Origin of the sequence: Paractinoplanes maris, from assembly GCF_023544465.1 — a bacterium.
Taxonomy (GTDB): domain Bacteria; phylum Actinomycetota; class Actinomycetes; order Mycobacteriales; family Micromonosporaceae; genus Actinoplanes; species Actinoplanes maris.
Genome location: NZ_JALPVL010000001.1, coordinates 682,780 through 795,766 on the forward strand (window position 1 = coordinate 682,780; position 112,987 = coordinate 795,766).

Annotated in this window: 108 protein-coding genes, 2 tRNA genes and 1 pseudogene (2 of these 111 running past the window's edge); 35 read left to right on the forward strand and 76 right to left on the reverse strand. The window is 70.5% G+C overall.

Going from position 1 to position 112,987, the window contains the following annotated elements:
• On the reverse strand, positions 1-28 hold the start of the coding sequence (locus tag NAG42_RS03270) for a GNAT family N-acetyltransferase (RefSeq protein ID WP_250027763.1). It extends 515 nt beyond the left edge of the window; only the first 28 of its 543 coding nucleotides appear in the window; the start codon lies at positions 26-28; its stop codon lies off the left edge, out of view.
• Between the two features lie 344 nt (positions 29-372).
• Here NAG42_RS03270 and NAG42_RS03275 point away from each other — a divergent pair, with 344 nt between their 5' ends.
• On the forward strand, positions 373-1,122 hold the full coding sequence (locus NAG42_RS03275; RefSeq protein ID WP_250027765.1) for a DedA family protein: 750 nt from the start codon (positions 373-375) through the stop codon (positions 1,120-1,122).
• Here NAG42_RS03275 and NAG42_RS03280 read toward each other — a convergent pair.
• Positions 1,052-2,452, reverse strand: coding sequence for an NAD(P)H-quinone dehydrogenase (locus NAG42_RS03280; protein ID WP_250027767.1), 1,401 nt, complete (start codon positions 2,450-2,452; stop codon positions 1,052-1,054). The two genes, NAG42_RS03275 and NAG42_RS03280, sit on opposite strands and share 71 nt — an antisense overlap.
• 87 nt (positions 2,453-2,539) lie before the next feature.
• Between NAG42_RS03280 and NAG42_RS03285 the strand changes: the two genes are divergently transcribed.
• Entirely contained in the window at positions 2,540-3,001 is a 462-nt protein-coding gene (locus NAG42_RS03285; protein WP_250027769.1) for a gamma-glutamylcyclotransferase, read from the forward strand.
• Here NAG42_RS03285 and NAG42_RS44780 read toward each other — a convergent pair.
• From NAG42_RS44780 to NAG42_RS03305, 4 genes are all read right to left on the reverse strand, one after another.
• The gene (locus tag NAG42_RS44780) at positions 2,998-3,954 is read right to left on the reverse strand and encodes a GNAT family N-acetyltransferase (protein ID WP_250027770.1); all 957 of its coding nucleotides are present in this window, start codon (positions 3,952-3,954) and stop codon (positions 2,998-3,000) included. The two genes, NAG42_RS03285 and NAG42_RS44780, sit on opposite strands and share 4 nt — an antisense overlap.
• A gap of 40 nt (positions 3,955-3,994) precedes the next feature.
• Complete coding sequence (locus NAG42_RS03295) at positions 3,995-4,732, reverse strand: SCO6745 family protein (protein ID WP_250027771.1); 738 nt, start codon at positions 4,730-4,732, stop codon at positions 3,995-3,997.
• A gap of 80 nt (positions 4,733-4,812) precedes the next feature.
• Positions 4,813-5,772 (reverse strand): hypothetical protein, encoded by a 960-nt coding sequence (locus NAG42_RS03300; protein WP_250027772.1) that lies wholly within the window; start codon positions 5,770-5,772, stop codon positions 4,813-4,815.
• A 1-nt stretch (position 5,773) separates the two neighbouring features.
• Positions 5,774-6,409 carry an MBL fold metallo-hydrolase gene (locus NAG42_RS03305; protein WP_250027773.1) on the reverse strand — a complete coding sequence of 212 codons (636 nt, stop codon included), beginning with the start codon at positions 6,407-6,409 and terminating at the stop codon, positions 5,774-5,776.
• Between the two features lie 109 nt (positions 6,410-6,518).
• Between NAG42_RS03305 and NAG42_RS03310 the strand changes: the two genes are divergently transcribed.
• The gene (locus NAG42_RS03310) at positions 6,519-7,478 is read left to right on the forward strand and encodes a DUF4349 domain-containing protein (RefSeq protein WP_250027774.1); all 960 of its coding nucleotides are present in this window, start codon (positions 6,519-6,521) and stop codon (positions 7,476-7,478) included.
• Between the two features lie 4 nt (positions 7,479-7,482).
• On the opposite strand, the gene NAG42_RS03315 is transcribed toward NAG42_RS03310, so the two are convergent.
• Together NAG42_RS03315 and NAG42_RS03320 are read right to left on the reverse strand one after the other, a co-directional pair.
• Positions 7,483-8,739, reverse strand: a complete 1,257-nt coding sequence (locus NAG42_RS03315) for an amidohydrolase (protein ID WP_250027775.1) — start codon at positions 8,737-8,739, stop codon at positions 7,483-7,485.
• Positions 8,740-8,949: 210 nt separating this feature from the next.
• The gene (locus NAG42_RS03320; RefSeq protein ID WP_438872352.1) at positions 8,950-10,515 is read right to left on the reverse strand and encodes an acyl-CoA mutase large subunit family protein; all 1,566 of its coding nucleotides are present in this window, start codon (positions 10,513-10,515) and stop codon (positions 8,950-8,952) included.
• Between the two features lie 206 nt (positions 10,516-10,721).
• Between NAG42_RS03320 and NAG42_RS03325 the strand changes: the two genes are divergently transcribed.
• Together NAG42_RS03325 and NAG42_RS03330 are read left to right on the forward strand one after the other, a co-directional pair.
• Positions 10,722-12,635 carry a serine/threonine-protein kinase gene (locus NAG42_RS03325; protein ID WP_250027776.1) on the forward strand — a complete coding sequence of 638 codons (1,914 nt, stop codon included), beginning with the start codon at positions 10,722-10,724 and terminating at the stop codon, positions 12,633-12,635.
• A gap of 27 nt (positions 12,636-12,662) precedes the next feature.
• Positions 12,663-14,300, forward strand: coding sequence for a phospho-sugar mutase (locus NAG42_RS03330; protein ID WP_250027777.1), 1,638 nt, complete (start codon positions 12,663-12,665; stop codon positions 14,298-14,300).
• On the opposite strand, the gene NAG42_RS03335 is transcribed toward NAG42_RS03330, so the two are convergent.
• From NAG42_RS03335 to upp, 3 genes are all read right to left on the reverse strand, one after another.
• Positions 14,297-14,980, reverse strand: a complete 684-nt coding sequence (locus NAG42_RS03335; protein ID WP_250027779.1) for a GOLPH3/VPS74 family protein — start codon at positions 14,978-14,980, stop codon at positions 14,297-14,299. The two genes, NAG42_RS03330 and NAG42_RS03335, sit on opposite strands and share 4 nt — an antisense overlap.
• Positions 14,981-15,120: 140 nt before the next feature.
• Positions 15,121-15,606, reverse strand: coding sequence for an NUDIX hydrolase (locus tag NAG42_RS03340; protein ID WP_250027780.1), 486 nt, complete (start codon positions 15,604-15,606; stop codon positions 15,121-15,123).
• 10 nt (positions 15,607-15,616) lie between these two features.
• A complete protein-coding gene (gene upp / locus NAG42_RS03345; protein WP_250027782.1) occupies positions 15,617-16,249 on the reverse strand; it encodes a uracil phosphoribosyltransferase in 633 nt (210 codons plus the stop codon).
• Positions 16,250-16,310: 61 nt separating this feature from the next.
• On the opposite strand from upp, the gene deoC reads away from it, so the two are divergent.
• From deoC to NAG42_RS03375, 6 genes are all read left to right on the forward strand, one after another.
• Complete coding sequence (gene deoC / locus NAG42_RS03350) at positions 16,311-17,261, forward strand: deoxyribose-phosphate aldolase (RefSeq protein WP_250027783.1); 951 nt, start codon at positions 16,311-16,313, stop codon at positions 17,259-17,261.
• A gap of 52 nt (positions 17,262-17,313) precedes the next feature.
• Positions 17,314-18,732 (forward strand): aldehyde dehydrogenase family protein, encoded by a 1,419-nt coding sequence (locus NAG42_RS03355; protein WP_250027785.1) that lies wholly within the window; start codon positions 17,314-17,316, stop codon positions 18,730-18,732.
• Positions 18,725-19,576, forward strand: a complete 852-nt coding sequence (locus tag NAG42_RS03360; RefSeq protein WP_250027786.1) for an aldehyde dehydrogenase family protein — start codon at positions 18,725-18,727, stop codon at positions 19,574-19,576. Before NAG42_RS03355 ends, NAG42_RS03360 begins: the two co-directional genes overlap by 8 nt.
• A 120-nt stretch (positions 19,577-19,696) precedes the next feature.
• Positions 19,697-20,581 (forward strand): SatS C-terminal domain-containing protein, encoded by an 885-nt coding sequence (locus tag NAG42_RS03365; protein WP_250027788.1) that lies wholly within the window; start codon positions 19,697-19,699, stop codon positions 20,579-20,581.
• A gap of 32 nt (positions 20,582-20,613) precedes the next feature.
• Entirely contained in the window at positions 20,614-22,881 is a 2,268-nt protein-coding gene (locus NAG42_RS03370) for a transposase (protein WP_250027789.1), read from the forward strand.
• Between the two features lie 281 nt (positions 22,882-23,162).
• On the forward strand, positions 23,163-24,149 hold the full coding sequence (locus NAG42_RS03375) for a glycosyltransferase (protein ID WP_250027791.1): 987 nt from the start codon (positions 23,163-23,165) through the stop codon (positions 24,147-24,149).
• Here the strand turns inward: NAG42_RS03375 and NAG42_RS03380 are convergent.
• On the reverse strand, positions 24,114-24,794 hold the full coding sequence (locus NAG42_RS03380) for a 4a-hydroxytetrahydrobiopterin dehydratase (protein ID WP_250027793.1): 681 nt from the start codon (positions 24,792-24,794) through the stop codon (positions 24,114-24,116). The genes NAG42_RS03375 and NAG42_RS03380 overlap by 36 nt on opposite strands.
• 25 nt (positions 24,795-24,819) lie before the next feature.
• Entirely contained in the window at positions 24,820-25,281 is a 462-nt protein-coding gene (locus tag NAG42_RS03385) for an Lrp/AsnC family transcriptional regulator (RefSeq protein ID WP_250027794.1), read from the reverse strand.
• Between the two features lie 106 nt (positions 25,282-25,387).
• Between NAG42_RS03385 and NAG42_RS03390 the strand changes: the two genes are divergently transcribed.
• Positions 25,388-25,846, forward strand: a complete 459-nt coding sequence (locus NAG42_RS03390; RefSeq protein WP_250027795.1) for a DUF2000 domain-containing protein — start codon at positions 25,388-25,390, stop codon at positions 25,844-25,846.
• Here NAG42_RS03390 and NAG42_RS03395 read toward each other — a convergent pair.
• Entirely contained in the window at positions 25,843-26,775 is a 933-nt protein-coding gene (locus NAG42_RS03395) for a phosphotransferase family protein (RefSeq protein ID WP_250027798.1), read from the reverse strand. The genes NAG42_RS03390 and NAG42_RS03395 overlap by 4 nt on opposite strands.
• A gap of 66 nt (positions 26,776-26,841) precedes the next feature.
• Here NAG42_RS03395 and NAG42_RS03400 point away from each other — a divergent pair, with 66 nt between their 5' ends.
• On the forward strand, positions 26,842-27,531 hold the full coding sequence (locus NAG42_RS03400; protein WP_250027800.1) for an HAD family hydrolase: 690 nt from the start codon (positions 26,842-26,844) through the stop codon (positions 27,529-27,531).
• Positions 27,532-27,582: 51 nt separating this feature from the next.
• Here the strand turns inward: NAG42_RS03400 and NAG42_RS03405 are convergent, their stop codons facing one another.
• The 5 genes and pseudogenes from NAG42_RS03405 to NAG42_RS03425 all read right to left on the reverse strand — a co-directional run bounded on the left by NAG42_RS03405 (position 27,583) and on the right by NAG42_RS03425 (position 34,220).
• Entirely contained in the window at positions 27,583-28,170 is a 588-nt protein-coding gene (locus NAG42_RS03405; RefSeq protein ID WP_250028343.1) for a GTP-binding protein, read from the reverse strand.
• Position 28,171: 1 nt separating this feature from the next.
• The gene (locus tag NAG42_RS03410; protein WP_221375580.1) at positions 28,172-28,552 is read right to left on the reverse strand and encodes a DUF742 domain-containing protein; all 381 of its coding nucleotides are present in this window, start codon (positions 28,550-28,552) and stop codon (positions 28,172-28,174) included.
• Between the two features lie 91 nt (positions 28,553-28,643).
• Positions 28,644-29,049 (reverse strand): annotated as a pseudogene (locus tag NAG42_RS03415) (roadblock/LC7 domain-containing protein).
• A complete protein-coding gene (locus NAG42_RS03420; protein ID WP_250027802.1) occupies positions 29,046-32,699 on the reverse strand; it encodes a sensor histidine kinase in 3,654 nt (1,217 codons plus the stop codon). Before NAG42_RS03420 ends, NAG42_RS03415 begins: the two are co-directional and overlap by 4 nt.
• Before the next feature lie 435 nt (positions 32,700-33,134).
• Positions 33,135-34,220: an adenosine deaminase gene (locus tag NAG42_RS03425; protein WP_250027804.1), complete on the reverse strand. Its 1,086-nt coding sequence runs from the start codon at positions 34,218-34,220 to the stop codon at positions 33,135-33,137.
• Between the two features lie 26 nt (positions 34,221-34,246).
• Here NAG42_RS03425 and NAG42_RS03430 point away from each other — a divergent pair, with 26 nt between their 5' ends.
• Positions 34,247-35,047, forward strand: coding sequence for a putative RNA methyltransferase (locus tag NAG42_RS03430; protein ID WP_250027806.1), 801 nt, complete (start codon positions 34,247-34,249; stop codon positions 35,045-35,047).
• Positions 35,048-35,191: 144 nt separating this feature from the next.
• On the opposite strand, the gene NAG42_RS03435 is transcribed toward NAG42_RS03430, so the two are convergent.
• The 9 genes from NAG42_RS03435 to NAG42_RS03475 form a co-directional block, all read right to left on the reverse strand.
• Positions 35,192-35,872, reverse strand: coding sequence for a DUF4272 domain-containing protein (locus tag NAG42_RS03435; RefSeq protein WP_250027807.1), 681 nt, complete (start codon positions 35,870-35,872; stop codon positions 35,192-35,194).
• Positions 35,873-35,878: 6 nt separating this feature from the next.
• Positions 35,879-37,156 (reverse strand): thymidine phosphorylase, encoded by a 1,278-nt coding sequence (locus NAG42_RS03440; protein ID WP_250027809.1) that lies wholly within the window; start codon positions 37,154-37,156, stop codon positions 35,879-35,881.
• Complete coding sequence (locus NAG42_RS03445; RefSeq protein ID WP_250027811.1) at positions 37,149-37,868, reverse strand: cytidine deaminase; 720 nt, start codon at positions 37,866-37,868, stop codon at positions 37,149-37,151. Before NAG42_RS03445 ends, NAG42_RS03440 begins: the two co-directional genes overlap by 8 nt.
• Positions 37,869-37,898: 30 nt before the next feature.
• On the reverse strand, positions 37,899-39,167 hold the full coding sequence (locus NAG42_RS03450) for an ABC transporter permease (protein ID WP_250027813.1): 1,269 nt from the start codon (positions 39,165-39,167) through the stop codon (positions 37,899-37,901).
• Between the two features lie 5 nt (positions 39,168-39,172).
• Complete coding sequence (locus tag NAG42_RS03455) at positions 39,173-40,435, reverse strand: ABC transporter permease (protein ID WP_438872353.1); 1,263 nt, start codon at positions 40,433-40,435, stop codon at positions 39,173-39,175.
• Positions 40,432-41,946 carry an ABC transporter ATP-binding protein gene (locus NAG42_RS03460; protein WP_284044697.1) on the reverse strand — a complete coding sequence of 505 codons (1,515 nt, stop codon included), beginning with the start codon at positions 41,944-41,946 and terminating at the stop codon, positions 40,432-40,434. The genes NAG42_RS03455 and NAG42_RS03460 overlap by 4 nt, the downstream gene beginning before the upstream one ends.
• Positions 41,947-42,071: 125 nt before the next feature.
• Positions 42,072-43,169, reverse strand: coding sequence for a BMP family lipoprotein (locus NAG42_RS03465; protein WP_250027815.1), 1,098 nt, complete (start codon positions 43,167-43,169; stop codon positions 42,072-42,074).
• Between the two features lie 212 nt (positions 43,170-43,381).
• The gene (locus NAG42_RS03470; protein WP_250027816.1) at positions 43,382-43,603 is read right to left on the reverse strand and encodes an SCO4848 family membrane protein; all 222 of its coding nucleotides are present in this window, start codon (positions 43,601-43,603) and stop codon (positions 43,382-43,384) included.
• A 23-nt stretch (positions 43,604-43,626) separates the two neighbouring features.
• The gene (locus NAG42_RS03475) at positions 43,627-44,610 is read right to left on the reverse strand and encodes a hypothetical protein (RefSeq protein WP_250027818.1); all 984 of its coding nucleotides are present in this window, start codon (positions 44,608-44,610) and stop codon (positions 43,627-43,629) included.
• A 100-nt stretch (positions 44,611-44,710) separates the two neighbouring features.
• Here NAG42_RS03475 and NAG42_RS03480 point away from each other — a divergent pair, with 100 nt between their 5' ends.
• Entirely contained in the window at positions 44,711-45,301 is a 591-nt protein-coding gene (locus NAG42_RS03480; RefSeq protein WP_250027820.1) for a TetR/AcrR family transcriptional regulator, read from the forward strand.
• 11 nt (positions 45,302-45,312) lie between these two features.
• On the opposite strand, the gene NAG42_RS03485 is transcribed toward NAG42_RS03480, so the two are convergent.
• The 4 genes from NAG42_RS03485 to trpS are packed head-to-tail and all read right to left on the reverse strand — an operon-like array spanning position 45,313 to position 48,204.
• Positions 45,313-45,705: a hypothetical protein gene (locus NAG42_RS03485; RefSeq protein ID WP_250027822.1), complete on the reverse strand. Its 393-nt coding sequence runs from the start codon at positions 45,703-45,705 to the stop codon at positions 45,313-45,315.
• A gap of 7 nt (positions 45,706-45,712) precedes the next feature.
• Positions 45,713-46,624: a YihY/virulence factor BrkB family protein gene (locus tag NAG42_RS03490; protein ID WP_250027824.1), complete on the reverse strand. Its 912-nt coding sequence runs from the start codon at positions 46,622-46,624 to the stop codon at positions 45,713-45,715.
• A 19-nt stretch (positions 46,625-46,643) separates the two neighbouring features.
• Positions 46,644-47,189, reverse strand: a complete 546-nt coding sequence (locus NAG42_RS03495) for a 2'-5' RNA ligase family protein (protein WP_250027826.1) — start codon at positions 47,187-47,189, stop codon at positions 46,644-46,646.
• Entirely contained in the window at positions 47,182-48,204 is a 1,023-nt protein-coding gene (gene trpS / locus NAG42_RS03500; RefSeq protein WP_250027828.1) for a tryptophan--tRNA ligase, read from the reverse strand. The genes NAG42_RS03495 and trpS overlap by 8 nt, the downstream gene beginning before the upstream one ends.
• Before the next feature lie 131 nt (positions 48,205-48,335).
• Here trpS and galE point away from each other — a divergent pair, with 131 nt between their 5' ends.
• The 3 genes from galE to NAG42_RS03515 are packed head-to-tail and all read left to right on the forward strand — an operon-like array spanning position 48,336 to position 50,678.
• Positions 48,336-49,310: a UDP-glucose 4-epimerase GalE gene (gene galE / locus NAG42_RS03505; protein ID WP_250027830.1), complete on the forward strand. Its 975-nt coding sequence runs from the start codon at positions 48,336-48,338 to the stop codon at positions 49,308-49,310.
• Complete coding sequence (galK, locus tag NAG42_RS03510; protein ID WP_250027832.1) at positions 49,307-50,446, forward strand: galactokinase; 1,140 nt, start codon at positions 49,307-49,309, stop codon at positions 50,444-50,446. The genes galE and galK overlap by 4 nt, the downstream gene beginning before the upstream one ends.
• Before the next feature lie 28 nt (positions 50,447-50,474).
• The gene (locus tag NAG42_RS03515) at positions 50,475-50,678 is read left to right on the forward strand and encodes a hypothetical protein (RefSeq protein ID WP_250027834.1); all 204 of its coding nucleotides are present in this window, start codon (positions 50,475-50,477) and stop codon (positions 50,676-50,678) included.
• Here NAG42_RS03515 and NAG42_RS03520 read toward each other — a convergent pair.
• The 7 genes from NAG42_RS03520 to NAG42_RS03550 form a co-directional block, all read right to left on the reverse strand.
• Positions 50,675-51,586 (reverse strand): glycoside hydrolase family 43 protein, encoded by a 912-nt coding sequence (locus tag NAG42_RS03520; protein WP_250027836.1) that lies wholly within the window; start codon positions 51,584-51,586, stop codon positions 50,675-50,677. The two genes, NAG42_RS03515 and NAG42_RS03520, sit on opposite strands and share 4 nt — an antisense overlap.
• A 74-nt stretch (positions 51,587-51,660) precedes the next feature.
• Complete coding sequence (locus tag NAG42_RS03525) at positions 51,661-53,352, reverse strand: family 43 glycosylhydrolase (protein WP_250027838.1); 1,692 nt, start codon at positions 53,350-53,352, stop codon at positions 51,661-51,663.
• A gap of 2 nt (positions 53,353-53,354) precedes the next feature.
• A complete protein-coding gene (locus NAG42_RS03530; protein WP_250027840.1) occupies positions 53,355-54,179 on the reverse strand; it encodes a carbohydrate ABC transporter permease in 825 nt (274 codons plus the stop codon).
• The gene (locus NAG42_RS03535; protein ID WP_250027841.1) at positions 54,176-55,129 is read right to left on the reverse strand and encodes a carbohydrate ABC transporter permease; all 954 of its coding nucleotides are present in this window, start codon (positions 55,127-55,129) and stop codon (positions 54,176-54,178) included. Before NAG42_RS03535 ends, NAG42_RS03530 begins: the two co-directional genes overlap by 4 nt.
• Positions 55,119-56,453, reverse strand: a complete 1,335-nt coding sequence (locus tag NAG42_RS03540) for an ABC transporter substrate-binding protein (RefSeq protein WP_250027842.1) — start codon at positions 56,451-56,453, stop codon at positions 55,119-55,121. The genes NAG42_RS03535 and NAG42_RS03540 overlap by 11 nt, the downstream gene beginning before the upstream one ends.
• Positions 56,453-57,913, reverse strand: a complete 1,461-nt coding sequence (arfA, locus tag NAG42_RS03545; RefSeq protein WP_250027843.1) for an arabinosylfuranosidase ArfA — start codon at positions 57,911-57,913, stop codon at positions 56,453-56,455. Before arfA ends, NAG42_RS03540 begins: the two co-directional genes overlap by 1 nt.
• 77 nt (positions 57,914-57,990) lie before the next feature.
• Positions 57,991-59,001 carry a LacI family DNA-binding transcriptional regulator gene (locus NAG42_RS03550; RefSeq protein WP_250027844.1) on the reverse strand — a complete coding sequence of 337 codons (1,011 nt, stop codon included), beginning with the start codon at positions 58,999-59,001 and terminating at the stop codon, positions 57,991-57,993.
• Between the two features lie 96 nt (positions 59,002-59,097).
• Between NAG42_RS03550 and NAG42_RS03555 the strand changes: the two genes are divergently transcribed.
• Positions 59,098-59,898, forward strand: coding sequence for an ATP-binding protein (locus tag NAG42_RS03555; protein WP_250027845.1), 801 nt, complete (start codon positions 59,098-59,100; stop codon positions 59,896-59,898).
• On the opposite strand, the gene NAG42_RS03560 is transcribed toward NAG42_RS03555, so the two are convergent.
• From NAG42_RS03560 to NAG42_RS03605, 10 genes are all read right to left on the reverse strand, one after another.
• Positions 59,882-61,180, reverse strand: coding sequence for a sulfate adenylyltransferase subunit 1 (locus NAG42_RS03560; RefSeq protein ID WP_250027846.1), 1,299 nt, complete (start codon positions 61,178-61,180; stop codon positions 59,882-59,884). The two genes, NAG42_RS03555 and NAG42_RS03560, sit on opposite strands and share 17 nt — an antisense overlap.
• On the reverse strand, positions 61,180-62,091 hold the full coding sequence (gene cysD / locus NAG42_RS03565; protein ID WP_250027847.1) for a sulfate adenylyltransferase subunit CysD: 912 nt from the start codon (positions 62,089-62,091) through the stop codon (positions 61,180-61,182). The genes NAG42_RS03560 and cysD overlap by 1 nt, the downstream gene beginning before the upstream one ends.
• Before the next feature lie 56 nt (positions 62,092-62,147).
• The gene (locus tag NAG42_RS03570) at positions 62,148-63,035 is read right to left on the reverse strand and encodes a 3'(2'),5'-bisphosphate nucleotidase CysQ (RefSeq protein ID WP_250027849.1); all 888 of its coding nucleotides are present in this window, start codon (positions 63,033-63,035) and stop codon (positions 62,148-62,150) included.
• 20 nt (positions 63,036-63,055) lie between these two features.
• Positions 63,056-64,891: a sugar transferase gene (locus NAG42_RS03575; protein WP_308201102.1), complete on the reverse strand. Its 1,836-nt coding sequence runs from the start codon at positions 64,889-64,891 to the stop codon at positions 63,056-63,058.
• Positions 64,892-65,032: 141 nt separating this feature from the next.
• A complete protein-coding gene (gene pth, locus NAG42_RS03580; RefSeq protein ID WP_250027850.1) occupies positions 65,033-65,620 on the reverse strand; it encodes an aminoacyl-tRNA hydrolase in 588 nt (195 codons plus the stop codon).
• 88 nt (positions 65,621-65,708) lie between these two features.
• Complete coding sequence (locus NAG42_RS03585; RefSeq protein WP_250027852.1) at positions 65,709-66,335, reverse strand: 50S ribosomal protein L25/general stress protein Ctc; 627 nt, start codon at positions 66,333-66,335, stop codon at positions 65,709-65,711.
• Between the two features lie 394 nt (positions 66,336-66,729).
• Positions 66,730-67,710: a ribose-phosphate diphosphokinase gene (locus NAG42_RS03590; protein WP_250027853.1), complete on the reverse strand. Its 981-nt coding sequence runs from the start codon at positions 67,708-67,710 to the stop codon at positions 66,730-66,732.
• A gap of 222 nt (positions 67,711-67,932) precedes the next feature.
• Positions 67,933-69,393, reverse strand: coding sequence for a bifunctional UDP-N-acetylglucosamine diphosphorylase/glucosamine-1-phosphate N-acetyltransferase GlmU (gene glmU / locus NAG42_RS03595; protein ID WP_250027854.1), 1,461 nt, complete (start codon positions 69,391-69,393; stop codon positions 67,933-67,935).
• A 90-nt stretch (positions 69,394-69,483) separates the two neighbouring features.
• Positions 69,484-69,554: transfer RNA gene (locus NAG42_RS03600), tRNA-Gln, on the reverse strand.
• A gap of 48 nt (positions 69,555-69,602) precedes the next feature.
• Positions 69,603-70,448: a helix-turn-helix domain-containing protein gene (locus tag NAG42_RS03605; protein WP_250027856.1), complete on the reverse strand. Its 846-nt coding sequence runs from the start codon at positions 70,446-70,448 to the stop codon at positions 69,603-69,605.
• 236 nt (positions 70,449-70,684) lie between these two features.
• On the opposite strand from NAG42_RS03605, the gene NAG42_RS03610 reads away from it, so the two are divergent.
• Positions 70,685-71,287 (forward strand): TetR/AcrR family transcriptional regulator, encoded by a 603-nt coding sequence (locus NAG42_RS03610; RefSeq protein WP_250027857.1) that lies wholly within the window; start codon positions 70,685-70,687, stop codon positions 71,285-71,287.
• A gap of 178 nt (positions 71,288-71,465) precedes the next feature.
• On the opposite strand, the gene NAG42_RS03615 is transcribed toward NAG42_RS03610, so the two are convergent.
• The 4 genes from NAG42_RS03615 to rsmA form a co-directional block, all read right to left on the reverse strand.
• Complete coding sequence (locus NAG42_RS03615; protein WP_250028348.1) at positions 71,466-71,927, reverse strand: DUF4383 domain-containing protein; 462 nt, start codon at positions 71,925-71,927, stop codon at positions 71,466-71,468.
• Positions 71,928-72,007: 80 nt separating this feature from the next.
• Positions 72,008-73,816: an ABC-F family ATP-binding cassette domain-containing protein gene (locus NAG42_RS03620; protein WP_250027859.1), complete on the reverse strand. Its 1,809-nt coding sequence runs from the start codon at positions 73,814-73,816 to the stop codon at positions 72,008-72,010.
• A 7-nt stretch (positions 73,817-73,823) separates the two neighbouring features.
• Positions 73,824-74,771 (reverse strand): 4-(cytidine 5'-diphospho)-2-C-methyl-D-erythritol kinase, encoded by a 948-nt coding sequence (locus NAG42_RS03625; protein WP_250027860.1) that lies wholly within the window; start codon positions 74,769-74,771, stop codon positions 73,824-73,826.
• Positions 74,772-74,847: 76 nt separating this feature from the next.
• Positions 74,848-75,729 carry a 16S rRNA (adenine(1518)-N(6)/adenine(1519)-N(6))-dimethyltransferase RsmA gene (gene rsmA / locus NAG42_RS03630; RefSeq protein ID WP_250027862.1) on the reverse strand — a complete coding sequence of 294 codons (882 nt, stop codon included), beginning with the start codon at positions 75,727-75,729 and terminating at the stop codon, positions 74,848-74,850.
• Positions 75,730-75,763: 34 nt separating this feature from the next.
• On the opposite strand from rsmA, the gene NAG42_RS03635 reads away from it, so the two are divergent.
• Positions 75,764-76,186 (forward strand): hypothetical protein, encoded by a 423-nt coding sequence (locus NAG42_RS03635; RefSeq protein WP_250027863.1) that lies wholly within the window; start codon positions 75,764-75,766, stop codon positions 76,184-76,186.
• An 11-nt stretch (positions 76,187-76,197) separates the two neighbouring features.
• Here NAG42_RS03635 and NAG42_RS03640 read toward each other — a convergent pair whose 3' ends face one another.
• Positions 76,198-77,094, reverse strand: a complete 897-nt coding sequence (locus NAG42_RS03640; RefSeq protein WP_250027864.1) for a TatD family hydrolase — start codon at positions 77,092-77,094, stop codon at positions 76,198-76,200.
• A 68-nt stretch (positions 77,095-77,162) separates the two neighbouring features.
• Between NAG42_RS03640 and NAG42_RS03645 the strand changes: the two genes are divergently transcribed.
• Positions 77,163-78,197, forward strand: coding sequence for a hypothetical protein (locus tag NAG42_RS03645; protein ID WP_250027865.1), 1,035 nt, complete (start codon positions 77,163-77,165; stop codon positions 78,195-78,197).
• Between the two features lie 66 nt (positions 78,198-78,263).
• Here the strand turns inward: NAG42_RS03645 and NAG42_RS03650 are convergent, their stop codons facing one another.
• Together NAG42_RS03650 and metG are read right to left on the reverse strand one after the other, a co-directional pair.
• Positions 78,264-79,538 (reverse strand): hypothetical protein, encoded by a 1,275-nt coding sequence (locus NAG42_RS03650; protein WP_250027866.1) that lies wholly within the window; start codon positions 79,536-79,538, stop codon positions 78,264-78,266.
• 201 nt (positions 79,539-79,739) lie between these two features.
• Positions 79,740-81,536: a methionine--tRNA ligase gene (gene metG, locus NAG42_RS03655; RefSeq protein ID WP_250027867.1), complete on the reverse strand. Its 1,797-nt coding sequence runs from the start codon at positions 81,534-81,536 to the stop codon at positions 79,740-79,742.
• A 132-nt stretch (positions 81,537-81,668) separates the two neighbouring features.
• Between metG and NAG42_RS03660 the strand changes: the two genes are divergently transcribed.
• Positions 81,669-82,994 carry a hypothetical protein gene (locus NAG42_RS03660; protein WP_250027868.1) on the forward strand — a complete coding sequence of 442 codons (1,326 nt, stop codon included), beginning with the start codon at positions 81,669-81,671 and terminating at the stop codon, positions 82,992-82,994.
• Here the strand turns inward: NAG42_RS03660 and rsmI are convergent.
• Positions 82,988-83,836 carry a 16S rRNA (cytidine(1402)-2'-O)-methyltransferase gene (gene rsmI / locus NAG42_RS03665; RefSeq protein WP_250027869.1) on the reverse strand — a complete coding sequence of 283 codons (849 nt, stop codon included), beginning with the start codon at positions 83,834-83,836 and terminating at the stop codon, positions 82,988-82,990. The genes NAG42_RS03660 and rsmI overlap by 7 nt on opposite strands.
• Before the next feature lie 75 nt (positions 83,837-83,911).
• Between rsmI and NAG42_RS03670 the strand changes: the two genes are divergently transcribed.
• The 3 genes from NAG42_RS03670 to NAG42_RS03680 all read left to right on the forward strand — a co-directional run bounded on the left by NAG42_RS03670 (position 83,912) and on the right by NAG42_RS03680 (position 89,414).
• Complete coding sequence (locus NAG42_RS03670; protein ID WP_250027870.1) at positions 83,912-85,489, forward strand: dolichyl-phosphate-mannose--protein mannosyltransferase; 1,578 nt, start codon at positions 83,912-83,914, stop codon at positions 85,487-85,489.
• A gap of 548 nt (positions 85,490-86,037) precedes the next feature.
• Positions 86,038-86,958 carry a hypothetical protein gene (locus tag NAG42_RS03675; RefSeq protein ID WP_250027872.1) on the forward strand — a complete coding sequence of 307 codons (921 nt, stop codon included), beginning with the start codon at positions 86,038-86,040 and terminating at the stop codon, positions 86,956-86,958.
• Positions 86,955-89,414, forward strand: coding sequence for a bifunctional polysaccharide deacetylase/glycosyltransferase family 2 protein (locus NAG42_RS03680; protein ID WP_498370589.1), 2,460 nt, complete (start codon positions 86,955-86,957; stop codon positions 89,412-89,414). Before NAG42_RS03675 ends, NAG42_RS03680 begins: the two co-directional genes overlap by 4 nt.
• Positions 89,415-89,481: 67 nt before the next feature.
• Here NAG42_RS03680 and NAG42_RS03685 read toward each other — a convergent pair whose 3' ends face one another.
• Positions 89,482-90,726, reverse strand: a complete 1,245-nt coding sequence (locus NAG42_RS03685) for a GAF domain-containing sensor histidine kinase (protein ID WP_250027873.1) — start codon at positions 90,724-90,726, stop codon at positions 89,482-89,484.
• Positions 90,727-90,796: 70 nt separating this feature from the next.
• A complete protein-coding gene (locus NAG42_RS03690) occupies positions 90,797-91,666 on the reverse strand; it encodes a hypothetical protein (RefSeq protein WP_250027875.1) in 870 nt (289 codons plus the stop codon).
• 130 nt (positions 91,667-91,796) lie between these two features.
• Here NAG42_RS03690 and NAG42_RS03695 point away from each other — a divergent pair, with 130 nt between their 5' ends.
• The 3 genes from NAG42_RS03695 to NAG42_RS03705 all read left to right on the forward strand — a co-directional run bounded on the left by NAG42_RS03695 (position 91,797) and on the right by NAG42_RS03705 (position 93,755).
• Positions 91,797-92,699, forward strand: coding sequence for an aldo/keto reductase (locus tag NAG42_RS03695; protein ID WP_250027876.1), 903 nt, complete (start codon positions 91,797-91,799; stop codon positions 92,697-92,699).
• Positions 92,696-93,475 (forward strand): SDR family NAD(P)-dependent oxidoreductase, encoded by a 780-nt coding sequence (locus NAG42_RS03700; protein WP_250027877.1) that lies wholly within the window; start codon positions 92,696-92,698, stop codon positions 93,473-93,475. Before NAG42_RS03695 ends, NAG42_RS03700 begins: the two co-directional genes overlap by 4 nt.
• 61 nt (positions 93,476-93,536) lie before the next feature.
• Entirely contained in the window at positions 93,537-93,755 is a 219-nt protein-coding gene (locus tag NAG42_RS03705; protein ID WP_250027878.1) for a hypothetical protein, read from the forward strand.
• Positions 93,756-93,845: 90 nt separating this feature from the next.
• Here the strand turns inward: NAG42_RS03705 and NAG42_RS03710 are convergent, their stop codons facing one another.
• From NAG42_RS03710 to NAG42_RS03740, 7 genes are all read right to left on the reverse strand, one after another.
• A complete protein-coding gene (locus NAG42_RS03710; protein ID WP_250027879.1) occupies positions 93,846-94,352 on the reverse strand; it encodes a hypothetical protein in 507 nt (168 codons plus the stop codon).
• 554 nt (positions 94,353-94,906) lie between these two features.
• Positions 94,907-94,980, reverse strand: a tRNA-Ala gene (locus NAG42_RS03715).
• Between the two features lie 79 nt (positions 94,981-95,059).
• Positions 95,060-95,791: a divisome protein SepX/GlpR gene (gene sepX, locus NAG42_RS03720; protein ID WP_250027880.1), complete on the reverse strand. Its 732-nt coding sequence runs from the start codon at positions 95,789-95,791 to the stop codon at positions 95,060-95,062.
• Positions 95,792-95,940: 149 nt separating this feature from the next.
• Positions 95,941-96,561 carry a GNAT family N-acetyltransferase gene (locus NAG42_RS03725; RefSeq protein ID WP_250027881.1) on the reverse strand — a complete coding sequence of 207 codons (621 nt, stop codon included), beginning with the start codon at positions 96,559-96,561 and terminating at the stop codon, positions 95,941-95,943.
• Positions 96,558-97,868, reverse strand: a complete 1,311-nt coding sequence (locus NAG42_RS03730) for a molybdopterin molybdotransferase MoeA (protein ID WP_250027882.1) — start codon at positions 97,866-97,868, stop codon at positions 96,558-96,560. The genes NAG42_RS03725 and NAG42_RS03730 overlap by 4 nt, the downstream gene beginning before the upstream one ends.
• Complete coding sequence (locus NAG42_RS03735) at positions 97,865-98,779, reverse strand: UTP--glucose-1-phosphate uridylyltransferase (RefSeq protein ID WP_250027883.1); 915 nt, start codon at positions 98,777-98,779, stop codon at positions 97,865-97,867. The genes NAG42_RS03730 and NAG42_RS03735 overlap by 4 nt, the downstream gene beginning before the upstream one ends.
• Positions 98,780-98,826: 47 nt before the next feature.
• Positions 98,827-100,680, reverse strand: a complete 1,854-nt coding sequence (locus NAG42_RS03740) for a sensor domain-containing diguanylate cyclase (protein ID WP_438872361.1) — start codon at positions 100,678-100,680, stop codon at positions 98,827-98,829.
• A 177-nt stretch (positions 100,681-100,857) separates the two neighbouring features.
• On the opposite strand from NAG42_RS03740, the gene NAG42_RS03745 reads away from it, so the two are divergent.
• Entirely contained in the window at positions 100,858-101,520 is a 663-nt protein-coding gene (locus NAG42_RS03745; RefSeq protein ID WP_250027888.1) for a 5-formyltetrahydrofolate cyclo-ligase, read from the forward strand.
• Positions 101,521-101,775: 255 nt separating this feature from the next.
• On the opposite strand, the gene NAG42_RS44790 is transcribed toward NAG42_RS03745, so the two are convergent.
• Positions 101,776-101,988 (reverse strand): hypothetical protein, encoded by a 213-nt coding sequence (locus tag NAG42_RS44790; protein ID WP_250028376.1) that lies wholly within the window; start codon positions 101,986-101,988, stop codon positions 101,776-101,778.
• A 225-nt stretch (positions 101,989-102,213) separates the two neighbouring features.
• Here NAG42_RS44790 and NAG42_RS03760 point away from each other — a divergent pair, with 225 nt between their 5' ends.
• Positions 102,214-102,744, forward strand: coding sequence for a hypothetical protein (locus tag NAG42_RS03760; RefSeq protein ID WP_250027890.1), 531 nt, complete (start codon positions 102,214-102,216; stop codon positions 102,742-102,744).
• Between the two features lie 545 nt (positions 102,745-103,289).
• On the opposite strand, the gene NAG42_RS03765 is transcribed toward NAG42_RS03760, so the two are convergent.
• Positions 103,290-103,466, reverse strand: coding sequence for a hypothetical protein (locus NAG42_RS03765; protein ID WP_250027892.1), 177 nt, complete (start codon positions 103,464-103,466; stop codon positions 103,290-103,292).
• Between the two features lie 64 nt (positions 103,467-103,530).
• Between NAG42_RS03765 and NAG42_RS03770 the strand changes: the two genes are divergently transcribed.
• A complete protein-coding gene (locus NAG42_RS03770) occupies positions 103,531-103,857 on the forward strand; it encodes a translation initiation factor 2 (RefSeq protein WP_308201103.1) in 327 nt (108 codons plus the stop codon).
• A 235-nt stretch (positions 103,858-104,092) separates the two neighbouring features.
• Here NAG42_RS03770 and NAG42_RS03775 read toward each other — a convergent pair whose 3' ends face one another.
• Entirely contained in the window at positions 104,093-104,569 is a 477-nt protein-coding gene (locus NAG42_RS03775) for a DUF2231 domain-containing protein (RefSeq protein WP_250027896.1), read from the reverse strand.
• 338 nt (positions 104,570-104,907) lie between these two features.
• Between NAG42_RS03775 and NAG42_RS03780 the strand changes: the two genes are divergently transcribed.
• Positions 104,908-105,765, forward strand: a complete 858-nt coding sequence (locus NAG42_RS03780; protein WP_250027898.1) for an oxygenase MpaB family protein — start codon at positions 104,908-104,910, stop codon at positions 105,763-105,765.
• Between the two features lie 108 nt (positions 105,766-105,873).
• On the opposite strand, the gene NAG42_RS03785 is transcribed toward NAG42_RS03780, so the two are convergent.
• The 7 genes from NAG42_RS03785 to NAG42_RS03815 all read right to left on the reverse strand — a co-directional run bounded on the left by NAG42_RS03785 (position 105,874) and on the right by NAG42_RS03815 (position 110,991).
• The gene (locus NAG42_RS03785; RefSeq protein ID WP_250028350.1) at positions 105,874-106,704 is read right to left on the reverse strand and encodes a RecB family exonuclease; all 831 of its coding nucleotides are present in this window, start codon (positions 106,702-106,704) and stop codon (positions 105,874-105,876) included.
• A 105-nt stretch (positions 106,705-106,809) separates the two neighbouring features.
• Positions 106,810-107,427: a MarC family protein gene (locus tag NAG42_RS03790; RefSeq protein ID WP_250027900.1), complete on the reverse strand. Its 618-nt coding sequence runs from the start codon at positions 107,425-107,427 to the stop codon at positions 106,810-106,812.
• A gap of 52 nt (positions 107,428-107,479) precedes the next feature.
• On the reverse strand, positions 107,480-108,334 hold the full coding sequence (locus NAG42_RS03795; RefSeq protein WP_250027903.1) for a PHP domain-containing protein: 855 nt from the start codon (positions 108,332-108,334) through the stop codon (positions 107,480-107,482).
• Between the two features lie 106 nt (positions 108,335-108,440).
• Positions 108,441-109,313, reverse strand: coding sequence for a PH domain-containing protein (locus NAG42_RS03800; RefSeq protein ID WP_250027905.1), 873 nt, complete (start codon positions 109,311-109,313; stop codon positions 108,441-108,443).
• A 9-nt stretch (positions 109,314-109,322) separates the two neighbouring features.
• Complete coding sequence (locus NAG42_RS03805) at positions 109,323-109,481, reverse strand: hypothetical protein (protein ID WP_166661190.1); 159 nt, start codon at positions 109,479-109,481, stop codon at positions 109,323-109,325.
• Between the two features lie 132 nt (positions 109,482-109,613).
• Positions 109,614-110,288, reverse strand: coding sequence for a DUF6758 family protein (locus tag NAG42_RS03810; RefSeq protein WP_308201104.1), 675 nt, complete (start codon positions 110,286-110,288; stop codon positions 109,614-109,616).
• Between the two features lie 70 nt (positions 110,289-110,358).
• The gene (locus NAG42_RS03815) at positions 110,359-110,991 is read right to left on the reverse strand and encodes a TrmH family RNA methyltransferase (protein WP_250027907.1); all 633 of its coding nucleotides are present in this window, start codon (positions 110,989-110,991) and stop codon (positions 110,359-110,361) included.
• Between the two features lie 453 nt (positions 110,992-111,444).
• Between NAG42_RS03815 and trxA the strand changes: the two genes are divergently transcribed.
• Both trxA and NAG42_RS03825 read left to right on the forward strand, forming a co-directional pair.
• Complete coding sequence (gene trxA, locus NAG42_RS03820; protein WP_250003302.1) at positions 111,445-111,807, forward strand: thioredoxin; 363 nt, start codon at positions 111,445-111,447, stop codon at positions 111,805-111,807.
• A gap of 131 nt (positions 111,808-111,938) precedes the next feature.
• Positions 111,939-112,987, forward strand: partial view of an intein-containing Rv2578c family radical SAM protein gene (locus NAG42_RS03825; protein WP_250027909.1) — the 5' portion only. It continues 958 nt past the right edge of the window; the window shows 1,049 of its 2,007 coding nt (coding positions 1-1,049); it begins with the start codon at positions 111,939-111,941; the stop codon falls past the right edge of the window.

The following is a 112,987-nucleotide window of genomic DNA, read 5'->3' on the forward strand; positions in this document are numbered from 1 at the left end:
CGACTGTGGGCGGAACCAGCGCAGGCACCCGCACAGACTAGGCGGCGGGGAGAAGGAGGTGGGCCGCCCGTACGGGACCTACGGACGGCCCACCGGCCGGCACACCGAGAACGGGGGACCCGGAGTCCCGGCCGACTTCACGGTACGCCCGGCGGAGCCGCGGCGAAAAATCTCACGGACGAATCGGGACGGATCGGCCTTTCGATACGGCACCGTCCCGAAAATCAGAGGCGCCGGTGAGATCGAGACAATACCGTGTCAGGCATCACCGACGACCGGGTCTGATCAGGAGCATGCTGAACACAGCACATTCTCAGGTGACTCCACGGAGAATGTCGTGGACCCCGAAAAAGCCGCGAGGTGGCGAGACCGATGACCGAACTGTTGACCATGATGGCAACACCGGCATGGGCGTACCTTGCTCTCTTCGGATTCCTCGCCGTCGATGCCCTCATCCCGGTCGTGCCCATCCAGGCGATCATGATCACATCCGGGGCGCTCACTGTCTACGGGAATCTTGATCTTGCGCTGGTGATCCTCATCGGCGCGCTGGGCATGTTCACCGGCGACACCATCGCGTTCACCCTCGGCCGCAGCAGCGCCGACCGCGGCTCGGGCCGGCTGGCCGCGTTACGCGCCCGCTATGCCCCCAAGCACGACGACGAGGGCAAGGAGTCACGCACCAGGCAGGCGGCCCAGCGCTTCACCCGCGGCCTGCGCCGGCCCGGTCCGCTCGTCCTGCTGCTCTGCCGGTTCGTGCCCGGCGGGCGCATGGCGGCCGGCTTCCACGCCGGCCGCCGCGGCTACCCGGTCAAGCTGTTCGTGCTCTACGACGGGGCCGCCGCACTCGCCTGGGGCTCGTACGGCGGTCTGGTCGGCCACATCGGCGGCACGGCCATCACCCAGTCGGCCTGGCGGCTCTTCGCGATCGCCGCCACCGCCGCGGTCGTCTTCGGCACCGCGGGCTGGATCCTGGCCCTCTTCGGCGGCCGCAAGGAGGAGGCCCTCCAGCTCGCGGCGGCTGCCGCGGCGGCCGCCGGCCAGGCCGACGTCACTGCAGCTCGTGCTGCATCAGCTGACGCGCCGCTTCCGCGATCGACCCCGACAACGACGGGTAGATAGTGATCGTGTGGGCCAGCTGGTCCACGGTCAGGTTGTTCTCGATGGCCATCGTGATCGGCAGGATCAGCTCGCTCGCCTTGGGCGCCACCACCACCCCGCCGATGATCTGACCGGTCGCCGGGCGGCAGAAGAGCTTGACGAATCCGTCGTGCAGGTCGGCCATCTTGGCCCGGGCGTTGCCGGTCAGCGGCAGCATCACCTGACGGGCCGGCGTGCGGCCGGAGTCCACCTCGTTCTGCGAGACGCCGACGGTGGCCAGCTCGGGGTCGGTGAAGACGTTGGCCGAGACGGTGCGCAGCCGCAGCGGCGCCACGGCCTCACCCATCGCGTGCCAGATCGCGATGCGGCCCTGCATGGCGGCCACGCTGGCCAGCGGCAGCACGCCGGTGCAGTCGCCGGCGGCATAGATGCCCGGCACATTGGTGCGGGAGACCCGGTCGACGGTCACATAGCCGCCGTCGCCGACCTGGACGCCGTACTCCTGCAGGCCGAGCTCGGCCGTGTTGGGCACCGCGCCGACCGCGATCAGCGCGTGTGAGCCCTCGACCACACTGCCGTCGCCCAGCGTGACCTGCACGGACGAGCCGGTGTTGACCACCGACTGGCCGCGGCTCTGGCTGAGGATGGTCATGCCCCGCTCGCGGAAGACCCGCTCGATCGCCATGGCGGCGTCGGCATCCTCGTGCGGCATCACCCGCTCACGGCTGGAGACCAGAGTGACCTGCACGCCCATGGCCAGGTAGGCGCTGGCGAACTCGGCGCCGGTCACGCCCGAGCCGATCACGATCAGATGCGACGGCAGCTCGGTGAGGTCGTAGAGCTGACGCCAGTCGAGGATCCGCTCGCCGTCCGGCCGCGCGGTGGCCAGCACCCGCGGGGTGGCGCCGGTGGCCAGCAGCACGGTGGTGGCCTCCACCGCGTACGTGTCCGCATCATGCGGCGTGACCAGCACCTGGTGGGTGTGGCCCAAGGTGTCCTCGCCGAGCCGGGCCCGGCCGTGCACCACGTCGACCCCGGCCTTGATCAGCTTGGCGTGGATGTCGGCCGACTGGGCCAGCGCCAGTCTCTTGACCCGCTGATTGACCGCGACCGCGTCAACCGAGACGCCCTCGAGCCCGGCCGAGCGGATGCCGAAGCGCTCGTTGTGCCGGTAACCGGTCATCACCTCGGAGCTGGCGATGAAGGTCTTGGACGGCACACAGTCGGTCAGGACGCAGGCCCCGCCGGGCCCTTCCGCTTCGACGAGGGTGACGTCCGCGTCGAGCTGGGCGGCGACCAGAGCCGCCTCATACCCGCCCGGTCCCCCACCGATGATCACGATCCGACTCACGAGGTTCCAACCTTCCGACATGGCAGTTGTGCCGACACGCACTCCTTGTATTCTCCACGACCGCCGTGTCCGGCTATCGTCATCGCCGTGCGTCATTACGCCGCGTATGGCTCAAACCTCGACCCGGCCCGCATGCGGGCCTACTGTCCGCACTCACCCATGGTGGGGGTGGGGTGGATAGAAGGCTGGCGCCTGACCTTTGCCGGTGAGAAGGAAATCGGCTGGGAGGGTGCCGTCACCACCATCGTCGAATCGCCGGGCGACCGTGTCTTCGTGTCGCTCTACGACGTCCACCCGTGGGATGCGTCACAACTCGACGAGGTCGAGGGGGTGACCGCGGGCACTTACCAGAAGGTCACCGTGCGTGTCTCGACCCTCGAGGGCGAGTTCAGCGCCTGGGTCTACGTCTTCAACGGATACGAGGGCGGCCTGCCCACGGCGTGGTATCTGAGCGAGATCGCGACGGCGGCGGAGAAGGCCGGCGCCCCCGACGATTACGTCGAGGATCTGCGCGGCCGCCCCACCGGCACGTCCTCCCCTGAGGGCTAGATCGTCTTGGCGTAGATGTTGGCCTCGTAGAGGGGCTTCATGCCGACGGCCAGGTAGAGCCGCGCGGCCCTGGTCGGGTTGGCCATGTCGACGCCCAGCCCGGCCTTGTCGCGCCCTTTCGCGGCATAGGCGGCGAAGGCCCGGCGCAGCAGCGCTTCGCCCAAACCCCTCTTCCGGTACGACCCCAGCACCGCGAGCCGCTTGACCCATCCCTCACCGGAGTCCTCGTCGCTGTCGTACGACGACTCGAGCACGCCCGCGACAACCCCGTCGACCTCGGCCACGAACCACTCGTCGAAGACCGGCGCGGGATCCTCGCCGACCTGTCTGCGCCAGCTCTCGTAGGAGGCGCTGCGGTGGTCCGAGTCGAGGAAGGCCTGCTCGATGACGGCGTGGAAGGCGCGCAGGTCGGCCTCGTCACCGGGGCGGACCGTACGAAGGGTGACGCCCACGGGAGGCTCGGAAGCGACCGGGGTCACGCCGGCCAGCGGGATCTGCATGCGCGCGTGCTGCTTGAGGAACGCGAAGCCGTGCTCGGTCAGCAGGTCGATGTACGCGGTCTCGCTCGGCACCGCCCCGGCCCGCACCTCGTACGTCTCGTGGCCGAACTCCGTCTTGCGCTCGGCCACCCGCGCGAGCATGAGCTCGAGCAACGGGCGCATGGCCGGCAGTCCGTCGACGGGCCAGACGTACACCTCGATGAAGTCGCGGCTCTCGCCGGTCGCGTTGCCCGGGTAGGTCCAGCCGACGATCCGCCCGCCGTCGTCGAGCGCGACCCAGCAGTCGCGCGCCATGTCGGTGTTGGGCTCGGTGAGGGCTTCGCGCACCTCTTCCGGGCTGTAGTCGGGATAGCCGATGGCGGCGATGTCGCTGGCGTGCACCAACTTGAGGAGGGCGGGTGCGTCGTCGAGGGTGGGCCGGCGAATGCTCCAGCCGTGGGGTAGCTCGGTCACCCGGGCATCGGATCACGTGTGGGACCTGCCGGGCGAGCCCTTATTGCGCGAGGCGGTGGCGCAACGACTCCAACAGTCCGATGAGCTCGACCCGTTCCCCGAGGTCAAGGGCCGCGTACGCCTGACCGGCCATCGCATCGGCGACCGACTCGGCCCAGATCAGGCGGCGGACGATCGGACCCGCCGGCGGGTAGGGCGGCTGCCAGCCGAACGCGACCGCGCCCGTCTCCCCCTCCGGACCGGCGATGATCGCCTGCAGCGGGGTGAGCCCGCTGGCTCGTACGGCGACGAGCTGCACGCCGAGCCGGTGCTCATGCAGCAGGTGGAGCAGCACCGCGACCTGCGCCCCGGGCGCCTGCTCGACCACCGGCATGGCCCGCCAGGCCGCGAACAGCGGCAGCCCGGCGTAGTCGACCGCGGCCACCACCCGCCCGATCAGCTCGTGCAACCGGGTCAGCCGGGGGAACCCGCCCAGCTGCTCGGCGCCCCAGGTGCACAGCTCGTGCAGGTGCCAGTTGGCCACCTCCATCGGCGCGGACGACTTGGCCGTCGCCTCCCAGCCGTCGATCACGGCCTCCGGGGCGATCATGCCGATCGACGCGGCCACGGTCTCGGGACGCACCTCGCCGAGGGCTCCCGCGCGGGCCGAGACGTGATAAGCCCAGCCGGAGAGGCCCAGCAGGCGCGCCCGGCGGAGCGTCTGTGGCGACTCGGCAAAGGCGCCCACGATCGTCGCGAGTCCCGTTTTGGCAGTGGCGGCAGCCTGTTCGGGTGTCACCCGCCCGATTCTGCTCCCCCTGGCACGTTCTGGAAAATATTCTTTCCGTTCGGCCGGACAATAAGATCGCTTTAGTCCGTTTAAGGGCGGCGGGTGGGGCGGTCGGATTGGCATTCGGGCTCGTCCGATTCGAGGTCTTCCAAGGCCGCCTGCACATCACCGACCTGGCGGCGGGCGGCGGCCGCTTCCCGTTCGGCGAGGCGGCGGGCCTGCTTGCGGCGGGCCACGTCGGCCTGGGCCTCAGTACGCTTGCGTTCCAGTTCGGCCAGTTCGGCGTCCAGATCCTCCACGACGTGACCAGCGTCACGTTCGGCCACTTCGGCCTTCTCGAGCTGGGTGTCGGCGCGCTTCTCGGCCGACTGCGCGTTGGTCAGCTCACGAAGCAGCTCGCGCCGGCGTTGCTCCCACTCGCGCTTGCGGCGCTCGGCCGCGGCCCGCTCGCGAGCCGACTGCTGCGGGAACTCGACAACCTCGCCGCCGTCCTCGTCCGGCTCCTCGTCCTCGTCCACTTCGGAGTCGTCGACGTCCGTGTCGTCGGTGACCAGCCGCAAGCGAGGCCGGGGCACCTCGCCGAAGCCGGCGTAGGTGGCGGCCCGGATCAACCGCCCGGTGCGCACCTGGGCGGCGATCTCCGGCTCGGCCAGAGCCGCGGTCAGCGTCGCCTCGACCTCGCCCAGCGGCAGTTTGGCCGACGGCTCCTCGGTGCGGGCCAGCTTGCCGGCCGCGGTGACCAGCGCCGAGACCACCTGGCGGCGCTGGTTGGTCAGCTCCCGCAAGGCGGTGCCGTCGAGGCCGCGCTGGGCCTCGCGCAGGGCCCCGGAGAGCTCGACCAGCTCCTCGATCAGCTCCGGTTTGCGCAGCGCCAGCAGGTTGACCACCCAGGCGGCCACCGTGGGCTTCTTGAGCGCGGCAAGGCGCTTGGCCGTCTCCTTGTCACCGGCCTTGCGGGCCTGCTCGATCGCGGCCGTCCGGGCCGCGACGAAGCCGTCCGGCGGGGACTCGTAGAGCCGCTGGATCAGGTCGTCGGTCGCACTGGGCACGTCAGGCGATGCTAGTGCCGGGCGCGACGTGCGCGTACTTGGTGCCGGAGAGTCGTTCGAGATGTCCGTCGGACACCTTCGCCCCGGTCTCGGTCAGCAGATAGTCGTGCAATGCGTACGCCCGCCCGGGCTTGACCGCGCGGACGAAGTCGATGGACTCGGAAAGCTTCATCCAAGGAGCATTCAACGGCGCGAAAAGCGTGTCCACCGTCGCGTCCTCCGGAACGGTGAACGAGTCCCCGGGGTGGTAGAGGTTGGCGGACCCGTCGGCGATCAGGTAGCCGAGGTTCGCGATGCGCGGGATGTCCGGGTGGATCACCGCGTGCTGACCCCCGTACACCTGGACCTGATAGCCCGCGGCCTCGAACGAGCCGCCCGGCTCGACCGCCGTCGCGACCTCGGCGAAGCCGGGGTGCTCGCTCAGCACGTCGGCGTGGGCGAACAGGCGCAGACCGGGATTCTTCTCGATCGCCCCGGCGAGCGCGCCGGGGTCGAGGTGGTCGAAGTGCTCGTGGGTGATCAGCACCGCGTCGGCGCCGTCGAGGGCCTCCCGCTCGCTGAACGCGCCCGGATCGACCACGAGGACGCCCGCGCCCTCGACCCGCAAACAGGAATGGGTGAACTTCGTGATGCGCACGGGATCCCTCCGCTGCTGATTCGTGACCGCTCATCTCGCAGTCTGCCGGAACCGGAATTGCTCCGCCGCACGTCCCAGGGGCACACCGAAACGCCGATGGGGAGAAAGCATGCGCGCTTTTCGCTCGCGAACCACATATTTGCTGGGAACTGCCCTGCTGGCCGGCGTTCTGCTGGCCGGTTGCGGGGCGGACAACAACGATCAGGCGTCATCGGGCAGTGCGGCCGACAATGCTGCCCCGGCCATGGGCGAGGCCGAGGGCGGGGCGCAGAAGCAGGAGGGCGCCGACACTCCGGCCCAGGCGCCCGACCTGAAGGTGGAACAGCGATCGATCATCTACCGCGGCACCACCAGCGTCCGGGTGGAGAACGTCGAGGCCGCGGCCGGGAAGGCGACCGGCATCGCCCAGACGGCCGGTGGATTCGTCAGCGGCGACAGCCGCAGCAGCGGGTCCGGGGCCGACACCGCGACGATGGAGCTGCGGATCCCGGCCGAGAAGTTCGGCGCGGTGGTCGACCAGCTGTCCAAGCTGGGCACCGAGGAGAACCGGCAGATCAGCACCGAGGACGTCACCGAGCAGACCATCGACCTGGACGCCCGGATCACCGTGCAGCAGGCCCGGGTCGACAGCGGCCGCAAACTGCTCGCCCAGGCCAAGTCGCTGAACGACCTGGTGATGCTCGAGCGTGAGGTGGCGACCCGGGAGTCCGACCTGGCTTCGCTGCAGGCCAAGAAGCGGAATCTGGCCGACCTGACCGCCCTCTCGACGATCACGATCACGCTGCTCGACCCGGAGGCCGAGGCGGTCGCCGGGGACGATCCGCCGGGGTTCCTGGGTGGGCTCGGTGCGGGCTGGGACGCGCTGCTGGCCTCGCTCCGGGTGCTGCTGACCGTGCTGGGGGCGCTGCTGCCGTGGCTGATCGCCTTCGGCCTGCCGATCTGGGGCGTCATCTACGCCGTACGCCGTTTCAACCGCAGCCGCCGCGTCGCGCCGCCCGCACCGGCGTACGCCCACCAGCCGCCGGCGGCGCAGCCCCCGGTCTCGGGGCCGCCCGCCGAGCAGCCTTAAGAGCTCAGAACGCGCCTGTCGCCAGGGCGGCCAGAGCGGTGTGGACCATGACCCGGACGCCGTATCCGATGCAGCTCTCGTCCACATCGAAGTCGCCCTGGTGCAGGTCGTGCTTCTCGTCCGAGCCGGGCACCCCGGTGCCCAGCCGGATCATCGCGCCCGGGACCTGGTCGAGGTAGAACGCGAAGTCCTCGCCACCCATGCTGATCTCGGCCTCGACGACCCGCTCGGCGCCCAGCGCGGCGCCGGCCGCACCGGCGATCACCGCGGCGGCCATCCGGTCGTTGATCACCGGCGGCACGCCGCGGTGGTATCCCACCTCGACCTGCGCCCCGGTCGGCGCGACGACGTCCTTGATGAGCTGGGTGACCAGCTCGGGCGCGGTGCGCCAGGCGTCCCGGCTCAAGATGCGCACGGTGCCGCGGGCCACGCCCTCGCCCGGGATCGCGTTGAACGCCTCGCCCGCGTGCACCGCACCCCAGACCATCGACAGGCCCGCGCGGGGGTCGACGCGCCGGCCGAGCAGGGCCGGGACGTCGACGATGACCTTGCCCAGCGCGTACACCAGGTCGGCGGTCAGGTGCGGACGGGCGGTGTGCCCGCCGGGGCCGCTGAGCTTGATGTCAACCGTGTCGGCGGCCGCGGTGAACGGGCCCGAGCGCACCCCGATCAGGCCGGACGGCAACTGCGGGTAGCAGTGCAGCGCGAAGATCGCGGCGACGTCCTTGAGCGCGCCGGCCGCGATCAGCTTGGGGGCGCCGGACGGGACCGTCTCCTCGGCGCACTGGAAGATCAGCCGGACCCGGCCCGGGAGCTCACCCTTCTCGGCCAGCTGCTGCAGCGCCAGGCCGAGGCCGAGCATCACGGTGGTGTGCACGTCGTGACCGCAGGCGTGCGCGACGTTGGGCACCGTGGACTTGTAGGGCACGTGCTTGAGGTCCTGCAGCGGCAGGGCGTCGAGGTCGGCCCGGAAGGCGACGACCCGGTCACCCTCGCCGATGTCGCAGATCACGCCGTTGCCCTCGGGCAGCAGGCGCGGCGACAGCCCGGCCACGGCAAGCTCGCGGGCGACCAGGGCCGCCGTGTCGAACTCGTGGTAGGAGGGCTCGGGGTGCGCGTGGATGTGACGCCGAATCGCTACGAGCTCCGCACCGCGCGAGGCGAGCCAGCGGTCGAGCTGACCGGGCAGGGGCTCGGCGCCGGGCAGAGGCCCGGGCCACTCCGCTCGAGCCCCTTCGGGCTCCGTCAGAGTAGTAGTCACGTCGGCTTCCGTATCAATCTCGAAGTTATGAGGTTCTTGTGACGCGCGACAGCCTAGACCGTTTTCGGTGACGCTGTGCAACACCATTCCCGTACGTAGGGAACAGCGCACGGTGACAAAATCCCTCGATATAGGAGCTGATGGCTCCTTCACCCCTACAACCTGTTACGAAGACAGAGGTGACACACGTTCAACGTTGCCACGCGATGGTCAGAAACGCTCGACCGGGTGGTAGACGCCCCACACACCGCGCAAGGTGTGGCATACCTCGCCCACAGTGGCACGAAGACGCAACGCCTCTTTCATCAACGGTAGGACGTTCTCGGTTCCGCCGGCGGCCTTCGCCAGATCCGCCAGTGCCGCCTCGACCGCCTGACCGTCGCGGGCCGAGCGCAGAGCGGCCAGCCGGGCCACCTGGGCGGCCTCGATCGCCGGGTCGACCCGGAGCGGCTCGTAGCGCTCCTCCTCGTCGGCCACGAAGCGGTTGACCCCCACCACGACCCGCTCGCCGCTGTCGATCTCGTTGGCGATCCGGTAGGCCGAGGTCTCGATCTCCTGTTTCTGGAAGCCCTGCTCGATGGCGTCGACCGCCGACCCGTACGCGAAGACGCGGTCGATCAGATCGGTGGCCTGCCGCTCCACCTCGTCGGTCAGCGCCTCGATCGCGTAGGACCCGGCGAACGGGTCGACCGTGCCGGTCAGGCCCGACTCGTAGGCCAGGACCTGCTGGGTACGCAGGGCCAGGCGCGCCGATTTCTCGGTGGGCAGGGCGAGCGCCTCGTCGTAGGCGTTGGTGTGCAGCGACTGGGTGCCGCCGGCCACCGCGCCCAGCGCCTGGATGGCCACCCGGACCAGGTTGACCTCGGGCTGCTGGGCGGTGAGCTGCACGCCCGCGGTCTGGGTGTGGAAGCGCAGCATGAGCGATTTCGGGTCCTGGGCACCGAACTCGTCGCGCATGATGCGGGCCCACATGCGGCGGGCGGCCCGGAATTTGGCGATCTCTTCGAGCAGGGTGGTGCGGGCCACGAAGAAGAACGACAGCCGGGGGGCGAAATCGTCGACGGCCAGGCCCGCGGCGAGCGCGGCCCGTACGTACTCGATGCCGTTGGCCAGGGTGAAGGCAATCTCCTGAGCGGGCGAGGCGCCGGCCTCGGCCATGTGATAGCCGGAGATCGAAATGGTGTTCCATTTCGGGATCTCGGTCCGGCAATAGGCGAAGGTGTCGGCGACCAGCCGCAACGACGGTTTCGGCGGGAAGATGTAGGTCCCCCGGGCGATGTATTCCTTGAGGATGTCGTTCTGGATCGTGCCCTGCAGGGCCGAGCCGGGCAGGCCCTGCTCCTCGGCCACCAGCTGATAGAGCAGCAGCAGCACCGAGCCCGGCGCGTTGATCGTCATCGAGGTGGAGACGCGGTCGAGCGGGATGCCCGCGAAGAGCTGCCGCATGTCGTCGAGGGAGTCGATCGCGACGCCCACCTTGCCGACCTCGCCGTGCGCGATCGGGTCGTCGGAGTCGTAGCCCATCTGGGTGGGCAGGTCGAACGCGACCGACAGGCCCATCGTGCCCGCCGCCAGCAGCTGGTGATAGCGGGCGTTGGACTCGGCCGCGGTGCCGAAGCCGGCGTACTGCCGCATCGTCCAGGGGCGCTTGGTGTACATCGTCGGATAGACGCCACGCGTGTAGGGGAACTCACCCGGCTCGCCGATCGGGACATCCGGTGGGATGTCGCCCGGCCGGTACACCGGCTTGATCTCGAAACCCGACTCCGCGTTCACATCGGAAATCCTAAGGCTTCGTTCAACCCTGGAGCGTGAGGACTTTCGCACTCTGCGTCCGAATCAGTCGACACAATGCGATTTCACCGTCACCTACCGTCGAGTTCGGCGGAACACGTCGCCGGTGACTTTCAAATCGGGGTGGGGGCACGGCAAGATAGCGGGGTTCGGTCGACGGCCCCTACACCCCCTCGGTGGCATCCTCAGTGACTCAGATTCCGACGTGGAGCGGTGGCAACAACGCTCCGGCCAGCGGACGCGCAGCCCCGGGCACGCTCATCGGCGGGCGATACACCCTCCGTGCCGCCGTGGGCCACGGCGGCATGGGCACGGTGTGGCGCGCGGCCGACACGCTGCTGCGCCGCGACGTGGCCATCAAAGAGGTCATCCTCCCGCCCGGCCTGGCGCCGAGCGACCGTGACTCGATGTACGAGCGGACCATGCGCGAGGCGCGGGCCGCGGCCGCCCTGCAGCACCCGGCAGTGGTGCAGGTCTACGACGTCGTCCACGAGAACGGCCGGCCGTGGATCGTGATGGAGCTGCTCGACGCGCGCAGCCTGGCCGACATGGTGATCGAGGACGGGCCGGTCACGCCGCGCGTGGTCGCCAAGATCGGCATCGCGCTGCTCGGTGCGCTCGAGGTCGCGCACGCCCACGGCGTGCTGCACCGCGACGTGAAGCCGGCCAATGTGCTGATCTGCGGGGACGGCCGCTGCGTGCTAACCGACTTCGGCGTGGCCCGGATGCCCACCGACGTCCAGCTGACCACGCCCGGCATGGTGCTGGGCTCGCCCCACTTCATCTCCCCCGAGCGGGCGATGGGCAGTGAGTTCGGCCCGCCGAGCGACCTGTTCTCGCTGGGCGTGACGCTCTACACCGCGGTCGAGGGCCGGCCCCCGTTCGACAAGGGCGACCCGATCGAGACCATGCACGCCGTGGTCGAGGACCCGCCGACCCCCGCCGTGCGGGCCGGCTCGCTGACCCCGGTGCTGATGGGCCTGCTCGAGAAGGACCCGGCCCGCCGGATGGACGTGCAGACCGCCCGCACCATCCTGCGGCAGCAGTTGGCCGGCCCGCTGGCCAGCACGAGCCCGCCGCACATGATGACCGACCCCTACTCGGTCGTCCCCGCCCAGCGGCCGCCCGCGGCCCCGGTCGAGACCCAGCCGATCCCGCCGCCGCCGAGCGGCCAGATCGGCGGCCGGGCCATGCTCGCGCCCGGCGCGTCGCTCACCGACCACCTGGCCAAGCTCCAGCAGGAGAACGCACCCACCTCCGGTGGTGGCCGCCGCCGCGCACCCGATCCCGCACCGACCGGGATCATGCCGGCCGCCCGCACCGGCGACACGACCAGCGTGCTCCCGCCGCGGGACGCGTGGAACGGTGCCCGCGCCGCTCGCGAGCCCAATCCCGGCGGCACGGTCGTGATGAGCCCGGCGGCCAAGCGCCAGGCGATGATCGCCAAGGTCGTCGGCACCGCCAAGGAGACCACCGGCAAGGCGGTCACCACGGTCCAGGGCTGGCCCCGCAATCAGCAGTTGATCGCGGGCGGCGGCGCGCTGGCCGTCGTGGTCCTGCTGATCGTGGTCTTCTCGCTGGTCGGCTCGGGCAAGGACGACCCCACGACGCCGGTGGCCGGCTCGACCGGCAACTCCGCCGCCAAACCGGCCGCCCTCCCGACCCAGGAATACAGCGACCGCGGCATCACGGTGGAGGTCCCCAAGGGGTGGACCCGCAAGGCAGCCGGTGTCTGGGTCGACTACGCGGACCCCAGCGACGCCAAGCGCAAGGTCCGCATCCTGGTCGAGGACGCCTCCTCGCGCACCACGCCGCAGTCGTTCCTGGGCGGTGCCGAGAACACACTGAAGACCCGTTCGACCAACTGCCCCAAGCCGTACGCACGGGTCGGCCTGAGCGACGCCAAGATCTCCGATCGCGACGGCGCGGTGCTCGAATACACCTGCGGCACCGGCCCCGACGGCCGGCACGGGCTGTGGGGCGCGGTCATCGCGGGCGGCAAGTCGTATTCGTTCTTCCTCACCGCCAAGGAATCGCAGTTCGCCGCGAGCAAGCCGATCTTCGACCAGATGATCAAGACCTACGCCCTGCAGGCCTCCTGATTCCGCCGATCGTGCTATCAATCCCTGATGGCGCCTGACGAACTTCGCTCCCTGGCCGAGACCTGGCTCGCGGACGACCCCGACCCGGCCACGCGGGACGAGCTGACCCGGCTGATCGCCGGGCTGCCCGGCACCGCGGCCGAGCTGCGGGACCGTTTCGCCGGCCCGCTGACCTTCGGCACGGCCGGGCTGCGCGGGCGGTTGCGGGCGGGGCCGAACGGGATGAACCTGGCCGTCGTCACCCGGGCCGCGGCCGGGCTGGTCACCTGGCTGGCCGCGCAGGGTGGCCGGGGTCCGCTGGTCATCGGGTACGACGCGCGGCACGGCTCCCGGGAGTTCGCCGAGCAGACCGCCCGGGTCGCCACCGGTGCCGGGCGCGAGGCGATCGTCATGCCCTCGCTGCAGCCGACCCCCGTGCTGGCGTACGCCGTCCGGGCCCTCGACGCGGTCGCGGGAGTCATGGTCACCGCCAGTCACAACCCGCCGCAGGACAACGGCTACAAGGTCTATCTGGGCCGTGAGCTGGGCGGCCCGGCCGGTGACGGCGCCCAGATCGTGCCGCCGGCCGACGCGGGCATCGAGGCGGCCATCCGCGCCGTCGGGTCGATCACCGAGATCCCGCTGGGTCCCGCGGGCACGCTCGTCGACGACAAGACCATCGAGGGGTACGCCCGGAGCGCCGCGGCCGTGCTGACGGCGGGCGGGCCACGGGACCTGGCCGTGGCCTACACACCCCTGCACGGGGTCGGAGGCGCGACGTTGCTCGCCGCGTTCGAGGCCGCCGGTTTCCCGGCCCCGGTCGTGGTGCCGGAGCAGGCGGAGCCCGACCCCGAGTTCCCGACCGTCGCCTTCCCCAACCCGGAGGAGCCGGGCGCGATGGACCTGCTGCTCGCGCTGGCCGCCGCCACGGGGGCCGACCTGGCCATCGCCAACGACCCGGACGCCGACCGGTGCGCGGTGGCCATCCCGACCGGCGACGGTGGGTGGCGGGCGCTGCGCGGCGACGAACTAGGGGCGCTCCTCGGTGATCACCTGATCCGGCGGGGCGTGCCGGGGACGTACGCGACCACGATCGTCTCGTCACAGCTGCTGGGCCGGCTCTGCGTCGCCCGGGGAGTGCCCTACGCCGAGACGCTGACCGGGTTCAAATGGATCGTGCGGGCGGCCGACGAGCTGGCGTACGGCTACGAGGAGGCGCTCGGCTACTGCGTGGCGCCGGGCATGGTGCGCGACAAGGACGGCGTCACCGCCGCGCTCACCGTGGCCGAGCTGGCGGCCGGGCTCAAGGCCGAGGGGCGGACACTGGCCGACCGGCTCGACGAGCTCGCGACCGAGTTCGGGGTGCACGCCACCGACCAGCTCTCGGTGCGGGTCGACGACCTGGCCGAGATCGGGGCGGCGATGACCCGGGCCCGGCAGGCGCCACCGGCCACGCTGCTCGGCGCGGCCGCGAGCGTGACCGACGACGTGGCCAACAACGTGCTCACCTTCCGCACGGCCTCGGCGCGCGCGGTCATCCGCCCGTCGGGCACCGAGCCCAAGCTCAAGGCGTACCTCGAGGTGGTGGAAACGGTGACCGGGGGTGACCTGACCGCCGGCCGCGCCCGGGCGGCCGAAGGACTGGTCACCCTGCGCCGGGAGATCGCCGAGACCCTGGGGGTCTAGGCCGGCTTCGGTGCGCCCAGGGCGGCCGAGATGGCCTTGCCCAGCGTCGCCACGACCAGGGCCACGCTGGGCCGGACGATCGAGTCCTCCAGGTTGCCGCCGGCCATGAAGCCGGCGCCCGAGGCGATCTGCTCAAGCCGCTCATGGGCCCGCGCCACCTCGTCGGCCGGCAGCCGCAGGTTGGGCTCCATGCGACACGCGACCAGCAGGGTGGCCAGGGCGGCGGTGCGCTCGTCGCACACGGCCGCACTGGTCAGCGCCTCGGCCAGCCGGGCCCGGATCTCGGCCTCGAAGGCGTGGTCGGTGGTCGGGTAGCGGTGCACGTGGATGACGCCCATCTGGGTCTCGTCCACGTCCTGGATCACGCCGCGGGCCACCAGGTCCTCCAGGACCCGGATGCGCAGGCGGTGCCGCAGGCGCTGCAACCACTGGGCGGGGGTGTGCGGCTCGTCGTCGGCTGCCTTGGCCAGCACGGCGTCGGCGATCGTGTCACCGATCGGGCTGGGGTCGATGACCTTGAGGTAGCCGTCGACGTATGCGATCCGCCCCGCCAGGGCGAGGTCGACCAGCACGGCCGCGGCCATGCCGAGGTCGAGCCCGATGCGGGATCCGGTCGCCTTGCCGGTCCGGTCGTCGTATGCGAGAAGGAGCAGTTCCTCGGCGAGAGGGATGGTGGTCATGGATGGCAACGATAGTGTCCCCAGTCACGCAATCCAGTCGCCAGGTCGGTTATATCCCGGTTGCTGTGCTGATGGCCTCGCTCCGCTCGGCTGGCACTTCGCCCTGGGAGGTCGACGTGCGACTTGGGTGCGGTCGGGTACTAAGTCGAATAAGACCAAGTCAGGGCTTTGCCGTTTTGGAAGGGCATTACGCCGTGGAAGACGGTGGGGGTGTCGGCGAAGACCAAGGGGAGGAAGTGGTGGTCGGAATCCCACATGGGGATGCGGGCGGCCAGGATGTCGGCGACCGGGATCCAGTGGAGGCTGCCCTCGTTGTTGCCGGAGAGGGGGGTGCCGGTCCAGAGGGGGATGCGGAAGAGGAAGCCGAACCAGTTCTCGCCGTGGCGGCCGAAGCCGGGCCAGGAGATCGTGCCGGCCAGGTCGACGCGGTCGCACTCGAGGCCGGCCTCCTCGCGGATCTCGCGGCGCAGGCCGCTCACCGCGTCCTCGTCCGGTTCGAGCTTGCCGCCCAGGCCGTTGTACTTGCCGTAATGCAGATCGTCCGGACGGGTGTCCCGGCGGACCATCAGCACCTTGTCGGCGGCTGGGGAGAGCACATAACCGAGGGTTGCGAGGATCGCTTGCACGACGGCGATCCTAGAACCTGCGCATACCGCCGAACTGGCGGTCGCCGGCGTCGCCCAGGCCGGGGACGATGTACTTCTTCTCGTTCAGGCCCTCGTCGATCGAGGCGGTGACCAGGCGCAGCGGCAGGCCCGATTTCTCGAGGCGGCTGATGCCCTCGGGCGCGGCCAGCACGCAGCAGACGATCACGTCGGTGCAGCCACGGTCGACCAGCAGCTTGCAGCAGTGCAGCAGCGACCCGCCGGTGGCCAGCATCGGGTCGAGCACCAGCACCGGCTGACCGGAGAGGTCGCCGGGCAGCGACTCCATGTAGGCGCGGGGCTCATAGGTGTGCTCGTCACGGGCCAGCCCGACGAAGCCCATCGACGACTCGGGCAGCAGCGCCAGCGCCGAGTCGGCCATGCCCAGGCCGGCTCGCAGCACCGGGACGATCAGCGGCGGGTTGGCCAGCCGGATGCCCTCGGTGGGGGCCACCGGCGTGCTGATCGGATAGGTCTCGGTGGCGAACGAGCGCGCCGCCTCGTAGACCACCATGGTGGTCAGCTCGTGCAGGGACGCCCGGAAGACACCGGAGTCGGTCTCCGCCTTGCGCATCGCGGTGAGGCGGGTCTGAGCCAGCGGGTGATCTACGACGAGTACGTCCACGGCGATCAACCTACCGGTCATTTCAAGATCAACTGTCGGGGCCCTGCGTAGAATCGTTTTCATGACTGCGACAGCGACGTCAAGGCTGTCCGGCCTGCCCGATTCGCCCGCCGATCTCCGGACCTTCCTGCACGGACTGCCCGGGGTCGACAAGGTGGGCATCGAGGCCAGGGCGGCGGCGCTGGGCACCCGATCGGTGAAGACCAGCAGCAAGGCCCAGGCGATCGACCTGGCCATCCGGATGGTCGACCTCACCACCCTCGAGGGCGCCGACACCCCGGGCAAGGTCCGCGCGCTCTCGGCCAAGGCCTTGCGGCCCGACCCGGCCGACCCGACCTGCCCCGCCGTCGCCGCGGTCTGCGTCTATCCGGCCATGGTGCCGACGGCGGCCGCCGTGCTGGCCGGCTCCGGTGTTCACCTGGCCAGCGTCGCGACCGCCTTCCCGTCCGGGCAGGCGCCGCTCGACGTCAAGCTGGCCGACACCCGCGACGCGGTGGCCGGCGGCGCCGACGAGATCGACATGGTGATCAGCCGGGGCGCGTTCCTGGCCGGCGACTACGGCAAGGTGTTCGACGAGATCGTCGCGGTCAAGGAGGCGGCCGGTCCGGCCCACCTCAAGGTCATCCTCGAGACCGGCGAGCTCGGGACGTACGACAACGTCCGGCGCGCGTCCTGGCTGGCGATGCTGGCCGGCGCCCACTTCATCAAGACGTCCACCGGCAAGGTCGGCGTCAACGCCACCCTGCCGGTCACGCTGGTGATGCTGGAGGCGGTGCGCGACTTCCGCGAGCGATATGGACGTCAGGTCGGGGTCAAGCCGGCCGGCGGCATCCGCACCACCAAGGACGCCATCAAGTATCTCGTGATGATCAACGAGACCTGCGGCGACGACTGGCTCAGCCCCGACTGGTTCCGGTTCGGCGCGTCCTCGCTGCTCAACGACCTGCTGATGCAGCGCACCAAGCTCACCACCGGCCACTACGCCGGTCCGGACTACTTCACCCTGGACTGAGGCAGTGCTCATCCGAAGCGGCGCCGCCGCACTGCAGGAGGACTGCGGATAAATGTTCGAATACGCTCCCGCCCCCGAGTCCCGCTCGATCGTCTCGCTCGCCCCGTCGTACGGGTTGTTCATCGACGGCGAGTTCGGCGAGGCCAAGGACACCTTCAAGACGATCAACCCGGCCGACGAGGAGGTGCTGGCCGAGGTCGCCCTCGCCTCCCCCGAGGACGTCGACCGGGCGGTCGCCGCGGCCCGGCGCGCCTTCACCGGCTGGTCCGCTCTGCCCGGCTCGGAACGCGCCAAATACCTGTTCCGCATCGCGCGGATCATCCAGGAGCGCTCCCGCGAGCTGGCCGTCCTCGAGTCGCTCGACAACGGCAAGCCGATCAAGGAGTCCCGCGACGTCGACCTGCCCCTGGTCGCGGCGCACTTCTTCTACTACGCCGGCTGGGCCGACAAGCTGCGGTATGCGGGCTTCGGGTCCGACCCGCGCCCGCTGGGCGTGGCCGGGCAGGTCATCCCGTGGAACTTCCCGCTGCTGATGCTGGCCTGGAAGATCGCGCCCGCCCTGGCCACCGGCAACACCGTGGTGCTCAAGCCGGCCGAGACGACCCCGCTCTCCGCGCTCTTCTTCGCCGACGTCTGCCGCCAGGCCGACCTGCCGCCGGGCGTGGTCAACATCGTCACCGGCGCCGGCGACACCGGCCGCTATCTGGTCGAGCACCCCGACGTCAACAAGGTCGCCTTCACCGGCTCGACCGAGGTGGGGCGGCAGATCGCCCGCTCGGTGGCGGGCACCGGCAAGCGGCTGACGCTCGAGCTGGGCGGCAAGGCGGCCAACATCGTCTTCGACGACGCGCCGATCGATCAGGCCGTCGAGGGCATCGTCAACGGCATCTTCTTCAACCAGGGCCACGTCTGCTGCGCGGGCTCCCGGCTGCTGGTGCAGGAGTCGATCGCCGAGGAGCTGCTGTCCTCGCTGCGCCGCCGGATGGCCACGCTGCGGGTGGGCGACCCGCTCGACAAGAACACCGACGTCGGCGCGATCAACTCCCGGGCCCAGCTCGACCGGATTATCGAATTGTCGGAAATCGGTAGCACCGAGGGCGCCGAGCGCTGGTCGCCGCCGTGCGATCTGCCCGACCGCGGCTTCTGGTTCGCCCCGACGATCTTCACCGGTGTCACCCAGGCCCACCGGATCGCCCGTGAGGAGATCTTCGGCCCGGTTCTGTCGGTGCTGACCTTCCGGACGCCGGCCGAGGCCGTCGAAAAGGCCAACAACACCCCGTACGGTCTGTCGGCCGGCATCTGGAGCGAGAAGGGCTCGCAGATCCTGGCCGTGGCCGACAAGCTCCGGGCCGGCGTGATCTGGGCCAACACGTTCAACAAGTTCGATCCCACCTCGCCGTTCGGCGGTTACAAGGAGTCCGGTTACGGTCGCGAGGGCGGCCGCCACGGCCTGGAGGCGTACCTTGCCTAAGTCACCCAAGACGTCGGCGCCGACCGCCGTCGCGGACCGTTCGCGGCTGGCCGTTCGCAAGACCTACAAGCTGTACGTGGGCGGGAAGTTCCCGCGCAGCGAGTCAGGACGGACCTATCTGGTGGACGGCGACAACGTGGCCCTCGCCTCCCGCAAGGACGCCCGCGACGCGGTGCTGGCCGCCCGCGCGGCTCAGCCGAAATGGGCCGGCGCCACGGCGTACAACCGCGGCCAGGTCCTCTATCGCATCGCCGAGATGATCGAGGCCCGCCGGGCCGAGTTCGTCGCCCTGGGTGTCGCCGCGGCCGAGGTGGACGCCGCGATCGACCGCTGGGTCTGGTATGCGGGCTGGTCCGACAAGATCGCCCAGGTCGCCGGCAACGCCAACCCGGTCGCCGGGCCGTTCTTCAACATCTCGGCCCCCGAGCCCACCGGCGTGGTCGGGGTGGTCGCCCCGGGGTCGCTGCTCGGCCTGGTCAGCGTGATCGCCCCGGCCGTCGTCACCGGCAACACGGTGGTTGTTGTCGCGTCCAACCCGCAGGCCGCGATCACCCTGGCCGAGGTGCTCGCCACCTCGGACGTGCCGGGCGGCGTCGTGAACATCCTCACCGGAAAGGGCGCCGAGATCGCGCCCTGGCTGGCCTCGCACGACGACGTGAACGCGCTCGACCTGTCCGGCGTCGACGACCCCGGACTGGCCACCGACCTCGAACGGGCGGCGGCGGGCACGCTCAAGCGGGTCCTCCGGCCGGTCTCGGGCGTTGACTACTCGGGAGACCCGGGCACGGGTCCGATGACCGCCCTGCTGGAGATCAAGACCGTCTGGCACCCGAAGGGTTTCTGACCGGTTCACGCCGGTCATCACCCATGTGCGGGGGACGGTCAGCCCGTCCCCAGGCACGCACACTAGGGTGTGTCGGCAGAATCACCCGTCCCGTCAGCCAGATCGATCCCGGAGGTCACCGTGACCAGCCAGTCCGACGAGCCCGAGGCGTCCGCGCCCGAGGCCGCGAAGTCCTCCGGACTCTCCGGGCGCGCTCTCTGGGACAAGGTCGGCATCGAGCCGGTCGAGATCGCGCTGCCCAGCGGCGTCGCGCTCACCCTGCGGGCCTACCGCTCGGCGTCCACGCTGACGCCGACCGAGATCGTCGAGGACGAGGACGACCCGTTCGAGGCGCGCAAGCGGGCCGCCGCCCGCCACGACGACGAGGACGACGACGAAGAGGTCATCGTCGACGACGAGTTCCAGGCGCTGCTGGCCCAGGGCGAGGCCGACGAGTCCGGCAAGGACCGGCCGGCCGACGAGCCCGATCCGGCCGACTTCGAGGACGATTCGGATGAGGCCGTCGCCGAGGCGGATGACGAGGAGGTGCCCGCCTTCCTCACCCACAAGGGCCGGTTGATCGCCTTCAAGACGCCCGAGTCGCTGGTCTCCTTCATTCGTTCGGGTGCTCCGCACGATCTCGCACAACTCGACACCTGGGGCACTCTGGCCGAGCAGGTACAGTCGACCGACGTCGACCCGCTGCCGGAGGACCGCTACGAGCTCGACCTCGTGGTGGAGAACCTGCGTGGCGGGCACGACACGTGGGACCTGCCGCTCCTCATCGCCGCCGGCGAGGTGGCGCGTGACCTGGGTCACGCACTCCGGCTCAAGCCGGTGATCCTGGCACTGTCGCCCGGTTCACCGCTCGACGATCTGGACGAGTCGCTCCGTTCCGCGGAAACCGGCGGCATGGGTGGCTTCTTCGGTCGGCGTCGATTGAAGAAAATCGGGGCACAACAGGCAAGTCTCGGCTGGCGCTCGGTAATCGGTAAGATCTCCGCGGCTGTGGACTGGCGCGACTGACCCCTCACCAGGGACCATCAACCCTTGGCCAAGTGACAGCTGTCTCCGGGGAGGAGGACGACGCCGTGGCGCTCGTGCGCGTGTACTGCGGTCTGGCGTCGGCGGATGAATCGGTGCGTGTGGCTTCGGCCGCGCAGCTGACCATCGCCGTGGTGGACGACGCAGGACGACTGCTCGGCGTCCATGAGATCAGTGACGACCCCGGCGGCTACGCCGAGCTGGGCGCGCTGCTCGTGGAACGTACGAGTGGATTCACCGACGCCGCGGTCGCCGCCGACAGCGACGACCACCTGGTCACCTCTCTGCTCACCGCGGCCGGGCGGCCGCTGGTCGTGGCTGACGACGACACCGCCGACGACTTCGCCGAGCGGTTCGCCGACGACGACTCGGTCGACGAGATGCAGGCTCCGCCGGCTGCCCGCCGGGCCGTCGGCCTGGCCCGCGCGTTGCAGGCCGGGGCCCTGGTCGCCGGCACCCTCCCGGTGCCGCGCGACCTGGTCAGCTACAAGCCCGTCCTGGCCGCGCACGTGGCCCTGCTCAGCGGGCGGCACGCGGCCGCCATCGCGCTGCGCGAGGTGCTGCGCGAGCTCTACCCGGCCGCTCTGCGGGCCTATCCCGACCCGGCCCACCCGCTCGCCCTCGCCGTGCTCGACGCGCTGCCCGAGCCCGGGCGGCTCTCCGCCCACGGCGAGCCGCAGCAGATCGCCGAGCAGGTCGCGGTCGAGCTCACCCGGGCCGGCGCGGGCACCGAGGACGAGATCATCTCCGCGGTCACCGCTCTGCAGGTCGCCATCAGCGAGTCGCCCCGCCGCGGCGGGGTCAACAAGTCGCTGGCTCCGGCGGCGGGCGAGACGGTGCGCCAGTCGGTCGCCGCGGTGCGCGCCGGCGACGCCGCCTGCGCCTCCCTGATCGGCACCATCGCCGCCCGCAGTGGCCTGGCCGACGCCGGCCGTCGCACGCGTCGCGCCGAGGCCGCTCCGCTGCAGGCCGTGCCGGGTGACAGCGGCCGTTTCGGTCGCCGCACCCGCCCCGAGCCCGCCTCGACGGGCACCGGCCCGGTCATCCCGCAGCCGCTCACCACGCCGCCGGTGGCACCCGACCCGGTCATGCCGCCGCCCCTGGCGCCCCGGCCGGTCGCGCCGCCGCCCGCCGCGCCCGCGGCCTCCCTGTTCCCCAACCGCGCGGCCGCGCCGGGCAACCGGCCGGTCTCGGTGCCGCCGCCCCCGCCGGGCATGACCCCGATCACGCCGGGCTCGCGCCCGGCGCCGGGCTCGCGCACCCCGGCCCCGCCGACCGGCACCACGTTCCCGGCCGCCTCGGTGTCGCCGGGTGCGGCGTCGCCGTCCTCCGGTGTGCCCAACGGCACCAGCCCGGCCGACACCGGCCAGCCGTTCCGGGCCACGCTGACCAACGCGGCGATCAACAGCGTGCGCGCCGAGCGTCAGCGCACGGTCATCCCGCCGCGCCCGTCGACCCGCCCGTCGGCCCCAGCCGCCGACGCGACCGACTTCTCGCTGCCGATGCCGTCGCCGCGCCCCGCCCAGGAGCAGGCCGAGCCCGGCTCGCGGGCCAACTGGCCGCTGCTCAACAGCGGCAACGACGACGTGGCGACCACGCCGGCCGCCTCGGCCAGCGCACCGCCGGCCGACGGCCGGGTGCGGCCGCCCTGGCAGGACATGCCTCAGGAGCCGCCGGCCCTGCGCCTGGTCGACGGCCAGCTGAGCACCGGCCTCGACAGCACGATCACCGGCCCGCCCGCGGCGGCCGACCCGCCGCCGCTGCGCCTGGTCGGCAACCGCCGCTCCCCGGGCCAGACGACGACGAAACTGACCGCGCTCGACCGCAGCACCACGCCGCCGGTCGCCGCCGACAGCAGCGACGGCGATCTGCTGATCTTCGCGGCGGCCCGCTCGGCCTGGTTCACCGGCCCGACCGAGGCCACCACCGACAAGCTCGACTGGACCAACCCGAACGACACCGGCTGGCGGGCCGCCGAAAAGGCGGCAACGCCCGCGGTGGCCGCCGAGACCGCGGCCGGGTTGCCCAAGCGTGTGCCCCAGGCCAACCTGGTGCCCGGCTCACCGCTGCGCGACGAGCGCCCGCTGCGCATCGTCCGTGACGCGGCGAGCATCGCCGCCCACACCACGGGTTACTTCCGGGGCTGGCGGCGCGGGCAGGAGATCGGCGGCTTCGCCATGGGCGGACGCCCGGGTCGCGAGGCGGCCGGCGGCTGGGACTTCACCCGCGACCGCGAGGGCGCCGACGAATACCGCAACAACGCGGGTTACGGCTCCCGCTAGGGTGCGCTCCATAACTGGGCCCGGCCCCCGGGTCCAGTTGTGAAACGCACCTGGATCTCACCGCCTTCGGCCCGGCCCCTTCGCCTCACGCGAAGCGGTCGGGCCGAGCGCATTCCGCGACCTGATTCCCCACGACGCCGGTGAGCGCCGCAGGTTCGGCGGCGAGGCCGGCAAGTTCGGCGGTGGTGGCGGCGCGGGCCGTGGGGTCGGCGGTGGGACTGGTGGCGGGCGGCTTGGGCGTTTGGGGTTCGTTCGGGGGGCTGCTCGTCGAGGATGCTGGGGTGAGCACTTCGTTTCTGGCGGCCTGCCTCATCGTGCGCGATGAAGCGGTGGAACTCCCGGACTGCCTGGCGTCACTGGCCGGCCTGGTCGATGAGGTGCACGTCCACGACACCGGCTCGACGGACGGGACGCCTCAGATCGCCGCTGAGCTTGGCGCTACCGTGACCCACGGTCGCTGGACCGACGACTTCGCCGCGGCCCGCTCTGCGGCTCTGGACGGGTGGAGCGCTCTCTGGGTGCTTAGCGTCGACGCCGACCAGCGCTACCAAGGGGACCCGGCGCATCTGCGGGCGATGCTGGCCGAGTGCCCGGCCGACGTCGTGGAGGTCGAGGTCGACAACGCGCATGACGAGCTGCCGTACACGAACACGGCCGCTCACCTCTTCCGGGCGGGCGCCGTCCGGTGGCAGGGGCGGGTGCACGAGCGTCTGGTCACGCCGGACGGACGGACGCCGTACACCGTCGTCGCACCTCGCGCGGCCATCGTGCTGAAGCACCGTGGCTACATCCGGCCGGACGTCCGCCGGGCCAAGGCGTCGCGGAACGCCGAGCTGGCCCGGCTGGCCCTGGCCGAGCTCACGACCGAGGACCGCCCGCTGGTCGCCCGTACGCTCCTGGACCTGGGCCGCAGCCTCATCGGGGCCGGTCGCCCGCAGGAAGCGGCCGAGACCCTGGAGACGCTGCGGGATCTCTTCCCCGGCACGCCGGAGTGGCTGCAGGGCACCGATTTCCTGGCTCGGCTGGTGCTCGCGGCCGGGATGGACGACGTCTGCCTGACCCTGGTCGAGCAGATGCGCCCGGCCGGCGCCTCGCGCGCCTACTGCGACTGGCTCGCCGCGCAGGCTCTGGCCCAGCTGGGTGAGGTCGCCACGGCCAACCGCCTGCTGGCCGGCGTCTCCGAGGTCGTCGACACCTCGGGTCGCCGGCAGGATCCGGGCGCTCTGCGCGAGTTACGCCACCTGCTCGCCACTCTCGCCCGCGCCTGACGCCTCGCTGTCGCGGGACTGCCAGGTGCACAGGCAGACGCGGTTGCCCTCCGGATCGGCCAGCACCCAGAAGGCCGGGGCGTCGGCCGCGCTGACCAGGTTGCCGCCGGCCGCGACGGCCGCGTCGATGCGGGGCTGAACCTGGGCGGGGTCGACCCAGATGTCGGGGTGCCAGCGCTGGCGGGGTTCCTCGCCGCCGGACTTCTGGAACCAGATGTCCGGCAACTGGCCGGCCGGATCCACGATGTCGACCTCCCTCGGCTCCATCGCGAGGACGGCCGCCCAGAACGGCATGATCGAGCCGCGGGCCGGGCTGTCGAGCGCCCACTCCGCGCGGGAGACGTCGACGGCCGACAGCCGGAGACCCAGCGCCGAGGCCACCGACGAGACGGCCCGGGCCAGGCGGATGTCGCGGGTGGTCACCCCGCCGGTGTCGTGACTGGTCAGGCGCAGGTCGACCGCGGAGTAGCGCAGGTTGACGTCGGGATGGTGGTTCATCTGCTCGGCCACCTCGCCGATGGCGTTGACCAGGGCCAGCCCCGTACCGAAATCCTTGGTCTCGATCCTGGTGTGCAGACCGCCGGGCAGGTAGGCCCAGCCGTCCAGCTTCTCCGCCGCGATCTGCCTTCCATCGAGCTTCGTCATGAGCCCATCCTCCCCCGGCGAGCGGTCAGCGGGCGGGACGGATCCCGTTGTTACGGATGTGCTCGTAGACGATCGAGGTGCGCACGTCGGCCACCTCGGGCCGCTGGGTGAGCCGGTCGATCACGAACTCGTAGAGGCTGTCGTTGTCGGGGACGGCCACGTGCACGATGAAGTCGTCGGTGCCGGTCGTCACGTAGAGCCCGAGGGTGTCGGGCAGGGTGCTGACCCACTCGCGGAACGCCTCGATGTTGCGCCGGGACGGCGGGCGGATCCGGATGGCGATCAGCGCCTGCACCGGCCGGCCGATGGCCTTGAGGTCGACGTCGAGGAGGGCGCCGCGGATCACGCCGCGCTTGCGCAGGGCCCGGGTGCGGTCGAGCGCTGTCGTGGGCGAGACGCCGACGGCCGCGGCGACCTCCCGGTTGGTCTTCCGTGCATCCGACTGCAGTTCCCGCAGGATCGCCGTATCTAGTTCGTCCAGGTCCACCGATTCGATCCTTCTGCCGAGACAAGTACGGATTCATTGCGGCTGAACCTAACACCTGCCTAGCATTTCGCTCGCACGCTGCATGAACGAACAGAGAGAGCAGAACATGATCGGATTCACCGCGGACGAGATCGATCCCACCGCGCCCACCCGCGCGGCTCGTCTGAAATGGGTCGTCGTGGTCGACGGCGACCTGCCCGCCGGGCGGGCGGCCAACGCCGCCATCTGCACCGCCGCCGCCACTTCGCAGGCGGTGACCGGCCTGCTCGGCGATGACGCGGTGGACGCCGACGGCAACGCGCATCCCGGGCTGCCCTGGGCCGGCTGCACCGTGCTCTCGGCCGACCCCGGCACCCTGCGCACGATCCGGGCCAAGGCCGCCGCCCGGGCCGACTTCTTCGTCGCCGACATGCCGGCCGCGGCCCAGCAGACCCGCGTCTACAGCGAATACCTGGAGACGGTGGGCGCCACGGCGGCCGACGGTCTCGACTACTACGCGGTCAGCATCGTCGGCCCGCGCAACCCGGTCGACAAGCTGGTCGGCAAGCTCCCGCTGCTCGGTTAGGCGACCGCGGCCAGAGCCTTGCCGATGTTCAGCTCGGCCAGGTCGAGCATCCACTGCCGGTCGGGGAAATCGGTGCCGGCGATCCGCAGCGGACCCTCGATGAGCCCGATCACCTGGGCGAACCGATAGAGCTCCAACCGCGCCGGATCGAGATCGACCGGGTCCAGGGACTCGTACGCCGGCCCGAAGCGCAACTGCAGGAAGGCGTGCTCCCACTCGACGTCGAAGTAGGTCACCCCCTCGATGTCGATCATCACTGGCTCGCCGTTCGCCGAGATCAGCACGTGGTCGGGTCCCAGCTCGCCGTGGATCACGGCATACTCCTCGCGCGCCGTGACCCTGGCCCGGAGCCCGCGGAGGTGGTCCTCGATCCTGGTACGGGCGGCGGCGACCCGGCCGTCGGTGAGTGCGACAGCGTCGAGGTGAGCCAGCGCACGCCCGAGGATCATCTCCTCGGGCGGCCGCCCCGGCGACGTCACTGAAGCCGGCCGCCCCCACCCCGGCCCGAAGGTGGTGTGCAGGCGCCGCAGCGTCCTCCCCAGCTCGAGCAGCGGCGCGCGGTCGTACGCCATGCGCGCTTCGAGCGTCTCGCCGCCCACGTCCTCGACCAGCACCCGATCGACGTCACTGAACAGCAGGTCCGGAACGCGCGCGCCCGCCCCGGCCAGCAGCGCCCGGTTGGCGACGAACAGCTCGGCCCCGGACGCGTCGGTGAACGGGTCGTCCGGCACGGTGACCGATTCCGGCCAGTAGTTCTCGGCGTCCGCCCACACGTAGAGAACCACCGATCGCCCGTCGTCCAGGCGGATCCGGTAGACGCCCTTCTTGGTGCCGCCGGTGAGCCGGTCCAGGCCGGCCACCCGGCGGTCGCGGCCGAACTGCTGGGCCACCAGCCCCGTCACATCGTCGACCGTCAAAAAGGCGCGCATGACGACCGATCCTTCTCAACCGGCCCACCGCTCACAACCGAATAAGGCGCTTGCCATGATGGCGGCGTGCGTGCGATCGTCTTCGACTTCTTCGGAACGCTCACCGACCCGGCCGCCGAAGCCCACCGGCGTACGTCCTTCGCCGGCACGGCCGCCGCGCTCGGCATACCCCTGGCCGCGTTCTGGGAGGCGATGGCCCAGAGCTTTCCGGACCGCATCGTCGGCCGGTACGGGGACACCCGGCAGACCCTGCTGACCGTGGCCCGCCACTGCGGGGCCGAGCCCGGCGAGGCCGAGCTCGAGGCCGCCGTCGCCGCTCAGACGGCTGGGGCCGAGCGGGTACGCCGGCCGCGCCCGGGCGCCCTGGACCTGCTCGACAGCCTGCGTGCTGAGGGCCTGCGACTCGGCCTGATCAGCGACTGCTCCAGCGAGCTGGTCGAGGCCTGGCCCTCGACCCCGTACGCGCCACGCCTCGACGCCGCGGTCTTCTCCTGGCAGGAGGGCTACCGCAAACCTGATCCGCGGCTCTACGCCACCGTGGCCGAGCGGCTGGGGGTGGCGGCCGTCGACTGCTGGTTCGTGGGTGACGGCGGCAGCCGTGAGCACGACGGCGCCCGGCGGGCCGGGATGCGCCCGGTGCTCGTCACGAACGCGGGCTATCCCGGGGTCGACGCGCTGCGGAGCGACCCGGACTCGTACCGGCCGGCGCTCGCCATCGACGAACTGGCCGACCTGCCGGCCCTGTTGACCGCCTGAGGACATGGTGAAACCCCGCTCCGCCGGGCGGAGCGGGGTTTCAACCGACTGTCAGGCGGGCGCTACGGCGCGGGTACGACGCATCGTCAGCACATACTCGACCAGCGAGATGAGGACGTTCTTCGTCGACTCACGGTTACGCGCATCGCAGCTCACCACCGGGACGTCGCTCGAGATCGCCAGCGCGTCCCGAACGTCCTGAGCATTGTGATACTGCATGCCGTCGAAGCAGTTGATCGCGATCAGGTACGGAAGGCGACGGTGCTCGAAGAAGTCGATCGCGGCGAAGCAGTCGGCGAGACGCCGAGTGTCCACCATCACGACCGCACCGATCGCGCCCCGCACCAGTTCGTCCCACATGAACCAGAAACGCGTCTGGCCCGGTGTGCCGAACAGATAGAGAATCAGGTCGCGGTCGATGCTGATTCGGCCGAAGTCCATGGCGACGGTGGTCGTCATCTTCCCCGGGACCTGCCGGTTGTCGTCGACACCCACACCCGCCGAGGTCATGATGGCCTCGGTGGTGAGCGGGGTGATCTCCGAGACCGACCCGACCAGCGTCGTCTTACCGACGCCGAACCCGCCGGCGATAACAATCTTCGCCGACGTCACGCGCCCCGCAGAGGGACGGTGCGACATGTCAGAGCCTGCGAAGTCCACTCAGCACCCTTTCCAGCAGTTCCGTGCCTACCGCGTCGGTCTCGTCGTCCAGCGAGGTGGGCTCATACACCGCGACAAGGCCGTCAGTGGCCATGTCGGCGACGATCACTCGAGCCACACCGAGCGGCAGTTGCATGCGTGCGGCGATCTCGGCCAACGACTGAACGCGGCCGCCGTCGCACATCTCCGCGATGTACTGATGCTCGCTTCCACCCTGCCCGCCGCGCATCATGCCAGATCGGCCGCGAACGGTTGTCTCGACCAGCGCTTCCAGCGCTATCTCAAGTTTCGGTCGGGTCCGACCACGGGTCACGGCGTACGGCCGCACCAGCGCGCCGGTCGGCTCATCGCGTTCGGGCATCGTCACCGCTCACCCCTTCCTCGAACCCCTAGAAGTGTCTCTTGTTGTCAACTTTTTGAACAGCGGCCGAAATAATCGGCCGGCTGCCCGTTCAGCCGAGGACCCCGGCCGCGGAACGCGGCGCGGGGGGTGAGGGCCTCGCCGACACGGTCGACCAGGAGGGCCATCTCGTAGCCCACCTGACCGACGTCGCAGCTGCGCGCCGCGAGCACCGCGAAGGACGACCCGTCCGAGATGGACATCAGGAAGAGGAACCCGTTGTCCATCTCGACCACCGTCTGCAGCACGGCGCCACCCTCGAAGCACCGAGCGGCGCCCTGAGTGAGGCTGACCAGGCCGGAGGCGATGGCTGCCAGCTGATCGGCGCGGTCCCGGGGAAGGTCCCGTGAGGCCGCCAGGAGCAGGCCGTCAGCGGAGACCGCGATCGCATGTGCGACGCCGGGAACGCGGTCGGCGAAGTTGGCCAGCAGCCAACCGAGATCCTGCGTAGATGTCATGCCTCATGCTCCTTGCCAGCCTGCGAGGACTGCTGCCCTCCCGGAGTCTCCTCCGGGTTGGTCGATTCTTTGGTGCGACCGCGCTGCACACCCCGGTGGTAGGCGGACAACAGCCCGCGGACACCTTCGGGGGTACGGCGCTGAACGGAGGTGTCGTTCCGATCGACACCACCGGGGACGAGCTGCGCCATCGGTGTGCGCTTGGGCAGACCCGCCGTGGTCGTGGAGTCGACCGCCACCTCAGCCGCCGCCTGAGCGGCCTGCCAGCCCGTGTCGGCCGCGGTCTGCCACGGGTTCGTGGCCATGCTGCCGTTCGCACTGGCGCCGTTCGACGCGGCGCCGTTGATGGCACCGGCGCCAACAGTAGCCGGATCGCGGTCGCGCGACTCGGGCGAGACGGCCTGCTGTGGCACGCCGATTGATCGCGACGGCTCCCCGGTGGGGATCCGTTGCGAGCTGACCGGCTCGTCGAGCCCGTTGGTCGACGGCTTGGCATCGGCCGGACGGGCAGTGGTGAACCAGGCCGACTCGAGCTCCCGGAAGATCGGCAGCTCCATCGTCTCGTCGGCGAACTGGCCCTGGCTGTTGTCCCGCTGGCGGGCAGCGGCCTGCGCCGCGGCGATCTGGGCGGCGGCTGTGGCCTGAGCCTCGGCCGCCTGCGCCGCGGCGACCTCGTGAGCCGCCCGGGCTGCCGCGGACGCCCGCTGAGCCTCGGCGCGCTCCGCCTCGGTCTGCGGACCACCCGAGGTGGGCACCGCGGACACCGGCGAGGCCGGCGGGGCGGAGGCCGGGATCGGCGCGGTCTGCGGATTCGTCGGGCGCTCGACCTGCGGACGCTGGTCGCCCCGCTGCTCGGGCCGGTAACGCGGGAGCTCGGCGGTCATGTCGAGCGCCGCGGCAAGGCTCTCGGGCACGTGCGGGGCCGGGTTGTCACGCTCCGGGGCGACCGGCGGCCAGGCCGGGGGCGCCACCGAGGCGGCCGGCTGAGCACTGGTCGGCGGGGCCGAGACCGGCGGTTCCGATCCGGGCGGCGACGACATCGGACGGCCACCATAGGGCGGGCCGGACGGCACCGGCGGAGCGGAGACCGGCGGCACCGGCGGGGCCGACACCGGCGGGACGAACGGACTGCGTCCCTGGGTCTCGGGGTTGGCCGGGAGCTGGCGCGGGATGGTCGCGCCGAAGCCGTTGGTCTCGCCGTCGGTGCGGAACTGGTCGCCGTTGCGGCGCTGCGGGAGCCCGTCGGGACTGCCGAAGCCCTGCGGCGACGACGGCGGACCGCCGGGGCCGGAGGGCAGCGGCGGGATGACCTCGTTGCTGCGCGGGCCGTAGAAGCCGTTGCTGCCGTTCCCGTTGCCGCCGTTGCCGCCGTTGCCGTTCCCGTTGCCGCCGTTGAGCGAGCCGTTGGAGCCGAAGCCGTTGGACGGCGCGCCGGTGAGGTCGGACCACGCCGGCACCGAGCGTCCATTGGTGCCCAGCATGCCGCCCGAGTTCATCGGCGGGTTGGGGTCGAAGGGGCGACCGGTCGGGTAGCTGCCACTCGGGAAGCCGCCGCGACCGCTCTCGAGCGCGAGCGGCTCGGGCATGCCCGGCCGGCCCTGCTCGTCGTAGCCGGCGCCGACCTGCGCGCGGCCACCGGTGGCCAGCGCGTTCTGGCCCTGGCTCGGGGTCAGCACCGACAGCGGCAGGCCGACCTCCGCCACCGTGCCGCGCTCGGTGTCGGCCGGGCGGAGCTCGACCCGGACACCGTGCCGGTTGGCCAGCCGGGCGACCACGACCAGGCCCATCATGCGGGAGACGGCCACGTCCACCATCGGCGGGTTGGCGAGCCGCTCGTTCAGCTCGCGCAGCTGCTCGCGGCTGATGCCGATGCCGCGGTCCTCCACCGAGAGGAGAGCGTCGTCGCCCAGCCGCCGGGCCTCGACGATGACCGTCGAGTTGGGCGGCGAGAAGGCGGTCGCGTTGTCGAAGAGCTCGGCGACCAGGTGGACCATGTCGTTGACGGCGTGCGCCGCTACCTCGATGTCCCGGTCGATCATGCCGAACTCGATGCGGGTGTAGTGCTCGACCTCGGACTGGGCGGCGCGGAGCACGTCGATCAGGGCGGCCGGCTCCCGCTGCACACGGGTCGAGTCGGCGCCCGCGAGAACCAGGAGGTTCTCGTCGTTACGGCGCATCCGGGTGGCCAGGTGGTCGAGCTGGAAGAGCTCGGCCAGACGGTCCGGGTCCTCCTCGCCGCGCTCCAGCCGGTCGAGGTGACCGATGAGCCGGTCGACCAGGATCTGGGAACGGCGGGCGAGGTTGACGAACATCGTCGCGACGGAGGCCCGCAGGGCGGCCTGCTCGGCCGCGGTGCGCACGGCCTCGAGGTGAACCGCGTTGAACGCCTCGGTCACCTGACCGAATTCGTCGCGGCTGCGTACCGGTAGCGGCTCGGCGATCTGGTCGGCCAGCTGGGCCGGGGTGAGCGAGGTGGACAGCTGCGGATCACGCAGCCGGCTGACCGCGTGCGGCAGGCCGAACTGGGCGACCGAGAGGGCACCCTGCCGCAGCTCCCGCAGCGAGCGGGCCATCGACCGGGCGACCAGCCAGGCGAACAGGATGGCGAGCAGCAGCATGCCGAGCAGCACGCTGGTCTCGATGAAGACCCGCCGGTTCACGTCGTTGCGCAGGTCGGTGGCCTCGACGACGATGTCGCCGTCCATCTTGGACTCGATCGTGCGGTATTCCTTGCTGTACCCGATCATCGCCCGCTCCCAGTTGGCGGTGTTGAACGGGATGTTGCGCACGTTGGCGCCCTGCAGGTTCTGCAGCGGGCGGCTGTAGTTGGTGGCGAACGTGCCGGCCGGCGAGTTCTCGACCCGGTCGAAGGCGGCGACGTCGGCGTCCGAGCCGACCGAGTGCAGCGTCGTGCCGGCGAGCGTGTAACCGGTGTCGGCGAGCAGGAAGTCGCGGCGCAGGTCGGAGGTCAGCTGACCCTCACCGAGGGCCTCGTGGCCGAGGTCGCGCTGCTGGGCGATGTATTCCTTGGCCCGGGCCACGGCGGCGACCGCCCGCAGGTGGTCGCTCAGCTCGGTGTCACTGGCCAGCTGGGCGGCGGCGTCACGCACACCGAGCAGGTCCTCGATCAGCTTGGTGTAGTTCTCGACGTCGGTGTCGGCGCCGGGCCGGTCGTTGGCGATCTGGCTGCGCTGGGCGGGCAGGTCCTCGAGGTTGCGATCGAGGCGGAGGAGCAGCGTGCTGACGTTGTCGGGGACGTCGTCGAGAGCCGCTTTCTGCTGCGCGTAGGGGACCTTGGCCGCGTCGACCTGGGCGTGCTCGGCACTGTACGACTCTTTGGCCTTGACGTAGTCAGGACTCTTCTTGTCCTTGATCGTCTTGATCATCATGCCGTAGGCGCGTTCGTTCTGCAGGTGGTCGACGAGACCACCGGCCGCCTCCGACAGCACCGAAAGGGTGCGGGCGCGCTCCGCGTTGTTGGCTTCCTCGATGTGGTCGACCAGGCCGCTGACGCCGACGATGATCGTCGCCAGGGTGGGCACCAACATGATCAAGCCAAGCTTCGACCAGATCGGCAGGTCTCGCAGCCGATCGGCCGGGCGACGGAGACGCGACATGACGCCGGTCGCCGTCTTGGGGCGCTTGCTCACGTCACCGTCCTCCTGTTTCGGGCCCCGGCACTCGGCTCGCCGGGCGCCGCACACGGCCGACTGCCGCGTTGGGCCCCCGAGATTCCATCACGACGAGTGTCAAAGAGAAAGAGCCGCCGGACACGGACCGGTTGTGTGACGCGATGTTGCTCCGCCGAAGCGGGGACGTCGCCGGTCAATATCACGGTATGTAGATGTGCGCTTGTCTCTGTGTCACCCAGGTCAACCGAGCCGGCGCGGGGGTTACGCCGAACGATCGCGCCCGATCGTAAAGGATCGCGGCAGGAGGAACGATGGCGCGGTCGCGAACGATCGGCAAGGTGAGATGCCCGATTTCGCAATGTTTGTAGGCACCATTGTGGCCGAACGGATGATCAGTGCCGCCGAACCGGCAATCCCGGTTGCCGCCGGGCGAATATCTACAAGTCGGTCCGGTCAGCCGAGAAGCTTGGCGTAACCAGGCTTGATGACGTCATTGATGATCGCCAGCCGCTCGTCGTACGGGATGAACGCCGACTTCATCGCGTTGATCGTCAGCCACTGGAGGTCCGCCCAGCCCCACCCGAAGGCCTCGGAGAGCAGCGCCATCTCCTGAGACATGGAAGTACCGCTCATCAGCCGGTTGTCCGTATTCACGGTCACCCGGAAACGCAGGTCGTGCAGCAACCCGATCGGGTGCTCGGCGATCGACGGGGCCGCGCCGGTCTGCACATTGGACGACGGGCACAGCTCGAGCGGGATGCGCTTGTCGCGCACATACGCCGCCAGCCGGCCGAGGATGGCGTCGCCCGCCGCCGGCGTACCGGTGATGTCGTCGACCAGTCGCACACCGTGACCGAGCCGGTCGGCGCCGCACCACTGGATGGCCTGCCAGATCGACGGCAGGCCGAAGGCCTCGCCGGCGTGGATGGTGAAGTGGAAATTCTCACGCTGGAGGTATTCGAAGGCGTCCAGGTGACGGGTGGGCGGGAAACCGGCCTCGGCGCCGGCGATGTCGAAGCCGACGACACCCGCGTCCCGGTAGCGCACGGACAGCTCGGCGATCTCCTGCGAGCGGGCGGCGTGCCGCATCGCGGTCAGCAGCACGCCGACGCGGATCGGGGTGCCCTGCGCGGCCGCCTCGGCGGCCCCCTCGGCGAGGCCGGCGTTGACCGTGTCGACCACCTCGTCGAGGGTCAGGCCCCGCTCCAGGTGCTGCTCGGGCGCGTAGCGCACCTCGGCGTAGACCACGCCGTCGGCGGCCAGGTCGAGGGCGCACTCCTTGGCCACCCGGTGCAGCCCCTCGACCGTCTGCATCACGGCGACGGTGTGGGCGAACGTCTCCAGGTAGCGTTCCAGCGAGCCGGAGTCGGCGGCCGCGACGAACCACTCGCCCAGCGCGACCGGGTCGGTCGTGGGCAGCTCGTGGCCCACACGCTCGGCCAGCTCGACGATGGTGGCGGGGCGCAGACCCCCGTCGAGGTGGTCGTGCAGCAGCGCCTTGGGCGCCGGGACGATGTCGGAGAATGAGATGGCGGCCATCAGACGAGCCTAGAGGCAGGGGACCAATGATCGACGGAGCATTGCCGTACCTGCGATGCCCGGTCTGCCGGCAGCCGCTCGAGCGCGCGGAGCGAACGCTGCGCTGTCCCTCCCGGCACAGCTTCGACATGGCCAAGCAGGGCTACGCCGATCTGACCGCGGGCCGCATGCCGCACGTCGGCGACACCGCGGACATGGTCGCCGCCCGGGCCGCCTTCCTGGCCGCCGGCCACTACGACTTCATCGCCGGCGCCCTGGCCGGCTCGGCCGAGCCGGGCCTGATCGTCGACGCGGGCACCGGCACCGGTCACTACCTTTCCCGGGTGCTCGACGCGGCGGACGAGGCGACCGGGCTCGGCCTCGACGTCTCCAAGCCCGCGCTGCGCCGGGCCGCCCGGGCCCACCCGCGGGCAGCGGCGGTGCTGACCGACCTGTGGCGTCCGCTGCCGATCGCGGACGCCGTGGCCACCGTCGTCCTCAACGTCTTCGCCCCGCGCAACGGCCCCGAGTTCCACCGCATCCTGCGCCCCGACGGCCTCCTGCTCGTCGTGACCCCGGAGCCGGACCACCTGCAAGAGCTGATCTCCGCCCACGACCTGATCCACGTCGACCCCGACAAGGCCGCCCGCACCCAGGAGTCCCTGGGCGAGCACTTCAAGCCCGTCGCAACGCTGCCCCTGCGCCGCGAGCTGAACCTGACCGCCGCCGAGGCCCGCACCCTGATCGGCATGACCCCGAGCGCCCACCACGCCGCAGCCGCGTCGCTCGAACTCGAATCAACCCGGGTGACCGCTTCTGTACTGGTGACGACCTACCGCCCGGTTTGAGCGCGACCACTCACGCACGTCGCCGTGACGGGGCGAGCGCTCTGGACGCGCCAGCGGCCAGCTCGCCACGTCGCGGCCCTCGGCGGGAGCAGCGATTCGCACCCCCCACCCCGCTACGACATGGATCTTGATCTGCGGCCCTCGTCAGACAGAAAGATCCACTTCTTCCCATTCGGCGGGTTTGTCGTGGTACGGCCCGTGGAACATGACCGCCCACTCCAGCGCCCACCTCCGCTGCCCGATGGCGTTGCCGTCGATCTCCCCCGGCAACTCCACGCCCGCCTGCTCGGCCTCCTGGAAAGCCCAGTCCAGGCAGTAGTAGAGATCCAGCAGGACGGCCGCCTCGACCGGATCGCGCGGCGACATCAGCGACCGCGACCGCCACTGCCCGAACGTCTCCCCCGCCGGCAGGTCGGGCATCTGCGCCATCATCCGCGCCTCGGGCGGGGCGGTCGGGTCGAGATGCGCGCTCAGCCCGAGCAGCCAGGCCAGCGCGAACACGGCGTCGTGATGCAGCACGAACGACCGGTGGTCCCCTTTCGCACCGATCACGAACTGCCACTCGGGGGGTGTGACCAGATCGACCAGCCGCGATCCGAGCAGCCAGCTCATCGCGGCCTCGGTGGGCATGCCGAAGCAGCGCGCCACAACCACGTGCAGCACCGCGGCCCGCGCCTCGAGCTCGGGCGTGGGACGCAGCTCGACCGTGTCACCGGGCTCCCAGACCAGGGGGAACCCGGGTGGCGGCAGCGGCAGCCCGAGCCGGGCCACCTCGTCGAGGCTGGCCTCCCGGACGGCGCGCGGGTCGGGGACACCCTTCTGCATGGTGCGTCAGGCTATGCGGTCGAGCACCAGATTGGTAAGAGTCGGCTGTTCGGCACCGATGACAACCGCTTCGGCGGCCTCGTCGCGGGCGACCGGGATGCGGGCCGGGTCGTCGGTCCGCAGCTCGAGCAGCACGTCGCCGGCCCGCACCTGGTCGCCCGGCTTCACCTTGAGCAGCACGCCGGCGCCGAAGCTGACCGGGTCCTCCTTGCGGGCCCGGCCGGCCCCCAGGCGCCAGGCGGCGATGCCGATCCCGTACGCGTCGACGCTGCTCACCACCCCGTCGGCGGTCGCCCGCAGCACCTCGGTCTCGCGCGCGACCGGCAACGGCGCCTCGGGGTCACCGCCCTGGGCGCGGATCATCGCGCGCCACGTGTCCATCGCGGCGCCCGACTCGAGGGCCTTGGCCGGGTCGGTGCTGATCCCGGCGGCGGTGAGCATCTCGCGGGCGAGGGCCAGGGTCAGCTCGACCACGTCGGCCGGGCCGCCACCGGCCAGCACCTCGACCGACTCGGTGACCTCGATCGCGTTCCCCACGGCCAGGCCGAGCGGGGTGTTCATGTCGGTCAGCAGCGCGACCGTGGTGACGCCGCTGTCGCGGCCCAGCCGCACCATCGTGGTGGCCAGCTCACGGGCCGACTCCAGGTCCTTCATGAAGGCGCCGGTGCCGACCTTGACGTCGAGCACGAGTGCGCCGGTGCCCTCGGCGATCTTCTTGCTCATGATCGAGCTGGCGATCAGCGGGATGGCCTCGACCGTGCCCGTCACGTCGCGCAGCGCGTAGAGCTTGCGGTCGGCCGGGGCCAGGCCCTCACCGGCCGCGCAGATCACCGCGCCGACGTCCTGCAGTTGCCGCTTGAACGCGTCGTTGCTGATCGAGGCCCGCCAGCCCGGGATCGACTCGAGCTTGTCGAGCGTGCCGCCGGTGTGCCCGAGACCGCGCCCGGAGAGCTGCGGCACGGCGGCCCCGCAGGCGGCGACCAGCGGGGTCAGCGGCAGCGTGATCTTGTCGCCGACGCCGCCGGTGGAGTGCTTGTCGGCGGTCGGGCGGGTGATCGCGGAGAGGTCCAGCCGCTCGCCACTGGCGATCATCGCGGCCGTCCAGCGCGCGATCTCGGCCGGCGTCATGCCGCGCAGCAGGATCGCCATGGCCAGGGCCGACATCTGCTCGTCGGCCACCGCACCCCGGGTGTACGCGTCGACCACCCAGTCGATCTGGGCGTCGCTCAGCACGTGCCCGTCCCGCTTGGCCCGGATGACGTCCACCGCGGCGAACTCAGTCATTGCTGTCCTCCCACAGAACCGGGATGCCCTCGGGCGGCGCACCCTCGCCGGCCCAGGCCAGTGCCCCCTCGGCGTCCACGACCACGACGCGCGGGGTGCGCACCCGGCCCCAGGCCACGGCCTCGGCCGCGACGGGGAAGTTGGGCCCCTCCTCGAGGACGCCTTTCTCGGCGTCGCTCTCGGCCGGGCTGCCGCCGGACCGCTCCCAGTACCCCGTCCAGACAGTCTCGCCGCCGGACAGGTCGGGGTGCACGAAAACGGTGCCCCGGCCGCGCCATTTCGCGAGCTCGGGCGGCACCTCGGGGCCCTGGGCGACGCCGTTGACCCGTTCCAGGTCCTCGAAACCGAACGCGTGCGGCAGCAACTCGGCCAGCCGCAGCGGCCCGGTGTGCCACTCGACCAGCATCTCGGGGCCACCGTTCTCCCACAGCAGCTGGCGGCAGCGGCCGCACGGCATCAGCGGGCCGCCGGTGGCGTCGACGCACGAGAACGCCACCAGACGCCCGCCGCCGGTCATGTGCAGCTGGCTGACCAGCCCGCACTCCGCGCACAGCCCCACGCCGTAGGACGCGTTCTCCACGTTGCACCCGACGACCACCCGGCCGTCGTCCACCAGTGCGGCCGCACCGACCGGGAAGTCGGAATAAGGCGCGTACGCGTGCCGCATGGCATCGGTCGCGGCAGCCCGCAACCCAGCCCAGTCGATCTCCATGCTGCAAATTGTGCCTGACGTGCCCGGACGTCAGCTCTTGACGTAGGGCACACCGTCGGCCGCGGGCGCGCGCACCCGGCCGACCAGACCGGCCACCGCGATGATCGTCGCCAGATACGGCAGCATGTTGAGGAACTGGTTGGGCACCGGGCTGCCGACCGCACTCAGGTAGTTGGCCAGCTTCTGCGCGAAGCCGAAGAACAGCGCCGCCCCCAGCGCCCCGAACGGCGTCCAGCGCCCGAAGATCAGGGCGGCCAGCGCGATGAAGCCGGCCCCGGCCGTCATGTTCTTGTTGAACGCCCCGGTCGACACCAGCGTGAAGTACGCGCCACCGGCCCCGGCCACGACCCCGCCGAGCAGCACGTTCGTGTAGCGCAGGCCGCGCACCCGGATGCCCACGGTGTCGGCCGCGGTGGGGTGCTCGCCGACCGCCCGGGTGCGCAGACCCCAGCGGGTGCGGGTGAGGCCGAAGTGGATGACGAGGACCAGCGCCAGCGCCAGCCAGACCAGCAGGTTGGTCTCGAACAGCACCGGCCCGACGACCGGGATGTCGGCCAGACCGGGGATGCGCCACTCGGGCAGCCGCGGCGGCGAGTTGTATTTCAGGGCGTCGGGCTGCATCAGCCGCTCGTAGAGGAAGCCGGTGATGCCCAGCGCGAGCAGGTTGAGCACGATGCCGACGACGACCTGGTCGACCAGGAAGCGGATGGCCAGCACGGCCAGCAGCGAGGCGATGATGACGCCGCCGACGACCGCGCTGATCAGACCGGCCCAGACGCTGGTGGCCAGCGTGCCGACCAGGGCCGCGCCGAACGCGCCCATCAGGAACTGGCCCTCGATGGCCACGTTGACCACGCCCGAGCGCTCGCAGAGCACACCGGCCAGGGCCCCGAGGATCAGTGGCAGGGCGAGTTCCAGTGAGCCGCTGGCCGTGTCGACCAGCGGGAGGAACTTGCCGGCCACCTGCCAGCACAGGAACGAGAAGACGAAGGTCACGATGCCCAGGCTGAGCAGCACGGTCTGCCAGCGCTTGGCCACGCCGGCCAGCAGCGCGCCGCCGGCCGCGATCGTCACGACGCCGAACAGGATGGCGCCGAGCTGGCCGTTGATCGAGAGCGCGGCACCCTCGGCGTCCTCGCTGATCGTGAAGCGGGCCGTCGCCGACTCGGCCAGCGCACCGAAGATCACCGCCGCGATCAGGCCGATGATGACCAGGGCGGCGCCGAGGCGGCGCTGCCGATTCCAGAACCTGTCCGGGGCGGTCGCCTCGGCCAGTTCCTCCGCGGTAGCGGTCGACACGCCGCTCACCACCCCTTCGCCATGGACGTGCCGAGCCGCGCGGTGCGCGCATCGCGGAGCTGGAAGATCGCCTTCACCAGGGCCGGAGCGGCGATGAAGATCACGATGAGGGCCTGCAGGACGGTGACGAGCTCGAGCGAGACACCCACGTCGACCTGCATCAGGTTGCCGCCCGCGCGCAGACCGCCGTAGAGGATCGCGGCGAACAGCGTGCCCCACGGCTTGTTGCGGCCGAGCAGGGCCACCAGCAGTCCGTCGAAGCCGATGTTGCCGGCCACCTGACCGGTCAGCCGGTCGGCGGTGCCGAGCACCTGCACCGCGCCGCCGAGCCCGGCCAGCGCCCCGGCCACGACCATCAATTTGATGTAGGTGCGGCCCACGCTCATCCCGGCCGTGCGGGCGGCCGGCGGATTGACGCCCACGGCGCGCAGCTCGAAGCCGAACGAGGACCGGTTGACCAGCCAGGCCACCCCGGCGGTGACCAGGACGGCGAGCACGATGCCCAGGTGCACCCGCAGCGGCTGGGGCAGGGCCGGCAACCCGGCGGTGGACTCGATGGTCTTGCTGACCGCGTCGGTGCGATCCGGGTCCTGCACGCCGTTCTGCAGGATCAGCCAGCCCAGGAAGAGCGTGGCCGTGTAGTTGAGCATGATCGTGGTGATCACCTCGTGGGCGCCGGTGCGGGCCTTGAGCAGGCCGGGCAGGAAGCCCCAGAGGGCGCCGCCGATCAGACCGGCGGCCAGCGCGACGACCAGGTGCAGACCGGCCGGCAGCCCGATGGCGAAGCCGGCCACGCCCGCGGTGACACAGCCGATGACCGCCTGGCCCTGGCCGCCGATGTTGAACAGGCCGCCGCGGAACGCGATGGCCACCGACAGACCCGTGAAGACCAGCGGAGCCGCGTAGGTCAGCGTCTCGGAGAGCGGGTTGAGCGCGGTCTTCCAGTCACCGGAGCCGTCGAACCAGGCCTGGACCGCGGCCGGGTCGAAGATCGCGCCCTTGAACAGGTCGGCGTAGGCCTGGCTGATCAGATCCCAGCTGGCGGTGAGCGCGTCGCTGGGCCGGGAGGTGAAGTACGAGAACGTGGCGAGCACTTCGGAGTCGGAAATGACGATCAGCACCGCGCCGATGAGCAGCGCCAGGAAGATCGACAGGATCGTCACCACGACGGTGTTGGCCGACCACAGGTTGTGCAGGAAAAGCTTGACGAACGACTCCTCCTGCTCCTCCTTCTTGGCCGGCTGCTTTTCCGGGGCTTCGGTGGTCACTCCGTGTCCTCTGCTTCTTGCGTGACGACGCCGGCCATGAGCAGACCGATCTCCTCGCGCGGCATGTCCGGGGAGACGACGGCCAGGATCCGGCCGCGGTACATCACCGCGATGCGGTCGGCCAGGCCGACCACCTCGTCCAGCTCGCTCGACACCACGAGCACGGCGGTGCCGACGTCCCGCTCGTGGATGATCTGGTTGTGGATGAACTCGATCGAGCCGACGTCCACCCCGCGGGTCGGCTGCGAGGCGATCAGCAGCTTGAGCGGGCGCGACATCTCGCGGGCCACGACGACCTTCTGCTGGTTGCCGCCCGAGAGCGTGCCGACCGTCGAGTGCGGTGACGAGGTGCGGATGTCGAACTGGTCCACCCGCTCGCGGGCGGACTCGTCGATCGCCTTGGGATTGAGCGAGAAACGGTTGCCGAACGGCGCCCGGTCGTAGAGGTCGAGCACCAGATTCTCGGCGACCGTGAAGTCCTTGACCACGCCGTCGAGGCTGCGGTCCTCCGGCACGTAGCCGACGCCCGCACGCAGCACCTGCTTGGTGGTGCGGCCGGCCAGGTTCTGCCCCTCGAGCACGACCGAGCCGGCCCGGGACTCGCGCAGGCCCATGATGGCCTCGACCAGCTCGGTCTGCCCGTTGCCCTGCACGCCCGCGATGCCCAGCACCTCGCCCGAGCGGACGGCCAGGTCGACGCCGTCGACGACGCGGACCCCGCGGTCGTCCTCGACGATCAGCCCGGAGACCTCGAGCACCTCGCGGCCGGGGTCGGCCGGGGTCTTGGTCACCTCGAGGCTGACGTCGCGGCCGACCATCAGGGCGGCCAGCTCGTCGGTCGAGGTGTCGGGGCTCGTGGTGCCGACCGTGCGCCCGCGGCGGATCACCGTGATCCGGTCGGCGATGGCCTTGACCTCGCGCAGCTTGTGGGTGATGAAGACGATCGACTTGCCGGTCTCGGCCAGCGAGCGCATGACCGCGAGCAGCTCGTCGGTCTCCTGCGGGGTGAGCACGGCGGTCGGCTCGTCGAGGATCAGCAGGTCGACGTCGCGGGTCAGGGCCTTGACGATCTCGACCCGCTGCTGCGCGCCGACCGGCAGGTTTTCCACCAGGGCGTCCGGGTCGACCGGCAGGCCGTAACGCTTTGACGTCTCGAGCACGTCGCGGCGGCTGCGGCGGCGGTCGAGCCAGCCGAGCGGGCCGCCGCGCACCTCCTCGGCGCCGAGCGCGATGTTCTCGGCCACGGTGAAGACCGGGACCAGCATGAAGTGCTGGTGGACCATGCCGATGCCGGCCGCGATGGCGTCGCGGGGACTGCGGAAGACCTTCTTCTCCCCGTCCACCAGGATCTCGCCCTCGTCCGGCTGCAACAGGCCGTAGAGCTGGTTCATCAACGTCGACTTGCCGGCGCCGTTCTCGCCCAGCAGGGCGTGCACCTCACCGGGCTCGACGGTGATGTCGATGTGATCGTTGGCCACCAGGTCGCCGAAGCGCTTGGTGATGCCGCGCAACTCGAGTCTCAGCGGAATCTCCTGACTTCGACTTCTTTGGGTGGTTGCCGAACAAGTGGAACCGCCGCACGACCACGAGAAACTCTCGCGGTCGAGCGGCGGCCGAATGCTACCTAACTGTTTGCTCAGGCCGGGGCGCTGGCCGACTCGACCTTGATGGTTCCGGCGATGATGTCCTTCTTGAGCTTCTCGACCTCGTCCTTCAGACCCTGGTCGATCTTGCTGTCGAACTGGTTGTACGGCGCCAGCGAGACACCGTTGTTCTCCAGCGTGCCCTTGTAACCCGGCGAGGCGGCCAGCGGCTGACCGGTGGCGCCGGAGACGACGGCCTTCTCGACCGCGTCGGTGATGTTCTTGACCACGGTGGTCAGGAAGACGTCACAGTCCTGAGCCGCGCTCTTGCAGCCGTCCTGGTCGACCCAGACGATCGACACCTTGCCGCTGGAGCCCTTGGCGACCTCGGCCGCACCCAGACCGGTACCGCCGGCGACCGGCATGATCACGTCGGCCCCCTGGGCGACGAACGTGCTGGCCAGCGCCTTGCCCTTGGCCGGGCTGGCGAAGTCCTCGGCGAAGCTGCCGTTCTGCTTGGCCTTGTCCCAGCCGAGCACCTGGACGTTCTTGCCCTTGGCCTTGTTGTACTGCGCGACGCCGTCGGCGAAACCATCCATGAAGATGGTCACCGGCGGGATCTTGAGGCCGCCGAAGGTGGCCACCTTCTGCGACTTCGAGAAGCCCGCGGCCAGGTAACCGGCCAGGAACGCGGCCTCCTGGGTGGCGAACTGCATCGGGTAGACGTTCGTGGCGCCCTGGATCGAGCTGTCCACGATGCCGAACTGCTGGCTCGTGTTCTGCGCGGCGACCGCCTTGGTGGCGTCGCCCATGAGGCCGCCGACCGAGAGGATGAAGTTGCACTTCTGGGTCACGAAGCCGCGCAGGTTGGGCTCGTAGTCGGCCTCGGCGGTCGACGCGACGTACTTCGGGTCGACCCCGGGCGCCTGGGCCTTGGCGGCCTGGAGTCCGGCCCACGCGGATGCGTTGAAGGACTTGTCGTCGATGCCGCCGGTGTCAGTCACCATGCAGGCCTTGTATGCAGCAGCGGCGGCACTGGAGCTGCCGCCGGCAGGGGTCTCGTCAGGCGCGTCGCTGCAGGCCGCGGCGGCGAGCGTCAGCCCACCTGCCGCGAGCAGCGCAACGAGCCGGTTCCCACGTACTGGGCGCAAGACGCCCTCCTTCCAACGCGCACCGACACTCGCCGGTGAGTCTTCACCGCGAGAGCGTAGCCGCAGGCCAGAACGGCGTCGGTAGTTTGGTCCGGACTGTTGGCGCACCGTTATCCGCCCGCAACCGCGGAGCACACGAGGCGTCGCTTCTATCCGTTAGTGCGGCAAATCATCGGCCCGCGCGGTAACCGGCCAGAAACCTTGCGGCCGGATCAGGACTTCCGCCAGGCTTTTACGCCGAGAACGCCCACCGTGGTGCCGATCGCCAGCGAGGCGCCGATCAGCACGGCGTGGATCAGCAGGAAGGCGGTCGGCCGCCCGCCGGTGAACGAGCGGTCGTCCTGCCAGATGGCCAGGCCGAACCGGGGCCAGATGACCCACGTCCAGACCCCGACCGCCGCCAGGAAGACCGCCCATCGTTTGGTGATGACCATTGCCTCATGGTCGCAGCGGCCGATCAGGCCGCCGGGACCAGGTCGGGCCGGTCGTCGCTGTGCTGCGGGGCGGCGGTCGCGTCGGCCGGCGCGAGCCCGCGACGGCCGATCAGGGTCAACAGCAGACCCCCGATCGCGTACGCCGAGAGCACCGCGACTGCGAAGGCGGCACCCCCGCCGTCGAAGTAGGCGACCGACCGCAGCAGCGAGGCGCCCGCCCCGATCGGCAGCCACTGGCCGAGCTCGCCCCACGGCTGCGGCAGCAGTTCCGGGGCCGCCGCGATGCCGGCCAGCGCGTTGCCGACCAGGAAGATGACCAGCGCCCCGAGCCCGAGCCCGCCCCGGTCGAGCACGGCGGCGAGACCGGTCATCGCGGCCGACACGGCCAGCGCGAACAGGCCGACCGCGGCCGCGACCGCGAAGTATCCGCCCGGCAGGATGTCGAGCCAGCCCTGCTGCACCGCGGCGACCGAGAAGCCGGCCAGGACGGCGTAGCTGAGCAGCGCCAGCAGCCGGGCGGCGCGCCGGCGGACGAGCAGGAAGACCAGCACACCGGCCAGCAGGCTGGTGATGGCCAGCGGCAGGAAGCCGCCGGCGAACCCGGCGCCCCGCGCGTCGTCGGCGTCGAAGGGCACGACGTCGCGCACCGGGACCTGCGGACCGAGCCCGGCGGCGGCCTGGGTGAGCAGGGCGGCCACGGTGGGCGAGGCGGCCGAGGCGATGTGCACCTCGGGGCCGGCCGGGGTCACCAGAATGGCCCCGTACACGTCCCGGTCCTTGATGGCGGCGTCGGCGGCGGTCGCGTCGGCGACCGGGTGCACGGCGAACGCGCCGGGGTGCGCGGCCTCGAGCTGGACGGTGAGCGCGGGTGGGCCGGCGACCGCGACCGGCAGGTCATGGGGCGCGAGGTTGGCCGCCGGAGCGGCGAAGAGCGGGACGAGAAGGGCCTGGACGGCCACCACGATGATCGCGATGAGCACGCCGGCGGCGAGGGGCTTGCGGTGCATGACGGCCTCCTAAAACGAATGCTCGTTCTTTTATGTCCCTCAGCGTGCCCCTCACCACGAAGGCGTGTCAAGAACGAGCGTTCGTTTTAAGATGTGGGGCGTGCCACGTGTCTCGGAAGACCACCTCACCGCCCGCCGCGAGCAGATCCTCGCCGCGGCCCGCGCCTGCTTCCTGCGCAAAGGGCTGCACACCACGTCCATGCAGGACCTGATCAAGGAGGCGGGCCTCTCGGTCGGTGCCGTCTACCGCTACTTCAAGTCCAAGGACGAGATCATCGCGGCCATCGCCGAGGGAGTGGTGGGCGGCATCAGCGCGCAGATCGACGAGGTGGCGAGCCGGCGACTGCCGCTGTTCGAGTCGATGGCGCTGCTCCTGGAGGTCATCGACCAGCAGACCGGGCCGGACGGCGCCCTGCCGATCGCGCTGCAGGTGTGGGCCGAGGCGACGATCGATCCGGCGATCGGCGCGATCGTGCACGAGCGATACACCGGGTTGCGGGCACGGCTGCGGGTGCTGGTGGAGCACGCCGCGGAGGCCGGGGAGCTGCCCGCGGGGGCCGACCTGGACGAGGTGACGAGCGCCGTCTACTCGATGCTGCCGGGCTATGGCCTGCAGCGGCTGCTCATCGGCAATCCCAGCCGGGAGGGTTACCTGCGCGGCATGCAGGCGCTCTACAACCGCCCGGCCTGAAGAACGACGCTTCAGACGGCGGTGAGGCGGGCGGCTATCCGGGACCAGCCCTCGCGGACCTCGGCCTCGCTGGGTGGGCGGCCCGGGCGTACTCGTCGGGTCTCGTATTCGTCGTCGACGTCGGCGTCGCCGTCGCCGGGGGTCTCGACGGCGGCCCGGGCCAGGTCGATCTCGTCGCGGATGGCGTCGGCGTCCGCGCGCGGCAGCAGCGGCTCGACCACCGCCATCAGTTGCTCGTCGGCCACCACGGCCTGGGCCAGCGCGAGGGCGTGGGCGCGCTCGTAGGGCCCGCAGACCACCGGCTCCCAGTCCTCTTCGTCGCCGAGCGATCCGATCGTGATGACCCAGGGAAGGTCGGCCACCGGCGAGCCGGCCGGCAGGTCCAATGTCACGAGTGTGCCCACGGGCTCATCATTCCGGGCCGGTGTGCCGAATCCAGGTATTTTGCCCCACGGGGGCAGTTTTATCGTCAGCTGACAGGTCCACCACCCGGCCGTGCGGGCTGGTGGCGGCCCAGGCCGCTCCGAAGAGCAGCAGCTGGTTGAAGACGTACAGGTAGACCAGCACGCCGACGGCCGAGCCGACCAGGCCGTAGGCGGGATTGCGTTGCACCAGGCCCACGAAGGATCGGCCCACGGTGTTGAGCAGCGTGATGCCGATGCCGACCTGGAGCACCGGCGGGGCGATCCGCCGCACGGTCATGCGCAGCCGGGGCACCGCGGCCAGCAGCGCCGCCGCCAGCAACATGTTGACCGCCACGGTCAGCAGCAGCCCGGCCGTCGAGCGGACCATGCCGTGGGCCATCCAGTCGAGCAGCAGGTTGAGGCCGTAGACGGCGAGCTGGGACATCGCCAGCAGCACCAGGATGCCGAGCAGCACGAGCAGATCGAGGGCCTGCCGGACGCCGATGTAGCCGGGCTGTTCGTTGAGCCGCCAGATCAGCCGCTGGGACGAGCGGATGGCCTCGACCCAGGCGATGCCGGTGAAGGTCAGGCCGACGATGCCGACGATGCCGACCGTGCGGCCGCTCTCCAGGATCGCCGTGATGTCGAGGAACGGCAGGTTGACCCGCAGGAAGTCGCGGACGATGTCGAACAGGTCCTGGTTGTTGTCGAGCAGGATGCCGAAGATCGAGTAGCCGATCAGCAGCAGCGCGAACACCGCGAAGAAGCCGTAGTAGGCGATCGCCGCGGCCAGCCGCCCGCCCTGCACGTCGATGTACCGCACGACGGCCCGGCTGAGGTGGTCGAAATACCGGGACCGGTGGCGCAGCCACATGATGCGAGACTCGGCGGCCTCGTACGCCCGATCGACCGGATTCACGCGCCGACCGTAACCGACGTCACGCCTCCGCGAGCGGCTGGCCGAGCGGATAGTCCCGGCGGCGGCGCCAGGGACCCTCGCCACCGTGGGAGAACAGCGTGAACGCGGGCACGGGAAACTTCGCCGAGAAGCCGGCCAGGTCGTCGAACGCGGCGTCGAGCGCGGCGGCCGGCACGTCCTGGGCGATGGTCACGTGCGGGTGGTAGGGGAAGCGCGAGCCGCGGTGGATGTCGCCGGTGCTGACGATCGCCTCGGCCAGCAGCTCGCACTCGCTGATGCCGACCGCGAGCGTCACGAAGACGACCTCGGTGATCGGCCGGAACGTCCCGGTGCCGCGCAGGTGGATCGTGAAGGGCTCCTGCGCCGCGGCGACGGCGGCGAGGTGCTTCTCGATGCGGGGCAGCGCCTCGGTCTGCACCTCGGTCGGGCCGAGCAGCGTCACGTGGGCCGGGGTGTAGGCCGCCTGCGGGTCACCGGCGTCGGCCCGGCGCCGGGTGAGCTGCTCGCCCCACGGCTCGGGGATGTCGATCGCGACGCCGATCCGCGTCGTGAGGAGGTCAGGCACCGCGGGTCGGGCTGAGGAAGCCGATGTGCTGGTAGGCCTCGGCCAGCGTCACCGAGGCCACCGCGCGGGCCTTGTCGGCGCCGATCGCGAGCACCTTGTCGAGGTAGCCCGGGTCCTCCAGGTAGGCCCGGGTGCGCTCCTGCACCGGCTTGACGAAGTCGACCACGATCTCGGCCAGGTCCTTCTTCAGGTCGCCGTAGCCGCGGCCGTCGTACTGCTCGAGCAGTTCGTCTATGGTCCGCATGGTCAGCGCGGCGTAGATGGTGAGCAGGTTGCTCACGCCGGGCTTGTTCTCCTCGTCGAAGAGGATCTCGCGGCCGGTGTCGGTGACCGCCGACTTGATCTTCTTGGCCGAGCGGGCTGGCTCCTCGAGCAGCTCGATGATGCCGTTGGGCGAGGAGGCCGACTTCGACATCTTGGCCGTCGGGTCCTGCAGATCGGTGATCTTGGCTGTGTCCTTGAGGATGTAGGCCGAGGGGACCGTGAACGTGCGCCCGAAGCGGGTGTTGTAGCGCTGGGCCAGGTCACGGGTCAGCTCGAGGTGCTGCCGCTGGTCCTCGCCGACGGGCACCTGGTCGGCCTGGTAGAGCAGGATGTCGGCCGCCTGCAGGATCGGGTAGGTGAACAGGCCGACCGTCGTGCTGTCGGCCGCCTTGGCCGACTTGTCCTTGAACTGCACCATGCGGCCGGCCTCGCCGAACCCGGTGATGCAGCTGAGCACCCAGCCGAGCTGCGCGTGCTCGGGCACGTGGGACTGGACGAACAGCGTGCACCGCTCGGGGTCGAGCCCGAGCGCCAGCAGCTGGGCGGCCGAGATGCGGGTGCGGTTGCGCAGCGCCACGGGGTCGTGCCCCATGGTGATCGCGTGCAGGTCGACGACGCAGTAGAAGGCGTCGTGCGTCTCCTGCATCGCCACCCAGTTGCGCACGGCGCCGAGATAGTTGCCGAGGTGGAACGAGTCGGCGGTCGGCTGAATGCCGGAAAGCACGCGTGGGCGGCGGGCGACATCGGACATGCCGACCATTGTGTCAGCCGCCCGGTGGTCTTCGCGAACCGCCCGTACCCGGGCCGCTGATGTTTGAAGATGTTGACTTTTGAGCGAAGTTGGTGGAACTATGGGAAGCAACTCAGCAAAGGGGTAACGCCGTGAAACTGCTCGTCACCGGGGGTGCCGGCTACATCGGCAGCGTCACCAGCCGGCTGCTTCTGGACGCCGGCCATGAGGTCACCGTCCTCGACAACCTTGTCACCGGCTTCCGCGAGGCCGTCGCGCCCGAGGCCACCTTCGTCGAGGCCGACATCCGCGACGCCGCCCAGGTGCTGACGCCCGACGCCGGTTTCGACGCCGTGCTGCACTTCGCGGGTCTGATCGCGGCCGGCGAGTCGATGAGCAAGCCCGAGCTGTATTGGCATGACAACGTGGTGAAGTCGCTGGCCCTGCTCGACGCGGTTCGCGCCGCGCGGGTCCCGCGCTTCATCTTCTCCTCCACGGCGGCCGTCTACGGCAACCCGGTCGAGCTGCCGATCACCGAGTCCGCGGTCAAGGCCCCGACCAACACGTACGGAGCCACCAAGCTCACCTTCGACCACGCGCTCACCTCCGAGGCGTTCGCGCACCGGCTGGCCGCGGTCTCGCTGCGCTACTTCAACGTCGCGGGAGCCTACATCCGCGAGAGCCAGGAGATCGGTGAGCGGCACGACCCCGAGACGCACCTCATCCCGATCGCCCTGCAGGTGGCCGCGGGCAAGCGCGAGAAACTGCAGCTCTTCGGCGACGACTACCCCACGATCGACGGCACCTGTGTGCGCGACTACATCCACGTCGAGGACCTGGCCCGGGCCCACCTGCTCGCGCTCGACGCCGCCACCCCGGGCGAGCACCGCATCTACAACCTGGGCAACGGCAACGGCTTCTCCAACAAGCAGGTGGCCGAGGTGGCCCGCGAGGTCACCGGGACCGAGCTGCCGGTCGAGATCGCCCCGCGCCGCGAGGGTGACCCGGCCACGCTGGTCGCCTCGTCGGCCCGGGCCCGCGAGGAGCTCGGCTGGGTGCCGGAGAAGAACACGCTCCAGGCCATGATCGGCGACGCCTGGGCGTTCTACCGCAAGCACGTCGCATGATCACCGACGACGCCGCCGGAGCCTTCTTCAAGGCGTACGGCGTCGAGCCCGCGGGTCTGTGGGCGGCCCCCGGCCGGGTCAACCTGATCGGCGAGCACACCGACTACAACGAGGGCTTCGTCCTGCCGTTCGCCCTGCCGCAGCGCACGATCGCGGCGGTCGGCCCGGCCCCGGCCGGCGAGTGGACGGTGTGCTCGACCTTCGAGGACGAGCCAGTCAGCTTCGGGCTCACCGAGCCCGGCGAGGTGACCGGCTGGGCGGCGTATGTGGCCGGCGTCGTCTGGTCGCTGGCCGACGCGGGCCACCAGGTGCCTGGCGCGCGCATCGCCATCGCCTCCGAGGTGCCGCTCGGCTCGGGCCTGTCGTCGTCGGCCGCGCTCGAGTCGTCGGTGCTGACCGCCCTGATCGATCTCGGTGGCCTCGACGTGCCGCTCGAGAAGCGCCCGGCTCTGGCCCAGCGGGCCGAGAACGTCTACGTCGGCGCCCCCACCGGCATCCTCGACCAGTCCGCGTCCATCCGCTGCCAGGAGGGCAGGGCGCTGTTCCTGGACTGCCGGTCGTACGAGGTCGAGCAGATCCCGTTCGACCTGGCCGCCCAGGGCCTGGCCATCCTGGTGATCAACAGCAACGCCCCGCACCAGCACGTCGACGGGGAGTACGGTGCCCGCCGCAAGTCGTGCGAGGACGCGGCCCGCCTGCTGGGGGTGCGCGCCCTGCGCGACATCACCGGCGACCAGCTCGACGACGCCCTGGCCCGCCTGGACGACGAGGTGATGCGCCGCCGGGTGCGGCACATCGTCACCGAGGACGACCGTGTGCTGGCGACGGTGAAGCTGCTGCACGCCGGCCGGGTGCGCGAGATCGGCCCGCTGCTGACCGCGTCACACGTCTCGATGCGCGACGACTTCGAGATCACCGTGCGCCAGGTCGACCTCGCGGTCGAGACCGCTCTGCAGGTCGGTGCGTACGGCGCCCGGATGACCGGCGGCGGTTTCGGCGGCTGCGTGCTGGCCCTGATCGACTCGGACAAGGCGGCCGAGGTCACCGCGGCGGTCGAGGAGGCGTACGCCGGCGAGGGCTTCACACCCCCGACGGCCTGGACCGTCACCGCGGGACCGGGCGCCACCCGGCTTTAACGTCATGCCCACCGGGTAACCGGTGGGCATGACGACTTCACAGAACGAAGGCCGCGAGCAGGAGCACGACGAGCCGAACGACTTCGGCTTCGCCGGCGGAGCGACCGCACCCGAGCCCGAGCGCGGCACCGGGGAGGGCCTCGGCGAGAGCATCGCCGTGCCCGCCGGTGACCTCACCGAAGCCATCAGCGAGGCGATCGACGAGGCCACCACCCGCGACGACAAGTCCTAGCGCGGCGCCGGTTGTGGGTCGGCGGTCGGTCCTTTCACCACGGGGCGGCCGTCCACCCAGTCGACCCGGTCGAGCCAGAGCTGCCGGCCGGGTGCGACGCTGCCGACCGCGCTGGGTGGCCAGGCGTGGTAGAGCAACCACGACTCGCCGGCCGGGGTGGTGACCAGGAAGCCGTGCCCGGGGCCGGCCGCGGCCGGTGACGTGTGCAGGATCGGGTTCTCCGCCGCCTTGACGCACGGGCCGAGCGGGCCCTCGCAGGTCGCGTAGCCCAGCGCGTACTCCTCCTTGTCGAAGGCGTTGGCCGAGTAGAACAGGTACAGCTTGCCGTCGTGGCGCACCATCTGCGGCGCCTCGATGACGTGGGCCTCCCAGCCGGCGTCGTTGACCAGCAGCTGTTTCGGCTCGCCGGTCAGCGAGCGGCCGTCCTCGCTGAGGCGGGCGCCGTAGAGGTACGTCGGCTGCCCGATCGCGTTGCCGTCGTTCTTCCAGTAGAGCCAGCGTTCACCCGACTCGTCGGTGAACGGGCTGGCGTCGATCGACCCGCCCTCGTCAGCCTGGCAGATCAGCGGCTTGCCGGCGTCGTCGGTGAACGGGCCCTCCGGCTTGTCGGCGACGGCCACCCCGATGCACTGGCGGTTGGTCGCGGTCGAGCGAGCCGTGTAGTAGAGCAGATATTTACCGCCCGGACCGGTGCTGACCTCGGGGGCCCACGTGTTGCCCCGCTCGGCCCACTTGCCCACCTCGGGCAGCACGTCCCCGGCCGGCGTCCAGGTGACCAGGTCGGGCGAGGTCAGGAGCGGCACGTTCTCGGTCGGGCCGTTCGTTCCGTACGCGTACCAGGTGTCCCCCACGAGCAGCGCCCCCGGATCGGGGAAGTTGTCCGTGTGGACCGGGTTGATGAAAGTCACCGGTGTCTCCTCCTGAGGCTCGGCCGCTGCTGTGCAGCCCCCGACGAGCAGGGCCGCGGCCAGCAGCGCCCGCCTCACCACTGGTAGAACCGCAGATAGTCGAAGGTGGCCGTGACCGCCGGCTCGGCGCCGCCGTGGGCGACCAGACCGATCCGCGGGTTGCTGTCGGCGGGCAGGGTCCACACCCCGCCCCACGTCCAGTGCCGGCCGTCGCGGCTGACCCCGGCGCGATACTCGTGCTCGCCGTTGACCGGGTCGACCCGGTGGGCGAGCCGCAGCCACGTCGTGGTGAGGCCCGGCGTGCCGGCGATCGTCCCGCCGTACGAGAGGGCGTCCGCGAACGGCATCTCCTTGCCGAACTCGACCTGCCGGGTGTTCCAGATCGCGACCGCGCTGAGGCGTGCGAACAGGTCGTCGCCGGCGTAGGCGATAAGCCCGGCCTGCTGATAGTTGCGCACGACGTCCTCGCCGAGCGGCAGCGTCAGCTTCGTCTCGGCGACCCACTTGCCCTTGGGAGCCGTCCGCAGGAGAACGCCCGCGTCGTTGCCGGTGCCGGTGAGGTCGGCTCCCTGGACGGGCCAGCGCAGCGCTCCCCCGCTGACGGTCGCCGCCGGGTCCTGGCGAACCCAGCTCCAGCCCGGCTGGGCACCGCTGAACTCGTCGGAGAAGGCGGACAGCAACCGCCCCGGTTTCGGGGTCGGGGCCGGGCGGGCGTCGCGCGGGTCGGAGGCCCAGGCACCGCCGTTGACCGTCGGCCAGCCGCCGGCCCAGTCGAGGCGGTCGATCAGCATCGGGCGCTCGTTGATGCCGTACGGCTCGTCGAGGTACGGGTCGTTGCGGTCGATCGCGTGATAGACGAACCAGTCCTGCCCACGCTGGTCGGTGATCAGTCCGTTGTGGCCGGTGCCGACCCAGCGGTTGCCGTTGGGCGCGATCACCGGGGTGCCGCCGGCCCGGGAGGCGTCCAGCCGGAGCCCGTCGCGGTCGGTGAACGGGCCGAGCGGGCTGCGCGACCGCCCCACCGACACCGAGTATCCGGTGGTCGGGCCGGCACAGCAGTTGGCCGACGAGGCGAACAGGTAGTAGTAGCCGTTGCGCCGCACCACGTACGCGCCTTCGAACTTGTTGTCGACGGCGACCCGGGCCGGCGTACCGGTGATCCGCAGGCCGTCGGCGGTGAGCTCGCTGACCCAGATGCCGCCGAAGTAGCTGCCGTAGTACAGGTACTTCTTACCGTCCGGAGTGGTCAGCTGGGACGGGTCGAAGGTCCACCACCAGCCGCCGCCGGGAGCCGCGCGCGGTGGCACCGCCGGTTGCGGCGCCCAGGTCCACGGGCCGGTCGGCTTCGGTGCGGTGGCCACCCCGATCGCCGAGGCGCCGGGGGCGGTGGTCGTCTCGGTCACGGTCGCGTAGAGCACCCACCGGTTGCCGATCTTGCGTACGTCGGGCGCCCACAGCGAGGCGTTCGACGCGGCGTAGGGCGGCAGGTCGCCGAACGCGTCACCGACGTACTTCCAGTTCTTCAGGTCGGTCGAGCGCGCCATCGGGATCCGGTGCGCGACCTTCTCGCCCTCCCGCAGCGGGTCGGACGTGCCGTAGCCGTAGTAGTACCCGTCGTCGCCCCGGACGATCACCGGGTCGGCGAAGGTGTCGGCGAAGCTCGCGGAGATCGGGTTGCGCGGGCCGCCCGGTGCGGCCTGCGCGGCCGACGCGGTCAGGCCGACGAGAGTGATCGCCGCGGCGAGCGCGGCCGTCAGACGTCGCATGATCATCCTTTCAGGCCGGAACGGGAGACACCCTCGATCACGTAGCGCTGCGCCACCATGAACAGCAGCAGCACCGGGATGCTGGCGACCAGCGCGCCCGCCATGATCACCGGGTAGTTGATCGTGTACGCGCCCTGCAGGATGGCCAGGCCGGGCGGCAGCGTGAACTGCTCGGGGCTGAACAGCACATAGATCGGCCAGATGAAGTCGTTCCAGTTGGTCAGGAAGCTGATCACGGCCAGCGTGGCCAGGGCCGGTTTGGACAGCGGCAGCACCACCCGGGTGAAGATCTGCCACGAGTTGGCCCCCTCGAGCACGGCCGCTTCCTCCAGTTCCTTGGGCAGGCTCAGGAAGAACTGCCGCAGGAAGAAGACGCCGAACGCGCCGGCCGCACCCGGGATGATCAGGGCCCACAGCGTGTCGAGCATGCCGAACCGGTCGACGATCAGGAAGTTCGGGATGATCAGCACGAAGCTGGGGATGAACAGCGTCGCGATGATCATGCCGAAGATCAGCTTCTTGCCCCGGAAGTCGAGCCGGGCCAGGGCGTACGCGGCCATCGACGCGACCGCCAGCACCAGCACCGCCTGGCCGGTGGCGGCCAGCACGCTGTTGAGGAACCAGCGCAGCACCGGCGTCTGGTCGTTGCCCAGCAGCGTGTCGAAGGCACCCGTGGTGGGCTCCTGGGGCAGCACCGTGGGCGGCACGCGGGTCGCCTCGCCGGGGGTCTTGAACGCGGTCAGCAGCATCCACACCAGCGGCGCGATGAAGACCAGGCTGAGTCCGATCAGGACGGTGTACCAGGCGATGGGCCGGACGCGCCTCATGAGTCCTTCTCCTTGAAGAGCCGGAACACGATCAGGCTGATCACCAGCAGGCACGCGGTGAGCAGGTAGCTCATGGCAGCGGCGCTGCCCATCTTGTAGTCGCTCAGGCCGACCTGGGCGATGTACATGATCGCCGTCCGGGTCTCGGTGCCCGGTGCGCCCTGGGTGATCAGGTAGGACTGGCCGAACATGTTGGCCGACACCAGCACCGTGTTGACCGTGACGAACAGCAGCACCGGCCGCAGCCCGGGCAGTGTCACGTGCCGGAACTCGGCCCATTTGCCACCGCCGTCGATCCGCGCCGCCTCGTAGAGCTCACGCGGGATGTCCTGCAGACCGGCCAGATAGATCACCGCGTTGAAGCCGAGCGTCCACCACACGGTCACGCCGACGAGCGTGACCCAGGCCCAGGGCAGCGCCGTCGTCCACGGGGTGTCCCCGGGCAGCCCGATCGCGCCGAGCACGGAGTTGACCACGCCCAGGTTGGGGTCGAGCACAAAACGCCAGAGCACACCGATCACGGCGACCCCGAGGACGTACGGCGCGAAGTAGACCGCCCGGAAGAAGGTGCGGCCCTTGAAGCTGCGGTTGAGCAGCAGCGCCAGCAGCAGCGGGATGGACAGCAGCAGCGGCACGCTGAACAGCGTGAAGATGCCGGTGGCGGTCAGGCTCTCCCACCAGAAGCTGTAGACCGCCGAGTTCGAGTCGAACAACGCCTTGTAGTTGTCCAGCCCCACGAACGGCTTGCCCGGCAGCAGGTAGTCCCAGTCGTGCAGGCTGATCCACAGGCCGTAGACCGCCGGCGCCAGCACGAAGGTGGCGAACACGACGAAGTACGGCAACAGGAACAGGTACGCCGTGAGTGGTCCGGTCCGGCGCACCCGGCCGCCGGCGCCGGCCTCCCCTGCCTGCGCCGGCGGCGTACGGGAAAGTGCGGTCTCAGCTGCCATATTTCTTGGCGTTCTGCTCCAGGAGCTGGTTGGCCTTGGCGGCGCCGTCGGACAGCGCCTTGGCCGGCTCCTTGCGTCCGAGGACAGCCTCGTTGATCGACGTGACGACGGTCGCCATCACGTCGGCGATGCCGGGCTTGGGCGGCAGGAAGTGCAGGTCGTCGATCTGCGAGCCGATCGCCGACTGCTCGGGCAGCGCCTTGAAGTCGGCGCCGTTGCGGATCTCGGCGCGGGCCGGCACCTGGCCGCCGCGGGCCCACTCGATCGAGTGCTGGCTGATCCAGTTGATGAAGACCTTGCCCGCGGCCAGCTTGTTGTCGTCCTTGGCCTTCTGCTTGAACTGCACGAACTGGTGCGAGCCGGCCCAGGCCGCCTTCTGCGAGCCGATCTGCGGCAGCGGCGCCACGCCCCACTGGAGGTTCTTGTCCTCCTTGAGCGTGTTGATGGTCCAGATGCCGTTCCAGTTGAACGCGTTCTTGCCGTTGCGCAGGGCCACCAGATCGGCGTCCTGGGCCACGTTCTTGGGGCTGTAGCCGTTCTTGACGTGGTCGGTCATCCAGGTCAGGGCCTGCACGCCGGGCTGCTCGGCGAAGAGCGCCTTGGTGCCCTGGTCGTCGAAGAGGTTGCCGCCGAACTGCCAGAGCAGCGACTGGAACTGCATGCTGCCGGTGAACTCGAACGGGGTGACCCAGTCGCCCTGGATCCCCTTGGCCTTCATCGACTCCAGGGCCGCCTGGTATTCGTCGTTGTTCGTCGGCGGCTTCTCCGGGTCGAGGCCGGCCTTCTCCATCACGGCCTTGTTGTAGAAGAAGCCGAGCGGGTGCACGTCGAGCGGGATCGAGTAGCGGGTGTTGTTGTAGACGCCCGCGTTCCAGACCGGCGGCGAGAAGTCCTCGGCCTTGAAGTTCAGGGCCTTGGCCAGGTCCTCCAGCGGCAGGATGACCCCGCGGGCGGCATTCGTGGACACGTGGTCGACGTGCATGATGCCGACGTCGGGGCCGTTGCCGGTGGCCACCGCGGCCGGCGTCTTCTGGTAGTAGTCGGCCCACTGGTAGGTGTTCATCGACACCTTGATGTTGGGGTGCTCGGTGTTGAACTGGTCGACCAGCTTCTTCATGAACGGACCGTCACCGCCGGTGAAGCCGTTCCAGAAGGCCAGCGCCACGTTGGGCCCGGTGTACGCGGTCGCCGCGGGCGCGGCGTTCTGCCCACCGCCGGTGACCTTGTCGTTCGGACCGCTGTCGCCGCACGCGCCGAGGAGCACTGCTCCACCTGCGCCGACGCCTAGGCCCATCAGGCCGCGGCGGGTGAAATGCATATTCATCAGGACTCCTCGGGAGTGAGGCACAGCGCGTGCCAGGAGACGGGAGGTAGGAGGATCTCGTCGTTGTGGTCCACGGAGAGCGTGGTCAGCTCGGGGTTGCCGGCGCTGAGGGTGAGGTGTTGCCGCAGGCGGTGGCGCGGGAACGCGCGCAGGTCGACGGCGAGCGGCACCGGCTCGGTGCCACGGTTGACCAGGAAGACGGTGAGGGCGCCGGACTCCTCGTCGTGGGTGGCCACGGCGTCGACGGCCGGCACCTCACCGAAACGGCCGGTGGTCATGTCCGGCGAGGTGACGGCGGGGCGCAGCACGGTTCCCCGGGCCAGGCGGGCGGTATGCGCGAACGGGTGGAAAATTGTCTGCCGCCAGGCCTCGCCGCCGGCCCGGGTGCGGATCGGCGCGATCACGTTGACCAGCTGGGCCTGCGCGCCGACGGTCACCCGGTCGGCGTGCCGCAGCATGCTGATCAGCAGGTTGCCGACCACCACGGCGTCGGTGCCGTTGTAGTCGTCCTCGATCAGGGCCGGCAGGTCCTCGATCGCCCGGTCCTCGGGCTCGGTGAACCGCGACTGGTACCACACGTTCCACTCGTCGAGCGACAGGTTGATCCGCTTCTGGCGGCGCATCCGGGCCCGGACGTGATCGGCCGTGGCGACCACGTTGTCGATGAAGCCGTCGAGGTCGACGGCGGACGCCCGGAAGCTGGCCTCGTCGTGCTTCTCGGGGTCGTAGTAGCTGTGCAGCGAGATGTAGTCGACCTGGTCATAGGCGTGCTCCAGGACGGTGGCCTCCCACGCGGCGAAGGTCGGCATGTCCGAGTTGGAGCTGCCGCAGGCGACCAGCTCGATGCTCGGGTCGACCCGGCGCATGGCGTGCCCGGCGCGAGCGGCCAGCCGTCCGTACTCGTCGGCGGTGAGGCTGCCGATCTGCCAGGGCCCGTCCATCTCGTTGCCCAGACACCACAGCCGGACGTCGTGGGGTTGCGCGACGCCGTGCTTGCGGCGCAGGTCGGAGGCGGCCGTGCCCTCGGCGAGGTTGCAGTACTCGACCAGCTCGGCGGCCGCCTCGATGCCCCGCGTGCCCAGGTTGACGGCCATCATCGGCTCGACGCCGGCCAGCGACGACCAGCGCATGAACTCGTTGAGCCCGAACGCGTTGCTCTCCAGGGCCCGCCAGGCCAGGTCGAGCCGTCGTGGGCGGTCGCCGCGCGGGCCGACCCCGTCCTCCCAGCGGTAGCCGGAGACGAAGTTGCCGCCCGGGTAGCGGACCATGGTCACGCCGAGCTCGCGCACCAGGTCGAGCACGTCGCCGCGCAGACCGTCGGCGTCGGCGGAGGGATGACCGGGTTCGAAGATGCCCGTGTAGACACATCGCCCCATGTGCTCGACGAACGAGCCGAAGAGCCGCCGGTCGACGGGGGCGATCGTGAAGGCCGGGTCCAAGGTGAGCTGCGCCACTGCCATGACACCTTTTTTACAACGTTGCATTCATCGTTGTAAAGAGACGGCGGTAAAGATCCCGAAACGTTCTCGAAACGACGTCAGGCGCCGGTGCTCTCGCGGGCCACCAGCCGGTGATCCACGCGCAGCTCCCGGGGCGCCCCCGACGGGGTCGACCCCTCGCCGAGGCGCTCGGCCAGCAGGTCGACCGCGAGCTGGGCGATCCGGGGCGCGTCGGGCGCGATCGTGCTCAGCGTGGGCGTCGAGAACCGCCCGTCCTCGATGTCGTCGAAGCCGATCACCGCGATGTCGTCCGGCACCGGGATCCCCCGCGACAACAGCGTCCGCAGTGCGCCCAGCGCGAGCAGATCGTTGAAGCAGAACACCGCGTCCGGCGGCGAGTCCGTGTCGAGCAGCCGAGCCATCGCGGCCGCCCCGTCGGCCCGGTGGAAGCCCTCGGCGGGCATCTCGAGCGCCGTGTCGATGGGCAGCCCGGCCTCGGCCAGCGCGGCCCGGTAGCCGGCCAGCCGCTGGTGGGCGGTCACCGCCGACGGCTTGTCCTGCACCCCGATCGCGGCGATCCGCCGCCGGCCGAGCGCGGTGAGATGCCCGGTCGCGTCGGCCGCGGCCGCGGTGTTGTCGATCGCCACGTGGTCGGCCGGCCCGTGCCAGACGCGCTCGCCGAGCAGCACCATCGGGGTGCCGTCGCGCAGCGCCAGCTCCTCGCCGGCCAGCGCCAGCGGGCTGAAGATCAGTCCGTCGATGGCGTGCCGGCGCAGACCCTCGACCAGGTCCCGCTCGCGCTCGGCCAGCCCGTCGGTCTGATCGATCAGCACCGTCCATGATCGACGCTCGGCGGCCTGCACGATCAGCCCGGCGATCTCCGCGAAATAGGGCGACTGGAGCTCGGGCACGGCCAGCGCGATCACCCCGGAGCGGCCGCTGCGAAGCTGCCGGGCGGCGATGTTGGGCACGTAGCCGAGGGCCTCGATCGCGGCCTGGACACGGGCGCGGGTGGTCGGGGCGACGTGCACATAACCATTGACGACATTGGAGACCGTCTTGATCGACACACCGGCCCGCGCGGCGACGTCCTTGAGCCCAGGTGGCACGGAGAAGGACTATACAACGTTGCAGTACTTAAAGCCGATCACCCGGCGGAGCTAAGGCGAGCCGGAAACACCGGTATCGGCGATTACCGTGGTCGCATGTCCAGGAGCGCAGCGTGTCTGCCGGGGAAGCAACCCACTGTCCACCTCGAGTGCGACGACGATGCGTCGGTGGTGCTCCTGACCGTCGACGGTGCCTGGAGCCGGGCGCTGTGGCAGCGCACCACCGAGCTGGTGCACAAGTGCCTGGCCGAGCACCCCGAGGCACTCATCGTGGACCTCTCCGGGCTGGACGACTCCGCCGGCGTGAGCGCCCCCACCTGGGTGACCGCTCGGCGCACGGCGGCCGCGATGACCCCGCCGGTGCAGGTGGCGCTCTGCATCCCGCCCGAGCGCCCGCTGGCCGATCGGATGCAGCGCCTCGGTGCCCGGCGCTTCCTGCCGGTCTACGCCCGCGTCCGGCAGGCCCGGGTGGCCATCGCCAGCCGGCTGCCGCTGACCGAGCGGCTCGTGCTCACCCTGCCCGCCGAGCCCGACTCCCCGAGCATCGCCCGCAACCTGGTCAGCGACGCCTGCCTGGCCTGGGACCGGAGCGCACTGCTGCACCCGGCCCGGGCGGTGATGTCGGAGCTGGTGACCAACGCGATCGAGCACGCGCGGACCGAGGTGACGGTGGTCGTCAGCCTGCGCGGCGAGGGCATCCATCTCAGTGTGGCCGACGGGGTCACCGACCCGCCCCGGCTGATCAAACCGGGACGGGTCCGGCGTGACCGGCCGCTCGACGAGCGCGGCCGCGGGTTGCGCGTGGTCACCGAGCTCGCGGTGGCCTGGGGCACCCTGCCGACTCGTACGGGAAAGGTCGTCTGGGCGACGATGCTGCCGCCTACTGCGCCTCGATGATCATGCCGGCACCGACCGTGCGGTTGGTGCTCTCGTCGATCAGGATGAAGCCGCCGGTCGTCCGGTTCCGCCGGTATTCGTCGGCCAGCAGCGGCACGGTCGTGCGCAGCCGCACCCGGCCGATCTCGTTGAGCTGCAGCTCGCCGGCCTGCTCGTCACGGTGCAGTGTGTTGACGTCCAGGCGGTACTGCAGGCCGCGGATCACCGTGCGGGCCGTCCGGGTGGTGTGCTTGATGGCGTATTTGCCGCCGACCCGCAGCGGGGCGGTCTCGTCCATCCAGCAGACCATCGCCTCGATGTCCTGGGCGACCGCCGGGGCGTTGTGCGGGCGGCAGATCAGGTCACCGCGCGAGATGTCGATCTCGTCGTTGAGCCGCACCGTGACCGACATGGGCGGGAACGCCTCGTCGACCGGGCCATCGGCGGTGTCGATGCCGGCGATCGTGCTGGTCATGCCGGACGGGAGCACCAGGACCTCGTCGCCCGGCTTGAGCACGCCCGAGGCGACCTGGCCGGCGTAACCGCGGTAGTCGGTCACCGTGGTCGACTGCGGACGGATCACGTATTGCACCGGGAACCGCACGTCGACCAGGTTGCGGTCGCTGGCGATGTGCACGTGCTCGAGGTGGTGCAGCAGCGACGGGCCGTCGTACCAGGGGCTGTTCTCGGAGCGCGAGGCGATGTTGTCACCGTTGAGCGCCGACACCGGGATGATCGTCAGGTCGCCGATCTCGAGCTTGGCCGCGAACGAGGTGAACTCGTCGGCGATCCGGTCGTAGACGGCCTTGTCCCAGTCGACCAGGTCCATCTTGTTGATGCAGAGCACCAGGTGCGGCACCCGCAGCAGCGAGGTCAGGAACGCGTGCCGGCGGGACTGCTCGACCAGGCCCTTGCGCGCGTCGACCAGGATCAGCGCCAGGTCGGCGGTGGAGGCACCGGTGACCATGTTGCGGGTGTACTGGATGTGCCCCGGGGTGTCGGCGATGATGAACTTGCGCCGCGGGGTGGCGAAGTAGCGGTAGGCCACATCGATCGTGATGCCCTGCTCGCGCTCGGCCCGCAGACCGTCGGTGAGCAGCGCCAGGTTGGTGTATTCGTCGCCGCGGGACGCGCTCGCCGCCTCGACGGCCTCCAGCTGGTCGGCGAAGATCGTCTTGGTGTCGTACAGCAGACGGCCGATGAGGGTCGACTTGCCGTCGTCGACGCTGCCCGCGGTGGCGAACCGCAGCAGGTCCATGCGGGCGGCCGGCGCCGCCTCGTTCTCCAGGACGGCCTGGCTCATCAGAAGTAACCCTCTCGCTTGCGGTCTTCCATCGCGGCCTCGCTGACCTTGTCGTCGCCGCGGGTGGCGCCGCGCTCGGTGATCCGGGTGGCGGCGACCTCGTCGATCACCTTGTCCACCGTGTCGGCCTCGGACAGCACGGCCGCGGTCTGCGAGGCGTCGCCCACCGTGCGGTAACGGACCCGGCGCACCTCGGAGGTCTCGCCGTCCTTGAGCCGGATGAACTCGTTGACCGCGTAGAACATCCCGCCGCGCTCGACGACCTCACGGTCGTGCGCGTAGTAGATGCTCGGCAGCGGGACCTGCTCCTTGGCGATGTAGTGCCAGATGTCCAGCTCGGTCCAGTTGGACAGCGGGAACACCCGGATCGACTCGCCGGGGTGGTGCCGGCCGTTGTAGAGGCCCCACAGCTCGGGCCGCTGGTTCTTCGGGTCCCACTGGCCGAACTCGTCGCGGAAGCTGAACATCCGCTCCTTGGCGCGGGCCTTCTCCTCGTCGCGGCGCGCGCCCCCGAACAGGGCGTCGAACCGGTATTTCTCGACGGCGGCCAGCAGCACCGGGGTCTGGATGCGGTTACGGGTGCCGTCGGGCAGCTCCCGCACGTGACCGCTGTCGATCGCCTCCTGCACGCTGGCGACCACCAGGTTGAGCCCGAGGGTGGCGACCCGGGAGTCGCGGTACTCGAGCACCTCGGGGAAGTTGTGGCCGGTGTCGATGTGCATGACCGGGAACGGGATGCGCGCGGGGGCGAACGCCTTCTCGGCGAGGCGCAGCATCACGATCGAGTCCTTGCCGCCCGAGAAGAGCAGGACGGGACGCTCGAACTCGGCCATGACCTCGCGCATCACAAAGATGCTCTCGGCTTCCAGGGCATCCAGGTGCGAGACACGGTACGGCTTCGTCTGGCTCATCTTGATGGGCTCCAGACCTCTCAGGGGGTTGCGGCTGTGTTGCCCTTAGACAACCGTCATTCTGACGGAAGGTGACGCTGCAACGCTGCAAGCAACCGAGGAGCGAGATCCTTACGGCACACCACCAGGTCCGGCAACTTAGGGTCGGCCTCGTTGTATTTCAGCTCAGATCCGTCGATCCGGCTAGCGTGCAGGCCGGTGGCCAATGCCACAGCGACCGGTGCGGCCGAGTCCCACTCGTACTGGCCGCCGGCGTGGACGTACGCGTCGGCCTCGCCGCTGATCACCGCGGCGATCTTCACCCCGGCCGAGCCCATCGGCACCAGCTCGGCCCCGATGTCGCCGGCCAGCGCGGTGACGAAGGCCGGCGGCCGGGTGCGGCTGGCGGCGATCCGGATCGGCCGGGCGGTCGCGTCGAGCGGCATCGGCGGGTACGCCGGGGCGTGGTCGGTGGCGATCGTCCGGTGCTGGGCCGGCATCGCGACCGCGCCCGCGGCCAGGCACGACGGGCTCGAGCAGTCGGCCGTCCAGAGGGCCACGTGAACGGCCCAGTCGGGGCGGCCCTCTTCGGAGAACTCCCGGGTGCCGTCGAGCGGGTCGATGATCCAGACGCGCGAGGCGCCGAGCCGCTCGGGGCGTACGGTCTGGTGCTCGCCCTCGCGCCACGCGTCACGCGCGTGGTCGTCCTCCTCGGAGAGCACCGCGTCGGCCGGGCGCCAGCGGGCCAGCTCGGCCCGCATCAGGTGGTGCGCGGCCTTGTCGCCGGCCGCCTTGAGCGCCTTGCCGTCGGCGAAGCCCATGTCCTGGCGGACCTGGAGCAGCACCTGCCCGGCCCGGTCGGCCAGCCAGCGCGCGAAGGCGGCGTCGTTCACCGGCGGGATGCCACCGTCGCCGCTCTCCCGCTGGGAGGCCACGCGCGCCGACGTCTCTGTCTGCTCGCCCATTCTCTCGCCACTCCCCAAGTTCAGTACGCTCCGGACGACCGCACCACTGCGGTCATGGTGCGCAACAGGATCACCAGATCCAAGCTGAGTGTCCAGTTCTCCACATAGCGCAGGTCGAGCCGGACCGCTTCCTCCCACGGCAGGTCCGAACGTCCGGAAACCTGCCACAGGCCTGTCATGCCCGGCTTGACGGCGAGCCGGCGCCGCACGTCGTCGGCGTACGCCGCCACCTCGGAGGGCAGCGGCGGTCGCGGTCCGACCAGCGACATCTGCCCCAGCACCACGTTCAGCAGCTGCGGCAGCTCGTCGAGCGAGAAACGTCGCAGATAGCGGCCGACCCGGGTCACCCGCGGATCGTCGCGCATCTTGAAGAGCACACCGTCGTGCTCGTTCAGATGCCGCAGCTCGGCGAGCCGTGCCTCGGCATCCACAAACATGCTCCGGAACTTGAAGATGCGGAACAACCGTCCGTCACGACCGACCCGCACCTGCCGAAAGAGTACCGGCCCGCGTGAGGTGTATCGCACACAGAGGGCGATGGTGAGCAGTAAGGGACCGAAGACCATCAATAGAGCGAGGGCGCCGAGCCGGTCGAAGACCTCCTTGACCAGCCGCGATCCGCCGTGCAGGCGGGGGTGCTCGACGTGCAGCATCGGCAGGCCGTCGAACGGGCGGATCGTCGTACGGGCCCCGGCCACGTCGACCAGGGCACTCGCGACGACCAGGTCGACCTCGTCGCGCTCCAGCCGCCAGGCCAGCCGGCGCAGCGCCTCACCGTCGAGCTCGGGACAGCTCAGCACGACCACCGTGTCGGCGTCGGCCTGCTCGACCGCGCCGGCCACGTCGTCGAACGAGCCATAGACGGCCAGCCCCTGCGATCCGCCCACCCCGACACCGTCGTGCCCGGGCGGCAGGCAGGCGCCCACCACCTCGAGCCCGTGGTAGCGCTCGCGCCGCAACTGCCGGGACATGCCGATCACCGACAGCTCGTGCCCGACCAGGATCACCCGTCGCAGGCTCTCACCGCGGGCCCGGGACAGGTGCAGCCGCTTGCGCAAGGCGAAACGCAGCACCACCGCGGTGCCTATCGCCGTCGGCAGGGCGGCCAGCACATAGCCGCGGGCCAGGTCCAGATCGAGGGCGTACGACACCAGGGCGGCACCGGCGATCAGCCCGACCCCACCGCGGAAGACCCGTTGATATTCGTCGGTGCCCACGAACAGGTAGCGCCGCTCGTAGGCCCGCGAGACCGCCAGCACGGCCAGCAGCAGCACTGGCAGCAGGGCCGACAGGACCATGTAGGCGCGGTTGTAGCTCGTCACCTCGTCGCCGAAGCGCAGCCCGAACGTGACCGCGCCGGCCGCCGTACCGGCCACCAGATCGCAGAGCACCAGCGAGCGCACGTACTGCCGCTCCCAGCGCTGACGGCGCGACATCGCGGCGTGGCGGCCGCGCACCCGGATGAAGGGCCGCGCGGCCGGGCGGGCCGCCGCCGACTTGTTGGGCCGGTCCGACCAGTGCCGGTCGACCGCCTGATTCCGGGTCAGGTCGGGGCGGCCCCGGGTGGTGGCCGGCGGCGCATTGTCGGATTTGCCGCCTGGCTGATCCAGCCGGTTGGGCGAGGCCGGCCGCCCCGGAGCCACCGGGCTCAGATACATCGTCCCGGCCGGCGGCGGGCTCATCGGGGCCACCGGCGCCGGGATCCTCGTCCGGGTGGGACCCGGGTTGGCCGGCGGATGATTGGCCCAGCCGAAGCCGTCCGGCGCGTGCACCGGCGGGCGGACCGGCCGGATCGCCGGCAACAGCACGGTCGGCTGGGACAGCACCGCCTCCTGCGCGGACAGCTTCTGCTGCACCCCGAACCTCCCCCAAACGCCGGTCGCTTTTGCACCGATCCGGTGCATACGTCTGACCAACGGTCGGACAGTCAAGAGCGTCACGGGATCAGGGGACGGACAAAACCGCCCAAATGATCTAGAGGTTTCGTCCCCGCGGCATCAACCGCCGTGGTATTTGTTCTGCGCCCACTCCACGCCCTCGAGCACGATCGCCTCGACCACATCGGCCGCGCGATCCACCAGGAAGTCCCGTTCCTTGCGCTCAGCGGAGGAGAAGTCGGAGAGCACATAGTCGGCCGCGTCCTGCCGGCCCGGCGGGCGGCCGATCCCGAACCGCACCCGCGCGTACTCCTTGCTCGCCAACGACTTCGACATGGACCGCAGTCCGTTGTGGCCACCCTCACCACCACCACGCTTGGCCCGTACCTGCCCGAACGGAACATCAAGCTCATCGTGCACGGCAATCACGTTCGACACCGGCACTTTGAAGAACTGGGCCAGCGAGACCACCGGCGCGCCGGACAAGTTCATGTAGGTCAGCGGCTTCAGCAACACCAGCTTCGGACCCCCGAACCCGAGACGCCCCTCGGCCATCTCGGCCTGCGCACGCTTCGCCCGGCCGAACTTGGCGCCCACCCGCGACGCCAGCAGATCGGCCACCATGAAACCCACGTTGTGCCGGTTGCCGGCGAACTCCTTGCCCGGATTACCGAGACCGACCACCAGCCACGGCGACTCGTCGCCCACTCACTCCTCCAGACACGACTGCGGGGAAAGTGCCTCAGCGGCACTTTCCCCGGTCACTGCTCGTACGCCGACTTGGCGGTTCCCGCTACTACTCCGCGGGCGCGGCCTCGGCGGTCTCGCCCTCGGTGGTCTCGCCACCCTCGGTGTCACCCTCGAGCTGCTCGGCGGTCTGCGCCTGCGACACGATGGCGAGCACGAAGTCGGGCTCGACGGCCAGCTCGGTGCCGGTGGGCAGCTGCACATCGCCGGCGGTGATCTGAGCGCCCGCCTCGAGGCCCTCGATCGACACCTCGAAACCGGACGGCAGGTGCATCGCCTCGGCCACCACGGCCAGCGTGTTGGACTCGTTGACGACCAGGGTGTTGCGGGCGGCCTCGCCGACCAGCGTCACCGGGACGTCGACCTGGACCTTCTCGCCACGCTTGACGATGATCAGGTCGACGTGCTCGTAGGTGTCCTTGATCGGGTCACGCTGGATGGCCTTGGGCAGGGCCAGCGTGGCACCCGAGGCGCCGACGATGTCGATGGTGAACACGGTGTTGAGTCCACCGTGCCGGATGGCGGCCGCGAACTCACGAGCCGGCAGCGCGATGTGCACCGGCTTCTCGCCGTGGCCGTAAAGCACGGCGGGCACCAAACCGGCCCGGCGCGTGCGGCGGGCACCACCCTTGCCGAACTCGGTGCGGGGCTCGGCGCTGATCTTTACCTCGGACACGGGGAAACTCCTGAAACTCTTGGATCGGGCTGCGACTAAGTCGGCGGGCAAGCGGTCCGGCAGTATGTGCAAGCAAGCGGCCGCCGTCGGTGCTGGAGGCCGTCGTCGGCGCTGCCGGGCAAGGGGGCGCGCTGGGCACAGGCCCGGAGCACCGCGTCGATCACGGTGCCCCCGAAATGGCTGCGAACCTCAGCAGACCGCGGGACACCCTCGCCGTGGCAACCGCTCTATCTTACCTTCCGCACGCGTGCACCCATCAGCGGGTCCGGCGTGGTCCCGCACCGACCGCGAACTTCACCCGCACGATGCACCCCGCGGCGGGAAATCTTCGGCGCACCACGCCGTAAAACGGGCAAAATACGCAGCCACGCAGATCACAAAACCTGCTCCCGCGTCAGCTGAGCCCGCCGAACAGCGTAGTCACCGAGCCGTCGTCGAAAACCTCACGAATCGCCCGGGCCAGCAGCGGCGCGATCGACAGCACGGTGATCTTGTCGAGGCGCTTCTCCGGCGGCAACGGCAACGTATTGGTCACCACCAGCTCGCTGATCCGGCTGTTCTTCAACCGCTCGGTCGCCGGATCCGACAACAACGCGTGCGTCGACGCCACAATCACATCGGCCGCACCCTCGTCCCACAGGATGTCGGCCGCCTTCGTGATCGTGCCACCGGTGTCGATCATGTCGTCGACGATCAGGCAGACCCGGCCCTCGACCTCACCGACCACGCGGTTGGCCACCACCTGATTGGGCTTCAACGGATCCCGGGTCTTGTGGATGAACGCCAGCGGGCAACCACCCAACCGGTCGGTCCACCGCTCGGCCACCCGCACCCGGCCCGAATCGGGCGCGACCACGGTCAACGGCCGGCCGGCGAACTTCTTCTCCACATGCTCGGCCAAGATGTCCATCGCGAACAGGTGATCGACCGGGCCGTCGAAGAAACCCTGGATCTGCGCGGTGTGCAGATCCACCGTCAGGATCCGGTTGGCCCCGGCCGTCTTCAGCAGATCGGCCACCAGCCGAGCCGAGATCGGCTCCCGGCCCCGGTGCTTCTTGTCCTGCCGCGCATACGGATAGAACGGCAGCACGACGGTGATCCGCTTGGCCGACCCGCGCTTCAACGCGTCGATCATGATCAGGGTCTCCATGACCCAGCGGTTGACACCCTCGGTCATCGACTGCACGACAAACGCGTCCGAACCACGGACCGAATCCTTGAAACGGACGAAAATCTCACCGTTGGCGAACTCGTACGAATCGGCGGGAGTCGGCGCGACGCCGAGCACCTGGCCGATCTCCTCCGCCAGCTCCGGGAAACCCCGCCCGGAGAAAAGCATCAGAGACTTACGGTTCTCCGCGACGATGCTGCCCATCGGCTCGCTACTCCCGTTGGATCGAGGGGGTGGGGATGTGATTCCCGTGAAGTATCCCCCGCGGCCACATTCCCGCCACGTTCCGCGGCCACCGGGTGGGATGCCTCACCCTCGCCGGATCACTCCAGCTCAGAGGCGATCAATTCCGCTGTCGGATACCCGCCAGACGACCGCCCACGCCTCCAGCTAACCGCACCCGCCGCGAGTTCGCCCGGCAGTCGGTCACTCGGCCGTGCTGACCTCGCCGGCCGCGTCCTTCTCGGCCAGCGCCCGCTCGGCCGCCGCAGCCGACACCGTGCCCGCCCGGCGGCGCGCCACCCAGCCCTCCACGTTGCGCTGCGGCGCCCGGGTGACACCCAGGCTGCCCGCCGGCACATCCTTCTGAATCGCGCTGCCCGCGGCCACATAAGCGCCCGGCTCGACCTCGACCGGCGCGATCAGCACGGTGTCGGACCCGACGAACGCGGCCTCACCCACCGTGGTGTGACTCTTGGTGACCCCGTCATAGTTCGCGAAGATCGTACCGGCGCCGATGTTGGCCTTCGCCCCGATCGTGGCATCCCCCACGTACGAAAGATGCGGCACCTTCGCACCCTCGCCCAGCTCGGCGTTCTTCGTCTCCACGAAACCGCCCACCTTGGCCTTACGCCCCAGCCGCGTGCCCGGCCGCAGGAACGAGAACGGCCCGACCGTCGCCTCGGCCCCGATCTGCGCCCCGATCGAATGCGTCCGCAGCACCACCGCGCCCGCACCCACCGTGGTGTCGATCAACGTCGTATCCGGCCCGACGATCGCCCCGGCACCCACGGTCGTCTCGCCGAGCAGCTGCGAATTCTGATCGATCTCAGCATCCGGCTCCAGCCGCACCGTGACATCGATCCACGTGGTCGACGGGTCGAGGATCGACACCCCCGCCCGCATCCACGCCTCATTCACCCGGTCGCGCAACAGCGCCCGCAGGCTCGCCAGCTCGGCCCGATCGTTGCAACCCAAAGTCTCGTCCGCGTCCGGCGCCACAAAGACCCCGACCGGGTGACCCACCGACGCCAAGATGCCGAAAACGTCGGTCAGATACTCCTCACCCTGATCGTTGTCGGTCGACAGCTTCGCCAACGCCTCCCGCAAGGAAACGGCGTCGAAGGCGTAGATGCCGGCGTTGATCTCCCGGATGGCGCGCACCTCGGCCGAAGCGTCACGCTCCTCCACGATCCGCTCCAGATTGCCGGCGCCGTCCCGCACGATGCGGCCCAGACCCGTCGGATCGGCCACCTCGGCCGCCAGCACGGTCGCCCCGCGCGCGCCCGACTCGTGCGCCTCGATCAGGTTGCCCACCGTCTCGGCCCGCAGCAGCGGCACGTCACCGTTGAGCACGACCACGGTGCCGGTGGCCTCAGGCAGAGCCTCGAGCGCGATCCGCACGGCGTGACCGGTGCCGTTCTGCTGCGCCTGCAACACCGGCGTGACGGCCGGCGCCACCTCGGCCAGGTGCGCCTCGACCAGGTCGGCCCGGTGCCCGACGACGACCACCGTCTGCTCGGCCCCGGCGGCCGACGAGGCGGTCAGCACGTGCCCGAGCAGGGTGCGCCCCAGCATCGGATGCAGCACCTTGGGAGTAGCGGACTTCATCCGCTTGCCCTCCCCGGCAGCAAGAACAACAACCGTACGACGAGGGGCCTGACTCACGCGGTACTCCCGTGTTCGCAGTAGTCACTCAAGTCGAGCGGCGACAACCGCCCGGTGGGTCCGGAAGCCCGGACCCATCCACAGGGCATGCTCGGCCGCCAGGATTCGAACCCGGAATACTCGGACCAAAACCGAGGGTGATGCCATTTCACTACGGCCGACTGGTTCGGTCGTCACACTAGCGCCTGACGCCCGCTTGGCAGAATCTACTATCTCCGGGCATCGAATGCTTCCATCACACCCTCCACCCTCCAGTAGAGCTCCCTTGACTGCGGCACTGAGATGACGAGGCAACCGTGATAGTCGTCACCGGTGTTCGCTCGCTTGGTCGACGGGTTGTGTCGCTTGATGGTCGGCCGCTGGAACAACTCGCGGGGGAGCCCAAGGCGCTCGGCCCACCAGTCACCTGCGACCTCGGCGTCTGAGCTCTCGTGAATTTGCACCCGATAACGCAGTGAGTCGACCTCGCGACCCTGCCCTTGCAGGAAGCGCAGGAACAGGCAGTGAAGGCGAGGGTCGTTGTTGATGAAAGTCAATCGATCGAGCCGCCGCCAGGGCTTCGACTTCGCACCCTCACACATGTAGACCAGTGCGCCGCCCAGGAGAAGATCCCGGTCTGTGATCTCGCCGACTTCACCGACGACACCAGCCCAAACGTCGCTCTGTCGACGATCACGGTCGACGCGATACTCGTCCCATCGAGCGGCAAGCATAAGGTCGGAGTGCGCCTTCTTCTCGCGAGCCCGCTCGGCATCGGGATCGAGCGGAAGATGCTTCACCCAGCTGTACGCGGTCGACTTCGCGACATCGAGCTTCATCGCTAGGTCGTTCACCGACCAACCCTTTTTACGCAACTCCACGGCCTCGCGGCGCAGATCATCCTTGGCATTGGGCCGGCTGGTCCACTCAGGCGGGGTTATGCCGCGCAGCCAATCCGTGAGTGTGCCGGTACTGACCCCCAGGTGCTTCCTCAGCTGTGAGATCGACAACCCCGGGTCCACTCGTAGCCGCCTGGCTTCTGCTCGTCTCGGGTCTTCCCCCGTGCTCATCTCCATGTCCCTACATTAATACGCACCAACTGAGGTTTGTAAGCATGTAGATGTGCCAAGTCGTTCCGCTCTCTTACTGATCAGGGCCGGAGGCTTGAGCGACATCACGACCATGCATCACACGGCGTTGTCGCGGGGCGATGCCGTCGGAGCGCACCTGGGAGGATGGCCGGGTGACGGATCCTGACGAGGGCGACGGCCGACAGCGGCGTGCAAGGCCGGCGACCGCCCCTCGGGTGCGCATGTCGGCTGCTCAGCGCCGGGAGCAGTTGATCGCCACCGGCCGTCAGCTCTTCGCCGAGCGTGGTTTCGACGCGACCAGCGTGGAGGAGGTCGCCGCCCGGGCCAAGGTGTCCAAGCCGGTGGTCTACGAGCATTTCGGGGGCAAGGAGGGCCTGTACGCGGTGGTGGTCGACCGTGAGGTGCGGGCGCTGCTCGACCGGATCACGGCCGCGCTCACCGCGGGTCACCCGCGGGAGTTGCTGGAGCAGGCGGCGCTGGCTCTTCTGGATTACATCGAGGAGGAGCCGCACGGCTTCCGGGTGCTGGTGCGGGAGTCGCCGGTGCTGGCGCCCGCGGGCACGTTCTCGAGTGTGATGAACGATGTCGCCCATCAGGTCGAGCACATTTTGGCGGCCGAGTTCAAGACCCGTGATCTGGATCCGAAGTTCGCGGAGCTCTATTCGCAGGCGCTGGTAGGCATGGTGGCGCTGGTCGGCCAGTGGTGGCGGGAGGCGCGGAAGCCGAAGAAGGAGATGGTGGCCGCCCAGTTGGTCAACCTGGCGTGGAACGGCCTGTCACATCTGGAGGCGAAGCCCACCTTGCTGACCCGCAAGATCCGCTAAGAGGCGGGCGCGCCGATCTTGCCGTGGAGGCCGGCGGCGAGCACGTTCAGGCCCAGGACGACCAGCACGATCACGCCGCGGTGGAGGAACCGGTCACGCCGAGGCCGATGGCGCCGAAGAGCGCCAGGTGGGCCCCGGCGAGGAACGCGAAGAAGCGGTGGACTGGGGTAGGGCGCGGTCAGGCCGTGCGGCCCTCGCGCACCTGGCGCGGCGCGCCGGCCTGGGACTGGGGCGCGACCTTGAGGTAGAGCCCGGCGGTGATCAGGATGAGGCCCACCAGGTAGGTCACGACGACCGTGGCGATGGTGAAGCCGAAGAAGTTGGCGTCGGTGCGGCTGGTGGCGAGCTCGTAGCTGCCGATGACCAGGATCGCCCAGCCGAGATATTTGTTGGCTTCGACGTCGAGGTTGCGGCCGAGCGCGGCGGTGGCCACCACGATGGCGCCGACGATGAGGGCGAGGATCGACCACAGCAGGTTGGTGCCCTGGCCGAGGACGCGGACGTCGCTGGCGCCGGTGAAGCTCTCACCGGAGGTCTGGATGATCCCGAGAACGCCGAAGACGACCAGGTAGGCGCCGGCGAGGAAGGTGAGCGCGCGGTAGAGAGGCCGCAGCGGGTGGTTGACCGGGGTGTGCGCCATGGTGTCCGTCTCCAAGGTCAGGTGTTGTACCCGCCGATTCTCGCGTATTGCCCTCAAGCGGCGCAGGCACACCCCCCGGATCAGTTTCCGGGCACCTGCTCGGCCAGCTCGAGCCAGGCCTCCTCGACCTCGCCTCGTTCCTTTTGTACCGCTTTGAGGTCGGCGTCCAGTTCCATCAGCTTGTCGTAGTCGCTGCCGTGCACGGCCAGCTTCTCGTTGATCTTGATGACCCGCTCGTCGAGCTTGGCGAGTTGCCGTTCGAGCCGGCTGAGATCCTTGCGAGCTTGGCGCACCTCGGCCGCGGAGAGGCCGGTCCCGGTCTCCGCTGCGCCGGCTTCCTTGCGTACGCCGGAAGTGCTCACCCCGCCGCCGAGGTGCGACACGGCCCGGGTGAGGTATTCGTCGATGCCACCGGGCAGGTGCACGAGCCGGCCGTCGCCGAACATCCCGTACGCCGTGTCGGTGACCCGCTCGACCAGGTAGCGGTCGTGGCTGGCGACGATCATCGTGCCCGGCCAGGAGTCGAGCAGGTCCTCCAGCGAGGCCAGGGTGTCGGTGTCGAGGTCGTTGGTGGGTTCGTCGAGGAGCAGCACGTTGGGCTCGGCGGCGAGCAGCCGCAGCAGCTGGAGCCGGCGCCGCTCGCCTCCGGAGAGGTCGCTGACCGGGGTCCAGATGCGCTTGTCGGTGAAGCCGAACACCTCGGCCAGCTGACCGGCGGAGAGCTCCCGGTCGCCGAGCTGGACCCGCTTGGCGACCTCTTCGACCGCCTCGAGCAGCCGCAACTGGCCGGGCAGCTCCTTGAGCTCCTGGGAGAGGAACGCCGCGCGGACCGTGGAGCCGGTGACCAGTCGGCCGCCGTCGGGCCGGGTGATGCCGGCCAGCAGCCGCAGCAGTGTGGTCTTGCCGGCTCCGTTGGCGCCGAGGATGGCGATGCGGTCGCCCGGGCCGACCTGCCAGGTGAGGTGGTCGAGGATCGGCTTGGTGCCCGCGGTGAGCGTCACGTCCTCGAGGTCGTAGACCTGCTTGCCGAGCCGGGAGGTGGCGAGCCGCTGAAGGCTGACCTTGTCTCGGACCGGCGGGACGTCGGCGATCAGCGCGTTGGCCGCGTCGATGCGGAACTGAGGCTTGGAGGTGCGGGCCGGCGGGCCGCGGCGCAGCCAGGCGATCTCCTTGCGGAGCAGGTTCTGCCGGCGGGACTCGGTGACCGCGGCGACCCGCTGACGCTCGGCGCGGGTGAGGATCCAGGCCGCGTAGCCGCCCTCGTAGGTGTGCACCTGCTCGTCGACGACCTCCCAGGTCGCCGTGCAGACCGCGTCGAGGAACCAGCGGTCGTGCGTGACGACGACGAGGGCGCCGCGGCGGGTGAGCAGGTGGCGGGCCAGCCAGTCGACCCCGGCCACGTCGAGGTGGTTGGTGGGCTCGTCGAGGATCAGCAGGTCGCTCTCGCGGACGAGCAGCGCGGCCAGCGCGACCCGGCGGCGCTCGCCACCGGACATCGGGCCGACCGGCGTCTCGAGGCCGAGGTAGCCCATGCCGAGGCCGTCGAGGATGGCCCGCACCCCGGCGTCGCCGGCCCACTCGTGCTCGGCGCCCATGCCCTCGCTCAGCCAGGCGGTGCCGAGGACGACGTCGCGGACGGTGGCCTCGGCGGCGAGGTCGAGTGTCTGCGGGAGGGTGGCGACCCGTAGGTCGCGCCGGAGGGTGACCCGGCCGGAGTCGGGTTCCTCGGATTTGGCCAGCATCCGCAGAAGAGTCGATTTGCCGGCTCCGTTGAGGCCGACGATGCCGATGCGCGCGTCGTCGTCGAGCCCCAGGGAGACGTCGGTGAGGAGTTGACCGGCGGCCCCATAGCCCTTGCTGACCCGGTCCAGGTTGATGATGTTCGCCACGATGCCTCTAGGTTACCCGCGCGCCCGGCATCGGGCCCCGGGCGGTGACCGCCTCGCGGCACACTCCGGCCGCGTTGAGCCCGGCCGCGACCCGTCCGGCGTGGGCGGCGTCGGTGGCCAGGAACACACAGGTGGGGCCGGAGCCGGAGACCAGGCCGGTGACGGCACCGGCCTCGCTGCCCGCCTTGAGCACGTCGGCCAGCTCGGGCCGGAGCGCGAGCGCGGCCGGTTGCAGGTCGTTGCCGAGCGCGGCGCCGAGCACCTCGGGGTCACGCTGGCGCAGCGCGGACATCAGCTCGTCGGCGTCGCCCAGGGCCTTGGGCGGCCAGGAGCCGGCGCGCAGCTCGTCGAGCTTGCGATAGACGTCGGGGGTCGACAGCCCGGCGTCGGCCACCGCGACCACCCAGTGCCAGGTGGTGGGGCGGGCCAGGATCGGGCTGATCGCCTCGCCGCGGCCGGTGCCCAGGGCGGTGCCGCCGTGCAGCAGGAACGGGACGTCGGAGCCGAGGCCGGCGCCGATCTCGGCGAGTTCCTCGCGGGTCATGCCGGTGCCCCACAGCAGGTCGCAGGCGATCAGCGCGGCCGCGGCGTCGGCGCTGCCCCCGGCCAGGCCGCCGGCCAGCGGGATCGTCTTGCGCAGGTGGAGCCGGGCGTAGGCCGGCACCCGGGTGCGGGCGGCGAGCGCCTTGGCGGCCCGGATGATCAGGTTGGTCTCGTCGAGGGCGAGCGCCCCGGTGCCCTCGCCCTCCATGGTCAGTGTGAGGGTGTCACCGGCCCGCGCGGTCAGCTCGTCGAACAGGCTGATCGCGTGGTAGACGGTGTTGAGCTCGTGGAACCCGTCGTCGCGCAGCGGCCCCACGCCGAGGTGCAGGTTGATCTTCGCAGGCACCCGGACGCGGACGGGCCCATGATGCCGGCGCGGCTCGTCGTCGTCCGGTCCCCAGGCCTCGGTCACGGAGTGTCGTCCCCGATCTGCAGTTCGGACGGAGCGTGCGGCCGCGCCGGGACGGGCTGCGGCGACGGGTCGGTCATCAGTCCACCCCTTCCGGCGGCTCGGACGCGGTGAGCTTACCGCCGGGGGGCGACAGTCCGGCCGCCGCGGCGATGGCCGCGAACTGTTCGACGGTCAGAGACTCGCCGCGGGCCTGCGGGCTGATCCCGGCCGCGACCAGCACCTGCTCGGCCCGGGCGGCGCCACCGGCCCAGCCCGCCAGGGCGGCCCGGAGGGTCTTGCGGCGCTGGGCGAAGGCGGCGTCGACCACGGCGAAGACCGCCCGGCGATCGGCGCCCGGGGGCGGGGTGCGACGGCTGAAGGCAACCAGGCCGGAGTCCACATTGGGGACCGGCCAGAACACCGCGGGCGGGACCTTGCCGGCCGCGCGGGCCTGCGCATACCAGGCCAATTTGACCGACGGGACCCCGTACACCTTGGAACCGGGACCGGCGACCAGCCGGTCGGCGACCTCTTTCTGCACCATCACCAGGCCGCCGCGCAGGGTCGGCAGCTGGGCGAGCAGGTGCAGCACCACGGGGACGGCCACGTTGTAGGGCAGGTTGGCCACCAGCATGGTGGGTGCGGGGTCGAAGTCGGCCCCGCGCACGTGCAGCGCGTCGGCCTGGTGCACGGTCAGGTGGGCGGCGGTGACCGTCTCGGGCAGCGCCGCCGCCAGCCGGGGGTCGATCTCGACGGCGTGCACGTGGCGCACGGCGCCGGCCAGGCCGAGGGTGAGCGACCCGAGGCCGGGGCCGACCTCGAGGGCCACGTCGTCGGGGGTCAGACCGGCGGCGGTGACGATGCGCCGGATCGTGTTGGGGTCGTGCAAAAAATTCTGGCCGAGCTTCTTCGTGGGGGCCACGCCGAGCCGGGCCGCCAGTTCCCGGATCTCCGCCGGGCCGAGAAGTGCGTCAGCCATGGTCTACAAGCCTAGACCGGGTACAAACGAGCGCATGACGCAGTTGCTGGAGTTGCGCGCGGTGGTCGAGGCGTCGCCGGATCGGGTGGCCGCGGTGCTGCTCGACGTGCGGCCCGGGGGTCACTCCCCGATCGCGGTCACCGGCACGGTCGAGGAGACCGACACCGGCAACGAGTTCGTGGTGATGCACGAGGGCAGCCGCATCTCGGTGGCCGTCGACGCGGGCGCCCGGATGGTCTCCCAGCAGGGCCAGTGGTGGTATCACGGGGTCTACGAGGTGGAGCCCGACCAGCGTGGCAGCCAGGTCGTCTACCGCATCCTCAACGTGGCGCCGCGGGCCCGCTGGGCGGTGCGCTTCGTCGCCCGGGGCCCGCTCGCGGCGGCGCCCACCCAGTTCGCCGGGCAGGTCGAACGGCTCGGCCGGCAACTGGGCGTGAGCGCCTGGGTCGAGGGGTGACACCGCTCCGGTCAGCGCCACGGGCCGAAGACACGTTCGCCGTTGGCCGAGATCGCGGCGCACAGCTCGTCGACGTCGTCGCCGCGGGTCGCGGCCAGTGAGCGGACGGTCAGCGGGATCAGATAGGACGCGTTGGGCCGCCCCCGGTGCGGCACCGGGGTCAGGTAGGGCGCGTCGGTCTCCACCATGATCTGCCCGGCCGGGGTGAGCGCGGCCGCCTCGCGCAGGCTGCCCGCGCTGGCGAAGGTGACGGTCCCGGCGAAACTCAGGTGGAAGCCGCGGCGTACGCACTCGGCGGCGAACACGGCGTCGCCCGAGAAGCAGTGCATCACGACCGTGTCCGGTGCGCCCTCCTCGTCCAGCACGCGCAGTACGTCCTGGTGGGCTTCGCGGTCGTGGATGATCAGCGCCTTGCCGTGCCGCTTGGCGATCGCGACGTGCGCGCGGAAGCTGATCTCCTGCGCGGCCCGGCCCTGTTCGCCCGTACGGAAGGTGTCCAGGCCCGTCTCGCCGATGCCCCGCACCCGGGGCTGACCGGCGAGCGCCTCGATGACCCGCAGCGACTCGTCCAGATCGGACAGCAGCGGCGCCTCGTTCGGGTGCAGCGCGACCGCGGCCAGCACCGACGGGTGCCGGGCGGCCAGTTCGGCCCCCCAGCGGGAGGACGGCTCGTCCACGCCGACCTGCACGATCCGGTCGACCCCGGCCTTCGCGGCGGCGGTGATCAGCGTCTCGACCGGGTCGGCCGCTTCGCCGCCGGGATCCGCCTCCTGAATGGTCAGGTCCAGGTGGGTATGGCTGTCGAAGACGGGGACAGCCAGCGGTTCGGCCGGCGGCGGGAACTCGCCGGCCCGGCGGCGGTCCCGGTCCCGGCGGGACTGCGAAGGTGACGATGACATGTGAGACATTCTGCACTTCGACCCGGTGGACACTGATTGTTCACCCGGAGTCCACCGCTGTTGACTAATTTCCGACCGTGACTGTGACCGGCGAGGACAGCGTGATCGAAACCGATCCGCTCGAGCCCCCGCTGTCCGCTCCGCTGCGGCGCGATCTCGACTGGGCCCGGGTGCAGCGGATGAGCCAGTCGGCCAACTTCCTGGACGATCCGGTCCTGCGCCAGATCCGCGCCACGGCGGCGGTCCGGCGCGGTACCCGGATGACCAAAGTGCTCTCTCCGGCGCAGGTCTCCGGCCATCTGGGTGGGTGGCTTCCGTACGGCTTCTGCTACCGGGCCTGCGACCTCGCCCACATCACCGACCCGCGGGAGCTGGCGCTGCTGGGCACCGACGGTGCGACCGACTCCGAAGTGGCGTACGCGTTGCGCTGGCGCGCCGTCGACCCGGCCGACTACGAGGTCCCTGGCGGCCGGGCCCAGCCCGGTCTGGCCGCGATCCAGTCGCACAACCGGATCGGCGCGATGATCCTGGGCACCGGTTTCACCCCGAGCACCGAGGAACTGATCCCGGAATACATCACCGCCGGTTTCGCCGACCTGCCGATCCCGGCCAACTCGCAGATCGTCGCGCACGTGCCGGGCGGCGAGGAGGTCATCCTCTACACCTTCCAGCCGGAGCAGAACGGCTGGCTGCGGCTGGCCGGCCCACGGTGGCGCCACCTGCTCGACAACCTGCCCGGGGTGAGCCCCGACCGCGAGTACGTGCCCTGCACGACGACCGGTTCGGCGCGGCTGGTCGGGCAGATCAAGGGCCGGGAGTACGAGGCGGTCGCCGACCCGCCGGAGGAGTTCCGGGTGCGGGCGCTGACCCGCGCGGCCCGCTACCCGGTGTCGACGCTGAGCCGGCGCGCCGAGCAGGCCCTGTGGCGGGGCACGCCGTGCTGGGTGCTGCAGCGCGACGAGGCCTGGGCCCGGCTGCGGCTGGTGCGCCCGGACAACGACTCCCTGCAGCACACGGGCGCCCGCTGCTACGAGCGTGGCGTCTACGAGTCGTGGGCGCCGGTGGGTGAGCTGCTCGACCACCACATCGCCGACATCCCGTACGCGCTCTGATCGCCAACGACGAAGCCGGCGCCACCCCGCGAAGGGTGACGCCGGCTTCGGCGTGTCAGCGGTGACTCAGTTGATGTAACGGCTGTAGTTGCCGTTGCTGTCGGCGTTCAGGTTCCCGGCCCAGTCCGCGGCGATCCCGGAGATGGCCAGACCACCCTTGGGCGTGCTCTTGACCGCGAGCGAGAACTTGCCACCCGACGGCTTGGCCGCGTTGAGGCACACATTGATGTTGGTGCTGGCGGTGACCGTGACCCACTTCTTCTTGGCCGACGACCAGCACGCCTCGGTGCCGTTGGGCTTGGCCACGACGGCGATGACGATCAGTTCCTTGACGCCCGAGCCGGTGTCCCCGACGGTGCCCTTGATCGCCTTCCAGGACGAGGCCTTGCCGGCGTTCGACGGCGGGATGATCTTGACGGTCGGCCGCGCGGTGTCCGGCTTCAGCGTGACCTTGCCCACGACCTGCGGAGTCGCCGCGCCGTACTTGTTGTAGGCGGTCGCCTTCAGGGTCTTGGTACCCGTCGGGACGAGCATGTTGTTCGGGGTGGCGTAGTAGTACCGGGTGATCTTCTGCTTCTTGGGCTTGGAGATCACCGTGGCCCGCCCGTCGCCCCAGGCCACCGTGATCTTGGTGGCCCCGGCCGGCACGCTGAGCAGTTCCCAGACGAACTTCTGGCCGTGGAAGACCGAGGTGCGGCTGAGCTTGTACTTCACCGACGACGGCACGACGGTCGGACCGACCGACTTGACCACGCGCTTGTTGCCCGCGGCGTCGGTCAGCGTCAGCGTGATCGGCTTCTTGCCGGACGACTTGTAGGTGTGCGCGATGGACGTGGCCGACGTGCTCACGGTCGAGCTGGCGCCGTCACCCCAGGTCACCACGCGCTTGATCTGCGCGGGCGTGCTCACGTTGTCCTTGATGCCGGTCAGCGTCAGCGTGACCGACTGGCCGGGGAAGATCGACCAGCGGTTCGGCGCGAACGTGCCGCTGGGCGCGGTCTTGTCCGCGGGCGGCGGCGGCGTGGTGGTCGCCGGCGGCGTCGTGACCGGCGGGGTCGTGACCGGCGGCGTCGTAGCCGGCGGCGTCGTGGCCGGCGTCGTCGTCTCCGTGGGCGGCGGCAGCGTGGTGGGCGGCGCCGTCGGGTCGCCGGGCGGCGGCGGCGTGGGCTTGGTGGTGGTCGGATCCGGCGCCGGGGTGGTCGGCTCCGCGGTCGGAGTGCCCGACTCGGTCGCGGTGGGCGTCGGCTCGGCGAACGCAGGCGCGGCGAACAGGCCGCCGCCGGCCAGGAACGCACCGCTGACAACCGCGGCGAGCAGCGGACGTGAGAGGCGAGAGTTCAAGGAAATTCTCCTTCGAGGGGGTCAAACCTCACGAAGGGGACGTGGATGACACGGCTCGCGTCAGGACGGAGCCGTATCGATGCAACGCTGGTGTTCCCCCGTGGAGCGCAGACGCTACCTGATCACTATTACGTGAATCAATCCCATAAATGAACAAGGCCCGTTCGCACCGGGCGAACGGACCTTGCGGGGGAAGCGGGATCAGCCGGCCAGACGGGCAATTTCCTCCTCGATCACCGAGGGCTCGAGCTTGCGGAAGACCGGCTTGGGAGCGGCCAGCGGCGTGCCGGCCACCAGCGGCACCGACTCCCAGCGCGCGCCGACCGTGTAGTCGCCGGTGAGCACGGGATAGGACGGGCCGCCGTCGAGGTCGTCGACCTGCTCGATCCGCGGCATCGGCGCGTGCACGCCCTCACCGCCGAGCAGTTCGAACACCTTCTGCGCGGAGTGCGGCAGGAACGGGGTCAGCAGCGTGTTGGCGTCGCTGACGGCCTGCAGCGCGACCGCGAGGACGGTGGCCTGACGGGGCTTGTCCTCATCGGACTTGAGTTTCCAGGGAGCCTGGTCGGAGAGGTACTTGTTGGCCTCGGCGACCACGCGCATGGCCTCGCCGATCGCCGCCTTCTGCCGGTGCTTGCCGATCAGCTCGCCGACCGTGGTGAAGCCGGTCCGGGTGGCCGCCAGCAGCGCCTCGTCCTCGGGCGTCAGCTCACCGCGCTCCGGGATGGCACCGAAGTTCTTGGCGGCCAGCGAGATCGAGCGGTTGACCAGGTTGCCCCAGCCCGCGACGAGCTCGTCGTTGTTGCGCCGGACGAACTCGGCCCAGGTGAAGTCGGTGTCGTTGGACTCGGGACCGGCCACCGCGATGAAGTAGCGCAACGCGTCGGCGTCGTAGCGCTCCAGGAAGTCCCGCACGTAGATGACGACCCGCCGCGACGAGGAGAACTTCTTGCCCTCCATCGTCAGGAACTCGCTCGAGACCACCTCGGTGGGCAGGTTGAGCCGGCCCAGCTCGCCCGGCTCGCCGCCCTTGTCACCCTCGCCCGAGTAGCCGAGCAGCAGCGCCGGCCAGATCACCGAGTGGAAGACGATGTTGTCCTTGCCCATGAAGTAGTAGCCGAGCGCGTCCTTGCCCTGCGCGTCGGCCGACCACCACTGCCGCCACGCCTCGGAGTCGCCGGAGCGGCGGGCCCATTCGATCGAGGCCGACAGATAGCCGATGACCGCGTCGAACCACACGTAGATGCGCTTGTCGTTGCGGTCGCGCCAGCCGTCGAGCGGGATCGGCACACCCCACTCGAGGTCGCGGGTGATCGCCCGCGGCTGGAGGTCGTCGAGCAGGTTGCGGGAGAACTTCAGGACGTTGGGACGCCAGTTCTCCCGCTGGTCGAGCCAGTTGCCGATGGCCTCGGCGAAGGCCGGCAGGTCGAGGAAGAAGTGCTCGGTCTCGACGAACTCCGGGGTCTCCCCGTTGATCTTCGACCGGGGGTTGATGAGCTGCTCGGGGTCGAGCTGGTTGCCGCAGTTGTCGCACTGGTCGCCGCGGGCGGCGTCGTAGCCGCAGATCGGGCAGGTGCCCTCGATGTAACGGTCGGGCAGGGTGCGCCCGGTCGACGGAGACCGCGCGCCCAGCGTGGTGCGCTTGACGATGTAGCCGTTGCGCTCGAGAGCGGTGAACAGCTCCTGCACCACGGCGTAGTGGTTGCGCGTAGTGGTGCGGGTGAACAGGTCGTAGCTCAAGCCCAGACCGTGCAGGTCCTCGACGATCACCCGGTTGTAGCGGTCGGCCAGCTCGCGGGCGGTCACGCCCTCGGCGTCGGCCTGCACCTGGATCGGCGTGCCGTGCTCGTCGGTGCCCGAGACCATGAGCACGTCATGACCGGCCATGCGCATATACCGGCTGAAAACGTCGGAGGGCACCCCGAAGCCGGAGACATGACCGATGTGGCGCGGGCCGTTGGCGTAGGGCCAGGCGACCGCGGCGAGAACGTGACTCATGAGGACCAAGAGTAGTGAGCGGCCCGGTCGCCGAGCGAACGGATTCGTTCAGCCCTCCGCGAGATACCTATTTATCACGACACGCCCCATTCAAAACACGGCGGGGACCCCTGCGCGTAGTCCAATGGACGCGTGCTCGGAGATACGCCACAACCTGGGGAAACGCCTCGCAGTGAGGGCGATCCGTGGTCGTTCGCCGATCCCGGCGCGGCCTGGTGGCGCGGCGAGACCGGTCGCTCGTCCGGGGACGCCGCGCCGAGCCACCCGCCCCGGCGGCCCGCCCAGAAGGTCGAACAGCCCGCCGGCGGCACCGGCGTGCTGCTGCCGCCGGAGGTCGTGCCCCGCTCCGCCGAGGCCGCCGAGGCGCACGCGGCCGCAGCTCAGGACGTCGCCGAAGCCATCGCGGTGGAACCGCCCGCGGTCGAGCGCGACCACGATCGGCCCGACCCGCACCGGTACGACCCGTTGAAGCCCCCGGCCGGGCACGTCGCCCAGGTGTCGCCCCGAACGGTGGCCGCCGACGCTCCCGCGCCGCCCACAACGCCCGCCGCGCCCACAAAGCCCACGCCGGCCGCGGCGCCTACAAAGCCCGCCACGCCCACCAAGCCCGCGCCGCCCGCGCAGGCGACACCGCCCGCGCCGCCGCGGGCCACAGTCACCCCGCCGCCCGACGACGTGATGGTGCTGCCCGAGCCGAGCCTGCACCACCGCCCGACCGTGCCGCTGGACCGCCCGATGCCGGCCCGCCCCCGCCAGGGCGGCAACTCGGTCGTACGCCCGGCCCAGCCCTTGCCCCCGCCGACCGGCTCGGCGTCCACCGACGCCCGCCTCGAGCGGCTCGAGAACTCCCCGTTCTGGCGCGACCCGGTCGACGACACGATCGAGGTGCCGCCCGGCGAGGAACCCGCGCCCGTGCTCACCCGGGCCCGCCACCGGGGCACCGGGCGGGCTTCGCGCAAACCCACCGGCCGCCCGGTGTCGGCCCAGGTCTCGCTGGTGGCGCTCGGCCTGGTGGCCGCGTTCTTCGCCTGGGTCAGCGCGGAGCCGTTCTGGCTCGCGGTCGGCCACGGCGACCAGGGGTACGCCACCACCACGCGCTGCACCGGCGACGGCGTCACCCAGCGCTGCGCCGGCCGGTTCACCGACGCCGGCGGCCGCTACACGATCAGCCCGGTGCGGCTGCTGGGCGTCGAGGGTCAGGCACGGCAGCCCGGCACGGTCACCCCGGCCCGGATGGTCAGCCCGGACAGTCTCCAGGCGTACGTCGGCGGGACCGGAGCCCTGTTCCAGCTGCGCTGGATGCTCGGTTTCGCCCTGGTGCTGCTGTGCGGATACGCCATCGCGGGGGTGACCAGGGCCCGGCGGCTCGACACGTCCCGGGCCCGGCGGGTGGCGGTGCTGCTCAGCCTGGCCGGGCCGCTGGCCCTGCTGGCCGGCTTCCTCGCGGCGACCTACTGACCGTGCACCAGCGCGTAGACCTCGCGCTTGCGGATCCCGTACTCGTCGGCGACCACCTGGATCGCGTCGCGCCGGGATGACCCGGCCGCCTCGAGCTCGGCCACCGCGGCCCGCAGATCGTCGTCGGCCGGGCGCTCGGCCGGGCGCGGCGGGGCGCCGCCCACGACGACGGTGATCTCGCCCCGCGGCTCCTCGCGGACCGCCCAGGCGGCCAGCTCGGCCGCGGGGCCGCGCCGGATCTCCTCGTACGTCTTGGTCAGCTCCCGGCAGACCGCGGCCGGCCGCTCGTCGCCGAACGTGGCGGCCAGGTCGGCCAGCATGCCCGCGATGCGGTGCGGCGCCTCGAAGAAGACCAGCGTGCGGGGCTCGGCCGCGAGCTCGCGCAGGCGGGAACGGCGGTGCGACCCGGTCCGGGGAAGGAAACCCTCGAAGACGAAGCGGTCGCTCGGCAGGCCGGAGAGCGCCAGCGCGGTCGTCACGGCGCTCGGGCCGGGTGCCGCGGTGACCGGGTATCCGGCGTCCATCGCCGCCCGCACCAGGCGGAACCCCGGATCGGAGACGCTCGGCATGCCGCCGTCGGTCACCACGGCGACCACCGCGCCGCCGGCCAGCGCCTCGACCAGCTCCGGGGTGCGCTTCTCGTCGTTGCCCTCGAAGTACGAGACGACCCGCCCGGTGACCGTCACCCCCAGATCCCGGGTGAGCCGGGCCAGGCGGCGGGTGTCCTCGGCCGCGATCACGTCGGCGGTGGACAGCACCTCGCGCAGCCGCGCCGAGGCGTCGCCGATGTTGCCCAGCGGGGCGCCGAGCAGAACAACCCGGCCTTTCTCTGTCGCGTCCACGGCGAAAGTCCATCACACGCCCGGACCCGGTGACGGCAGGCGTCACCATCCAGCCGCACGCCCTACGATCGCGGGGTGACTACGGCGCCCGCGACGGAGACTGAGCTCACCACGGACCCGCCTGCGGCGGCCGAGCCCGGGGGCCTGCGCGGCGTCCCCGAGATCGTCCGGCGGCGGCTCAGCACCCTCGACAACTGGCTCAACCCGTACTCGTGGCTGGTCACCGCGGTCATCGTGGTGATCGCGGCCATCCTGCGGCTCAACGGGATCAGCAACCCGAAGGGCTACATCTTCGACGAGGTCTACTACCCGACCGACGCCTGGGACATGTTGCAGCACGGCGTGGAGTGGGACGAGAAGAGCAACAGCGCGGCCTACGTGGTGCACCCGCCGCTGGGCAAGTGGCTGATCGGGCTGGGCGAGCTGGTGTTCGGCAACAACGAGCTGGGCTGGCGGTTCCCGGCCGCGATCGCCGGCATCGTGATGATCCTGATCCTGATCCGGGTCACCTACCGGCTGTTCCACTCGGTGCTGCTCGCCGGCCTGGCCGGTCTGCTGATGACGCTCGACGGTTTCCAGCTGGTGCTCTCGCGCACGTCGCTGCTCGACATCTTCCTGGCGACCTTCCTGCTGGCCACGTTCGCCGCGCTGGTGCTCGACCGCGACCACTACCGGCGGCAGTGGCTGCGGGCGCTCGAGAACGGCTACGACCCGGCCCGGACCGCCGCCGTGCCGCGGATCGTCCCTTGGTGGCTGCTGGTCGCCGGTGTGACGTTCGGCCTGGCCTGCGGCGTGAAGTGGAGCGCGCTGTTCTTCGCGCCGTTCCTGGCCGGTCTGGTGATCGCCTGGCGGGTGCAGGCGCGCCGCTCGGCCGGGGTCCGCGGGCCGTTCCTGGCCGGCATCCTGGGCGACCTCGGCTGGCTGCTGCTCAGCTTCGCGCTCACGTTCGTGATCTACCTGGCCACGTGGACCGGCTGGTTCGTCACCGACACCGGCTACTACCGGCACGACCGCGAGGCCAACGGGCTCGGCGAGCCACCGGTCTTCGGCGCGTTGCTCAACCTGTGGCACTACCACGAGATGGCCTACCGCTTCCACAGTGGCCTGACCGAGCGGCACGTCTATCAGTCGTGGCCGTGGCAGTGGCTGCTGCTCGGCCGGCCGGTCGCCTTCTACTGGAACAACAGCGGCGACTGCGGCGCCCCGAGCTGCGCCCGGGAGATCCTGCTGCTCGGCACGCCGGTCCTGTGGTGGTCGTTCCTGCCCGCGCTGGCCGGCCTGGTTTGGTTCGGCCTGGCCCGCCGCGACTGGCGCGCCTGGGCGATCCTGGTGCCCGCGGTGGCCGGCCTGCTGCCGTGGTTCTACTTCGCGGTCAAGGACGGCCGCACGATGTTCTCGTTCTACGCCCTGCCCGCGCTGCCGTTCCTGATCCTGGCCGTCGTCTACGTGCTCGGCGCCATCATGACGCCACCGGAGGGCGTGGCCCAGGGCAAGGCGCGAACGGATCGCCAACTGATCGGCACCGTGGTGGCCGCGGCCTACCTGGTGCTGGTGGCCGTCTGCTTCGCCTACTTCTATCCCGTGTTTGTGGGCCAGGTGCTCCCGTACGAGAGCTGGTCGAACCGCATGTGGCTGGGCAGTCGCTGGATCTGACCCGCTCCCGACGAGCCGCCGCCGTGGACCGGCACCACGCGGCGGCTTGTCGCGTCCGCGGGATTTTCGCTCGACCGACCGCGACTGACCAGCGGTGCGGGAGCGGAGAAAGAAAGGGCGCGCCCCGATCGCCTGCCACGGGGGAAGCGGGCGATAGGGGCGCGCAAGATGAAGCTTAACGACCTGCGATGACGGATACAACGGGTGGCCAGGGGAACTTTCAAATTTCGATCATGCCTGTCCAGCAACTCGGACATACTGGTGTATTCTCAATAAGAACCGCAATTAGGACCGTGAATGTGTTTCGCCATTTTGCCTCTTTCACTGTCGTTGATATGACAGGAAAACAATGCGGAAAATGGCGTAACCTTCGGCCCCCCACCGTTGCCGCGCAGCTCAGAGAGGTGCGCTTTCCGGTGGCACAGATGACGTGCCATCTGGTCAAACGCTACAGCTCATCATTTCGGTGGAATTCCGGGTAACGATCATCCGTCACTCGCCGGAGTGAGGATGCCCATGATCGCCATTTATCTTTTTAAGCTCGCCGCGTGACAACGCAGGAGCCAGAAAACCCGCATTTCGTTGCGACCGACATCCACGAGACCGAGGTGATCTCTGTCGAGATGCCGGCCCCGGTCTTCGTGGACAGCACCGGGCGCCGCAGCCGGTTCTTGCGGCGTATCGCGTACGCCTTCGGCGCACTGGTCATGCTCTACGGCGGATTGATCAGCGTCAGTCTCGCCGGTGGACCGGTCCGCTCCAGCGCCGTACTGCCGCTGCCCGGTCTCGAACCCGAGAAAAAGGAGGAGAAGCCGGCGGCCACGCCGAGCGCGCCGCCGTCACCGGCGCCGACGCCCAGCCCGACGCGGGCGTCGCGGGCGCTTTACATCGCGGAGGCTCTGCCGCGCCGCACCACCGCTCGTCCGCCGTCGCCGCGGCTGGAGTCCACCCGGACGCCGACCGCGACCAAGAAGCCCACCCCGTCCACGTCGCCGACCACGTCGAAGCCGGTCACGCCGCCGAAGAAGCCCGAGTCGGGCACCGTCACCAGCAAGCCGGTGGCGCCTCCGGTCGTCGTGGACCCGCCCGGCGCGACCCCGCCGACTGACCCGACCACGCCCCCGCCGGTCGTGCCCGATCCGGTGCCGCCCGTGCCGCCGGGCACGGACGGAGCCGGCGGTGGCACCGGTGGCACCGGTGGCACCGGTGGAACCGGTGGCGGAACCGGCGTCGACGACCCGACGAGCCCGAGCCCGACCGGCTCGGGCTCGTCCGACTCTGCGGGCGGCACGGGCGGTACGAGCTCCACGGGTAGCACCAGCTCCTCGGGCGGCAAGGGTTCGGCGGACGGCACTGGCGGGTCGGCCGGCAGCGGAGGGTCGGCCGGCGGAGTTTCCGACGACGGTCCGCAGGCCACCGATCTGGTCACCGCCCGCGCCGAGGACCTGACCACCAAGGTGCTCCGGTGAGCTCCCACAGTCCCGCCCACCAGGCCCCGGCACCCAACACCCCGCCGCCGATGCCGGCCCGCAAACGCCCCCGCGGCCGCGGACCCGTGCGCCGGCGCCTGCTCCCCCGGCCCCGGGTCCTGCTCGGCACCCTGCTCCTGACCGTCTTCGTGGCCGTCCTGGTGGTGCAGGCCTACATCAACGCCGAGTTCACCGGCGACCACGTCGAGTCCGAGGTCGGTGACAACGCCACCGTCCCGGCCGACGTCCTCACCGGCGGCCCGGTCCTCAACACCACCGGCGGCCAGGAGAGCACCAGCCGGATGCCGCCCAAGACGATCGCGCTGACCTTCGACGACGGCCCCGATCCGGTGTGGACACCGCGGGTCCTCGACGTGCTGAAGGAGAACGACGCGCACGGCACGTTCTTCGTCGTCGGCTCGGAGGTGTCGCGCCATCCGGCCCTGGCCAAACGGATCACCGACGAGGGCAACGAGCTGGGCCTGCACACCTTCACCCACGCCAACCTGCAGATCATCGCGCCCTGGCGACGCACGCTGGAGCTGTCCCAGACGCAGGTGGCGATCGCCCGGGCCACCGGGGTGCACACCAACCTGGCCCGCTTCCCCTACTCGTCGAAGAACGAGGCGATCGACGACGAGAACTGGAAGATCATCAAGGACGCGGGCCGGCAGGGCTACCTGGTCGTCGTGAACGACACCGACAGCCAGGACTGGCAGCGCCCGGGCGTCGACCAGATCGTCCGCAACGCGACGCCGCCCGGCGAGACGTCGGCCGTCATCCTGTTCCACGACGCCGGCGGCGACCGGCAGCAGACCCTCGACTCCCTGCGCCGGTTCATCCCGGCCATGAAGGCGCGCGGCTACCAGTTCACGACGGTCACCGAGGGCCTCAACCGCACGATCGAGCAGAGCAACGCGGCCGCGGCGCCCGGCGCGAAACCCGTACCGAAACTGCCCGAGAACCCCGCGGCCGCCACCAGCGACGTCTGGCGCGGCAGCGCGGTGATCTGGACGGTACGCGTGGCGGACGGCCTGGTCTGGGTCATCGCGATCCTGTTCCTGGTCGTCGGCGCGCTCACCATCGGGCGTACGGCTCTGCTGCTCCTTCTGGCCACCCGGCACACCCGGCAGCGCCGCAAGGACACCTGGAGCTGGGGTCCCCCGGTGACCGAGCCGGTGTCGGTGATCGTGCCCGCCTACAACGAGAAGGAGGGCATCGAGGCCGCGGTGCAGTCGCTGGCCGGCGGCGACTACCCGCACATCGAAGTGGTGGTCGTCGACGACGGCAGCACCGACGGCACGGCCGCTCTCGTGGAGCAGATGCGGCTTCCCAACGTACGGGTGGTCCGGGTGCCCAACGGCGGCAAGTCCAACGCGCTGAACACCGGCATCGCCCTCGCCCGGCACGACCTGATCGTCACGGTCGACGGCGACACGATCTTCGAGCCCGACTCGATCACCAAGCTGGTGCAGCCGTTCGCCGATCCGTCGGTCGGCGCGATCGCCGGCAACGTCAAGGTCGGCAACCGGGAGAAAATGGTCGCCGCCTGGCAGCACATCGAATACGTGATCGGGTTCAACCTGGACCGTCGTCTCTACGAGGTGCTCGGCATCATGCCGACCGTGCCCGGGGCGATCGGCGCGTTCCGCCGTGAGGCGCTGGCCCAGGTCGGCGGGATCAGCGACGAGACGCTGGCCGAGGACACCGACGTGACGATGGCGATGCTGCGGCAGGGCTGGAAGGTCGTCTACGCCGAGGACGCGAAGGCGTGGACCGAGGCACCGGCCACTCTGGAGCAGCTCTACCGCCAGCGCTACCGGTGGAGCTACGGCACCATGCAGGCGATGTGGAAGCACCGCCGGGCACTGTTCGACAAGGGCCCGTCGGGTCGCTTCGGCCGCGTCGGGCTGCCGTTCCTGGCGCTGTTCGGGGTGGCGCTGCCGATGCTGGCCCCGGTCGTCGACATCATGCTCGTCTACGGCCTGGTCTTCTGGGAGCTCGAGGAGACCGTGGTGGCCTGGCTGGGCATGCTGACGCTGCAGCTGTTCACCGCGGCGGTGGCGTTCCGCTTCGACCGCGAGTCGCTCAAGCCGCTGTGGCGGTTGCCGTTGCAGCAGTTCGCCTACCGCCAGCTGATGTATCTGGTGCTGATGCAATCGGCGACCACGGCCCTGACCGGTGGCCGGCTGCGCTGGCACAAGTTGCACCGCGCCGGTCTGGGCACACGGGTGAGCACCGTTCCCCCGCCGCCCCAGCCGGCCGTCGCACCGGTCCTGGACACCTGGCCGTCAACGCTGGGCCAGACCCGGGTCGAGACGCACCCGGCGGCGGGGCGAGCCATGGCCCGGCCCGCGGTGCCGACCCAGACGGCCCGCGACCGTTACGACCCCGAGGACCTCCCGTCAGCCGGCTCGCCCCCGGGTGGCGGCTCCGGCCCGGTCTACACCGGGTAATGCGTCGGCCCGCGTCCCCCTCGAACTGCAGCCGAGTGGGGCGCGGGCCGATGTGTCTCGTCGAGACCTACGCAGTGGCCGGCGCGGACAGCAGCACGGACGGATCGGGATTGGCCGGCGGGAAGACGACGTGCAGCGAGGTGCCGTCACCGGGCCGGTCCGAGAGCGCGACCGTGGCGTGGTGCGCGTCCAGGATCTTCTTCGCCACCGCGAGCCCCCGATCGGGCCCGGGCACGCTCGCCGGGTTGGCGATCGCGCCGTAGTACAGGTGCGGGAACAGCTCGGGCCGCATCCCGTCGGGCATGTCCATGTCGTCGAGGTGGACCGCCGGACCGGACTCGAGGTCGGTGCCGACCCGCACCCGGCCCCCCGACGGCGTGTATTTCACCGCCGCGAACAGCAGGTGGGTCAGCACCTGCTCGAGCCGCACCGGATCGGCGATGATCGGCAGCGCCGGCCCACCGGCCTGGTTGAGGATCCAGATCTGCTTGCTCGCCGCGATCGGCCGGACCGCCTCGACCGCCCGCCGGGTGATGCCGGTGAGGTCGATCTGCCGCATGTGCAGGCACTCGGAGCCGAAACCGGCCTCGGCCATCTCGGTCAGGTGATGCAACAGGTCGAGGAAGCCGCGGATGTGCCCGGCGGTGGCCCGGGCCACGAGGTCGGCCATCTCGGCGTCCTGGTGGCCGGTCTGGCCCAGATTCTCGACGTACGCCGAGAGCAACCGCAGCGGCGCCCGGAGATCACCGCCGAGCAGCCCGGTCAGGTCGTCCTTGCGCCTCTCCAGCTCCTGCAGCCGGGCCGTGGTGTTGGCCAGCGCGACCGCGTGCCGGCGCAGCTCCATCTGGGAGGTCACCTGCCGGGCCAGCGCGCGCAGCGCCTGCAACTGCTCGATGTCGAGCCGGCGCGGCTCGTCGTCGACCACGCACAGCGTGCCCAGCGCGAACCCGTCGGTCGTGACCAGTGGGGCACCGGCGTAGAACCGGATCCCCGTCGGCCCGGTCACCAGCGGATTGTCGGCGAACCGGCGGTCCTTGGTGGCGTCGGGCACGACCATCAGGTCACGCCCCAGGATCGCGTGGGCGCAGAACGCGCTGTCGCGGTCGGTTCCGGTCTCCTCCGTGCCGACCCGCGCCTTGAACCATTGCCGGTCGGTGTCGAGCAGGGTGACCAGCGACATCGGCGTCCGGCACACGCTCGACGCGAGGGCGACGATGTCGTCGAAGTCCTGTTCCGGTTCGCTGTCGAGGATGTCGAGCGCGTACAGGGCGGCGAGCCGGTCGGTTTCGTTGTCGGGCAGGGAAGCTTTCATGGGCACCTCCGAAGGCCTGCTTCAGAGGTACCACACAAAAGTAGCTGTCCCGACTTTTCGGACAGCAGCCTCAGGCGGTGAGCGAACCCGCCGGACGCCACTGCTTGAGCGGCTGCGTGGCCACCGGCCAGCCGAGGTGGGTGCGCAGCTCCTCCGGGGTGCAGAGGATGTCGGCGCCCAGCTCGACCTCGGCCACCTTGCGGGCGGCCACCGGGTCGGGGTCGAAACCGTAGACCTCGGGCCACTGGCGTCGCAGCCGGGGCTCGCCGCCGAACGTCGGGTCGGCGTTCTCCAGCACCATCGGGTCGCCGTAGACCGCGCCCTGGGCGCCGGCGAGCAAGCCGTACCAGATCGCGCTGCACAGCCGGTTGGACACGACCCGCTTGTGCCGCCGGAGCTCGGCCAGCTGGCGCACCAGGAAGTCACGGTCGTGGTCGCGCCACCAGAAGCCCCGGTAGCCGTGGCAGATGACCCGGAAGCCGGCCTTCTCGTAGAGCCGGCGGATCGCCTTGACCTTGTGCTCGTTCCAGTACAGGCACACCGTGAGCGGACCGGTCTCGTGCGCCTTGAGTTCGTCGATCAGGCGCTGGTGGTCACCCATGACCTCCTGCCCCTCCCAGCCGTGGAAGGGGTAGAAGATCGTGCCGTCGCGCTGGGACTCGTCGGCCGGCGTCTCGTCCATCTCCAGGAGATAGGCGAAGGGCGAGCCGATCGCGATGACGTCGCGCCGGCCCTGCGACCAGGCCCGGCGGCGCACCTGCTCGGACCAGACCAGCAGGCGGCTGCCGTCGACGAACGGGACACCGGGGGCCAGGCCGTCGCCGATGTTCCACCCGTGCTGCAGGTAGCCCTGCATGCGCGGCGGGTGCATCCAATCGTCCAGCTGGGCGTAACGGGCAAGCAGGTGAGCGTGACCGTAGTAGTAGTTGGCGTGGTGCATACCCTCATCCAGGTTGCGCAGCGGCGGGCGATACGTTCAGGGCGTACGGCCTTTTCGGGCGTACGGCGAGCGATTGTACCGTTCGGATCGACCATCAACTAACGGCGAGGCAGCCGGCGGAGGACGACGGATGAAAGACCAGGCGGGGCCGGTTGTCCCGGTCCGGGCGCGGGGCGCCTACCGCCAGTCGGCGCTGGTGCTCGGCACGGCTCAGCTCGGTGGGGCGTACGGCATAGCCAACCGCACCGGCGTGCCGGACGACAACGCCGCGGTACGCATGCTGACCGCCGCCCAGGAGCTCGGAGTCACCCACGTCGACACCGCCCGGGCGTACGGGGACAGCGAGCGCCGGCTCGGGGCCGCGCTGCCCGGTCTCGACCTCGCCGTCATCACCAAGATCGGCCCCGGCGCCCCGGTGCGCGAGAGTCTCGCCGCCAGCCGCCAGGCCCTGGGTCTCACCGCCCCGCTGACGGTCCTGCTGCACCGCGCGGCCGACGCCGAGGCCGGCTGGTCCGACCTGCGCCGCTGCCTCGAGACGGGCGAGGCCGATCGGGTGGGCGTCTCGGTGCAGTCGCCCGACGAGCTGCGCCGGGTGCTCACGCTGCCCGATCTCGGCTACGTCCAGTTGCCGTGCAACATTCTCGACAAGCGCTGGCTCGCGGTCTTCACCAACATTCCGGACGATCTGGTCGTCACTGTCCGCAGCGCGTACCTGCAGGGGCTGCTCGCCGCCGGCCGTGAGGTGGCCTGGCCGCACCTGCCGGACGCCGAGCGCGACCGGGTCGTCGCCACCCTCGACCGGCTGGCCGTCGAGTTCGGGCGCGAGGACCGTACGGATCTCTGCCTGGCCTACCTGCTGTCGCTGCCCTGGGTCACCTCGCTGGTGGTCGGGGCCGAGACCGAGGAACAGCTGCGGCGCAACGCCGACCTGATCAGCCGCAAGCCGCTGACCGACGCCGAACGGGAGCAGGCGCTGGCCGAGCTGCCCGAGCTGCCGGTGGAGCTGCTCGACCCGAGCCGGTGGAACGCATGACGACGCTGGACGACTTCTTCGGCCTGCGCGGCCGGGTGGCGGTGGTGACCGGCGCGACCGGCCGCCTGGGCCAGGTCATGGCCGAGGCGCTGGCCGTGGCCGGAGCGACCACCTGGCTGGTCGGCCGCGACCAGGGCCGCCTCGACGCGCTGGCCGCCAAGCTGCCCGGTGACTGCCGGGCCGCCCGCTGCGACGTCACCGTCGACGAGGACGTGGCCGCGCTCGGCGCCCGCCTGCGCGACGAGCACGGCCGGCTGGACGTGCTGGTGCACAACGCACACGTCGGGAAGGGCGGCTCGCTGCGCACCTCGAAACCGTCGGACTATCGGGAAGCGGCCGACTTGGCGCTGGGCGCTTTCCAGCGCCTCCTGGACGCGACCCGCCCCCTGCTCGAGGCGGCCGACGGCTCCCCGTCGATCATCAACGTCGCTTCGATGTACGGCGTGGTCAGCCCCAAGCCCCACCTGTACGACACGCCCGAGGCCGGCAACCCGCCCTATTACGGCGCCGTCAAAGCCGGCCTGGTGCAACTCACCCGCTACGCGGCGGTCGAACTGGGCCCAGCCGGCATCCGGGTCAACTGCGTGACGCCCGGCCCGTTCCCCGGCGACGGCGGCGACCGCGAGCTGGTCGCCCGGCTGGCCCAGCAAACCCCCCTGGGCCGCGTCGGCGACGCCGCCGAGATCGCCACCACGATCCTCTACCTGGCGTCCCCACGATCCAGCTACACAACCGGCACCAACGTCGTCGTCGACGGTGGCTGGACGATCTGGTGACGATGCGTCCCGGCGCCGCGGCCCGGCCGCACCCATCCACGATCCGCTCTACGATCCGCGAATGCCCTTCACCGACTACTTTCTCGCCCCCGACGACACCATCGCACTGACCGCCCTCCCCGACGGCGGCCCCGTCTCGACCGACCTGCCCACAGTCGAAGCAAAGAACATCGACCCGGTGGTCAACCTGGGCAACCTGGAATCGATCCTGACCAACACCTCGTACGAAGCAGTGCTGTCCGACCCCCGTTACTGGCCGGCCTGGACCCCACCGGCATAGAGTCCTTCCTCCACCGCCTGGCCGCGCTGACCCGCCAAGCGAACGGCTGGCACCTCTACTGCTACTGGGCGCTCTGACTACCGCCGCTCGTCAGCCGAGGAGCTCTACCAGGCGGGTGTCGCCGTCTACGACACGTTCGAGATTGACTTCAGCTGTCGCGGCGACTTGAAGTGGCGAGGTTGCTCCGACCGCACTGGCGTGAACGATCCGATCAATGCCCGCCCCGACGAGCGGAGCCGCCGTGCGCAGCGTTCCACCGAGCGCGACGGAAGTCAGGTCTCCCGCGTGGACGATGAGATTTCGCTGCCGGTAGAGACGGCGGAAGGCGTCTTCCACTTGGGAAATGATCCTCGGCAGGACTGCGGCGGGTTGGGCTACGAGTGCTTGCACCCGTTGTAACGCCAGACGATGGCGAGTACGAGCGAACCCGGTCACCATCCCGGCTTCGACGGCATCCTCGAAGATGCGCGCCTTGTCGATGTTCTCCGGCGTCTGACGTATTTTCTCCGCCAGAGTGTCCGCGAACTCACCGGCATAGGCGTTCGCCAAAGAAGTCAGCTCGGCTCTGATGTAGCTGCAAGCCACGATTCGCGCCATGCGAGTCGCCGCCACCACCCGATTTCTGCCGTCTCCGGGCCCGATGAAAAGCGCCTCGATCGCCGCCCAGCTCCCCCGGCAACCGCTGCGGCCGGCGTGCCCGAGTCGAGCGGCTCCAGCAACTCCAGTGCGGAGCACGGACCAGCGCATCACTCAGATACTTGACCGAGGGCTCGGACAGGACACCTTCGTGCCTCGCTCGACGCGCCTCCAGAAGTTCCCTCGTCTCCAACACCGAACTCAGGCGCCACAGTTGCCGGTTCCAGGGGTCGACCGGGAGTAGTAGTCCAGCAGCCTCTTGTGCACGCCACGGTCATACGGCTTGTCAACCAAAACCACAGCGGGTTACCCTCCGGGGCGTAGTGGGGGGAAGTCGCCGTAACGGCCGCTTCCCCCCTTTTTTGTCTGCACACGCTCTTCCTGGTCGAGCCAGAAAAGCTACGTGCCTAGTAGTCGCATGTCAACCAACTGACGCTTCCCCGAGACCACGCCTGGCGACAACGAAAAAGGCCCGATCCTCAGATCGGGCCTTGCACGTGAGACATTCTTGCTTGTGGAGCTGTGGGGATTTGAACCCCAGACCCCCTCGATGCGAACGAGGTGCGCTACCAGACTGCGCCACAGCCCCTTACCAGCCCTCGGACAGCTGTCCGGGGAACCTCAAGAAGGCTAACAGGTTCCTGGCCGGCGCCGCGAACCGGGCCTACCTATGCGGTGTGGTGTCGCCCGCCCGCCTCGTACGCCCGGCCGCGCAGACCGCCGGCTCGCCGGTAGTAGACCGAGGGCGCCGCGGCCGGGGCCTCTTCGCGGTCCAGCCCCATCGCCGTGCGGCGGGCGGCCTCGCGCTGGGCGGCCAGTTGCTTCTGCTTCTCGCGGCGGTCGCGGGCGCGCCGGGCCTGTTCGCGGCGCACCATCGCCTGCTGGGCGGCCAGCCACGCGGCCTCACGGGCTTCGACGCGGCGGCGCCGGCGGTCGGCCAGGGCCCGGTTGCGCAGGTGCACCAGGTCGATCGCCAGCAGCATGCCGGTGACCGCGAAGCCGATCCAGAAGCCGGGGCCGACCGCGAGCACGCCGACCAGCTCGATGATGTTGAGCAGCATCAGCGCCGCGAAGACCCGGCGGCGGCGGACCACCGCGGGGGTGTGCCGGCGTTGCGGGCCGCGCCGGATGGGGCGGCGGCCCGGGGTGACCAGGCGCAGGCGGCGCTGCGGCTCGGGGGCGGCCGGGACCGTAACCGTGACCAGTCGTCCGGGGTTGATCGGTCGGCGTCCGGGCACGGTGCGGCGACGGCGGTGGCGCTGAAGCACCCTCGCCGTCGACGACGCCCGCTCCGCGGCGAGCCGCTCGGTGGCGTCGTACCGGCGAACCAGCGCCGGTGCGAGGGCGAGCAGTCCGGCCGCGGCGAGGACGGCGAGGAGCACCGAGGTCGGCACCCTCAACCCTCCCGTCAGCTACGGGCGGCCCGCCATTACACGTCTACGGTGGCGGACCGCAAGACCCAATCTCCCCGAGGCTACGGCCGCGAGCTGCGGAAACATGCTCGACGCGCCGGGCGTGTCGGGCGTAAGGATCAATCGGCACACGGCGGTCAGGCCCGCACGCGGCGCCACCGGGCCAGCAGACCGCCTTCGGCGGCGATCTCCTCGCTGGTCAGGGCGTATCCAAGATGATCACGCCAGTTGCCGTCGATGTGCATGTAGCGCTGGTGGTAGGCCTCCTCGCGGAAGCCCAGCTTCTCGACCACGCGCCGCGACGGCCTATTCTCCGGACGGATGTTGACCTCGATGCGGTGCAGGCCACCGGGGCCGAAAGCATGGTCGACGGCGAGCGCGAGCGCGGTCGGGATCACGCCCCGGCCGGCGACCCGATGGTCGACCCAATATCCCGCGTACGCCGAACTGAAGGCCCGCCGGACGATGTTGCCCAAGTTGAGGTGGCCGACGAGCTGGTCGTCGAGACAGACCGCGAACGGCATGCTCTCGCCCTTGCGGGCCGACCGGCGCATGTCCTGGTAGACGTAGCTGTAGGCCCGCGTCGAGTTCATCTCGGACCACGGGCCGGGCGGGGCCGACTCCCAGGGGGCGAGCCACTCCTGGTTGGCGATCCGCACCTCGGACCAGCTCCGGCCGTCGCTGCGTTTGTAGGGTCGCAACACCACCGGTCCGTCCGCCAGGACGGCGGGCCATCCGGGTGTGGAACCCAGCATCATCGTCTCCGGTCGAGAAGCAGCACATCCACGGTCGAGCCGGCGGCCGCCGTGGTGACCCGCTCACCGAGCACCAGCAATCCGTTGGCCTCGGCCAGGCCGGAAAGAGTGTACGGCCCACCGGCCAGCGGTTGCACCGTGTGCCCGCCACCACGCCGTTCGGCCACGTGCGCGGGACGGAACTCGCGCAACCCACCGGGCGACGACACGGTCTCCAGCAGGTGCGCCTTGACGCTGGGCCGGAAGACCGGCTCGGACCCGGCCAGCAGCTGGATGACCGGGCGGGCCAGCACCTCGAAGCCGATCAGCGCCGCGCCGGGCTCGCCGGGCAGGCACACGACCGGGACCTCTTCGCCACCGACCGTGCCGAAGCCGAGCGTGGCGCCCGGGCAGAGCGCGACATCGGTGAACTCGACGGCACCGCGGCCGGGGTCGCGGCGGGAGAGCACCCGGCGCAGCATGTCGCCCGGCCCGGTGCCGGTGCCGCCGGTGGTGATGATCAGGTCGGCTCGCAGCGTCTGGTCCTCGAGCAGCCCGCGCAGGCCCTCGGGGTCGTCGTCGCAGATGCCGATCCGGTAGGCCAGGGCCCCCGCCTCGACCGCGGCGGCGGTCAGCGCGTGCGAGTTGGCGTCGACGATCTGCCCGGGCTGGCTGGGCCGGCCCACGTCGACCAGTTCGTCGCCGGTGGCCACGACCACGACGCGCGGGCTGGGCCGCACCACGACGTGCCCGATGCCCGAGGCGGCGAAGGTGGCCACCATCGGCGGTGTCACATACGCCCCGGCCGGAGCCAGGACCTGCCCGGCCGCGATCTCGTCACCGGCCCGGCGTACGCCGGATCCGCGTTTCGGCGCGTGCAGGATCTCCACCGCGGCCATGCCCTGATCGGTCCAGTGCACGGGCACGACCACGTCGGCGCCGATCGGCAGCGGTGCCCCGGCGGCCACCGAGAAACACGTACCCGGGGTGAGCCGCACCGGTCGCCAGCTGGCCGCGCCGAGGTCACCGACCACATTGAGCCGGACCGGCCGCGGCCCGCCCTCGAACCGTCCGAAGGACGGGTGGGAACCCACCCGCCCGGCTCCGGAGAGGTCTTCCCAGCGGGCCGCGTAGCCGTCGATCGCGGCCTGGTCGAAGGCCGGGTAGGGGTGCGGCGCGAGCACGTCGTTGGCCAGCACGTTGCCGTGGGCCTGGGTGAGGTCGAGGTCGAGCGGAGGCAGCGCCCGCAACCTGCGCAGCACGCTGCCCAGGTATTCGGCGAGAGGCTTGAGCTCGTTGGCGGCCGCCTCGGCATCGGCCGTGGCCGTCATCCCTTCGCACCGCCGGCGACGAACTCGGCCAGCCAGCTCCGGAACTCCTCGCCCAGGTCGTCGCGCGCGGCCGCCAGCATGACGACCGTCTGCAGGTAGCCCAGCGGCATGCCGGTGTCGTAGCGGTGGCCGCGGTAGACGATGGCGTGCACCGGCACACCGTCGGCCAGCAGCTGCGCCATCGCGTCGGTCAGCTGGATCTCGCCGCCGCTGCCCGGCTTCGTGGTGGCGATGGCCTCGAAGATGCTGGCCGGCAGGATGTAGCGGCCGAGGACGGCGAGGTTGCTCGGCGCCTCGTCGGGCGCGGGCTTCTCGACCAGCCCGGTCACCTCGACGGCATCGTCGGCCAGGTCGGACGGCTCGACCGAGGCGATGCCGTAGCGCGACGTCTCCTCCGGCTTGACCTCGCCCAGCGCCAGCACGATGCCGCCCGTCCGGGCCTGCAGGTCGATCATGGCCGGGAGCAGCGGCTTGTCGAGCTCGACGAACTCGTCACCGAGCAGCACGGCGAACGGCTGGTCACCGACATGCGCGGCGGCAGTGCCGACCGCGTGGCCCAGACCGAGCGCCTCGCCCTGGCGGACGGTGTAGATGTCGGCCAGCTCGCTGGTGCGGCGCACGGCGGCCAGCCGCTCGAGGTCGCCCTTCTTCTCGAGCCGGTCCTCCACGTCGGGCCGGCGGTCGAAGTGGTCGACCATCGAGGTCTTGCCCCGGCCGGTGACCAGCAGGACGTCGGTGAGTCCGGCGGCGGCGGCTTCCTCGACGATGTACTGCAGCACGGGCCGGTCGACAACCGGCAGCAGCTCCTTGGGCACGGCCTTGGTGGCCGGCAGGAACCGGGTCGCCAGGCCGGCCGCCGGGATGACGGCCTTCACCGCCCGGCGGCCGGACGCGTGCGCGTTCGAGGTCATCAAGGTCACCGCACCTTCGCTCAGTCGTGCCGTGGTATGCCGCGAGACTATCGGCCACGTCTGTGTTGCGGCGGTCGTGTCCCGGTCGGCACCGCCGTCGTCGGATGAAAATCCCCTTCATGATCGCCTGGTGAAACCACTGACTTCGTCACATCACCGGGTTCGGCCAACCGGAACGTGTCGCGCCCGGCCCTCTTGGCGGCGTAGAGCGCACGGTCGGCCGCCGCCAGCACCTGCGGTGAATTCTCGCCGTGCTCCGGGAAGACCGCCACTCCGATGGACACGCTGATCGGGATCTGGGTGCCCTCGACAACCACGGGACGGTCCCGGACGGCCGCACCGAGCCGCTCGGCCACGATCGCCCCGCCGTACGCGTCCGTCTCGGGCAACAGCACCACGAACTCCTCACCGCCCTGGCGGAACGCCACGTCGACCTCGCGCAGGCCGATCCGGATGCGCCGGGCGAACTCCCCCAGCACCGCGTCCCCGGCCGCGTGCCCGTACGTGTCGTTCACGTCCTTGAAGTGGTCGAGGTCGAGCACCAGCACCGCGAGCATGCGCCCGAAACGGCTGGCCCGCTCCACCTCCCGGCGCAGCGACTCCCGCAGGTAGCGGTAGTTCCAGAGCCCGGTCAGCGGGTCGGTCAGCGAGAGCCGCTGTGCCTCCTCGTGCATCCGTACGTTGTGCACCGCGACCCCGGCCTGACCGGCGAACGTGCGCAGCGTGCTCAGATCGGAGTCGTCGAAGGCGTCCCCGCCGACCCGGTCGTAGAGCGCCAGCACGCCCAGCGTCTCGGGGAACGGCACCGGGTCGCCCGGCTCCTCGGGAACGCCGGGCGCACAGATCGGCACCGCCACATAGGTGCGGCAGGGTGGCTCGGCCGAAGCCAGCTCGCCCCGGCCCCGGCGGGGCTCACCGCTGGCCGCGACGGCGCCGAGCACCCCCTCGCCGACCGGCAGGCGCTGCTCGGGCAGCTCGCTCTCGGGGACGTCCCAGCGGCCGGCCAGCCCTATGCCGCACTGTGCCACCAGTTCGCCGGTGGGCCGGTCGATCAGCAGCACCAGCCCGGCCCGGGCGCCGGTCGCGGCCAGGGCCGTCCGCAGGATGACCTGCAGGATGCGGTGCAGGTCGTGCGTACTGGAAAGCGTCTCGCCGAGGATCGCCAGGTGACCGCGCAGCTGATCCCGGCTGGCGGTCAGCGCCTGCACATAGGCCTGCAGTTCGCGGGTCATCCGGTTGAACGTGGCGGCCAGCCGGCCCAGCTCGTCGGGGTGCGGGATCGGGACGCGGGTGTCGAGCTCGCCGTCGGCGACGCGGTCGGCGGCCCACGCGAGATCGCCCAGCGGGCGGGTGGTGGAGTGGGCCAGCCGGCGCGCGACCAGCACCGCGGCCAGGGCGGCGACGAGAACGGCGACCGGGAGTACGACGTACAGGAAGGTCGGCTCGCTCGGCGGCACGGTGAGGGTGAGGGCGAGCGGCTGGCCGGTCTGCGGGATCAGCTCGCGGCGCTCGCCGTCGGGCTGCTCGGTGGAGGTGAAGGTGACCTCGGTACCGCCGGCCGCCTCGAGCCGATCCATGAAGGCGGTGTCGACCGACTGCTCGGCGGTGACGACGACGTCGCCGGTGACGGCCCGGGCCGAGATGGTGTTCATCGGCGTGTTCCCGAAGTGGGGGGCCGGGGACGCGCAGTCGCCGGTCGCGGGCGGGGCGGTCCCGTCGATCCGGATGTCGGTGGCGAGACCGCGCTTGACCAGCTGGCCGACGACGTTCCCGCGGTCGCCGGACGGGACCACGGCCACCGCGTCGGCCGCGGCTTGCAGGCGCAGACAGGCCGCGGCGATGCCGGTACGCACCGTCGAGGCGGCATGATCGAGTCGCTCGGCGGTCCGATCCCGGCTCACCGTGGCAACAGTCAGGGCGACGAAGATGGACCCGAGCAGGACCGGACCGAGCACAACCACCAGGAAAGCGGTGGTGAGCCGGCCACGTAGCGTCACGCATCCTCCCGGCGCTGGCCCTCTTTGGAGCGATGCTGACATAGTGTGCACCGTTTGCCGCTTTTCAACAGGGGGTGTTGGGTGTCCGATTTAACCCGTGCCGCGGAACGATCTCGGGCCGCCAAGATCGCGCTCCGCAATCGCCTCCTCACTTCACGTCGTTCACTCACGTCCAACGAGCTAGCCGCCGCGGCCGCACAGATCCAGGGTCAAACCCTTTCCCTCGTACGCCGGGAGAGGCCCTCGGTCATCGCGGCGTACGTCCCCATCGGCTCCGAGCCGGGCGGCCCGGGCCTGGTCACGGCGCTCGCCGAACACGCGCGCGTGCTCCTTCCCGTGCTCCTGCCGGACGGTGACCTGGACTGGGCCGCCCACCAGCCTTCTCCTACCGGCCCGGCGGGCCTCCCGGACGCTTGGGCAGATGGCCTGAACCTTGTCGCCGGGCGCCGCGGACTGCTGGAACCCGCCGGACCGCGTCTCGGCGTCTCGGCCGTCGCCGGCGCCGATCTCGTCCTCGTGCCGGCGCTGGCCGTTGATCGCTCCGGCCTGCGGATGGGACGCGGGGGCGGCTCCTACGACCGGGCGCTGGGGCGGCTGCCGGCCGCGGGCGGGCCCCTGGTGGTGGCGCTGCTGCACGACGGGGAGCTGGTCGAAACGGTGCCGTCCGAGCCGCACGACAGCCCGGTCCACGCGGTAATCACCCCCGGCGGAGGCCTGACCGTTTTTGCCGATCGGCCGGTGTGAGCGCTCAGACGCCGGGTCGAGTGGACGAAAGGACCTCCGATGGCGCATATTTGGCACTCGGAGCTGGCGAGTGCCAGTAGCCGACAGATCCGGAGGAGCCGTGCCTACCTACCAGTACGCCTGCACCGAGTGCGGACATCAGCTCGAAGCCGTGCAGTCGTTCTCCGACGCAGCGCTGACCGAGTGCCCCAACTGCGAAGGCAAGCTCCGCAAGGTCTTCAACTCGGTCGGCATCGTCTTCAAGGGCTCCGGCTTCTACCGGAACGACTCCCGCTCCGCCAACGCGGGCGCCGAGAAGCCCGGAAGCACCGAGACCACCAAGAAGGCCGACTCGTCGACCTCGACGAGTGACTCGTCCTCGTCGTCGTCCACCCCGTCGACCTCACCGTCCTCGTCTTCTTCCTCCTCCTCGAGCTCGACGTCGACGTCATCGTCGAGCTCCGGAAGCAGCACGAAGGCCGCAGCCACTTCCTGATCCCCTCGTCAGCCGCGCCAGGCCCTCACAGCCTGGCGCGGTTCGCCATGTCTCCGCACGAACCCGCCGCCCGCGGCATAGCAGGTCCTCGCCGGAACGCGCGGTTTTCCACATTGCCGCCCTGTCCACAGGGCCCCGGCGAACGATCTCTCATCCCGCCTAACGTCTGCCTCGGCGCCGCCGGACCGCGACGCCAGAGCGAGCGGGAGGGCAACACCATGGGCAGATCCAGCACGTCCCGGCTGGGTTCCGCCCTGGCCCAGGCGCCGGATCCACCGAGCCGCGACGGCGGCCGTCTGGATCCCGTGCGCTGGCGCCCACCGGCCCGCGGCCTGCTGCTACGCCTCGCAGCGGTCGCGATCCTGCTGGGCACCGCCGCTCTGGTGTCGTGGTCACCCCCACCGAGCTGTGACCCGCCGACCTACGCCGTCCCGGTCACCAGCTCCCCACCGGCGTCCGCACCTTCCTCAGCCCCGACCGTCCCCACGGGCAGCCTGGGAGTCCCCATCCGGTTGTCCGACCCAGCCGCCCTGGCTTTGGTGGAGCCAGGCAACCGCGTCGACCTGCTGCGCCTGAACGGCTCCGACGGCAGCACCACGCCGGTGGCCCAATCCGCCCTCGTCCTCCAGGTCACCGCCCGCGACGACCCCACAGCCGGCGGCCTCCTGCTCGCGCTCTCCCCCACGGAGGCCCCGCACGCCGTGGCAGCCCCCGGCCAGAGCTTCACCATCCTCATCCGCCCCGACTGACCCCTACCCACCGGCTGCGCCCACACCAGACCGCACGCCGACCACCAAGCATCCGCCGCGGCAGCACTGCAAGTCGGTACCGCCGAGCAGCTCAACATTGGTCGCGCACAACGGCCCGACGCTTCCCCAGGCAGAACTCGTCCATCGCGGCCCACAGCCGCGCGCCTCTTCTCATCGCCGGCCTGCTGGCTGGAGTTCTCGTGCGCCGAGAGTCCTCACGGACGCGGCAGGCCACGGTTTGACGATCACCGTCGGGCAGCGCGCACACCTGCGCCGTATTGCACAGGCCGACGTGGGTCGAGAGCGGCGCTCGCCGGCGCAGCGCAGCGCTCATCGCTGGGCTGTGCGTGCACCTGCGCCGTAAGGCATGACCCGGCCTTGCGTCGCGAGCGTTGCTCACGGGCGCCGAAAGCTACGGCCGGACGTTCGCCGGTGGGCAGCATGCACCCCCGCCGCTTCTCGGTCGCGGGCAGCACTCATCGACGCCGCGGGCCATGGCTGGGCGTTGGTTGCGGGCAGTGCTCAGGGGCGCCGCACGGGGCCGATTACCAGTGGGGCGGGCGGTCCTCGAGGAGACGCTCGTCGTTGTCGGCTGACTGTTCGCCCCAACCGCGCTCGGTGTCGTCGCGGGTCTGGTCGGGCAGGACAGCCGCCTCTTCCGACTCGAAGTCGACCTCGCGTTCGGCGTCGTTGTCGCGCTCGGGCTCATCCAGGATGTCCACGCCTATGAGCCTAGGCCCGCGCCGCTGCCGACGTCTTCCCCCTTCGGCTGTACCGTCGGTGAACGTGACCACCCCCACGGGCGTCCCGGACGACGCGTACTGGCAGCGACCAGATCCCGACTCCGCCCAGCCTGCCCGAGAGCCGGAGCGGCCCACCCCGGATCCCGGCCCGGTCTACCCCGGCCCGCCGCGCACGCCGCCGCCGTCCCCGCACTGGCGCCCGCCGACCATCGCCAGCTCACCCCCGCCGCGCGACATGCCCGCGCAGGACATGGACGCTCTGGACGATTCGGAAGGCTCCGCCCGCACAGTCACCTACGGCGTAGGCCTGGTGGCCGGCGCCATCGCGTTGATCCTGCTCTGTCTCCTCTGCGCCCGTTTCCTGTTCTGACAAAGCTCCGGCGACGCCTCCGGCACTCCAGGCCCGACCCCGCCAGCGGACAGCGAGCCGGTCTGCACCCGGGCACCGCCAACCGTTCGCAGCCGAGCCGCGCCAACCACCCACACCCGAGCACGGCCAACCGTTCGCAGCCGAGCCGCGCCAACCACCCACACCCCGAGCACCGCCAACTGTTCGGCGCGCCGAAGGCCAGGAACACAAAAGCCCCGGGGCGGAACAGCAGACCTCAGTAGGTGCCCCAGACGGCGGTCGCGCCGGAGTCTCCCGTTTGGTAGACGTAGTAGCCCGAGAGCGCCGCCAACACGATGAGCACGACGGCGGCGCCGACCTCGCCGATCAGAGGCAGGCGGGTGGCACCGCGACGCCAGGTCAGGGCCACCATCACCAGGCTCACCACGCCGAGGGCCAGCGTGAACCAGGCGGTCAGCGAGCCGAAACCCATGTGGTCGTCAAGGAGCTCCTTGCCCGGGCCCTTCAGCCCCTGAGCCAGCAGGCGGTTGTACAGCTCCGTCCCGGAGGCCTTGGCCACCAGGGCCGACACCGGTGCGACGATCGCCAGCAGGCCGAGCGCCCACCCCATCCGGGGCCGCCAGCGGGGTACCAGCGCGTAGACCACCGCCCCGAGCGCGAGCAGCGGGACGAAAACGACCGCCGCGTGCAGCACGAGTACGTGCACGGGCAGGCCGTTGATCTGGTCGAACACGACGCCTCCTCAGGAACTGATCGAGCCGTCAGCTTAGAGTTGTCTGACGACGCAAACATCAACACATGGGCGTACGCCCGTCGGCCCGCGTTGGTTCACCCTTCAACCGACTTTGATCAACTGGCGTCTGACCAGGTTTTCAGCTGCTTCGTGAGCATGGCCTGCGGATCACCAAGCCGCGCCTCGCCGGGCCGGGAGCCCACCTCTCGAGACAGCCCGCCGGGCCGCCATCGGGCGCGGGCGGAGTCAGCTTCCCGAGCCTCAAACCCGTCTGACTAGGCGCGATCTGAAACTGAACGAGTTCAAGTTTGCCGGTCGGACGTGGCAATCTTGAGTGTATGAGCGTCGACGTCGGGTTGTTCGGACCGCAATCAGTCACTTGGAAGCTCCACCGCGAGCCGATCCTCCTGCTCGGCGGGTTGCGCTCCCTCTACCTGCAGGCGCTGCACCCGCGGGCCGTGGCCGGCGTGGCGCAGAACTCGGGCTACCGCGCCGACCCCTGGGGTCGCCTCAACCGCACATCGGAGTACGTGGGCACGGTCATCTACGGCACCACCGACGAGGTCGAGCGGGCCGCGAGCCGCCTCCGCCGGCTGCATTCACGAATGACCGCGACCGACCCCCGTACGGGTGAGACCTTCCGCATCGACGAGCCCGACCTGCTGCGCTGGGTCCATGTGGCCGAGGTCGAGTCGTTCCTGACCACGGCGACGCGGGCGGGCCTCAAGCTGACCCCGGCCGAGGTCGATCAGTACTACACCGAGCAGCTGAGGTCGGCCGAACTGGTCGGTCTGGATCCGGCCACGGTGCCCGCGACGGCCGCCGAGATCGACGCCTACTACGAGTCGATGCGCCCCGGACTGAGCCTCACCAAGGAGAGCGCGGAGACCGCCTTCTTCCTCACCGTGCCGCCCGTGCCCAACTTCGGGAACCGCGCCCTGCGCCTGGGCATGACGTTGGGCCCGGCCCGCTGGGCTTATCTGGGTGTCGCCGGCACCGCGGCCGCACTGCTCCCACCGTGGGCGAGGCGCCTTTACGGCGGCCTCGGCTGGCCCACCACCGACGTCACCGCCGACCTGTCGGCGCGAAGCATGCGCCTCCTGCTGGCAACGGTCCTCAACACGCTGCCGCGCAAATACCGCACTGCCCCCATGCGCCAGGCTGCCCTGGCCCGCGCCAACGTCAGCGACGACTGATCCACTGACCGAGCCCCGTCAGCCGCGAAGCCGACCGACACGACCAGGGCACCACGAGCAACAGGCGACGTCAGCGCACGAGCCGGCCGCCGCGCGGAGCAGGCGAAATCACGACGTGAGGGTCAGGTGCTCCACCGACGTCCACGGGTCTTTGGCGGGGGCCTCCCGGCCGGTGGGGCAGGATTTGCGGAAGTCGCACCACGAGCAGAGCGCCCCCGGATTGGTGGGGAACTCGGCGTCGGGATCGGCGCCGGCCGCCACGGCCTTTTCGGCGGCCATGATGTCGCGCGCCGTGTCCTCGGCCCGGCGGACCTGGCGGGCCAGTGACTCCTCGGTGTGCTCGTGCGACACGACCGTGCCGGTGGGCAGGTGGTGCAGCTCGACCCGATAGCTGGGGCGGCGGAACACCCGCTGCGCCGCATAGGCGTAGAGCGCCAGCGCCTGAGAACCGCGGGCGTCATCCGCGTCGAGCCCGGACCGGCCGGTCTTGTAGTCGACGATCACGGCCTCGGGCCCGTCGGCGCCGCGACGGGAGTCGATGCGGTCGGCCCGCCCGTTGAAGGCCAGCACCGCCGTCTTGGTGGCCACCACCCGCTCGACGCCGAGCGGCTCGTCGACCGGGTCGAGACCGTGGACGTAGGTCTCGAGCCAGCGCAAAGCCGCCCGATACGTCACCCGCTCCTGGTCGACGTCGCGATAACCCTCACGCACCCAGGTGGCCTTGAGGAGCCGGGGGAGCACGCCCGGCTCACGGCTCTCGACCGGAACGGCATACCAGTTCTTGAGGGCGGTGTGGACGCTCGCGCCCAGCGAGTTGTGCGCCCACGGCGGACCCTTGGGCGGCGTGGGCCGGTCGACGTAGGAATAGCGGTAACGGCGGGGACAATCCGCGAACGCCCCGAGCTTGCTCGGCGTGCACACGAAGAGCCGCTCGGGCATGCCGGCGAAGCCGAGCTGCTCGGGCACCACGCTCGGAGTTCGCGCGTTGGGGGGTCTGGTGGAGGGCACAGGACAATCCTGCCAGCCGGGTACGACAAGAAGCCGTCAGCCCTGGGCGATGTAAAGCTGGACGAAAGCGTCGATGGCGTCCGCGATCAGCTGCACCGCGATGGCCGCCAGCAGCAGACCGGCGATGCGGGTGAGCACCTCGATGCCGGCCGGTCGCAGCAGCTTGACGATGCCGCCCGAGAAGCGCAGCACCAGCCAGACGGTCAGCATGACCAGCACGATGCCGATGCCGATCACCACGTATTCGTCGAAGCCGTCGGCCCGCCGGACGAAGAGCATCGTGGCCACGATCGCGCCCGGCCCGGCCAGCAGCGGCGTCCCGATCGGCACCAGGGCGACGTTGCTCGTGCCACCCTGCTCGGACGGCTCGTCGGCCTTGCCGGTGAGCAGCTGCAACGCGACCAGGATGAGCAGCAGACCGCCCGCACCCTGCAACGCCGGCAGCTCCACGTGCAGATAGTCGAGCAGAGTCTGCCCGGCCACCGCGAAACCGACGATCACCCCGAGCGCGAGCAGCACCGCCTGGGTGCCCGCCTTCATCCGGGCGCGCCCGTCCATCGACCCGGTCAGCGCCAGGAACACCGGAACCATGCCGGGCGGGTCGACGATCACCAGCAAAGTCACGAAGACCTCGCCGAGCAGCTTCAGATTCACCCGATCACGGTAGGGGTCAGGTGCCCCTCGACGCAGGTCGATGCGGCGGGCATCACCCCAGGACCGGCACCCCGGTCGCGGCCGAGACGATCTTCTCGTACGCCTCGGGGTCGGTCAGGAAGGCGCCGAGCTGCACAGTCTTGTGCGTGCCGTGGAAGTCGGACGACCCGGTGACCACGAGACCGAGTTCGTCAGCGAGCGCGCGCACATGCTCCCGCTCGGCCGGCGAATGATCCTCGTGGTCGGCCTCGAGCCCGAACAACCCCGCGTCGGCCAGCTGGATGATCAGCTCGTCGGGCACGACCCGCCCGCGCACCGTCGCCCGCGGATGGGCGAAAACAGTCACGCCGCCGGCCGCCCGCACCGCTCGCACTGCTTCGAAGACGTCAAGGTCCGATTTCGGTACGAAGTATCGCGCGCCCAGCCACCGCGAGGCGAACGCCTCGTTCGTGGTGCGCACCAGCCCGGCCCGGATCAGCGCCTGGGCGATGTGCGGCCGCCCGACCGAGCCGCCCGCCGCGTAGCCGTACACCTCGTCCCAGGTGATCGGCACCCCGTCGGCGCTGAGCTTGGCCACGATCTTCTCGGCCCGCTGCTCCCGGTCCGTCCGCATGCGGGCCAGGTCGCCGGCCAGCCGCGGCTCGGCCGGATCGAAGAGGTAGGCCAGCATGTGCAGCGCGATCGGCCATTCCTCGGCCCCGAGCCAGCGGCAGGACAGCTCGGCCCCACGCACCAGCCGCAACCCGTCGGGCCGGGCCTGGGCGGCGGCCGACCAGCCACCGGTGGTGTCGTGATCAGTGATAGCCATGACGTCGAGACCGGCCGCCGCACCGGCCCGCACCAGCTCGGCCGGGGTGAGCGTCCCGTCGCTGGCCGTCGAGTGGCAGTGCAGGTCGATTCGGGTCACCGCAAAACGCTACCGGCCCGGCGCACCCCGCTGCCGCCCACCGGGCACGATCCCTTCGTCACAGGATGCGTCGGCCCGGACCCGACCACGTGCCGCGAGAAGCCGATCAAGCGTCGTCGCCGTCGGTGTCCTTGCCCAGACGCGCCTCGACCGCCTGCGGCTCGTACATCTCCTCGACCACCCGCAGGTACAGCTCGTTGGGGTTGGGCAGGTGCTTGACCTCGCGAAGCGCCTGGTCCTGACCGGCCGACTCCAGCACGAACGTGCCATAGCTCAGCAAGCGGCCGAGCGCGGACTGCTCGTACTTCATGTCGGTGACCCGCAGCAGCGGCATCATGGCCACCCGGCGGGTGATGATGCCGTTGACCACCATCACCCGTTTGTTGGTCAGGATGAAGCGGTCGAAATACCAGTCGAAGACTTTCCAGGCGACCCAGCTGATCACGCCCAGCCAGATCAGGACGGCCACCGTCACCAGCCCGTTGATGTCCTGCCGGGTCAGGAAGCCGGCCAGGTAGCCCAGGGCCAGCGTGGCGCCGGCCCCGATGCCGAGCGGCGTGGAGAGGTGGATCCAATGTCTCTTCCACTCGCCGCGATAACGCTCGGTCGGGAAGAGATAGCGGGCGACCAGAGTGGTCGGTTCGTCCTCGAGCGGCAGCACCCGGCGCGGGCCGCCACCGCCCTCGGGTCCGAGGCCCTCGAGCTCCTCCTCGGTGAAGACGGGCGCCTCGTACTCCTCGCCACTGTCGTCATAGGCCGAGTCTTCGCGGTAGCCGGCGCTGCGGGCGTAACCGGCGTCCTCCGAGTAGCCCGCATCCGGCGAGTAACCGGCGTCGGGTGAGTAACCGGGACCGTCCGCATAGGCGCGACGTCGCCGTGCGTAATCGTGGTCGGGATCGCCGTCGAACGCCGGGTCGTTGTACCCGAAGCTCTCGTCGTCGTCCCCTCGAGGCTCGTGCGGCTCAGCTGGACCACCCATGGGGTGATGCTAAGCGACGAGGTTCGTGAAGAACGTGCCGAAGCCTCGGGCAATATCAGCGATCGTGCCCCCGAGTGACTCGAAGACCGATGCCGCCGAGTTCGGGTTGAAGGCGATGAAAAAGATCAAGAACGCGATACCAAGCCAGGTCAGAACCTTCTTGATCATGGCGGGCCTTCTCCTGTGGGTGCGGGTGACGGTCAGCGCCGCGGCAGTACTGACGGTATCAGTTTCGTCGCTCGGTGTGAACAATGTGGCCGAAAAGCCGATTCCATATCTGCAGGTCAGGGGCCGACTTGGCTAGGCCTTGCCCTGCAGGTACGGCGACGGCGCTCCGTACACGAGCTCGGACGGCACCCCCTCGCAGAGATCGTGCAGGACGACGTGCTCGGCGAGAAAGTAGCCCGCGCTTGCCGGCCACGCTACCGCATAGAGCCACATTCCTTTCGCCTCACTCACGTACGCGCTTCGATCTTCCGGGGACTTGACGCACCACAGTGGAGTGGGGTGCCCGGCTGCCTTGATCTTGGCGTGCGGTCCAGGGTGGCCGCTCCCGGCGATGAGCGCCTCGGCAATGAGGTGACCAGGGTCGATGCTGGGAATCCCGCCGAATCTGGTGCCCAGCCCGACCCCGGGCTGCTCGGCGATCAGCACGACGTCGGCCGGCCCGCCACCGAGCGGATCCGGCCCGCTGCAGGCGACCACCGAGGCTCGGACACCCGTACGATCGTCGCCGGCCCAGCCGACGCCGGTGACCATCCACCCGGCCGGCGGCGGCCACAGGCACCAGAACGGCGTCTGCTCCCCCGCCCCGGCCTGACGCTGGAGCATGCTGTCGACGATGTCGGCGTTGATGTGCTCCGCCACGTGCAACGGCGGGACCTCACCACAGTTGTCGCAGCGCCAGCCGGTGTGCATCAGGTCCGGCTTACGCACCTGTGCACCGCATCTGGGGCAACTCACTGTGACACCCACGCCTCCTACCGTGCGACTCCCGGGAGGCCGCGTCAAGCGGATCCGCAGAACCCGGGCTCATCAGCGAGATTCACCCGGGCGGGGGTCCCGCGTGTGCGCGGATCCAGGCATGCATCGCGATGCCGCTGGCGACCCCGGCGTTGATCGAGCGGGTCGAGCCGTACTGGGCGATCGAGAACAGCTCGGTGCAGGCCGCCCGGGCCGGCTCGGAGAGACCCGGCCCCTCCTGCCCGAACAGCAGGACGCAGCGCCTCGGCAGCGTGACGGTCTCCATCGGCTTGGAGCCCGGGAGGTTGTCGATCCCGATCACCGGCAGGTCCTGCCCGGCGGCCCAGGACACGAACTCCTCGATGGTCGGATGGTGACGCACGTGCTGGTAACGGTCGGTGACCATGGCACCGCGTCTGTTCCACCGGCGCAGGCCGACGATGTGCACCTCGGCCGCGAGGAAGGCGTTCGCGTTGCGCACGACGGTGCCGATGTTGAAGTCGTGCTGCCAGTTCTCGATGGCCACGTGGAAATCGTGCCGGCGACTGTCCAGATCGGCGACGACGGCCTCACGGCGCCAGTAGCGGTAGCGGTCGACGACGTTGCGCCGATCGCCGTCGGCCAGCAGCTCAGGGTCGTAACGGGGGTCGTCGGGCCGGTCACCGGGCCACGGCCCCACACCGACGTCGGCCGACTCGTCCTCGGCGGCAATCATGGGCGGTTACGCTAACCGAACCGGCCCTCGCGCCTGGAAAAGGGTGGGGACGCAATGAGCGGCGGGGCCCTCCCCGGCACCCGCCGCCCACGCTCTGTTGAGACAGAGTCTGCCTCACCCTGCGTATCCATGTGAAGGTTCCTCGCCTGTGACCCGGGTCACATTTAACAACCTTTCCTATTACGTACGGCGAGAACGATCACCGAGGTCAGCGGCATTACGGGGTGACGGCTCGCGTGATGTCCGCATTCCTGGTCGTAAATCGGGCGCTACAACTTGGTCGGTTACCGGGAGCGCTCTCCTTACTAATCGTTACGATGAGTTGCCCCAGCTCCACACCGCGTTCCGATTTGGTGCTCCAGACCACGTGTCGTCCGGCCCTGGATCGGGAATGGCTGGTGCGAAGGATGGGTTTCACCGCACGAAAGCCAATTTCCCGTGGACGGAGACAACATGGCGACGACTGCGCTGACCGCTGAGAACTTCGACGAGGTCACCAACAAGGACGGCATCGTCCTGGTCGACTTCTGGGCGAGCTGGTGCGGGCCGTGCGTCCGCTTCGCCCCGACCTACGAGCGGTCTTCCGAGAAGCACACCGAGATCACCTTCGGCAAGGTCGACACCGAGGCGGAGCAGGCTCTCGCCGCGAAGTTCGACATTCGCTCGATCCCGACGATCATGGCCATCCGCGATGGCGTCATCGTCTTCTCCCAGCCCGGCGCTCTGCCCGAGTCCGCCCTGGAGAACCTGATCGAGCAGGTCGAGAAGCTGGACATGGACGAGGTCCGTCAGCAGCTGGCCGCCCACAGCCACTGACCCTCCCGTTTTCCTCGTCAGGCCCGCGAACCGGTTCGGTTCGCGGGCCTTTTCGTACGCCCGGCGAGTCGCCGGCGACACGCACGAAGCTGACTGGACAAGCAGATCGAACATGTGTTCGAATTCCTGCCATGCGATGGTCCAACCTGTCGGCCCCTGCCGGCGGCGGCTCGCTCCAGGACAGGGCAGCGCCGACGGCACCACCCCTGCCGCTGGCGCTGCCCGGCGCCGCTGTCCGCACCTTCGACACCCCCGGCTTCGCCGGCATGACGTTCTACGAGATCCAGGCGAAAAGCCTGATCAACCGAGTTCCCGGCGCGTCGCGGGTGCCCTTCGAGTGGACCATCAATCCCTATCGCGGGTGCTCCCACGCCTGCGCCTATTGCCTCTCCGGCGACACCCCGATCCTGATGGCCGACGGTGCCACCCGGCGGCTGGCCGACCTGCGCCCCGGTGACGCCGTCATGGGCACGATGGGCGCCGGCTCCACCCGCCGCTATGTGCCCACCACGGTGCTCGACCACTGGTCGACGTCCAAAGCCGCATTCCGCGTGACCCTGGCCGACGGCACCCGCCTGGTGTCCAGCGGCGACCACCGGTTCCTCACCGATCGCGGCTGGCGGCACGTCAGCCCGGCCGAGCCCCATCAGCCGGCGCTCGCCGTGGGCGACCTGATGTTCGGGGTCGGCCACTTCGCCGAGCCGCCCAAGGAGTCGCCCGACTACATGGCCGGCTTCCTCTGCGGCCTGATCCGCGGCGACGCGGGTCGTGGGGACGTCGGCCGTGGGGACGTCGGCGGCGTGCCGGCGCGCGGCGACGACGCCTGGGCGCGGGCTGACGGCTATCTCGACGACGTGCCGCTGCACGAGGCCCTGCGCTGGCCCGAGCTGCCCACCACGGGGTGGTACAGGGGCTTTCTGGCCGGTGCGTTCGGCTCCGTCGGGCGGGCCGACCGGCTGGCGATCAGCTTCGTCAGCGCCGACCGGCTCTACCTCGCGCGGGTGACCGAGGCACTGACCCACCTCGGCCTGCCCAGCCGCACCCCGGTGCGGGTGCGCGGCGGGGGCACGGGCACCGTCGAGATCGATCGTGACCTGTGGGCGGCCCTGCGGTTCCGGCACCTCACCGGCATCGACGGCGCGCCGCTCGACGCCTCCGGAGTGGGCGTGCGGGCCGGGCG

What these genes read in the sequence shown, in the direction of transcription:
- NAG42_RS03275 (WP_250027765.1), top strand. Translation starts at nt 373, where the DNA reads ATGACCGAACTGTTGACCATGATGGCAACACCGGCATGGGCGTACCTT.
- NAG42_RS03310 (WP_250027774.1), top strand. Translation starts at nt 6,519, where the DNA reads ATGCGCGCTTTTCGCTCGCGAACCACATATTTGCTGGGAACTGCCCTG.
- NAG42_RS03330 (WP_250027777.1), top strand. Translation starts at nt 12,663, where the DNA reads ATGGCGCCTGACGAACTTCGCTCCCTGGCCGAGACCTGGCTCGCGGAC.
- NAG42_RS03335 (WP_250027779.1), bottom strand. Translation starts at nt 14,980, where the DNA reads ATGACCACCATCCCTCTCGCCGAGGAACTGCTCCTTCTCGCATACGAC.
- deoC (WP_250027783.1), top strand. Translation starts at nt 16,311, where the DNA reads ATGACTGCGACAGCGACGTCAAGGCTGTCCGGCCTGCCCGATTCGCCC.
- NAG42_RS03355 (WP_250027785.1), top strand. Translation starts at nt 17,314, where the DNA reads ATGTTCGAATACGCTCCCGCCCCCGAGTCCCGCTCGATCGTCTCGCTC.
- NAG42_RS03380 (WP_250027793.1), bottom strand. Translation starts at nt 24,794, where the DNA reads ATGACGAAGCTCGATGGAAGGCAGATCGCGGCGGAGAAGCTGGACGGC.
- NAG42_RS03390 (WP_250027795.1), top strand. Translation starts at nt 25,388, where the DNA reads ATGATCGGATTCACCGCGGACGAGATCGATCCCACCGCGCCCACCCGC.
- NAG42_RS03395 (WP_250027798.1), bottom strand. Translation starts at nt 26,775, where the DNA reads ATGCGCGCCTTTTTGACGGTCGACGATGTGACGGGGCTGGTGGCCCAG.
- NAG42_RS03405 (WP_250028343.1), bottom strand. Translation starts at nt 28,170, where the DNA reads ATGTCGCACCGTCCCTCTGCGGGGCGCGTGACGTCGGCGAAGATTGTT.
- NAG42_RS03410 (WP_221375580.1), bottom strand. Translation starts at nt 28,552, where the DNA reads ATGCCCGAACGCGATGAGCCGACCGGCGCGCTGGTGCGGCCGTACGCC.
- NAG42_RS03425 (WP_250027804.1), bottom strand. Translation starts at nt 34,220, where the DNA reads ATGGCCGCCATCTCATTCTCCGACATCGTCCCGGCGCCCAAGGCGCTG.
- NAG42_RS03430 (WP_250027806.1), top strand. Translation starts at nt 34,247, where the DNA reads ATGATCGACGGAGCATTGCCGTACCTGCGATGCCCGGTCTGCCGGCAG.
- NAG42_RS03435 (WP_250027807.1), bottom strand. Translation starts at nt 35,872, where the DNA reads ATGCAGAAGGGTGTCCCCGACCCGCGCGCCGTCCGGGAGGCCAGCCTC.
- NAG42_RS03440 (WP_250027809.1), bottom strand. Translation starts at nt 37,156, where the DNA reads ATGACTGAGTTCGCCGCGGTGGACGTCATCCGGGCCAAGCGGGACGGG.
- NAG42_RS03445 (WP_250027811.1), bottom strand. Translation starts at nt 37,868, where the DNA reads ATGGAGATCGACTGGGCTGGGTTGCGGGCTGCCGCGACCGATGCCATG.
- NAG42_RS03470 (WP_250027816.1), bottom strand. Translation starts at nt 43,603, where the DNA reads ATGGTCATCACCAAACGATGGGCGGTCTTCCTGGCGGCGGTCGGGGTC.
- NAG42_RS03475 (WP_250027818.1), bottom strand. Translation starts at nt 44,610, where the DNA reads ATGCACCGCAAGCCCCTCGCCGCCGGCGTGCTCATCGCGATCATCGTG.
- trpS (WP_250027828.1), bottom strand. Translation starts at nt 48,204, where the DNA reads ATGTCCGATGTCGCCCGCCGCCCACGCGTGCTTTCCGGCATTCAGCCG.
- galK (WP_250027832.1), top strand. Translation starts at nt 49,307, where the DNA reads ATGATCACCGACGACGCCGCCGGAGCCTTCTTCAAGGCGTACGGCGTC.
- NAG42_RS03515 (WP_250027834.1), top strand. Translation starts at nt 50,475, where the DNA reads ATGACGACTTCACAGAACGAAGGCCGCGAGCAGGAGCACGACGAGCCG.
- NAG42_RS03525 (WP_250027838.1), bottom strand. Translation starts at nt 53,352, where the DNA reads ATGCGACGTCTGACGGCCGCGCTCGCCGCGGCGATCACTCTCGTCGGC.
- NAG42_RS03530 (WP_250027840.1), bottom strand. Translation starts at nt 54,179, where the DNA reads ATGAGGCGCGTCCGGCCCATCGCCTGGTACACCGTCCTGATCGGACTC.
- NAG42_RS03535 (WP_250027841.1), bottom strand. Translation starts at nt 55,129, where the DNA reads ATGGCAGCTGAGACCGCACTTTCCCGTACGCCGCCGGCGCAGGCAGGG.
- NAG42_RS03540 (WP_250027842.1), bottom strand. Translation starts at nt 56,453, where the DNA reads ATGAATATGCATTTCACCCGCCGCGGCCTGATGGGCCTAGGCGTCGGC.
- arfA (WP_250027843.1), bottom strand. Translation starts at nt 57,913, where the DNA reads ATGGCAGTGGCGCAGCTCACCTTGGACCCGGCCTTCACGATCGCCCCC.
- NAG42_RS03555 (WP_250027845.1), top strand. Translation starts at nt 59,098, where the DNA reads ATGTCCAGGAGCGCAGCGTGTCTGCCGGGGAAGCAACCCACTGTCCAC.
- NAG42_RS03560 (WP_250027846.1), bottom strand. Translation starts at nt 61,180, where the DNA reads ATGAGCCAGGCCGTCCTGGAGAACGAGGCGGCGCCGGCCGCCCGCATG.
- cysD (WP_250027847.1), bottom strand. Translation starts at nt 62,091, where the DNA reads ATGAGCCAGACGAAGCCGTACCGTGTCTCGCACCTGGATGCCCTGGAA.
- NAG42_RS03570 (WP_250027849.1), bottom strand. Translation starts at nt 63,035, where the DNA reads ATGGGCGAGCAGACAGAGACGTCGGCGCGCGTGGCCTCCCAGCGGGAG.
- NAG42_RS03590 (WP_250027853.1), bottom strand. Translation starts at nt 67,710, where the DNA reads ATGGGCAGCATCGTCGCGGAGAACCGTAAGTCTCTGATGCTTTTCTCC.
- NAG42_RS03605 (WP_250027856.1), bottom strand. Translation starts at nt 70,448, where the DNA reads ATGGAGATGAGCACGGGGGAAGACCCGAGACGAGCAGAAGCCAGGCGG.
- NAG42_RS03610 (WP_250027857.1), top strand. Translation starts at nt 70,685, where the DNA reads ATGTCGGCTGCTCAGCGCCGGGAGCAGTTGATCGCCACCGGCCGTCAG.
- NAG42_RS03615 (WP_250028348.1), bottom strand. Translation starts at nt 71,927, where the DNA reads ATGGCGCACACCCCGGTCAACCACCCGCTGCGGCCTCTCTACCGCGCG.
- rsmA (WP_250027862.1), bottom strand. Translation starts at nt 75,729, where the DNA reads ATGGCTGACGCACTTCTCGGCCCGGCGGAGATCCGGGAACTGGCGGCC.
- NAG42_RS03635 (WP_250027863.1), top strand. Translation starts at nt 75,764, where the DNA reads ATGACGCAGTTGCTGGAGTTGCGCGCGGTGGTCGAGGCGTCGCCGGAT.
- NAG42_RS03640 (WP_250027864.1), bottom strand. Translation starts at nt 77,094, where the DNA reads ATGTCTCACATGTCATCGTCACCTTCGCAGTCCCGCCGGGACCGGGAC.
- metG (WP_250027867.1), bottom strand. Translation starts at nt 81,536, where the DNA reads ATGAGTCACGTTCTCGCCGCGGTCGCCTGGCCCTACGCCAACGGCCCG.
- NAG42_RS03685 (WP_250027873.1), bottom strand. Translation starts at nt 90,726, where the DNA reads ATGAAAGCTTCCCTGCCCGACAACGAAACCGACCGGCTCGCCGCCCTG.
- NAG42_RS03690 (WP_250027875.1), bottom strand. Translation starts at nt 91,666, where the DNA reads ATGCACCACGCCAACTACTACTACGGTCACGCTCACCTGCTTGCCCGT.
- NAG42_RS03695 (WP_250027876.1), top strand. Translation starts at nt 91,797, where the DNA reads ATGAAAGACCAGGCGGGGCCGGTTGTCCCGGTCCGGGCGCGGGGCGCC.
- NAG42_RS03700 (WP_250027877.1), top strand. Translation starts at nt 92,696, where the DNA reads ATGACGACGCTGGACGACTTCTTCGGCCTGCGCGGCCGGGTGGCGGTG.
- NAG42_RS03705 (WP_250027878.1), top strand. Translation starts at nt 93,537, where the DNA reads ATGCCCTTCACCGACTACTTTCTCGCCCCCGACGACACCATCGCACTG.
- NAG42_RS03710 (WP_250027879.1), bottom strand. Translation starts at nt 94,352, where the DNA reads ATGGCGCGAATCGTGGCTTGCAGCTACATCAGAGCCGAGCTGACTTCT.
- NAG42_RS03725 (WP_250027881.1), bottom strand. Translation starts at nt 96,561, where the DNA reads ATGATGCTGGGTTCCACACCCGGATGGCCCGCCGTCCTGGCGGACGGA.
- NAG42_RS03730 (WP_250027882.1), bottom strand. Translation starts at nt 97,868, where the DNA reads ATGACGGCCACGGCCGATGCCGAGGCGGCCGCCAACGAGCTCAAGCCT.
- NAG42_RS03735 (WP_250027883.1), bottom strand. Translation starts at nt 98,779, where the DNA reads ATGACCTCGAACGCGCACGCGTCCGGCCGCCGGGCGGTGAAGGCCGTC.
- NAG42_RS03760 (WP_250027890.1), top strand. Translation starts at nt 102,214, where the DNA reads ATGGGCAGATCCAGCACGTCCCGGCTGGGTTCCGCCCTGGCCCAGGCG.
- NAG42_RS03780 (WP_250027898.1), top strand. Translation starts at nt 104,908, where the DNA reads ATGAGCGTCGACGTCGGGTTGTTCGGACCGCAATCAGTCACTTGGAAG.
- NAG42_RS03785 (WP_250028350.1), bottom strand. Translation starts at nt 106,704, where the DNA reads ATGCCCGAGCGGCTCTTCGTGTGCACGCCGAGCAAGCTCGGGGCGTTC.
- NAG42_RS03800 (WP_250027905.1), bottom strand. Translation starts at nt 109,313, where the DNA reads ATGGGTGGTCCAGCTGAGCCGCACGAGCCTCGAGGGGACGACGACGAG.
- NAG42_RS03805 (WP_166661190.1), bottom strand. Translation starts at nt 109,481, where the DNA reads ATGATCAAGAAGGTTCTGACCTGGCTTGGTATCGCGTTCTTGATCTTT.
- NAG42_RS03815 (WP_250027907.1), bottom strand. Translation starts at nt 110,991, where the DNA reads ATGATTGCCGCCGAGGACGAGTCGGCCGACGTCGGTGTGGGGCCGTGG.
- trxA (WP_250003302.1), top strand. Translation starts at nt 111,445, where the DNA reads ATGGCGACGACTGCGCTGACCGCTGAGAACTTCGACGAGGTCACCAAC.